This window comes from Rhizobium sp. FKL33, assembly GCF_005222915.1.
In the GTDB taxonomy this organism is placed as follows: domain Bacteria; phylum Pseudomonadota; class Alphaproteobacteria; order Rhizobiales; family Rhizobiaceae; genus Rhizobium_E.
In genome coordinates this window covers 1-110025 of record NZ_STFX01000021.1, presented here as the reverse complement: position 1 = coordinate 110025, position 110025 = coordinate 1, and the positions used below count along the sequence as shown (strand labels likewise).

Below are 110025 nucleotides of genomic sequence, written 5' to 3'. Positions count from 1 at the left end.
GCGATCGCGCCCTATGGGCATCTGGTCGCCGGCCTCATCGTCGTGGCTCTGATCACCTATTTCTCGGTGATCATCGGCGAACTCATCCCCAAGCAGCTCGCGCTCCGTCACGCGGAATCGATTGCGATCTTCGTGGCGGGGCCGATGATGCTGCTGTCGCGCATCGCCGCGCCGATCGTCTATCTCTTCGAAGCCTCGGCCCGGTTCCTGCTCAAAGTCATGGGCATGGCGGCCAAGGATGCGGACGAGGTCACGGAAGCCGAGGTGCAGGCGGTGCTGGCCGAAGGCGCCGAAAGCGGCGTCTTCGAAAAATCCGAGCATGAAATGCTGCGCCGGATCATCAGCCTCGCCGACCGCTCGGTGAAGTCGATCATGACGCATCGCACCGAAATCGTCGGCATCGACCTGAAGGCCAGTTTCGAGGATGTGGTGGCGCTGGTGCGGGATTCCGGCCATTCACGCTACCCGGTCATCGACGAAGACAATGACGGCATCATCATCGGCGCCGTCCGCACCAAGGACGTGCTGGCGGCGGCGCAGAATCCGAAGGCCTTTGAGATGCAGGCCTATGTGCAGGAAATTCCGACCATTCCGGAAATGACCACCTGCCTGAAGGCTTTCGAGATCTTCAAGGCGGCCAATATCCATATGGCGATCATCGTCGACGAATACGGCTCGACCGAAGGCATCATCACCTCGTCGGACCTGCTCGAAGCCATCATCGGCATCCTGCCGTCGAATTATGACGATATCGACGACATTCTGGTGCGCGAACGCGAGGATGGCTCCTGGCTGATCGACGGACGGACGCCGATCCACGAAATGCAACTGACGTTCGGCCTCGACAATCTCTCGACCGAAGACGGCTATGAAACCATTGCCGGCTTCGTGGTGCAGGGCCTGCGCAAGAGCCCGGAAGAAGGCGACCATTTCGAGGCCTTCGGCTATCGTTTCGAGGTGATCGACATGGACGGCCGCCGCATCGACAAGATCCTGATGAGCCGGAAGGACGATCCGTCGATCGGGTGACGGTGTAAACCAGATGCCGCGTCTGGTTGATCTGTTCAGTTTCCTAAATTCACGTCGTATAGTCGTGGAAAAGCGACATGAATGACTGATGACGATGAGACGATTGACCGCGCAAATCGAACGCCCGGGATTTCCGGGGAGGCAGCCGATCTTGATGGCTCCGGCCGGCGCGGCCGCTGTAAGCGTCACCCGATATTCACCCGATGTCAGGGCGGGACAAGCGCATGTGGCCAAAATGGTCGCGGAAGACGCCTTTGTCGTTCTCTATCAGCTGCAAACGCATCCATCACACGAATTCAAACTGGACGGACGGCTCCAGACGCCCGAGGCGGCGCCACAAGGCGAGTTAAATATCGTGGACCTCAGGATGGGCGATGCGTGTGGGCGGCTTCTCCATCCCGCCGACACCTTGATGTTTCATGTGCCTTTTCGCGCCATAGAGCATATCTTGGAAGAATCAGGCGCCGCCACAGTTGCGCCGATGCGGGCGCCGCAGCCATGGCGGACCGTAGATCCGGTTGTGCGACAACTTGCGCCCCTACTGGTCGAGGCCCTGGCCGCAAGCGGCGACAAGACCGACCAGCTTCTTCACGAACATCTCCTCTACGGGCTTGGCGCACATTTCGTCCAACGGTATGGCGGCTGGCGGCGACGTGATCCGCAACTGGGCGGTTTGGCGGCCTGGCAAGAAAGACGGGCGAAAGAGATGCTGGACGATGCCGCGACACGGCATTTTTCTATCCGCGCGATCGCGCGTGAATGCGGCCTCTCTCCCGATCATTTCACCCGAGCCTTCAAGGCGTCGGTCGGGATGGCTCCCAGCGCCTGGTTGCAGGCTAGACGCATGGACCGGGCCAAGCAGCTTCTTGAGACTTCGCGCTTATCGCTTGCTGAGATCGCGCAGATCTGCGGCTTCGCCGATCAGAGCCATTTCTCCAGGCAGTTTTCGCGAACCGTCGGAGAAAGCCCGTCGCGCTGGCGACGGAGATTTTGATGCGCGAGGCGCGAAAACGCCCCTCGGTTTTGTTCTAATTCCGTCTGGTCCGTTCACGACGCCAGATCAGCGAAGTCCTATGCTCCAAACGCAAACACTAACGCGACGATTTGGTTTGCGGTAGCAACAGGACAACAGACAGAATGGACAAGACATTTTCAGGCCTTAGCCAACATCTTTTTGGCGCTGCCGACAACAGGAAATGGTTCCAGCCTTTGCCGGGCGAGCAGATCGCCATGCGGGTTGAAACCCATCATACCGGCGGGCTGTTTTCGCTGACAGAGATCATCGTCTCGCCATTTTCAGGACCTCCGCTGCATATCCACCACGATGCGGATGAGGTCCTCTATGTTCTCGAAGGGATTGTTGATTTCGTTTGTGACGGTGAAAATTTCAGGACAGGTCCTGGCGGTTTCGCCGCCATTCCGCGCGGGAAGCCTCACGCGTTCCGCAATTTCGAGGAGACGCCTGCGCGAATGGTGGTCTTGTTGAGCCCCGGCGGATTTGAACAATTCATGCCCGCGATGAACGGTCGGCCGACCAGCGAAATTCCCGAGATGGCGGCTCGTTACGGCATGGAGATCGTCGGCCCGCCGATCGCTGCAAGACATGGCGGCTGATCTCAAACTCGAGTTTGCGGTTTTGCGGCAAGTCAATGGGAGTTCACTGCGAAAGCCAGGGTCAACGTAGTATCTTTGTTAGGCCCGAATGGACCACCGGCGACGCCCTGTGGTCCATTTTTCTTCATGTTCATCACTGTCTGATTTTCTCAAAATCTGACGCTGAGCTGGCCGAAAACGGATTGCATCCAGTTGTTCGAAAAATCGCTCGAGCCGCGATAGGAGAGGTTCAGGCTGGACTGATCGCCGAAGGCAAATCTGGCTCCGATCTGGGCGGTCGCCAGATTGTCCGCAACGGTGTCCAGGTCTGCGGAAAGAGTGCTGTCTGCATCCGATGTGTAATAGGCGTCCTGGGTCGCATCGCCAGACAATTCGCGTTGATATTCCAAGGTTACAAAGGGCGTGATGGACCCGAATTCGACGGAATAGGTCTTCTCCAGCGTCATGCCGACCGACGCCGTGGAGGTGAAGTCGCTGGACGACTGGTAGGTGAGGTTGTCCGCTCCTGCGCCATATTCCTGGGTTTGGTCGAGATGCGTCGCCGTGATCTTGAGCCGGCCATAGGGCGTCGCCTTGATCGCGCCGATATCCGCAATCGTGCTGATCGAGGTCGCCGCAAACAGTTGGTCGCCGTCACGATCGTAGCGGGCGTAGACATCATCAGAAACAAAACGGCGCGCGCTGAAGTCCAGCTTGTTGTATCCGACGACGGCGTCCAGGAACGACTGTTCGGCGAACATGTAGGACCCGTAGCCGGCAATCGAAAACGCCTTTCCTTCGGAACGCGAGCCCATGTCGCCGATGTCGGTTTCATCCAAACCCATGCCGATCGATGCGCCGACGATGAGCGCTTCGCTCAGCCGACGGTCGATGCCGGCGGTCAAGCCGGCGGTCCCATAGTCGAGTTCGGGTTGGCGTCCATGCTCATCGCGTTCGCCGATGCTGTAATTGCCGTTGAACCAGGCCGCATAATCCTCGGCGCAGACCGTATCCGCATTGGATTTGGACAGGCTGCCGCCGTTCACGTTCATGGACAGGGACGACGTCATGCATTCCGATCCATGCAGGGCCGACAGCCGTCCCAGCACCGCGTCGATCTGATTTTCACCAAGCCTGCGCGCCGCGCGCCGCTCCGCTTCCAGAATTCCCGCCAAATCGTCGGTATTCGATGTCCGATCGATGACGATGGTGACCTTGGTGCGGTCCCTGAGACCATTCTTGTCCGTGCCGCGAACTTCGATCGGGAAGCTGCCGGTCTCAAGCGGCGAGCCGCTGACTTTGCCTGACTTGTTCATGGAAAGGCCCTTCGGCAAGGCGCCACCCACCAGCTCGAAGCTGTAGGGCGCCTGGCCGCCGGTTCCATAGAATTGCAGCACATAGGGCGTTCCGAGGTCGCCCGACGGCGCGACCGACGGATTGACGACGATCTTGCCGTTCGAGACGACGATCACGACGCTGACATCATCCGTCACGCCGTTGACGTCGCGCGCGCGGACGGTGATCGGGAAATCGCCCTGTTTTTCAGGCTCGCCCGAAACCAGGCCAGATGATGAAAAAGTCAGTCCCTTCGGGAGCTGTCCCCCGGTCAATTTAAAGCTATAGGGCGCGACGCCGCCTTTGGCGCGAAACTGCAGCTTATACGCCTCGCCGACTTTGCCTGCGGGAGCGGTTTCCGGCAGCGCCGTGATCACGTCCTCATTGATGGAAATCGTCACGCTGACGTCATCGGCAACGCCGTTTGCGTCTACGACATTCACCGTGATGGGATAATCACCGGTTTGTTGCGGCGTTCCGGAAACCAGGCCAGATGCAGAGAAGGACAGACCTTTTGGAAGCGAACCGCTGGTTTTGGAGATGGTGTAGGGGGCTACGCCACCCGCGCCACGGAATTGCAGCGAATAGCTGCTTCCGATCTTGCCCTTCGGCGCCGTCTCCGGCAGCGCCTGGATCTGGTATTCTGCATCGATGACGGAATGGGTGATCTCATTGCTGTCGGCGGCCTTGTAATTGGTGTCGCTTGCGATCCGCGCCGAGATCGTATGGTCGCCCTTCGCGAGCTTGCTCGTCGAGATCGACGCTTTTCCATCGGTCACGCTTGCGGAGCCCAGTCGGACGCCGTCGGCATAAAAGGTCACTTTTCCGGTGGGCGCCGAGAAAGAGGAGCCGACAGACGCCGCTTCGACGGTGAAGGTTACGGCTGAACCGAGGCTGCTTTCGCTTGCCGACTGGCTCACGACCGGCGATGGCGTGGCCTTGGTGACCTTGATGTCCTGAAAGGTTTCCGATTGCATGGTGCTACAGTCGATCAGTTCATCGTCGCCGCTATAGAGGGCTTCAAGACCATATGTGCCCGGCGACGGCGTGTTGAAGCTGAAGGATCCCTTGAACTCGGTCCCGTCTTGCGTCAGCGTCGTCGTTCCCAGATCGGCGCCGTCTTCGATACGGAACGTGACCGTGCCCGATCCGATGTTTCCGGACCAGTCCGCCGTCGAATTGGGCCTGACGGTTACGGTTGCTGCGAACGTCCCGCCATAGGTCAGGTTTTCAGACGTCAATTCGACATACAGGAAACAGTAAGTGCTGCCTGCCCAAACCTGCTGGCCGCCAGTCAATGCAGGGCCGAAGAGGCAGAACAATGCGGCGGCGAATGTCGCGGCGATACGAGACGATATCGATGAAATCTTGAACATTGTGGTCCACAGGCGAAATGAAGGATCAGGCTGTCGGTAGCCTGTGGAATTCGGGCCCTCAATCATGGCGCCATGAATCGAATAGCAAATTGCCGGCCCTGCCATCATTGTGGCGGAAATCGACCGACATGCGCGGAGTGCTTGGAGGGAAACCTCGGTCTTGCTATTTCAATGACCAAACAAAAGAGGGAGATTCGGAATGTCGGGAAAAGTTCTGGCCGTGGTTCTGGCGGCGGGCGACAGCACGCGGATGAAATCGGCCAAGTCGAAGGTGCTGCACACGATCGGGAACCGGCCGATGATTTCGCATGTGGTGGCGGCGCTGGATGAAAGCGGCGCCGACAAGATCGCCCTCATCGTCGGACGTGACGGCGACGCCGTTGCCGCAGCGGCGTCAACCGGCAAGCTGCCGGTGACTGTATTCGAACAGACGCAGCGCCTGGGCACGGGACATGCCGTGCTGATGGCGGCGAGCGAAATCGAGGCCGGCTATGACGCGGTGCTGGTGGCCTATGGCGATGCGCCGCTGATCGAGGCGGGGCCGTTGGCCGCCGCGCGCGCCAAACTCACCGAAGGCTATGATCTCGCCATCATCGGTTTCCGGACGCCGTCGCCGACCGGCTATGGGCGATTGCTCGAAAAGGACGGCGAACTTGTCGCCATCCGCGAAGAAAAGGATGCGACCGACGAGGAACGGCAGATCGATTTCTGCAATTCCGGCCTGATGGCGATCAATGGCGCGAAGGCCGCTTCGCTGTTGCGCAAGATCGGCAACGCCAATGTGAAGGGCGAATACTATCTCACCGACCTCGTCGAGATCGTCCGCGCCGAGGGCGGCAAGGCGGCTACCGTCGAAGCCTCCTTTGAGATGGCTGCGGGCTGCAACAATCGCGCCGAACTCGCAGACCTCGAAGCCATCTGGCAGAAGCGCAAGCGGCGGGAGCTGATGGTGTCGGGCGTGACGATGATTGCGCCCGAAACGGTGTTTCTCTCCTATGACACGGTGATCGGCCAGGACGTGACGATCGAGCCGAATGTGATCTTCGGGCCGGGCGTGACGGTGGAGGCCAATGTGGTCATCCACGCCTTCTCGCATATCGAAGGCGCCTATATTTCCTCCGGCGCGTCCGTTGGACCCTTCGCGCGGCTGCGGCCGGAGGCGAAGCTGCTCGCCAACGCCAAGGTCGGCAATTTCTGCGAGGTGAAGAAAGCTGAGATCGGCGAGGGCGCCAAGGTCAACCATCTCAGCTATATCGGCGACGCCGTGGTCGGCGCGCGCGCCAATATCGGCGCCGGCACGATCACCTGCAACTATGACGGCTTCAACAAATACGAGACCCGCATCGGCGCCGACGCCTTCATCGGCTCCAACAGCTCCCTGGTCGCGCCGGTCAGCGTGGGTGAGGGCGCACTGACCGCGTCAGGCAGCGTCATCACCGAAAATGTACCGGACGGGGCCGCCGCCTTCGGCCGCGCCCGGCAGGTGACCAAGGAAGGCTATGGCCGCGAGATCATGGCGCGCAACGAGGCGATCAAGAAGGCGAAGAAGGCGGCGAGCAAGGGCTGACCTTGCAACCATGCCTGAAGTCGCGTATTTTCAGGAGTGGCAGGCGGAGCGCGAACTCCGCCTGCCGGGACTCACTTCCTATATGAGATCCGGAGAGACAAGGACCAGCCGCTCCGGCTTCTTCTAAGAGTAAGCGTTATGCTGTATGGCAATTGCCTCATCGCATAACCTCCTGTTGGACGGCGAGGCTGTCGCCACAGCCGGGGGAGCCCGACTCCCCCGGTCACGCCCCTGGTCCAGGCGCTGCTGCTTTCTCCGTCGCAAACATTCACCGTTCAACCGAACAAGGGGCTGAATAGTAACAGAACAGAAAACCTACATATGACCAGCCCCGCAGGACGTGCTACCTTTATTGTATGACTTTGGTAATTCGACCCATCAGGCCAGACGATGCGCGCGATGCGCTAGAAGCTCACCATTCAGCCGTGCGCATGACAGCCGCGCGCGACTACTCTGCCGAGATTGTGGCGCATTGGGCACCGTTGCCAGTAACAGAAAAGTCGGTGGCTAAGTTTAACGCCAATCCCGAAGGTGAGTTGCGTTTCGTGGCGTTTTACCAAAGGGAACTCGTAGGCTTTGCCGCAATTGTCATCGCGAATGAAGAGTTGCGGGCATGTTACGTTGCCCCGAACGCGGCTCGCCAAGGTGTCGGAAAAGCCCTGGTCACGCAGCTTGAACACGCTGCAAAAGAGAGAGGAATTAAGGAACTGCGCCTGCATTCATCGGTCACGGCGCATCCCTTTTACACGGCTATGGGCTATGAGACCCTGGAATGGGGGGAGCATGTGCTTGACTCAGGTCTAGCCATGGCCTGCATATTCATGCGTAAAACCCTATAGCTTTTGTTTGGCTGCTGCATAGCCATTCTAACACACCGTTTTGATGTGACTCAACAAGGTCGAGCTTGCACGTGCAGGATATCTGCGAAACGCTTCTGATACGTCGCTACCAACCCACCCCCGTAATCGTTTCGTTTGCAACGTAATTTCGCTCGCTCGTTAACGCACGAAACCGAATTTGATGCGCGGGGCGTTGCCGCGCGCCAAAAATCCGGCCACAAGTCGCAGCATGAAATCGGAAATTGGTAGAGACCAATTTCAGAGTGACTGCAGGCAGGAGCGGAATATGTGCGGGATTGTCGGGATCGTGGGCGTGGAGCCGGTGGCGGCGCGGCTGGTGGATGCGCTGAAGCGGCTGGAATATCGCGGCTATGATTCCGCAGGCGTCGCCACGATCCATGACAACAGGCTGGAACGACGCCGCGCGGAAGGCAAGCTCGTCAATCTCGAACAGAAGCTGGCGGCTGAGCCGCTGGCCGGCAAAATCGGCATTGCGCATACCCGTTGGGCGACGCATGGCGCGCCGACGGAAACCAATGCGCATCCGCATTTCGTCGACGGCGTCGCCGTGGTTCACAACGGCATCATCGAGAATTTTTCCGAGATCAAGAAGGAGCTTGCTGCCGAAGGCGTAGTCTTCCAGACCCAGACCGACACTGAGGTCGCCGCGCAATTGCTGGCGAAATTCCGTCGTGACGGGATGGGCCGCCGTGAAGCGATGCACGCCATGCTCCGCCGTGTGACCGGCGCCTATGCGCTGGCGGTGATCTTTCAGGATGATCCCTCGACCATCATGGCGGCGCGCTCGGGGCCGCCGCTCGCCATTGGCTATGGCGACAAGGAGATGTTCCTGGGTTCCGACGCCATTGCGCTGTCGCCCTTCACCAATCGCATCGCCTATCTCGAAGACGGCGACTGGGCGGTGCTGGGCGCGGGCGGCGCGCATATTTTCGATCTCGACGGCAATCCGGTATCGCGGCCGATCCGCATCTCCTCGGCAAGCGCCTATCTGATCGACAAGGGCAATCATCGTCACTTCATGGAAAAGGAAATCTATGAGCAGCCGGAAGCCGTGTCGCATGCGCTCGGCCACTATATCGATTTCACTGAAGGCGGCGTGCGCGAGCTGAATGACGGCATCGACTTCGCCAGGCTCAACAGCCTGGCGATCACCGCCTGCGGCACCGCCTATCTCGCGGGCTTGACGTCGAAATACTGGTTCGAGCGCTATGCGCGGCTGCCGGTGGAAATCGACGTCGCCTCGGAATTCCGCTATCGCGACGCGCCGCTCAGCGAGGGATCGGCGGCTCTGTTCATTTCGCAATCGGGCGAAACGGCGGATACGCTGGCGTCGCTGCGCTATTGCCGGGAGCAGGGACTGTCGATCGGCGCGGTCGTGAATGTCAAGGAATCGACCATCGCGCGCGAAGCCGATGCGGTGTTTCCGATCCTTGCCGGCCCCGAGATCGGCGTCGCCTCGACCAAGGCCTTCACCTGCCAGTTGACGGCGCTGGCCGCGCTCGCCATCCGCGCCGGCCGCCAGCGCGGGACGCTCACGGAGACCGAGGAACGGGCGCTGGTCGGTCATCTCGCAGAAATGCCGCGCATCATGAGCGCGGTCCTCAACCGTATCCAGCCCCAGATAGAGACGCTGGCCCGGGATCTCACGAAATTCAAGCATGTGCTTTATCTCGGTCGCGGCACCAGCTATCCGATTGCGCTCGAAGGCGCGCTGAAGCTCAAGGAAATCTCCTATATCCATGCCGAAGGCTATGCGGCCGGCGAACTCAAGCATGGACCGATCGCGCTGATCGACGAAACCATGCCGGTGATCGTGATCGCCCCGCATGACCGCTTCTTCGAGAAGACCGTGTCCAACATGCAGGAAGTGGCGGCGCGCGGCGGCAAGATCATCTTCGTGACCGACGAGAAGGGCGCCAAGGCGAGCGATCTCAAGACTATGGCGACGATCGTGCTGCCGGATATGGACGAGGCGATCCATCCGATGATCTTTTCGCTGCCGATCCAGCTGCTCGCCTATCACACCGCCGTGTTTATGGGCACGGATGTCGACCAACCCAGAAACCTCGCCAAGTCGGTCACGGTCGAGTGATCATAAAAATCTTGTGCGGCGCGGAAAAGTCGCGTTAAACAGGGGACCTGATGACCCAGGATCCTCATACGCCAGACCCCGCGCCGCATAAGCCGACTTTCGGCGTGCGGCTCCGCAACAATTTTCTGACGGGCCTGATCATCTGCGCGCCGATCGCGATCACCATCTGGCTGACCTGGACGCTGATCCATTGGGCCGACAGCTGGGTCAAACCCTATATCCCCTACCGCTACAACCCCGAAAACTACATCAAATTCGCCATTCCCGGCTTTGGCCTGCTGATCGCGGTGATCATGATCACGCTGATCGGCACTTTCGCCAAGAATCTGATCGGCCGCTCGATCGTCGAATTCGGCGAATCGATCATGGACCGCACGCCGCTGGTCCGCTCGCTCTACAAGGCGCTGAAGCAGCTGTTCGAGACGGTGTTCGCCGAGCGCAGCACCTCGTTCAAGAAAGTCGGCATGATCGAATTTCCGGGGCCTGGAAGCTGGGCGATGGTGTTCATCGCCGCCGATGTGCGCGGCGAGCTCGGCCATCGTTTCGCGGAAAAGGGATTAAAGGATATGGTGGCGGTGTTCCTGCCGCCGACGCCGGTGCCGACCGCCGGGTTTCTCATCTATGTCGAACGCTCCAAAGTCATCGAACTCGACATGAGCCCCGAAGACGCCGCCAAGCTGTTGATTTCGGCGGGCCTGATCCCCCCGGACTGGAAGCCGAAGGGCGCAGCCCTCGACGGCTGATCAGCCGGCATGCAGAAACCGGATCGCCTCGTCGCGCCGGAAGAGATAGAGCAGCGTCCTCACGGCCTCGCCACGCGGTGACGACAGATCCGGATCTCGGTCCAAGAGATAATGCGCGTCCTTGCGGGCGATTTCGAGCAGATCGCCATGCGCCTCCAGGCTGGCGATGGCGAAGCCAGGCGTTCCCGATTGGCGGGTGCCCAACAATTCGCCTTCGCCGCGCAGGCGCAGATCCTCTTCGGCGATCACGAAACCGTCTTCGGTCTCGCGCATGATTTTCAGTCGCGCCTCGCCATTCTGGCTCAGCTTGCCCTTGTAGACCAGAATGCAGCTCGAGGCTTCCGATCCGCGCCCGACGCGGCCGCGCAACTGGTGCAACTGCGCCAGCCCGAAGCGTTCGGCGTGCTCGATCACCATGATCGTGGCGTCCGGCACGTCGACGCCAACTTCGATGACGGTGGTCGCCACCAGAAGCCGGGTCTCGCCATTCTTGAAGCCCATCATCACCGAGTCTTTTTCCGGCCCGCTCATGCGGCCATGGATCAGCGCCGCTTGCGCGCCGAAGTTTTTCGCGAGCACCGCGTGGCGCTCCTCCACGCTCATCAACTCGCTTTCCTCGTCTTCCTCGACGAGCGGGCAGATCCAGTAGATCTTCTTGCCCTCGGTGACGGCGGCGCGCATGCGGGCGATGATGTCGCCGATGCGTTCGCCCGGCACGATCACCGTCTGGATCGGCTTGCGGCCAGCCGGCTTGTCGGTGAGCTTGGAGACGTCCATGTCGCCGAAGGCGGCGAGCACGAGGGTTCGCGGAATGGGAGTCGCCGTCATCACCAGCATATGCGGCGACACGCCCTTGGCGGTGAGCCGGAGGCGCTGATGGACGCCGAAGCGGTGCTGCTCGTCGACGACGGCCAGCAGCAGATTGGCGTAATTGACCGTATCCTGAAACAGCGCATGCGTGCCGATGACGATGTTTGCCTCGCCGGAGGCGATGCGGGCCAGGATCTCCTCGCGTTCGCGGCCCTTGGTGCGGCCGGTGAGAATTTCGATCCCGAGGCCCGCCATGCGCGCCATCTGGCTGATCGTGGCGTGATGCTGACGGGCGAGAATTTCCGTCGGCGCCATCAGCACGGCCTGGCCGCCGGCCTCGACCGCCGCCAGCATCGACATCAGCGCCACCACGGTTTTGCCCGAGCCGACATCGCCCTGCAGCAGCCGGAGCATGCGGTCTTCGCCGGCCATATCCTTGAGGACGTCTGCGATCGCCGCGGTCTGGCTGCCGGTCAGAGAAAAGGGCAGGGCCGAGAGCACCTGGGACGACAGAACACCGGTCGGCTTCACCGGCACGCCCGGCGCCTTTCTTAGCTTCGACCGCACCAGCGCGAGCGACACCTGGCCGGCGAGGAATTCGTCATAGGCGAGCCTTCGCCGCACTGGCGCCTGTGGATCGATGTCGTGCTCGTCGCGTGGATGATGGATCAGGCGCAGCGCCTCCGAGGTCGGCAGAAAACCCTGTTTCTGGATGAGAGACTCGTCCAGCCATTCCGGCAGAGCCGGCACGCGGGAGATCGCGGCATCGATGGTCTTGCGCAACACCTTGGGCGACAGGCCCGCCGTCAGGCCGTAGACGGGCTCGACCAGCGGCAGCTTCTCGCCTTCTGACAGTCGCGCCATGTGATCGGGGTGGACCATCGAGGGCCGACCGTTGAACCAGTCGACCTTGCCGCTCACCATCACGGTCTCATCGATGGGCAGCGATTTTTCCAGCCAGTTTCCCTTGGCGCGAAAGAACACCAGCGCGAGTTCGCCCGTATCATCCTGCAGGAACACTCGATAGGGCTGGTTCGACTGCCCCTTGGGCGGCGGCTGGTGGCGGTCGACGCGGGCGGTGACGGTGACGATGGCGCCTTGGGGCGCGAGCGCGATGCCGGGCTGTTTGCGACGGTCGATCAGGCTATGCGGCACATGGAACAGGAGATCGATGATCCGGCAGTCCTCCAGGCTCTCGCGGCCGAGCAGCCGGGCATAGAGTTCGCCGGTCTTGGCTCCGATGCCGGGCAGCGCGGCGAGGGGGGCGAACAGGGGATCGAGGATGGAGGGACGCATGCTGGCAATTTCGGCTGTCGAAGGTGGATTTGCAAGGCTGACAAGCAAGTTTCCAAGGGATATAGACGGCCTCCTATCATGAGAGGATCACCAAGCCGATGACTGGCACGACCTTGACCACCGCCGATCTCGATCCCCATCGCCGCCGCATCCTGTTTCGCGCCTGGCATCGCGGCATCCGCGAGATGGATCTGATCCTCGGCCAGTTCGCTGACACCGAACTCAAGACGCTCGAAGGCGAGGAACTCGCCGAGTTCGAGCGCGTTCTCGGCGAAGACGACAATGATCTGTTCAAGTGGATTTCAGGAGAGAAGCCGATGCCCGAGCGTCTCAAGACGCCGCTGTTCGAGCGCATTCTGGCCTTTCGTCCCGAGGAAGCCTTCAAGCCTGTGGCGTGACGACAATTTCCGGCTCGTCGTCCGGTTTTCTGCGCCGCTCCGCCATCTCTCCCGCCCGATACCGATCTCAGTCGTCGGGGCACTCTCAAGGACATCTGCATGATCCCGGATTTTGATCCCCGGAAATTTCTCGCGGACGAGAAGAGCTTTTCGATCGGCAATGTGCCGCCGGGCATGGAGGCGCTGGTGCTGGCCGAGCTCGCCCGCGCCGGCGGATCGATCGCCTATGTCCTCTCAGATGGCCAGAAAATCGCCGATCTCGAACAGATGATCGCATTTCACGCGCCGGAGATTCCGGTGCTGGTGCTGCCGGGCTGGGACTGCCTGCCTTATGACCGCGTATCGCCGGGAACGGATGTCTCCGCCCGGAGACTGGCGGCGCTCAGTGGGCTGATCCAGCATCAGGCCAAGCCGCATCCCGCCATCGTGCTGACGACGGCCAATGCGCTGGTGCAGAAATTGCCGCCGCGCGACGCGATCTCGGCCATGGGCTTTTCCGCCAAGCCCGGCCAGATGCTGAAGATGGATGAGATCGCGCTCCGGCTGGAAAAGAACGGCTTCGAGCGCGTCGCCACGGTGCGCGAAGTCGGCGAATTCGCCGTGCGCGGCGGCATTCTCGATCTCTTCATGCCGGGCGAAGCCGAGCCGATGCGACTGGATTTCTTCGGCGACACGCTGGAGACGATCCGCACTTTCGATCCCGCCAGCCAGCGCACCACGGGCCAGGTCAAGCAGATTTCGCTCAACCCGATGAGCGAAGTGTCGCTGACGCCGGATCTGATCAGCCGCTTCCGCAAGGCCTATCTGACGCTGTTCGGCGCCGCCACCCGCGACGACGCGCTCTATCAGGCGATCTCCGAGGGGCGGCGGTTCGCCGGCATGGAGCACTGGCTGCCGCTGTTTTATGAAAAGCTGGAGACGCTGTTCGACTATCTCGCCGGCTTCCGCCTGACGGTGGATCACACGCTGCAGGAATCGGTCAATGAGCGCTTCACGCTGATCTCAGACTATTATGAGGCGCGGCTCGACGCCGGCTCCGGCAAGAAGGGCCTGAGCCAGGGCGCGCCCTACAAGCCCGTGCCACCGGACCAGCTCTATCTCTCCGGCGAACAGGTGATGCTGGAGTTGCGCGGTCGCGGCGCGATCCGCATCACGCCGTTCAATGAGCATGAGGGCGAGGCGCGCAAGGTCGTGGCGCTCTCCGCCCGTCCCGGCATGCGCTGGGCGCGCGCCGGCGAGCAGGAGGGCGAAGACCGCATCAACGTGTTTGACGCCGCCGTGCGTCATATCGCCGATCATCGCGCCAAAGGCGACAAGGTGGTCGTCTCGGCCTGGACCGAGGGCTCGCTCGACCGTCTGTTGCAGGTGCTGCAGGAGCATGGGCTGGAGCGCGTGGTTCCGGTTGCGAACCTCGACTCCGCGATGAGGCTGAAACCGGGCGAAGCGGGCGCCACGGTGCTGTCGCTCGAAAGCGGCTTTGAATGCGGCAAACTGATCATCATCGGCGAGCAGGACATTCTCGGCGATCGCCTTGTGCGACGCGGCAAGCGCCGCAAGCGCAATGCCGACTTCATCACCGAAGCCTCGTCGATCGACGAAGGTTCGATCGTGGTGCATGCCGAGCATGGCATTGGCCGGTTCGTCGGGCTGGTGACCATTGAAGCAGCCGGCGCGCCGCATGAATGCCTGCAGCTCGAATATGCCGGCGGCGACAAGCTCTTCCTGCCGGTGGAAAACATCGAGCTCCTGTCGCGTTACGGCTCTGAGCAGACCGAGGCGCAGCTCGACAAGCTCGGCGGCGTCGCCTGGCAGGCGCGCAAGGCCAAGCTCAAGAAGCGGCTGCTTGATATGGCGGGCGGGCTGATCCGCATCGCCGCCGAACGGCAGATGCGCCAGGCCCCGCCGCTCATCGCGCCCGACGGCATCTATGACGAATTCGCCGCCCGCTTCCCCTATGACGAGACCGAGGATCAGGCCGGCGCGATCGACAGTGTCCGAGACGATCTCGGCGCCGGCCGTCCAATGGACCGGCTCGTCTGCGGTGACGTCGGTTTCGGTAAAACGGAAGTTGCGCTGCGCGCCGCCTTCATCGCCGCCATGAACGGCGCCCAGGTCGCGGTCGTGGTGCCGACGACGCTTCTGGCGCGCCAGCATTTCAAGACTTTCTCCGAACGTCTCAAGGGCTTCCCGCTCAAGGTGCGGCAGGCCTCGCGTCTGGTGACGGCCAAGGAGCTGAACGAGACGAAGAAAGAGCTGGCGGAGGGCAAGATCGACGTCGTCGTCGGCACGCATGCGCTGCTCGGTTCGGGCGTGAAATTCGCCAATCTCGGCCTGCTGATCGTCGACGAGGAGCAGCATTTCGGCGTCAAGCACAAGGAACGGCTGAAGGAGCTGAAGTCCGACGTGCATGTGCTGACGCTGTCGGCGACGCCGATTCCGCGCACCTTGCAACTGGCGCTGACCGGCGTGCGCGAATTGTCGCTGATCACCACGCCGCCGGTCGACCGCATGGCGGTGCGCACCTTCATTTCGCCCTTCGACCCGCTGGTGATCCGCGAGACGCTGATGCGCGAGCATTATCGCGGCGGCCAGAGCTTCTATGTCTGCCCGCGCATTGCCGATCTCGAGGAGATCCAGACCTTCCTGCGCGAGGCGGTGCCGGAACTGAAGCTGGCGGTGGCGCATGGCCAGATGCCGGCGGGCGAACTCGACGACATCATGAACGCCTTCTATGACGGCAAATATGACGTGCTGCTGTCGACGACGATCGTCGAATCCGGTCTCGACGTTCCCACGGCCAATACGCTGATCGTGCATCGCGCCGACATGTTTGGCCTTGCCCAACTTTACCAGATCCGCGGCCGCGTCGGCCGGTCCAAGGTCCGCGCCTTCGCGCTGTTCACGCTGCCGGTCAACAAGACGCTGACGACCATGGCCGACAAGCGCCTCAAAGTGCTGCAATCGCTCGACACGCTCGGCGCCGGTTTCCAGCTCGCCAGCCACGATCTCGATCTGCGCGGCGCGGGCAATCTGCTCGGCGAGGAACAGTCCGGCCATATCAAGGAAGTCGGCTTCGAACTCTATCAGCAGATGCTCGAAGAGGCGGTGCTGGAGATCAAGGGCGAGGAACAGGTGACCGACAGCGGCTGGTCGCCGCAGATCATCACCGGCGTCTCGGTGATGATTCCCGAAAGCTATGTGCCGGATCTGCATCTGCGCATGCAGCTCTATCGCCGCCTGGGCGAACTCAGCGATCTCAAGGAGATCGACGGCTTCGGAGCCGAGATGATCGACCGCTTCGGCCCGATGCCGGCCGAAACCGAACATCTGCTCAAGATCGTCTATATCAAGACGCTCTGCCGCACGGCGAATGTCGAAAAGGTCGAAGCGGGCCCGAAGGGGCTGGTCGTGGTGTTCCGCGACAGGATCTTCCCCAATCCGGCCGGGCTCGTGCAGTTCATCTCGCGGCAGGGCACGCTCGCCAAGATCCGCCCCGATCATTCGCTGTTCCTGGCGCGCGATCTGCCCAAGCCCGAAAAGCGCATGGCGGCGGCGGCGATGCTGATGACCCAGCTCGCCGAGATCGCCGGGCAGGGCAAGTAAACCGCGCCGAAAGTCGCGAACGAGAACAGCCGCCGGATCGGCCGATCCGGCGGCTGTTCTCATGAGCGCGGCAAGATGCGCTCAATTCAGAGAGACGGGGCTCAATTCAGGAAGTCTGGTTCCTGGCGCGACAGCAGGATCTTGAGATCCTCGAAATGCCGCTCGGACTGGCCGGGATAATCCTCGATTTCCTCGGCGACCTTTTCAGCGACCTCGTCGGAGAGAACCCGCAATTTCTGGCCGGTCTGAAGCGCCTTGATATAGGTCTCGGCGGCGCGTTCGAAATAATACATGCGATTGAACGTGTCGGCGACGCTGTCGCCGATGACCAGCACGCCGTGATTGCCCATGATCATCACGCGATGCTTGGGGTTCTGCATCAGGCGGGCGCAGCGCGCGCCTTCGTCTTCGAACGCCAGTCCGCCGTAATCATTGTCGATCACATAGCGGTTGAAGAAGGTGGCGCAGTTCTGGTCGATCGGCAGCAGCCGGCTGTCGGCGAGCGAGGCGAGCACGGTCGAATAGATCGAATGCACATGCATGACGCAGCGCGCATGCGGCAACAGCCGATGGATCGAGCCATGCAGGCCCCAGGCTGTCGGATCCGGCGCGTCGGGACGGTCCATGGTCGAGGGATCATTGGCGTCGAGCAGAAGCATGCTGGAGGCGGAGATCAGCGAGAAATGCTTCTGGTTGGGATTCATCAGAAACTGGCTGCCGTCGTCGTTGACGGCGAGCGAAAAATGGTTGGCCACCGCCTCGTGCATGTTGAGCCGGGCGGTCCAGCGGAAGGCGCAGGCGAGGTCGACGCGCTCTTCATAGAAAGGCAGGTTGTCGTGGCGATGGACGGTCGCGAGACTGGCGGACATGGCGAGTTCCCTTTGTATTTTCTCGACAAAAAGAATGAACCCAAGCCGCGTCCACGTCAACGAAGCCGGCGGTCGAAACCGCCGGCTCACGCGCAAAGAATTCTGGGTCAGAGCACCAGTCGGACTTTTGCGTCATCGGCTCACGCCTTCCATCAGGCGCTCCCGCAACGATACGTCGCAACCGCATCCCACTGGCGCGACGCGCCGAAAGGGATTATAGCCCGGGAAAGTGCTCGAAAAAGGCCAGATTGAAAGCCTTTTCCCTATGAGCCGCATCTGGTGGAAATCCCTACCTTCAAGTTCCGGTTTGAATGGTCTATCAGCCCCGCCAGAGTTAGAAAGTATGCCCGAGGATCGAAGCTCCATGAACGCGCCCGCCACCAATCCCGAAATCGTTTCCGCTATTCCCGCGGGCGTCTATGCCGAAACCGTGACCGCCGTCCAGCATTACACGGATCGGCTGTTCCGATTCCGTATGACGCGGCCGCAGGACTTCCGTTTCCGCTCCGGCGAATTCGCGATGATCGGCCTGATGGTCGAGGGCAAGCCTATTTATCGCGCCTATTCGATCGCCAGCCCGGCCTGGGACGAGGAGCTCGAATTCTTCTCGATCAAGGTGCCGGAAGGGCCGCTGACCCAGCATCTCCAGAATGTGAAGGTCGGCGACACCGTGCTGATGCGCAAGAAGTCCACCGGCACGCTGGTCAATGACGCGCTGCTGCCCGGCAAGCGGCTCTACATGTTTTCGACCGGCACCGGCATCGCGCCCTTCGCCAGCCTGATCCGCGACCCCGAGACCTATGAGAAGTTCGAGGAAGTGATCCTCTGCCACACGACGCGCGAAGTGGCCGAGTTGCAATACGGCTTCGACCTGATCGACGAGATCAAGAATCACGAATTCCTGAGCGAAGTGGTGGGCGACAAGCTCAAGCACTACGCCACCGTGACGCGCGAAGACTATCCCTTCCAGGGCCGCATCACCGACAATATCCGTTCGGGCAAGATGTTTACCGATCTCGGCGTGCCGCCGCTCGATCCCGCCGTGGATCGCGGCATGATCTGCGGCTCGGCCGCCATGCTCAAGGAAACCAAACAGTTGCTGATCGACGCCGGCCTCAATGAAGGCGCGAACAACAAGCCGGGCGAATTCGTCATCGAACGCGCTTTCGTCGACTGATGAGCGATACGGGCGACGTTGCATCCGATGACAGCGTCGCCATCGTCGGCGCAGGGCCGGCAGGGCTCTGGGCCGCTTTTCAACTCGGATTGCATGGCGTCGCCGCCACGGTGATCGAGGCCGCCGCGAGATCGGGCGGACAATGCGCCGCGCTCTATGCCGACAAGCCGGTCTATGATGTTCCCGGGTTTCGCGAGGCGCTGGCGGGCGACATCGCTGAACGGCTTCTAGCCCAGACAGAGCCATTTTCTCAGACATTTCTTTACGATTGCAGGGTCGACGCCATCCTGAGAGGCGAGGCGGAGTTCCGGCTGCTGCTCGCTGACGGTCGACAAATATCATCAAGTTTCGTGATCCTGGCGACAGGACTGGGGCTCTTCGGCGGCGAGGGCAGGATGCAATTGGCTTTGCCCGAAGGCGCGCGCGATCCGGAAGGCGCGATCTGCGTAACGCCTTCGACCTTCGAGACAGAATGTCCGGGCCTCTATGCGATCGGCGACGCCGCGCTTTATCCCGGCAAGCTGCCGCTGATCGTCTCTGCCTGCCACGAAGCGGCGCTGGCGGCGTTCGCCATCAAGAAGGCTGTCTCCGGGCTCAGTCGTCTGGCGCCCGAATTCTCCTCGACCTCCACCCGGATGCGCAAGCGCGTCACCGGGGAATAACGGCGAACCTAGGCGCGATTGCGATGGCTGCGCAAGTTGCGCTAAGGGTTTCTCATGCGCATTACATCCGACCTCTTCATATCCGCCTTGACCCGCAGGATCTTCTCCGCTGGCGGCTATGCCGCCATCGAACGCAAGGGCGCCGCTGAAGCCGGCGCGATCTTCATCCGGCAGAGACGGCGAGATGGGCGGGAAACGCTGTTTGGCCCAGCCCCGCAAAGCTATTTCGATAGCGAAAGTTCAGGAGAGCGTCGATTCGAGCGTCGGGTGAGCGATAGCGAGCCAGAGGCCTGCGCCGAGGTGATCGCCCGCGAAATGCGATTCGATCCGGATCTGTGGCTGGTGGAAATCGAGGTGGACGACATCGGCGACCTGTTTGCCGTTGCCGACGAAGCCGGACATCTCCTAAAATGAAAGGGATCGGCGCGGAGTCTCCCTGCGCGCCGATCCCATTGCTCCCGATCGGGACTGCGCTCCGGCTCCGCCAAGCCGACCGCTATCGTATCCGAAATATATGAGAATCTGTCTTGAACGGGCCTGCTCGCTCCATTCAAGGCGATTTTCCATCGGGCAGGTCCTGTCTATAGCCGATCGGGATTGGCTGAAACTTGATTTGGCGCAATAAACCGAGGAAATTTCAGGTTTTGTAGCGCAGCATCGTGGCAGGTTTCGGCTGCCAACAGAGCTATAGACGCAGACCGTCGACGAGATCGGCCATAGCGCGCTCCGCCTCGCCGCCGTCACCCTGCAACAGAGCCCTGATCACCCGCACATGCAGACTGACCGAAAGATCGAGCGAGGCCTGCGTCGCGCCCGCATACCAATAGCGACGTGAATGCGTCTGCAGGGCGCCGAGCGCCTGCGACAGAAACGGGTTGGGGCATGTCTCTTCGAGGATCTCGTCGAAGGCCTTGTCGGCGGCGAGGAAGCCTTCCTTGTCGCCGGTCACGGCGCAGTCTGTCATCGTGCGGGCGCAGGCCATCAGCTTGGCGCGGGTGTCGTCGGTCATGACGTCAGCCATCAGCCGGGCGGCGAGCGGCTCCAACTGCCGCCGTGTCTGCAGCACCATGGCGGGATGGTCCGGATTGAGCGTCGCGATCTGCAGACCGGCGCGGGGGCGGATCTCGATCAGGCCCTGCCATTCGAGCTTTTGTATCGCTTCACGCACCGGCGTGCGGCCAAGCCCGAGCTCTTCGATCAGCTGCTTTTCCGTCACCAGCGAGCCCGGCGCGAGCTTTAGCGTGACGATCAGATTTTCGAGTTGGCGATAGGCGAGGCGGCTCTGGGAGAGCACGGTCGGAGCGGTTTCGGACATGGTTGTCGTTCCATTGATATATCAGCTTCTGCCATGCCGCATTCACGATGTCAAATCTGCTGATATATCAGTGTGGCGCTCAAGCGTGCGCATCGGTCGACCGTCGGCCCGGAATAGGTCAGTCGATGAATTGTTCGGCGAGGATTCGATCCGACCAGGAGTGATCGGGGTCGGAGAGAAGCCGGGTCGTGCGTCCCTCGGACTGGGTGACGCGCACGGAAATCACCGATTTCACCTCGGTATTGTCAGCGACCGCGTTGACAGGACGCTTGTCCGGCTCGAGCACGGTGATGTCGACAGTCAGTTTTTCAGGCAGCAGCGCGCCGCGCCAGCGGCGGGGACGGAAGGCGCTGACCGGAGTCATGGCGATCAGCGGCGCTTCGAGCGGCAGGATCGGTCCATGGGCCGAAAAGTTATAGGCGGTGGAGCCGGCCGGCGTGGAAAGGAGAAGTCCGTCGCAGATCAGTTCGGCCAGCCGCTCGCGGCCATCGACAGTCACCTTGAACTTCGCCGCCTGATAGGATTGCCGGAACAGCGAGACTTCGTTGATGGCATAGGCGAGAGACTTGCCGCCATCGGCGTTGATCGTCTGCATTTTCAGCGGCCGGATCTCATTGCAGACGGCAGCCTCGATGCGCTCGATCAGGCCTTCCTTCGAATAGGAATTCATCAGGAAGCCGACGGAGCCGCGGTTCATGCCATAGGCCATCTTGCCCGTGTCCATGATGGCGTGCAGCGTCTGCAGCATGAAGCCGTCGCCGCCGAGCGCCACCACGACGTCGGCCTCCTCCAGCGACACATGATCGTAGAGCGCGGCGAGTTCGGCCCGCGCCGCCTCGGCCTCGTCGCTGGCGGAGGCGGCAAAGGCGATGGTCTTGAAGTTTCGGGGCATGACGCGCTCAAAAACGGGATCGGGAGGAAATTGCTACATGAAATCGACCGGGATCAAAAGGTCTTGAAATTCCAGACATTCATTCCGTCGGGCGCAATTTTCTCGTTGCGGCGTTTGACGCGCGGCGTCGCTTTCAGCAAAAGAACCGCGACGCGACCGCCTATCATGGCGGGACAAGGAGACGCGGATGCGCAGAATACTCGTGATCGGCATCGGAACCGGCAATCCGGAGCATGTGACCATCGAAGCGATCAATGCGCTGAACAGCGCCGATGTGCTGTTCATTCCGACCAAGGGCGCTAAGAAGGCCGATCTCGCCGAGACGAGGCGCGAGATCATTCGCCGCTATGTCACCAATTCCGCCACCCGCAGCGTCGACTATCAGCTGCCGGTGCGCAACGCGGCCGATCCAAGCTATCAGCGCGGCGTCGACGATTGGCATGCCGCCATCACCCGAATCTATCAGGACCTGTTCCTGAACGAACTCGGCGAGGACGGAACTGGCGCCTTCCTCGTCTGGGGCGACCCGATGCTGTACGATTCGACGCTGCGCATTCTTGAACGGGTGCGGGCGGCGGGCGGCGTCGAATTCGAGGTGAGGGTGATTGCCGGCATCACCTCGATCCAGGCGCTCTGCGCCGCGCATCGCATTCCGCTCAATCTCGTCGGCAAGCCGGTGGAAATCACCACGGGACGGCGTCTGGCGGAGAGCTTTCCCGAAAAGAGCCGGGCGTCGGTGGCGATGCTCGACGGCGAACAGGCCTTCGCGAAAATCGACGATCCCGAAGCGGAAATCTTCTGGGGCGCCTATCTCGGCTCCGAGCACGAGATCGTCATTTCCGGCAATCTGCAGGAGAAGAAGCAGGAGATATTGGAGACTCGCGCCCGGGCTCGGGCCGAGCATGGCTGGATCATGGATATCTACCTCCTGCGCAAGGGCGCGGATTTCGATGACGAGGCTTGACCTCGCGCAAGGCGCTCTCTTGCCCGATGCTTACAAAAGGCGTTTACACTCATGCCCATGATGGATGACGCCATGATCCTCGCGCTCTCGCCGAACGCCGCACAGCATTTCCCCTTGCCGCCGATCCGGCGCGGCGAATGTCCGACGCTGTCTCAACCGATGCCGACAGGCGACGGCTTGCTTGCGCGTCTCAGACCGGTGAATTCGGCGCTGACCTTTTCCCAACTCTCAGCGCTCGCGGAGGCGACAGAACGGTTCGGCAATGGCCTGATCGAGATCACCGCCCGCGGCAGCCTGCAGGCGAGAGGCCTGAAGCCGGAAACGGTGGCGGATTTCGAAGCGGCGGTGCTGGCGTCCGGCGTTATCCCGACCCGTGGTCTCGGCGTCGAGACGCCGCCGCTCGCCGGGCTCGATCCGGATGAACTGATCGATGTCAGACCGATCGCCGCCGAACTTCGCGGTCGCGTCGCAGCCTTTGAACCGCCGCTTGCGCTGGCGGCCAAGCTGGCTGTCACCATTGATGGCGGCGGACGGTTTCATCTGGGCGCGGTGACGGCGGATATCAGGCTGACGGCGTTCCGCGATTCGGGCGGGCAGATCCGTTTCGTGGTGTCCTGCGGCGGCACGGCGGCGAAGGCGCGGCGTCTCGCCATCGTCGAGGAAGGGCAGGCGGTCGACGCCGCGCTCCATCTTCTCACCATGCTGCATGCGATGGGACCGGGCGCGCGCGGACGCGACCTGCCCGATGACGCGCTTTCGGCGCATTACACGACGCGGATCGATCTTCGGGCGATCGAGCTATCGACGCAGGCGCCGCCGCTTCTCGGCCTTCATCCTATCGAAGACGGCGGCGTGGCGCTGGGCCTGTCCTTCGCCTATGTCCAGGCGCAGGCCCCAGCGGTCCGAGCGCTCGCCGAACGCGCCACAGCGCTCGGCATTGCCGATCTGCGGCTGGCGCCTGATCACGGTTTCTTTGCGCGCTGCCCCTCGCAGGAGGCTGCGCGCGCGCTGCAACAGGACGCCGCCGAACTGGGATTCTGGACCGATTCTGCGGATACCCGCCGCGCGATTGCGCTGTGCGCGGGCGCGACCGGCTGCGCCTCGGCCTATTTCGACACGCGGGCGCTGGCCGATCGCCTCGTCGCCATTGCGTCGGAGCTGCTGGACGGCTCGTTCACCCTGCATTTGTCGGGCTGCGCCAAGGGTTGTGCGCATCCGACGGCTTCTGTATTGACGCTGGTGGGTGCGTCAACAGGCTATGGGCTTGTCGTAAATGGGGCGGCTTCGGCCTCGCCATCCGCCTATAGTGCTGAAAACGACATTGGGAGCGCATTTGGACGTCTGGCGTCCATGGTGCGGGACAGCAGAGAGGATGGCGAATCGGCGGCATCGTGCCTTAAACGGCTCGGGGCGCGGCGCATCGCTTCGGCTCTGCAACTGGACGGGACATGACCGAATACGACTATATCCGCGACGGGAACGCCATTTACGAGCAGTCCTTCGCCATCATCCGCCGCGAGGCGGATCTCACGCGTTTCTCCGAAGCCGAGGCCGATCTCGCCGTGCGCATGATCCATGCCGCCGGCATGGTCGAGGCGGTCGAGCATTTTCACTTCTCGCCAGGCTTTGTGGACGCGGCCCGCAACGCGCTGAAATCCGGCGCGCCGATCTTCTGCGACGCGGAAATGGTGGCGCGCGGCGTGACCGCAGCCCGGCTGCCGGCCAATAATGACGTGATCTGCACGCTGCGCGATCCGCGCACCGCCGAGATCGCCAAGGAGATCGGCAACACCCGCTCGGCGGCGGCGATCCAGCTCTGGGGCGAGCGCATGGCGGGCTCCGTCGTGGCGATCGGCAACGCGCCGACCGCGCTGTTCTATCTGCTCGAACTCCTGCGCGACGGCGCCGTGCCCAAGCCGGCCGCAATCGTCGGCATGCCGGTGGGCTTTGTCGGCGCGCGCGAATCCAAGGATGCGCTGGCTGACAATTCCTATGGCGTGCCCTTCGCCATCGTGCGCGGCCGCCTGGGCGGCAGCGCCATGACGGCGGCGGCGCTGAACTCGCTCGCGAGGCCGGGCCTGTGAGCGCGCCGGGACGACTGATCGGCGTCGGCACCGGCCCCGGCGATCCCGACCTGATGACCGTAAAAGCGGTGAAGGCGTTGGCGTCCGCCGATGTGATGGCCTATTTCGCCAAGGCCGGACGGCGCGGAAATGGCCGCGGCATCGTCGACGGCATCGTGCGCGACGACATCACCGAATTGCCGCTCTATTATCCGGTGACCACGGAAATCGAGAAGCATGAGGACGGCTATATCAGCCAGATCACCGATTTCTACGAGGAGTCGGCGGTGCGCGTCGCCGAACATCTCGACGCCGGCCGCACCGTGGCGGTGCTGAGCGAGGGCGATCCCTTGTTCTACGGCTCCTATATGCATCTGCATGTGCGGCTCGCGCATCGCTATCCGACCGAGGTCATTCCGGGCGTCACCGCCATGTCGGGCTGCTGGTCGCAGGCGGGCGTGCCAATCGTTCAGGGCGACGATGTGCTGTCTGTTTTGCCGGGTACGATGCCCGAGCAGGAATTGGTTCGCCGACTAAACGACACCGAAGCGGCGGTGATCATGAAGGTGGGCCGCAACCTGCCGAAAATCCGCCGGGCGCTGGCGGAGACCGGTCGAATCAATCAGGCCGTCTATGTCGAGCGCGGCACCATGGCCAACACCCAGATGATTCCGCTCGCCCAGAAGCAGGACGACGCGGCGCCCTATTTCTCGATCGTGCTCGTGCCCGGCTGGAAGGACAAGCCATGACCGGCCGAAAGGGCACGCTTTATGTGATCGGCACAGGTCCGGGGTCTCCGGAGCAGATGACGCCTGAAGCCGTTTCGGCAGTAGAAAAGGCGACGGAATTCTTCGGCTATTTCCCCTATATCGACCGTTTGTCGCTCCGCGCTGACCAGATCCGCGTCGCTTCCGACAATCGCGAGGAACTCGACCGCGCCAAGGCTGCGCTGACCCGCGCGAGCGCTGGCGTTGATGTCGCGGTCGTCTCGGGCGGCGATCCCGGCGTCTTTGCGATGGCGGCCGCCGTCTGCGAAGCGATCGAAAAGGGACCGGACGACTGGCGCGAGATCGACCTCGTCGTGACGCCCGGCGTCACCGCGATGCTGGCAGTCGCCGCCCGTTCCGGCGCGCCGCTCGGTCATGATTTCTGCTGCATGTCGCTGTCGGACAATCTGAAGCCCTGGGAGGTCATCACCAGGCGGCTGCGGCTCGCCGCCGAAGCCGGCTTCGTGATCGCGCTCTATAATCCGATCAGCAAGGCGCGGCCCTGGCAGCTGGGCGAAGCCTTCAAATTGCTAGCCGAAATACTGCCGCCGACGACGCCGATCATCTTCGGCCGCGCCGCCGGCCGGCCCGACGAGAAGATCGTGGTCAAGCCGCTGTCGGAGGCCGAAGCCGGCATGGCCGACATGGCGACCTGCGTGATCATCGGCTCGCCGGAAACCCGCGTCATCGCGCGTCCGGGCAAGGCCGATCTCGTCTATTCGCCGCGCTATTTCGTTGGGGCCAAAGCGTGATCGATGAAGGCCAGCGCGCCCTCGACCGTGTCGACGCAGGTTGCCCCATCTACGCGCTTGCGCTCGACCATGACCACCGGCAGTCCGAGACGGCGCGCCGCCTCGATCTTGGCATAAGTTGCCGCGCCGCCGGAATTTTTGGACACGACCACATCGATGGCGTGTTCGGTGAGCAGCTTTGTTTCATCATCCAGCGAAAAGGGACCGGTCGCGAGAATGTAGCGGCAGTCCGGCGCCGCGATCGGCGGATCGATGGGATCGACGCTGCGGGCGAGATAAAAATGCTGCGGCGCGCGCGAGAACAGATGCGCCTCCTGCCGACCAATGGCAAGAAACACGCGGCGCGGCGCGACGCCGAGCTTTTCGACCGCGTCTTCGATCGATTTGGCCATGCGCCAATCGTCGCCCGGTTCCGCCACCCAGCCGGGGCGGCTGAGGCAGAGCAGCGGCGTTCCGACCAGACCAGCCGCGGCAATGGCGTTGGGCGTCATGCGCTGTGCAAAGGGATGGGTGGCGTCAACAAGCAGAGCGATGTCCTCCGCTTTCAGATAGGCAGCGAGGCCTTCCACGCCGCCGAAGCCGCGATGGCGGGTTTTGACCGGCAGCGGCCTGGGCTCCTGCGTGCGGCCGGCCAGCGACACCATGACATCGAGATCCTTGCGCGCCGCCAGCGCTTCAGCCAATTTGCGCGCTTCCGTCGTGCCGCCGAGAATGAGGATTTTGGAGGCCGCCATGTCTGAAAACATCCTTTCGACGCTCTGGCTCGACATTATCGGCCTCGGCGAAGACGGTATAGCCGGGCTCGGCGACGAGGCCAAGCGCCGGATAGCAGCGGCCGAAATCGTCTATGGCGGCGCTCGCCACCTGGAGCTCGCCGCATCGCTGATATCAGGCGAGGGCCGGCGCTGGGCATCGCCCATCGACCGCTCGGTTCAGGAGATCAAGCGCCTGCGGGGCCGTCGCGTCTGCGTGCTCGCCTCCGGCGATCCCTTCTTTTTCGGCATGGGCGCGACGCTGTCGCGCAGCGTCGACGCAAGCGAGATGCGGGTCATCCCGCATCCCAGCGCCTTCAGTCTGGCGGCGTCCCGGCTCGGCTGGCCGCTGCAGGATCTGGCGCTGGTGTCGCTGCATGGCAGGCCTATCGATCTCATCCGCCCGCATCTGCAGCCCTGCGCCCGCATTCTCGCTTTGACCTCGGATGAGAAGGGGCCGGCGGAGCTGGCGTCGCTTCTGACCGAGAGCGGCTTCGGCGCCTCCCGCCTGTTCGTGCTCGAAGCATTGGGCGGCGACAGCGAACGGGTGACGGCGATGCGCGCCGACGCCTATGCGCTCACATCTGTAAACCCGCTGAACATCTGCGCCGTCGAAGTGGAGGCGGGCGAGGGCGCCCGCGTGCTGCCGCTCGCGCCCGGCCTCGACGATTCGCTGTTCGAGCATGACGGGCAGATCACCAAGCGCGAGGCGCGCGCGTTGACATTGTCGGCGCTATCGCCGCTCAAGGGCGAATTGCTGTGGGATATCGGCGCGGGCTCCGGCTCGATCGGCATCGAATGGATGCTGCGCCATCCCGCCATGCGCGCCATCGCCATAGAGGCGCATGCCGAGCGCGCCGCCCGCATCCGCCGCAATGCGGCCGCCTTCGGCGTTCCCGGACTTGTGACGGTGGAAGGACAGGCCCCAGCGGCGCTTTCAGGCCTTCCGACGCCGGATGCGATCTTCATCGGCGGCGGCGGCTCCGAACCCGGCGTGATGGATGCGGCCATCGCTGCGCTCAGAGCCGGGGGAACACTGGTCGCCAATTCGGTGACCCTGGAAATGGATGCGGTTCTCTTGGCGGCGCATGCCAAGCACGGCGGATCGCTGACGCGGATCGAACTGTCGCGCGCCTCGCCCGTGGGCGCGATGACCGGTTGGCGACCGGCGATGCCGCTCACGCAATGGCGCTGGGTGAAGCCGAATAACTGGAAAGACGAGACATGACGGTACATTTCATCGGCGCCGGCCCCGGCGCAGCCGATCTCATCACCCTGCGCGGCGCCCGCCTGATCGGCGAGTGCCCGGTTTGCCTCTATGCCGGCTCGATCGTGTCGCCGGAGCTTTTGTCTTATTGCCCCGAAGGCGCGCGTATCGTCGACACGGCGCCGATGTCGCTCGACGAGATCGAAGCGGAATATCTCAAGGCCGAGGACGCTGGCCAGGATGTGGCGCGGCTGCATTCCGGCGATCTCTCGGTCTGGAGTGCGGTCGCCGAACAGATGCGCCGGCTGGATCGGCACGGCATCGCCTATACGCTCACCCCCGGCGTGCCTTCTTTCGCCGCCGCCGCCGCCGCGCTCGGCCGTGAACTGACCATTCCCTCGGTGGCGCAAAGCCTGGTGCTGACCCGCGTGTCCGGCCGCGCTTCGCCGATGCCGGGCAAGGAGAGGCTGGAAGTCTTCGGCCAGAGCGGGGCCACGCTGGCCATTCATCTCGCCATCCACGCTTTGCCGCAGGTGGTGGCGGAACTGATGCCGCTCTATGGCGCCGATTGCCCGGTCGCCATTGTCGTCAAGGCGAGCTGGCCGGACCAGCGAATCGTCAGGGGAACTTTGTCGACCATCGAGGCCCTGGTTCAGGAAGATCCGATCGACCGCACGGCGCTGATTTTCGTCGGCCCGGGTCTGGCGGCGGAGGATTTTCGCGAGAGTTCGCTCTACGATCCCGATTATCAGCGCCGCTTCCGCGGCCGCGACGGGTTCTGACCGTAAGAAAGAATCGAAAGAGCCGGCGCGAGGCCGGCTCTTACACATCAATTGCTTTCCAACGACACGCCGTTTTCGTTGAGCTTCAGCTCGACGCCCTCGGGCTTGCTTTCCTCGCGATAGGCATAGACCGAAAATCCGATCACCGCGACGACGAGCGCGCCGATGATCAGGTAGAGCATATTGTTCCGGTTCATGCTCGCTCCCTCAGAAACGCCATTTCGAGCGCGGCGGCTCGGATGCGCTGGCCGCGCCGGCGAGATAACCGATCGCAGCGCCGATCAGGCCAGCGGTCACCGCGATCGAGGTCGCCGCGCCAGGATGAGCGCGAACGGTCTCAACCGCTTCTTCGCCCTGCAGACGCAAAGCATGCGCGGCGTGACGCGCCTGTTTCGACGCCGACCGCAGACGCGGACGCGCGGCGTCCGCCGCGTCGCTGGTGATTCCGGACAGCGCTTCCGAAATATCGGCAATCTGCTCGCGGAGAGTGGCGAGCTGCTGTTCCAACGCCTGCCGGCCATTCGATAGAGTATCGTCTTTCATGATCCACCTCGTTTGTTCGCCGGATCAACGCGGAGGAAGCGAGGTGGTTCCGAGAAAAAATCGGAAAATCTGAGGCTGTCGGCGGGGGCCAGCGAATCGGCATGACCAAAGCTGGTCAAAGCAGGGCCATCCGCCCGAAAAGGGAAACCGCGCGAAGCCGAATATGAAAAAGGCGGACTCCGAAAGATCGGAACCCGCCCTAATCCATTGAAATCTATGGTGCCCCCAGCAAGACTCGAACTCGCGACCCCCTGATTACAAATCAGGTGCTCTACCAACTGAGCTATAAGGGCATCTGCGCTCGGAATAGCAGATTCAGCCTTTGTGTAAAGCGGAAAATCGCCGTTCCCGAGGCTGCTCGGCTGGTCAGAGGACCGATTCGATGAAATCGTCGACCTTGCTCGTATAGGCGCTGGCGACGCCGAGTTGGGCGTTGACATCCGCCGACGACAGATCCTGCGGCGAAACGGTGACAGAGATGCCTTTGTTGTCGGCGGCGCTCGCGAAGGCTTGGGCCTTGCCGCAGGCGTCGCTGGCGCTTTCCGCCGAGCAGACCACCATCATCGGAAGCCCGCTCGAATCAAGGAGATCGGTGGGCGACGAGTCTTCCCAATATTCGAGGTTTGAGCCGAAAGCCGTGTCATAGATGGCTGAATGGCTCGATTGCATGATCTCGGGAATGTCGAGCGCCGGCGTTTCCAGGACCACGGCGGCGGCCCAGGGTTTTGCGCCCTGGTCGGCGGCGAGCGAAGGATTGGAGGAGAGGAGCGCGGTCAGATGGCCGCCGGCGCCCGCGCCCATCAGCACGATCTTGCCGGCGTCGGCGGACCAGTTGGCGGCGTTCTTCTGTACGGAGGCCAGGGCGAGCGCCACGTCGGCGGCCTGGATCAGCGGGTCCTTCTTGGGTAGCAGACGGTAGTTGATGGACACGAAGACATAGCCCTTCGCCACCCAGTAACCGGCCTTGGAGACGGCCACGGCCGCGTCCTGCTTGTCGCCGCCCGACCAGTCGCCGCCATGGACCATGACGATGACCGGGGCCGAGGATCTCGATTCGGGAAGATAGACGTCATATTTCTGGTCGTCGTCGAGACCATAGGGAACGTCGACATTCACCGTCGCGCCCGACACGCTCTGATAGCTGTCGCGAAACGATTGCGTCAGCGAATCGGATTGGAAATCCAGCAATGGATTGGGGGAGGCGGCGCAGGCTGGCGAGTGGACGGCAAGAGGCGCGGCCAACAAAAAGGCCACAGCGCCGAAAATGCGTGCGGAGCGGTAAGGGGTCATGCTCGATAATCCATGTTCAACCTGCGCGTCATGCGCTATCCCATCAGCAGTAGAGGGAAGATGCGCGCCTGCCGCAACCGCGACCTCTGAAACTGGTTGCGATCGGGTTTCGGGAGAGGATGAGACATGAGCTTTCTGCATCGTTTCGGGACAGTCTCGCGGAAAGGCGGCCTGACGCTGGCCGCGGGCCTGATGCTGACGACCGGTCCGACATTCGCCCAGCAGCCAGCTGCTGACGACGGGGCGCAGCAGCCGATGGATGTCGCCGACATCGTCACCATCGCCTGCCAGGACGGAACAGAGTTGCATGGCGTGTTCACCGAAGCCGGCGTCGACCTGACCTTGCCGGACGGCAAGAAGATCAGCCTGCCGGAAACCGAAACCGATGAAGGGTTCTCCTTCACCAATGGCGCCTATACGCTGGCCGGCGACGAGGAGTCGCTGACATTCACGACGGGCAAGGCGGCGCCGGTGGCCTGCGACATCAAGGACGACGGTCCGCCGTCGAAATTCGACGCGCCGCTGTTCATCGACACAGAGCCGCTGCCGGCCGACAAGGCCAATCCGGATATCCAGCCGCAGGTGAATTGCTACCGATTCCAGGGCTATATGGTCAAGGAAGTCGATCTCGGCGAGAAGGGAGCGGAAAGCCTCTCGATCGCGCCGCAGACCGCAGCCTGCAAGAAGGAACCTGGCAAGGACGAAAAGCGAGTCAAAGATGAGACCGCCGGCTATTTCCTCGGATCCAAGGGTAAATTCGTCTTTTTCCAGGCGCCGGACGGAGTGAATGGCGGCCTGCCTTTCGTCGTTTATGACCAGGCGACGATGAAGCGGCTGTTCGAGGATTCGTTTGCAGGACAGGATTTCGAGGGAATCAGCGTCGACGGCGACAAGATCACGCTCACCTTCGATCGTGTCTTCTCCGCCTCCTGCTCGCTCTATTCCGGTGACGCTACGTGCCTGGGCGAGGTCAAGCGCGCCACGGGCCTGGGCGAAATCGCGCCGATCCCGGATTGCAAGGCGGAATATGATCAGGAAAAGCAGGCCAATCCAGAAAGCGCCGCCGAGATCGATAAAGTTCCGAGCGTCGTGACCTACAAGGCCCAACTGGTCTGGGACGGCGCGGCGGCGACGATCACGCCCCAGGCGGGGCCGACGGTTTGCCATCTGGCGATGTGACAAGGACGTTTGTTGCAATCAATGCAAAATGCATTCCAAGGCGCTCACATGGCCCCTGTTGAACTTCTTCGTCTTGCGGTCGAAGACAATATTGGCTGGTGTGGCGTGATGTGTCGGGCCCATGGATCGGATGAATTTTCGTCTTCGGCCCTATGGGCAAATCTGGAAGCATCGCCACCATACTATCCGAACATCATCACCCGACAGGCTGGGGCGCAGGCAAATGTCGACGCGCTGATCCTAGGCGCCGAGACACTTCGTCTGACCACGGGTTGGGGCGTCAAGGATAGTTTTTGTGACCTCGCGCTATCCGACCACGGATTTACGGACGTCGTGTCCGCCGAGTGGTATGGCGGAATTGTCGAACCAGGCGGGATCCGATCGGATTGGAAAATGATCGAGTCGCCAGAGCAACTGCGATGCTGGGAGACGGCGTGGGGAGGCGGCGAGGAGCGGCTTTTCTTGGATTGCTTGCTCTCGGACCGGCGAATCAGGTTTTGGTTTCAAGGAGAGGCAGGCAGCATCGAAGCTGGCTTCATTTCGTTTGAATCCGGCGCAACAATCGGGATTTCAAACTGGTTCTCGCTGGACCAAAAACCAATTGCCCAAATAGGGGGGCTCCAGGCTGCGTGTTCTGTTTCGCCGGAACGACCGCTTGTGTGCTGGTCCTCGGACGATTCGATGAACGGGTCGGGTCTGTCCAGGCTTGGGCCTCTCAAAGTCTGGATAAAGACGGCCGGGCAGTACTAGGTCAAAGCGCTATATGTCTAGCCGGCGGGGCAAGCACGTCACGCCGCCCTAAAAGCTCGGCAAAGTTCACCGAATGGATGAGTTTAGAGAGGCGGGCGCTACGCCCGCCTCTGGCCGCAAACCCGTTTACTATTTCAACAAATGCGTCCGCGCCGCATAGAGCGAAATCGCCGCAGCGTTCGAGACGTTCAGCGACTTGATCGCGCCGGGCATGTCGAGCCGGGCGAGCGCCGTGCAGGTGGAGCGCGTCTTCTGGCGCAGGCCCTTGCCTTCGGCGCCAAGCACCAGCGCCACCTTGTCCTTCGAAAAGGTCTGTTCGAGCGGCTGCGGCCCTTCCGAATCGAGGCCGATGGTCTCGAAACCCAGGCGATGCAGCTCTTCCAGAGCGTCGGCCAGATTGGTGATCTGGATATAGGGGATGAGTTCCAGCGCGCCGGAGGCGGATTTCGCCATGACGCCCGATTCCGCCGGGGAATGTCTTTCGGTGGTGACGACGGCGGCCGCATCGAAGGCGACCGCCGAGCGCAGAATCGCCCCGACATTGTGCGGATCGGTGACCTGATCGAGCACCAGAATCAGCGGCCGCTCCTTGAGCGAATCGAGCTTGCGCACCGGCAGAGGCCGGGTTTCCAGCAGGACGCCCTGGTGAATCGCGTCTTCACCCAGCAGTTTGTCGATATCCTGCGGGCTGACGATCTCGATCGGGAAGGGCTGCGCCTCGGCGTCAGCGACCTCAAGCTTCACCAGCGCATTCTTGGTAGCCTTGAGCGAGAGGATCTTGCGGGCGGGATTGTCGAGGGCGGCGCGCACCGTGTGGATGCCATAGAGCCAGACGACGTCGCCGGCCGGCAGAACCGGCTTTTTATCCACAGGTCCCTTGCGCTTGAACGCCGGGGCAGGCGGCAGTTCACCCCGTTCGCGCTTCAAGTCGCGATGGGCGCGGCGAAGCTTGGCGTAATGCGTATCTTTCGGGGTTTTGGTGTCTTTGCTCATGAAATCACAGTCTTTTTGGGAGGCGCCGCGTCATGTGCCGGTTTTGTGAATTGCCGACAAAAAATTTGGAAAGCCATGTTGACAGTTTTCGGTTGGGCGGTCATATACCCCCCACGAACGCAGCGAACAACTGCTTTCGAGAATGCTTGGTCGCTTGATCCGGAAGACGAAAAACTGGAGAGATGCCCGAGTGGTTAAAGGGGACGGACTGTAAATCCGTTGGCTCAGCCTACGTTGGTTCAAATCCAACTCTCTCCACCATTCGTCATCGGATCGCGAGGCGGGTATAGCTCAATGGTAGAGCAGCAGCCTTCCAAGCTGAATACGCGGGTTCGATTCCCGCTACCCGCTCCACGCAGTTTCTTCATGTCAAATTCGAGTTTTATACGCCGGCCATGCGGGTTGCGGCGGGTCTTTGCGTTGCCGAAAATCGGCTGAAATCGCGGGTCTTTACCATGCGAATCGGCGGCGTCGCGCCTTCATCCTTTCTCAACGATTTTGCTTGCGCTTGCGCCGCGAAACCTCTAAACGGCTGCGCAATCCGGCGTGGACCTATGCGCTGGCAGGCCCGTCCTTTGATCTCGAGGAAGCAAGAATGGCAAAAGGTAAGTTTGAGCGGAATAAGCCGCACGTGAACATTGGCACGATCGGTCACGTCGACCACGGCAAGACGTCGCTGACGGCTGCGATCACCAAGTATTTCGGCGAGTTCAAGGCGTATGACCAGATCGACGCCGCTCCGGAAGAAAAGGCCCGCGGCATCACCATCTCGACCGCGCATGTCGAATATGAGACGGCTGCCCGTCACTACGCTCACGTCGACTGCCCCGGCCACGCCGACTACGTCAAGAACATGATCACCGGCGCGGCCCAGATGGACGGCGCGATCCTCGTGTGCTCGGCGGCCGACGGCCCGATGCCGCAGACCCGCGAGCACATCCTGCTCGCCCGTCAGGTCGGCGTTCCCGCGATCGTGGTGTTCCTGAACAAGGTCGACCAGGTCGACGACGCCGAGCTTCTCGAACTCGTCGAGCTCGAAGTGCGCGAACTTCTGTCGTCCTACGACTTCCCGGGCGACGATATCCCGATCATCAAGGGTTCGGCTCTGGCCGCCCTCGAAGATTCCGACAAGAAGATCGGTGAAGACGCGATCCGCGAGCTGATGGCCGCTGTCGACGCCTACATCCCGACCCCGGAACGTCCGATCGACCAGCCCTTCCTGATGCCGATCGAAGACGTGTTCTCGATCTCCGGCCGCGGCACCGTCGTGACCGGCCGCGTCGAGCGCGGCATCGTCAAGGTTGGCGAAGAAGTCGAAATCGTCGGCATCCGCGCCACCGCCAAGACGACCTGCACCGGCGTCGAAATGTTCCGCAAGCTGCTCGACCAGGGCCAGGCCGGCGACAACATCGGCGCGCTGCTCCGCGGCGTGACCCGTGACGGCGTCGAGCGCGGCCAGATCCTCTGCAAGCCCGGCTCTGTGAAGCCGCACCGCAAGTTCAAGGCCGAAGCCTACATCCTGACCAAGGAAGAAGGCGGCCGTCATACGCCGTTCTTCACCAACTACCGTCCGCAGTTCTACTTCCGCACGACGGACGTGACGGGCATCGTGACGCTGCCGGAAGGCACGGAAATGGTCATGCCGGGCGACAACATCACCGTTGACGTCGAGCTGATCGTTCCGATCGCGATGGAAGAAAAGCTCCGCTTCGCTATCCGCGAAGGCGGCCGCACCGTCGGCGCCGGCATCGTCGCCTCGATCGTCGAGTAATGTCTGGGGCGGAGGCCGAAAAGCCTCCGCTAACCATTCGTTAACCAATCCGATTTACGGAGCGAGGGCAGGGACCTTCATGGGCCCTGTCCTCCTTCAATAAGAAACAAGAACAGTGTCCGGATCGCGGACATACATTAAGGACTAGTCGAATGAACGGCCAGAATATCCGCATCCGCCTCAAGGCGTTTGATCATCGGATCCTCGATGCCTCCACGCGCGAAATCGTTTCGACCGCCAAGCGCACGGGAGCCCAGGTTCGCGGCCCGGTTCCTCTTCCGACCCGGATCGAGCGCTTCACGGTCAACCGCTCTCCGCACGTGGACAAGAAGAGCCGCGAACAATTTGAGATGCGCACGCACAAGCGCCTACTTGACATTGTCGATCCGACACCGCAAACGGTCGACGCGCTGATGAAACTCGATTTGGCCGCTGGCGTCGACGTCGAAATCAAGCTCTGAGACTGGCGAAAGCCGAATAACAAGGAAGGTACGTGGCGGGTCCCGCCAACGGCTTCCAACAACGGGAAACCGTAAGGCCGAGAGGCCTCACGGAATCTTTAAACAAAGAGGCGTGAGGGGGCTTGCCCCGTCAGGGACTCTCAAGAGGACGAACCGATGCGTTCAGGTGTAATTGCACAGAAAGTGGGAATGACCCGCATCTACACAGATGCCGGCGAACATGTTCCCGTCACAGTTTTGCGCATGGAAGGCTGCCAGGTGGTCGCCCAGCGTACCGAAGATAAGAACGGCTACACCGCCGTCCAGCTTGGCGCAGGCGTCGCCAAGGTGAAGAATGTCTCCAAGGCCATGCGCGGCAACTTCGCTCTCGCGCAGGTGGAGCCGAAGGCAAAGCTCGCCGAGTTCCGCGTTTCCGCCGAGAACCTTCTCGATGTCGGCACCGAACTGGCGGCCAGCCACTTCGTTCCGGGACAGCTGGTCGACGTGACCGGCACTTCGATCGGTAAGGGCTTCGCCGGCGCCATGAAGCGCCACAATTTCGGCGGTCTCCGCGCCACGCACGGCGTGTCCGTCTCTCACCGTTCGCATGGTTCCACCGGTAACCGCCAGGACCCGGGCCGCGTCTTCAAGAACAAGAAGATGGCCGGCCACATGGGCGCGACCCGCGTGACCACGCAGAATCTCGAAGTGGTTTCGACCGATGACGATCGTGGTCTGATCCTGGTTCGCGGCGCCGTCCCCGGCTCCAAGGGCTCCTGGATCCTGGTCCGCGACGCGGTCAAGGCTGGCGTACCGGCTGACGCTCCGCGTCCGGCTGGCGTCCGCGCGAAGTAAGGGGGCCGATATGGATCTCGTAGTTAAGACTCTCGAAGGCAAGGACGCCGGCACTCTCTCGGTCTCCGACGCCATTTTCGGCCTCGAGCCCCGCGAAGACCTGATCGCGCGCATGGTGCGCTACCAGCTCGCCAAGAAGCGCCAGGGCACGCATCAGACCAAGACCCGCGCCGAAATCTCGCGCACGGGCAAGAAGATGTACAAGCAGAAGGGCACGGGCCGCGCTCGTCACCATTCCGCTCGCGCTCCGCAGTTCCGCGGCGGTGGTCGCGCTCATGGCCCGGTGACCCGCAGCCATGCGCATGACCTGCCGAAGAAGATCCGCGCTCTCGCGCTCCGTCACGCCCTCTCGGCCAAGGCGAAGTCCGAAACCCTGATCGTTCTCGACAACCTGGTGGCGGCGGAAGCCAAGACCAAGGTGCTCGTCAACGCTTTCGCCGGTCTCGGCCTGAACAACGCCCTGTTCATCGGCGGCGCGGAACTCGACCGCAACTTCAAGCTCGCCGCTCAGAACATCCCGAATGTGGACGTTCTGCCGGTTCAGGGCATCAACGTATATGACATCCTGCGCCGCAACACGCTCGTGCTGTCCAAGGCTGCAGTCGAAGCCCTCGAGGAGCGGTTCAAATGACTGACCTTCGCCACTATGATGTGATCCGCACCCCGTCGATCACGGAAAAGTCCACGCTCGTCTCCGAGAACAACCAGGTTGTTTTCAACGTCGCGAAGGATGCCACCAAGCCGCAGATCAAGGCCGCCGTCGAAGCTCTGTTCGGCGTGAAGGTCAAGGCCGTGAACACCCTGGTCCGCAAGGGCAAGGTCAAGCGCTTCAAGGCCACGATCGGCAAGCAGCAGGACGTCAAGAAGGCCATCGTCACGCTGGCTGAAGGCCAGTCCATCGACGTGACCACCGGCCTCTGAGGATTAGAACAATGGCATTGAAAACATTCAATCCGATCACCCCGAGCCTGCGGCAGCTGGTCATCGTCGATCGCTCCGGCCTGCACAAGGGCAAGCCGGTCAAGGCGCTGACGGAAGGCCTGAACTCCAAGGGCGGCCGCAACAACCTCGGTCGCGTCACGGCGCGCTTCCAGGGTGGTGGTCACAAGCGTTCCTACCGTCTCGTGGACTTCAAGCGTCGCAAGTTCGACATCGAAGCCACCGTCGAGCGTCTGGAATACGACCCGAACCGCACCGCCTTCATCGCTCTCATCAAGTATGACGACGGCGAGCTGAGCTACATCATCGCCCCGCAGCGCCTCGCTGCCGGCGACAAGGTGATCTCCTCGGCCAAGGGCGCGGACGTGAAGCCCGGCAACACCATGCCGCTGCAGTCCATCCCGGTCGGCACCATTGTCCACAATGTGGAAATGAAGCCGGGCAAGGGCGGTCAGATCGCTCGTTCGGCCGGCGCCTATGTGCAGCTGGTCGGTCGCGACCAGGGCATGGCGATCCTTCGCCTGAACTCCGGCGAACAGCGCCTGGTGCATGGTTCCTGCCTCGCCACCATCGGCGCGGTGTCGAACCCGGACCACGGCAACACGAACGACGGCAAGGCCGGCCGTTCGATCTGGAAGGGCAAGCGTCCGCATGTTCGCGGCGTCGCGATGAACCCGGTCGACCACCCGCACGGCGGTGGTGAAGGCCGCACGTCGGGCGGCCGTCATCCGGTCACCCCGTGGGGCAAGCCCACCAAGGGCAAGCGGACCCGGTCGAACAAGTCGACCGACAAGTTCATCATGCGCTCGCGTCACAAGCGCTAATTGAGAGAGGAAGTCATTAAATGGCTCGTTCAGTTTGGAAAGGCCCGTTTGTCGACGGATATCTTCTCAAGAAGGCTGAGAAGGTGCGCGCAGGCGGCCGCAGTGAAGTCATCAAGATGTGGAGCCGTCGCTCCACCATTCTTCCGCAGTTCGTTGGTCTGACCTTCGGGGTCTACAACGGCGCCAAGCACGTTCCGGTGCTGGTCACGGAAGAAATGGTCGGACACAAGTTCGGCGAATTTTCTCCGACCCGGACCTATTACGGTCACGGCGCGGATAAGAAGGCGAAGAGGAAGTAATCATGGGCAAGGCTAAAACCGAACGCCGGCTCAAGGACAACGAAGCGCAGGCAGTCGCCCGCACCATCCGCGTCAGCCCGCAGAAGCTCAACCTCGTCGCCGCTCTCATCCGCGGCAAGAAGGTCGATCGCGCTCTCGCCGAGCTCGAATTCTCCCGCAAGCGCATCGCTTCGACGGTCAAGAAGACCCTCGAATCGGCCATCGCGAATGCGGAAAACAACCACGACCTAGACGTCGACTCTCTCGTCGTCGCCGAGGCCTATGTGGGCAAGTCGATCGTGATGAAGCGCTTCCACGCCCGTGGCCGCGGCCGCGCTTCGCGCATCGAGCGTCCGTTCTCGCACCTGACGATCGTCGTCCGGGAAGTCGCCGAAAATGAGGAGGCTGCATAATGGGTCAGAAAATCAATCCGATCGGCTTCCGTCTCGGCATCAACCGCACCTGGGACAGCCGTTGGTTCGCAGACAACGCCGAATACGGCCAGCTTCTTCATGAAGACCTGGCAATCCGCACCTATCTGATGAACGAACTGAAGTCCGCCGGCATCGCCAAGGTGGTCATCGAGCGTCCGCACAAGAAGTGCCGCGTCACGATCCACTCGGCTCGCCCGGGCCTCATCATCGGCAAGAAGGGCGCAGACATCGAGAAGCTCCGCAAGAAGGTCGCCGACATGACCTCTTCGGAAACGCATCTCAACATCGTTGAAGTGCGCAAGCCGGAAATCGACTCCACGCTCGTCGCGCAGTCGATCGCCCAGCAGCTCGAGCGCCGCGTTGCTTTCCGCCGCGCCATGAAGCGCGCCGTTCAGTCCGCGATGCGTCTTGGCGCCGAAGGCATCAAGATCACCTGCGCCGGCCGTCTCGGCGGCGCGGAAATCGCCCGCACCGAATGGTACCGCGAAGGTCGCGTGCCGCTGCACACGCTGCGCGCCGACATCGATTACGGCGTCGCTGAAGCCCATACGGCTTTCGGCGTCTGCGGCATCAAGGTCTGGATCTTCAAGGGCGAAATCCTCGAGCATGATCCGATGGCCTCCGAGCGTCGTGCGCTGGAAGGTGACAACCAGGGCGGCAACAACAACCGCCGCCGCGAAAACGCGTAATTGGCGCGTAACGGCAGAGTTGGAGAATAGAAAATGTTGCAGCCAAAGCGTACGAAGTACCGCAAGCAGTTCAAGGGCCGCATCCATGGCGTCGCCAAGGGTGGTTCCGACCTCGCCTTCGGTGAATACGGCCTGAAGGCCCAGGAGCCGGATCGCGTCAACGCCCGCCAGATCGAAGCGGCCCGCCGCGCGATCACCCGCCACATGAAGCGCGCCGGTCGCGTCTGGATCCGCGTGTTCCCGGACGTTCCGGTGACCGCCAAGCCGACCGAAGTCCGCATGGGTAAGGGCAAGGGCTCGGTGGAATACTGGGCTTGCCGCGTCAAGCCCGGCCGTATCATGTTTGAGATCGACGGCGTGAGCGAAGAGCTTGCCCGCGAAGCCCTTCGTCTGGGCGCCGCGAAGCTCTCCGTCAAGACGCGCTTCGTCCAGCGCATCGCCGAATAAGGAGAAGACGAATGAAAGCGTCTGATGTTCGCGCGCTGAGCGCCGACCAGCTGAACGACGAGCTTGCCAAGCTCAAGAAGGAGCAGTTCAACCTCCGCTTCCAGAAGGCGACCGGTCAGCTTGAAAAGACCGCCCGCATCGATGAAGTGCGCAAGGATATTGCCCGCATCAAAACCATCGCCCGCCAGAAGGCGGCCGAAGCCAAGGCTTGAAGGAATTAAAAATGCCGAAACGCATTCTTCAGGGCACCGTCGTCAGCGATAAGAACGACAAGACCGTCGTGGTCCGCGTCGAGCGTCGCTTTGCCCACCCGCTGCTTCAGAAGACGGTCCGCCGTTCCAAGAAGTACAAGGCCCATGACGAAAACAACACCGTGAAGACCGGCGACGTCGTTTCCATCGAGGAATGCGCGCCGATCTCTAAGGACAAGTGCTGGAAGGTCGTCACGGTTCACAATTGAGCCGTAACAGCCTGATGCTTTTGCACATCGCGCCCGGAAATAACGTCCGGGCGTGAAGTCTTTTTGAGAAAAGACTTGATTTTGGGCGTGCTTTCTATATGACGCGCCCATTCCAGTGAAACTTGGATCGACAAGCCGGATCAGGGGATTCGACCCATGGGTCAAATCCAACCGTTCCGGTCATAACAAGAAGGCGACCTGACATGATTCAGATGCAAACAAACCTCGACGTGGCGGACAATTCCGGCGCCCGTCGTGTCATGTGCATCAAAGTGCTGGGCGGCTCCAAGCGTAAATACGCTTCGATCGGCGACATCATCGTCGTCTCGATCAAGGAAGCCATCCCGCGTGGGCGCGTGAAGAAGGGCGACGTGATGAAGGCCGTGGTGGTTCGCACCGCCAAGGACATCCGCCGCGCCGACGGCAGCGTGATCCGCTTCGACACCAATGCAGCCGTTCTCATCGACAACAAGAAAGAGCCGATCGGCACCCGTATCTTCGGACCGGTTCCGCGCGAACTTCGCGCCAAGAACCACATGAAGATCATCTCGCTGGCTCCTGAAGTGCTGTAATTATCGAGGAACGACTGAGATGCAAAAGATTCGCAAAGGCGACAAGGTCGTCATTCTGACTGGCAAGGACAAGGGCCGTTCCGGCGAAGTCCTCCAGGTCATTCCCAAGGAAGATCGCGCCATCGTTCGCGGTATCAATGTTGTCAAGCGCCACCAGCGTCAGACCGCTTCCCAGGAAGCCGGCATCATCGCCAAGGAAGCTCCGATCCATCTGTCGAACATCGCGATCGCCGACCCCAAGGACGGCAAGCCGACCCGCGTCGGTTTCAAGATCGAGGGCGACAAGAAGGTCCGCGTGGCCAAGCGTTCGGGAGTGACTATCGATGGCTGAAGCTAAGTACGAGCCCCGGCTCAAGACGGAATACGTCTCCCGCATCCGCAAGGCGCTGCAGGAGCATTTCAACTACGCCAATGAAATGATGATCCCCCGTCTGGACAAGATCGTCATCAACATGGGCGTTGGCGAAGCGACGGCCGATTCGAAGAAGCCGTCCGTCGCCGCTCAGGACCTCTCGGCGATCGCCGGCCAGAAGGCCGTCGTGACGCGCGCCCGCAATTCGATTGCAGGCTTCAAGGTCCGCGAAGGCATGCCGATCGGCGCGAAGGTCACCCTGCGCGGCGCCCGCATGTATGAATTCATGGATCGCCTGGTCAACATCGCGCTGCCGCGCGTTCGCGACTTCCGCGGCCTGAATCCGAAGAGCTTTGATGGACGCGGCAACTTTGCCATGGGCATCAAGGAACACATCGTGTTCCCGGAAATCAACTACGACAAGGTTGATCAGATGTGGGGCATGGACATCATCGTTTGCACGACGGCGAAGACCGACGACGAAGCTCGGGCTCTGTTGAAAGAGTTCAACTTCCCGTTCCGTCAGTAACCGTAACGACGAGCGTAGAAAAGGAAAAACCAATGGCGAAAACGAGCGCAGTTGAGAAAAACAAGCGCCGCCGTAAGCTGGTTGCTCAGCAGGCCAATAAGCGCGCCAAGCTGAAGGCAATCATCCAGGACCGTGATCTTCCGATCGAAGAGCGGTTCCGGGCTACCCTCAAGCTGGCCGAACTGCCGCGCAACGGCTCCAAGACCCGCATTCGCAATCGTTGCGAAGTCACCGGTCGTCCGCGCGCATTCTACCGGAAGCTCAAGATGTCGCGCGTGGCGCTCCGCCAGCTCGGCAACTTCGGGCAGATTCCCGGCATTGTGAAGTCCAGCTGGTAAGGAGGGCAAGCGATGTCCATGTCTGATCCCTTGGGTGATATGCTCACCCGTATCCGCAACGGCGTTGCCCGTCGCAAGTCGTCGGTTTCCACGCCGGCTTCCAACCTCCGCGCTCGCGTCCTCGACGTGCTGCAGGCGGAAGGCTACATCCGTGGCTACAGCAAGGTCGATTTCGAGAACGGCAAGTCCGAGCTCAACATCGAGCTGAAGTACTACGAAGGCGCGCCGGTCATCCGCAAGATCGACCGCGTGTCCAAGCCGGGCCGCCGGGTCTATGTCTCGGTCAAGTCCATTCCGCAGGTCGCGAACGGTCTCGGCATCACCATCCTTTCGACTCCGAAGGGCGTGATGGCCGATCACCAGGCTCGCGAACAGAATGTTGGCGGCGAACTGCTCTGCTCGATCTTCTGATCGAGCTGACGGTTTCGCGTAACGAACAGACAGGTAAGAAAAATGTCTCGTATCGGTAAAAAGCCCGTTCAGGTGCCTGCAGGCGTGACCGCCACTGTCGAAGGACAGAAGGTAACGGCAAAGGGCCCGAAGGGCGAACTCGTCTTCGTCGCAAATGACGAAGTTGTTCTGTCCCAGGAAAACAACGTGATCTCGGTGGCTCCGGCCAACGAATCCAAGGACGCCCGCGCTAAGTGGGGCATGTCCCGCACCATGATTGAGAATCTCTTCAAGGGTGTGAAGGACGGCTATGAGAAGAAGCTTGAAATCACCGGCGTCGGTTACCGCGCCGCGATGCAGGGCAAGAACCTGCAGCTTCAGCTCGGCTTCTCCCACGACGTGATCTATCAGCCGCCGGAAGGCATCTCGCTTGCTTGCCCCAAGCCGACGGAAATCGTCGTCACCGGCATCAACAAGCAGGTCGTCGGCCAGGTCGCTGCTGAGATCCGCGAATATCGCGGTCCCGAGCCCTATAAGGGCAAGGGCGTGAAATACGCCGGGGAGCGCATCGTCCGCAAGGAAGGCAAGAAGAAGTAAGGAAGACGCAAAATGGCTAGCACTAAAGAAAAGCTCGTGCAGCGCGCAAGCCGCGTCCGCCGTCAGATCAAGGCTGTCGCCAATGGTCGTCCGCGTCTGTCCGTGCATCGTTCTTCCAAGAACATCTACGCGCAGATCATCGACGACGTGGCCGGCCGCACTCTCGCCGCCGCTTCGACGCTCGACGCCGGCCTCCGTTCTTCTCTGAAGACCGGCGCTGACGTTTCCGCCGCCGCCGCTGTTGGCAAGCTCGTGGCCGAGCGCGCCGTTGCAGCCGGCGTGAAGGACGTGGTCTTCGACCGCGGCGCCTTCATCTATCACGGCCGCATCAAGGCTCTCGCCGATGCAGCCCGCGAAGGCGGTCTGAACTTCTGATGTCGAGCCCGGTTCGCCGGGCTCTTCCCCTTTGAAGCTATGCTTCATTGAACCGGCCCTGGAGCCTTTCTGAGGACCCAGGGCTTTTATGTAAACTGCCGTTTGCACCCGGAAAAGAAAAAGGAAAAGGACAATGGCACAGGAAAAGCGTGGTTCGCGCGAAGAGCGTTCGAACCGTGAAGAACGCGACAGCGAGTTCGTCGACAAGCTGGTCGCCATCAATCGCGTCGCCAAGGTGGTGAAGGGCGGCCGTCGTTTCGGCTTTGCCGCTCTCGTCGTCGTCGGCGACCAGAAGGGCCGCGTTGGTTTCGGTCATGGCAAGGCGCGCGAAGTGCCGGAAGCCATCCGCAAGGCCACCGAAGCCGCCAAGCGCGACCTCATCTTCGTGCCGCTGCGCGATGGCCGCACGCTGCATCACGACGTCAACGGCCGTCATGGCGCCGGCAAGGTTCTGCTGCGTTCCGCCAAGGCTGGTACCGGCATCATCGCCGGTGGTCCGATGCGCGCCGTCTTCGAAACGCTCGGCGTTCATGACGTCGTCGCCAAGTCGACCGGTTCGTCGAACCCCTACAACATGGTTCGCGCCACCTTCGACGCTCTGAAGAACCAGGTTCACCCGAAGGACATCGCTGCTCAGCGCGGCATCAAGTACGCGACGCTTCAGAATCGTCGCGCGTCCATCGGCGCCGCCGCTGCTTCCGAAGAATAAGGATTCGTAAGATGGCTGAAGCAAAGAAGACGATCACCGTTGAGCAGATCGGTTCTCCGACCCGTCGCCCCGACCGTCAGGAAAAGACCCTGATCGGCCTCGGTCTCAACAAGCTGCACCGCACCCGTACGCTCGAAGACACGCCGTCTGTCCGTGGCATGATTGCCAAGGTCAGCCACCTCGTGCGCATCGTCGACGAAAAGTAAGACGGAGACACGACAATGAAACTGAACGAAGTCAAGGACAATGAATGCGCGCTGAAGTCGCGCAAGCGCGTTGGCCGTGGTATCGGTTCCGGCACCGGCAAGACCGGCGGTCGCGGCGTCAAGGGTCAGAAGGCCCGTTCGGGCGTCGCCATCAACGGCTTCGAAGGCGGCCAGATGCCGATCTATCGTCGCCTGCCGAAGCGCGGCTTCAACAACATCTTCGCCGCCGACTACGTCATCGTGTCGCTCGGCCGGGTGCAGCAGGCTGTTGACGCCGGCAAGCTCGACGTCTCCAAGACCGTCGACGCCGCCGCTCTCAAGGCCGCTGGCGTGATCCGCCGCATCAAGGACGGCGTCCGCCTGCTGTCCGACGGCGAACTGACCGCCAAGGTGACCTTCGAAGTGTCCGGCGCTTCCAAGCCGGCCGCTGAAAAGGTCGAAAAGGCCGGCGGTTCGGTCAAGATCCTCGGCGAAGCAGCTGCTGCCGAGTAAGTTGAAGAATAAGACGCCCGGTGTGCTTCACACCGGGCGTTTTTGCTTCTATATGAATGCCTCACGACCGGAATCCGTCTGTTGAGACGGTCCGGGTCATTCGCCAGAGGTGAGGCCGTGTTGATGTCTATCGCCGCCCGCTTCCGGTTCATTCGACAGGAAAGACCCCGCCAGTCCCAGGCCTAACGCCGCGGGAGTTTGGTTATGCGGAGAGAGTTATGGCATCTGCAGCGGAACAGCTTGCGTCCAATCTGAGCTTTTCGACATTTTCGAAGGCTGAAGAACTTAAAAAGCGTATCTGGTTCACCCTTGGCGCGCTTCTCGTGTATCGCCTCGGCACCTATATTCCGCTGCCAGGCATCAATCCCGAGGCCTTCGCCAATGCGTTTCAGTCGCAGGCGGGCGGTATTCTCGGCCTCTTCAACATGTTTTCCGGCGGCGCCGTCAGCCGCATGGCGATCTTCGCGCTCGGCATCATGCCCTATATCTCGGCGTCGATTATCGTTCAGCTGATGACCTCGGTCGTCCCTGCGCTCGAGCAGCTCAAGAAAGAGGGCGAGCAGGGCCGCAAGATGATCAACCAGTACACCCGCTACGGCACCGTCATTCTCGGCACGCTGCAGGCCTATGGCATCGCGGTGTCGATGGAAGCCGGGCAGGGGATCGTCACCGATCCGGGCTGGTTCTTCCGCATCTCGACCGTCGTCACGCTGCTCGGCGGCACGATGTTCCTGATGTGGCTCGGCGAGCAGATCACCTCGCGCGGCATCGGCAACGGCATTTCGCTGATCATCTTCGCCGGCATCGTCGCAGCTCTTCCGCATGCTCTGGCCAACACCCTCGAGCTCGGCCGGACCGGCACGCTGTCGACCGCGGTGATTCTCATCGTCATCGTCGTGGCCATCGCCGCCATCGCCATGATCGTGTTTTTCGAGCGCGCCCAGCGGCGGTTGCTGATCCAGTATCCAAAGCGACAGGTCGGCAATCGCATGTTCCAGGGCGACACGTCGCATCTGCCGCTGAAGCTCAACACGTCGGGCGTCATTCCGGCGATCTTCGCCTCGTCGCTGCTGCTGCTGCCCGCCACGCTGGCCGGCTTCTCCGGCTCCAGCGCGCTGCCGGACTGGGCCACCGCTATAGTCGCGGCGCTCGGCCATGGCCAGCCCCTTTACATGCTGCTCTACGCGGCCCTGATCGGCTTCTTCGCCTTCTTCTACACGGCGATCGTGTTCAATCCGAAGGACACGGCCGACAATCTCAAGAAGCATGGCGGCTTCATTCCGGGCATTCGCCCGGGTGAGCGGACCGCCGAATATATCGATTACGTGCTGACCCGCATTACGGTGATCGGCGCGGCCTATCTGATCGTTGTCTGTATTCTGCCTGAAATCCTGATTGCCCAAACCGGCGTGCCGTTCTACCTTGGTGGTACTTCGCTTTTGATCGTGGTTAGTGTTACTCTGGATACGGTTGCACAGATCCAGGGGCACCTCATTGCGACTCAATATGAGGGACTCATCAAGAAATCGAAACTCCGGGGAGGGAAGAGGGGATAATGAGGCTTATTCTGTTGGGGCCGCCGGGGGCCGGTAAAGGCACCCAGGCCCAGCGTATTGTCGAAAAGCACGGCATCCCGCAGCTTTCGACGGGGGACATGTTGCGGGCGGCCGTTTCTGCGGGCACGGAAGTCGGCAAGCGGGCGAAGGCGGTGATGGACGCCGGCAATCTGGTGTCGGACGAGATCGTCAATGCGATCGTGTCGGAACGGATCGACCAGCCGGACTGCGCCAGGGGTTTCATTCTGGATGGTTATCCGCGCACGCTGGTGCAGGCCGATTCCGTCGATGTGATGTTGTCGGCCAAGGGCATGAAACTCGATGTCGTCATCGAGATGCAGGTGGACGACGCCGTGCTGGTCCAGCGCGTTTCGGGTCGCTACACCTGCGCAACCTGCGGCGCCGGCTATCACGACAAGAATCACCGTCCGAAGGTCGATGGCACCTGCGACAAGTGCGGCGGTCATGAGTTCAAGCGTCGTCCCGACGACAATGCCGAAACCATGACAACGCGTCTGCAGGACTATTACAAGAAGACCTCTCCCCTGATCGGCTATTATCATGGCAAGGGCCTGCTCAAGCCGGTTGACGGCATGGCTCCGATCGATGAAGTAACGGCAGCGATTGAAACGATTCTCTCGCGCGTGTGACATCCAAAAAACTTTTAGCGGAAGGTTGCCTTTTTAAGGCTTTTCCGCTAATGACGCGCCAACTCGCGAAAGATTTAAAGCGATCGGCGCGGATTTCCCCTGATGTGGGAAAACCCGTTACGGTCGTTTTTGACATGAAGCGAACCGGATAAAAGGCAACAGGCGGCCGTTCGCGGTCGTGAAACAACAACCGATTGCCGGATGGCAAGCGGAATGCAAGGAGAACAGGCGTGGCCCGTATAGCTGGCGTCAACATCCCGACTCAGAAGCGCGTCGTCATCGCGCTGACCTACATTCATGGGATCGGCCCGAAATTCGCTCAGGAAATCATCGAGAAGGCCGGCATCGCTGCCGACCGTCGCGTTCATCAGCTCACCGACGCTGAAGTCCTGCAGATCCGCGAAACCATCGACCGCGACTACCAGGTCGAAGGCGATCTGCGTCGCGAAACCTCGATGAACATCAAGCGTCTGATGGACCTCGGCTGCTACCGCGGCCTGCGTCATCGTCGCTCGCTGCCGGTTCGCGGTCAGCGCACCCACACGAACGCCCGCACCCGCAAGGGTCCGGCCAAGGCGATCGCTGGTAAGAAGAAGTAATTCCTCCCTGCCGCAGCCGATAGGCGGCGGATGCCGGTTTCCGGCGTCCACCGCCTAAATGCTATGGCGAGGATGGTGTAGCCGCTGGCGTTACGGCGGTGAAGAGATCAACGAAAGGACTAAACATGGCCAAGGAAGCCGCTCGCGTTCGCCGTAGGGAACGCAAGAACATCTCGTCGGGCGTCGCCCACGTGAACTCCACCTTCAACAACACGATGATCACGATCACCGATGCCCAGGGCAACGCGATCGCCTGGTCGTCTGCTGGCGCGAAGGGTTTCAAGGGTTCGCGCAAGTCGACCCCGTTCGCCGCTCAGGTCGCTGCTGAAGACTGCGCCAAGAAGGCCCAGGAGCACGGCATGAAGTCGCTGGAAGTCGAAGTCTGCGGTCCCGGCTCGGGCCGTGAATCCGCGCTGCGCGCCTTGCAGGCCGCCGGTTTCACCATCACTTCGATTCGCGACGTCACGCCGATCCCGCACAATGGCTGCCGTCCGCGCAAGAAGCGCCGCGTCTGATCATTATTATGGGCCGGTTCGGGTTTGCGCCTGGGCCGGCTTTCCTTGATGTCGATCGCCACGATTGGATGGTGGCGCGAATGGAAGGTCAAAACACATGATTCAGAAGAACTGGCAGGAACTCATCAAGCCGAACAAGGTCGAGTTCACCTCTTCGAGCCGCACCAAGGTGACGCTGGTCGCCGAGCCGCTCGAGCGGGGCTACGGCCTGACCCTCGGCAACGCGCTGCGTCGCATCCTGCTCTCGTCGCTGCGCGGCGCCGCCGTCACGGCGGTGCAGATTGACGGCGTGCTGCATGAATTCTCCTCGATTCCGGGCGTCCGCGAAGACGTGACGGACATCGTGCTCAACATCAAGGAAATCGCCATCAAGATGGATGGCGACGATCCGAAGCGTATGGTCGTGCGCAAGCAGGGTCCGGGCGTCGTCACCGCTGGAGACATCCAGACGGTCGGCGATATCGAGATCCTCAATCCGAACCATCCGATCTGCACGCTCGACGAGGGCGCGGAGATCCGTATGGAATTCACGGTCGCCAACGGCAAGGGCTATGTTCCTGCCGACCGCAACCGTGCGGAAGACGCGCCGATCGGCCTCATCCCGGTGGACAGCCTGTTCTCTCCGGTCAAGAAAGTGTCCTACAAGGTGGAAAACACCCGCGAAGGTCAGGTTCTCGACTATGACAAGCTGACCATGACCATCGAAACCGATGGTTCCGTCACCGGCGAAGACGCCGTCGCTTTCGCGGCTCGCATCCTTCAGGACCAGCTCTCTGTGTTCGTCAACTTCGACGAGCCGCAGAAGGAAGCCGAAGAGGAAACGATCACCGAACTCGCGTTCAACCCGGCCCTCCTCAAGAAGGTCGACGAACTCGAACTGTCGGTGCGTTCGGCGAACTGCCTGAAGAACGACAACATCGTCTATATCGGCGACCTGATTCAGAAGACCGAAGCAGAGATGCTCCGCACTCCGAACTTCGGTCGCAAGTCGCTGAACGAGATCAAGGAAGTTCTCGCCTCGATGGGCCTGCATCTCGGCATGGAAGTGCCGGCATGGCCGCCGGAGAACATCGAAGAGCTCGCCAAGCGCTACGAAGACCAATACTAAGAAACAAGAAGGCAGGCTCGCTTGCCTTTCCCAGACAAACGGCAGGACTTGTTCCTGCTTGTGCCAGGAAACGGCAGGCTCGCAAGATCAGAGACCTGCGCTTAAAGGAGTATAGCCATGCGCCACGGAAATTCGGGCCGCAAGCTCAACAGAACCGCCAGCCACCGCAAGGCCATGTTCGCCAACATGGCCGCCTCGCTCATCGAGCATGAGCAGATCGTCACCACCCTGCCGAAGGCGAAGGAAATTCGCCCGATCGTGGAAAAGCTGGTGACGCTCGGCAAGAAGGGCGACCTGCACGCTCGTCGTCAGGCCATCTCGCAGATCCGCAGCCCGGAACTCGTCGCCAAGCTCTTCGCCGCGATCGCTCCGCGCTACGCCAACCGCAACGGCGGCTACCTTCGCATCATGAAGGCCGGCTTCCGTCACGGCGACAACGCCCCGCTCGCCGTGATCGAATTCGTCGATCGCGACATCTCGGCCAAGGGCGCCGCTGACCTGCAGCGCGTCGAAAACGAAAAGGCCGCCGAAGCCGCTTGATCGGTTCTTGACGGACGTCATTCGAAAGCCGGGCCTCGCGCCCGGCTTTTGCCGTTGTCGGAAGAGTTCGTTGACGGCTCTGGTTCGTATGTGAAATCGGGTAACGAGTTCTGGCTTTTATCCCGACAGATCCGCTTGCGTCCTATCGCCTTCGTCAATCTCTGGCGTGATCATCGGCATCCGACCGCGCCGGATCGCCAGGATCTGGACCGGTCCCTGCTCAAGGAGATAGTCGAAAAGATAAGCGTCCACGACAAGTGTTCGTCCGTCCTTGATCTGAAGCCCGTGCGTCCGGTTTCCGGCGTCTTCGAAGGTTGCCAAAACGGTCTTGGCGCGGCGGATGGCGTCGAGAAAACTCTGGGCGGCATTCTTGTTGCGGCGACGGAGACAAGCAGTTTCGTTCCGGACGAAGTCAGCCGCTTCTCTGGAAACCTTTATCTTGGTCACGCGGCTTCGCCAGCAATGATTTTATCGAGATCCGCAATGACGTCGTCCAAGTCCTCGTAGTCTCCCGCCGCGATCTGATCGCGCCCGCGAATTGCTGCAAGGATATCTGCGCCCTCGTTGAGGAGGTAAGTTTTGAGAGCCCGGACGATGACATTGCTTCGGGATCGGTCGGTTGCTTCAGCTATCGTCTCGATATTGGCAAGGATGTCTGAGGGGATGCGTAACGTGACGGATTCCGATCCTGGCGACTTTGTCATCGGTCTGATCCTCGATTAATTTGTAAGACAAAGTAAGACGGGTGGTGGCGTGCGTCAACGTGGGCATGTTTTTCTCCGGCGCAAGGCGGCTCGTGTCCCAGTGTGACGCGCTACCGAACAGGAATTTTTCAAAAATTTTCATCCCCGCTCGCTCAAGCGGCCTTATCCTGAGTGTGTTCCGCCACCGGAGTGTTTCGCGAGACTTTGCGGGCAGGCGGAAACGAAGCGGTCGTTTCGGCGCATCCTCGTCCAAGCCGAAACGATTCCGAAGCAATCGACGCCTCTGCTGGCGGCGTCGGCTGCGTCAGGTGAACCGGTTCCCAACACGGTTCATGCTTCGAGGCCGCGCGGAAGCAAAGCCTGACTGAAGACTGCCAAGAATGCCCGCTTTCGCGCGGCTCTCCTTTGATCAGCCCGGCGGATTTCTCCGTGCGGGATTTTCGTGTCGGTTACCGGGTGGCGCCGAAGTCGGTGACGCGGATGTCGGTTGTTGTCATGGCTTCGCCGCTTGTATCGGTTCCGTCTCGGCACATTCCGCAGAAATGGCTTTTTTCGGGTTTTGGGTTCATGTATGACCGCCTGTGTTTGTTGTCTAAGGTGCCGGTAAATGTATGATCGTCTTGTTCATCGTCCTTTGAAGCGCACATTGGATTTGCTTGACGGCGCGGCAAGACGAAATGCACTCGACCGAAGAAATGGGCTGGCGGGGGCGCAATGGTCTGTCGTTTCGGTGTTTGGCGAGGCAACCGGCAGAGTTGAGACTGCCCGGCATCTTGCCGGCGAGGGCCGCTTCGACGACGCCTTCGCGTTGTTGTTGGCGGAAATTCGCTCGGGCGGCGCTTTGCGGGACCCGGCTGTGCTGGAATATCAGCGTTTTGCGATGTGGCTCGCAAAGGCAGGATATCTGGTGGAAATGCAGCGACATCTCAAGGCGCTCCGCGACGTCGGCGTTCCCGAGGCTGACGAATTTTTGATCGATATCTGGGCGCAGCGCGCCGTGCTCGATCCCGCCAACACCGATTTTATTCGCGAATTTCTGGAAAAAAAGCGGAAAGACTCGGTCGAGGGACAGGCGCTCTGGCTTCTGTTCATGATCGGTGAGGAGCCTGAAAGGCTCAAGGCGCTTTATGCGAAGGTTCGCGCGCGCGGCAACGACAAGATACTCAATGACTATATCGGCGTGCTTTCCCGGATCGATCCTGCGCTGTGCCTGGATACCATCCGGCAGAATGCCAAGGCCTTGAAGGCCAATACCTTGCCGCTGGGGGCTGATCTCGTCCTTCAGCGCAATGCCGGCGCCGTCCCGGGTTTTCCGGGCAAGCGTGCAAAGGCGTTTGCCGATCGGTTTGTCGCTGATTGTCTATGGCTGCGTGACATCTTGTCCGATGTCACCAAGCGGATCGCGGTCGTCGGAAATTCGTCGGTCGAGACCGGTTTGGGGAAGGGGCAGGACATTGATGGCCATGATCTGGTTATCCGCTTCAATTTGCCCGCGGTTCCGAAAGACGCTCAGCCCGATTATGGCTCGAAAACCGATCTGTTAGTCTGCAATTACTCCGAACTGAGAAAGTTGGTTGGCCGGGTGTCCCTGCCGCTCATCGTCACCGGCAAGGATTGGGAGGCGTTCACGGGTCAGAAGGGCGTCGCTTTTCAGATTTCCGAGCAAGGCGGCAGGATAGCGACGCCGCCCTATGAGGTTCGCCAGCGCCTCAACAAGGCGTTTCGCGGAACGGCGAGTAGCGGCATTCAAATTCTGGCGATGCTGGCGGATTGGCGCGGCGGGCTTAAGAATGTGGATACCTACGGATTTTCCATGGTCGATCAGATCGGAGCAAATCCATCGTCATCGAACTATTTCCGCGTCAGCCGTCCCTCGGCCAATCATAACTGGAAAGGCGAGGCCAAGCTCCTCAGCGCTTTGCGGCAGGGCGACGCGATCGAGACCGTACTGGATGACGTCGCCCAGTCCCGTTACCACAATCAGTGGATGACCTACGACACGATCAAGCCGGTTCGCATCAGGCTCGAGGGGGATCATTCGCATTATCATTGCGGATCGGCCGCAGTGACCCGCAGCCTGCTTCACCATCTCGCACCCGTTGGCGTCGTCGTCGAAGACGGCGATTATGACGTTGTGGTCATGAATGGCGAGGGAACGATGCATAGCGGCGGCGTCGGCTTTCACCGGAAGATGAAGGTGCTTGGCTCTGCCGTGGACGCCGGTAAAGCCGCTTATCTCGTCAACTCGGTATGGCAGGACAATCCCAACGACTATGACGAGGTGTTGCGCCGCCTCAAGGCGATTCATGTTCGCGAGGTTCTCTCAAGGGATGATCTTGCGAAACGACATGGCATTTCAGCAAGGGTCTTCCCTGACCTTTCCTACCTTGCGCCGCTGAAGGCGCCGGTGAACATGATCGACCACAAGGATAGCATCGTCCTCACGGACTTCTATTCCAAGGAATTCACTGCCTTTGTCAAACTCACGCGCGCGGAGGCTCTCAAATATCCGTTTGTCGACATGATGGCCATGACTTGGGATGATCTCGTCGCCACGCTCAAAACCTCGAAGCTTCTGATTACCGGCCGCCACCACGCCGTCTACGCAGCCTGCCGGGCGGAAATTCCCTTCGTCGTTTTCGGCGGCAACACCCACAAGATCGAAGGCATCTTCAAGAGCGCCAATGTGGAGATCCCTCTCTGCCCCAGTCGCGCAGAAATTCCGAAAATGATCGCCTGGGCCAGGAAGAATCGGGCCGTGTATACTGAATTGTTCAACTGGATGAAGTCTCACAAAAACTGGTCGCTCTGACTGAGGTCTGTGCAGTCATTTTTTGTAGAATGTCGGCGAGTTTCACCGGTTTGCGTCAACCGCCGATGTCTCCACGCCGATCGGATTTTCGTGTTGGCGCTTTCGCGACAAACAAAAACGCCGGAGTCGTGAGACCCCGGCGCCTGAAAAATTCAGTCGATCGTCGCGGCTCAGTACACGACCACGCCGCGGACGCTTTCGCCCGAATGCATCAGGTCGAAGCCCTTGTTGATGTCTTCGAGCGGCATGGTGTGGGTGATCATCGGATCGATCTGGATCTTGCCGTCCATGTACCAGTCGACGATCTTCGGCACGTCGGTGCGGCCGCGCGCGCCGCCGAAGGCGGTGCCCATCCAGGTGCGGCCGGTGACCAGCTGGAAGGGGCGGGTGGAGATTTCCTGACCGGCGCCGGCGACGCCGATGACGACCGACTTGCCCCAGCCGCGATGCGAGGCTTCGAGCGCCTGGCGCATCACCTTGGTGTTGCCGGTGCAGTCGAAGGTGTAGTCGGCGCCGCCGATCAGGTCCGCGCCGCGCTTGGTCATGTTGACCAGATAGGGGACGATGTCGCCCTCGACTTCCTTCGGATTGACGAAGTGGGTCATGCCGAAGCGCTCGCCCCAGGCCTTCTTGTCATTGTTGATGTCGACGCCGATGATCATGTCGGCGCCGGCGAGACGCAGGCCCTGAATGACGTTGAGGCCAATGCCGCCGAGACCGAAGACGATCGCGGTCGCTCCCATCTCCACCTGCGCGGTGTTGATGACCGCGCCGATGCCGGTGGTGACGCCGCAGCCGATATAGCAGATCTTGTCGAAGGGGGCGTCTTCACGCACCTTGGCGACGGCGATTTCCGGCAGCACGGTGTAGTTGGCGAAGGTCGAGCAGCCCATATAGTGATGGATCTTGTCTTTGCCGATCGAGAAGCGGCTGGTGCCGTCGGGCATCACGCCCTGGCCCTGGGTCGAGCGGATGGCGGTGCAGAGATTGGTCTTGCGCGACAGACAGGATGGGCAGGAGCGGCATTCCGGCGTGTAGAGCGGAATCACGTGATCGCCCTTTTTCACCGAGGTCACGCCCGGGCCGACATCGACGACGACGCCCGCGCCCTCATGGCCGAGAATGGCCGGGAACAGGCCTTCCGGGTCGGCGCCTGACAGGGTGAAATCGTCGGTGTGGCAGATGCCGGTCGCCTTGACTTCGATCAGCACTTCGCCGGCGCGAGGGCCTTCGAGCTGCACGGTCATGATTTCAAGCGGTTTGCCGGCCTGCACAGCCACGGCGGCGCGAACGTCCATGGGAATCCTCCATTAGCGGATGACGATTGTTTTGCGGCTAGAGAACATATCGGAGGGCGGCGGGGCAAGCCTGAAAGCGCAAAATAACGCCGCGTCTGACGTACAGACCGTCATAGCAGCAAGATCCTGTTGACCTTTACGTAAAGGAGAACAATTCTAGGCGTGGGGAGGAACTGCATCATGGAATTCGACTATGTCATCGTCGGCGGGGGATCGGCGGGTTCGGTGCTGGCGGCGCGGCTGAGCGAGACGCCGGGGGTGACGGTGTGCCTGATCGAGGCGGGCGGCGAGGGCAGGGATCTCGCCATCCGCATGCCGCTCGGCATCGTCGCCATGGTCAGCGGCAAACCGAAATACAACAATTGGGCGCTGTTCACCGAACCGCAGGAAAAGCTGAACGGACGGCGCGGGTTCCAGCCGCGCGGCAAGGCGCTGGGTGGCTCCAGCGCCATCAACGCCATGCTTTATGTGCGCGGCCATCCGTCGGATTACGATCGCTGGGCGCAGCTCGGCTGCGCCGGCTGGTCCTGGCGGGAGGTCTTGCCCTGGTTCGTCAAGACGGAAGGGAATCAGCGCGGCGACAGCCGGCTGCATGGCGGCTCGGGTCCGCTGCAGGTGGGCGAGCAGCAGACGCCGCGCCAGGTTTCCGCCCGCTTCATCGAGGCCTGCCGCCAAAGCGGATTGCCGCTCAACGACGATTTCAACGGGCCGGAACAAGAGGGCGCCGGTCTCTATCAGGTGACGCAGTTCTGGGAAGGGCCGAGAAAGGGCGAGCGCTGCTCGGCGGCGGCGGCCTATCTGCATCCGGTCATGGGCCGGCCCAATCTCCAGGTGCTGACGGGCGCGCATGCCGAACGATTGCTTCTCGATGGACGCAGCGCGCGCGGCGTGGTTATCAGGCGCGGCGGCCAGAGACAGGAGGTGAGGGCGCGGCGCGAGGTGATCCTTTCCTCCGGCGCCTTCGGCTCGCCGCATCTCCTGCAATTGTCGGGCATCGGCCCGGGCGGCAGGCTGAAGATGGCCGGCGTCGATGTGGTGCATGATCTGCCGGGGGTCGGCGAAAACCTGCAGGACCATCTCGACTATGTGCACGCCACGCGCTCCATCGACGCCGATACGGTGGGGCTGACGCCATCGGGACTCATGACGATCGCCAGGGAAATGCTGCGCTGGCGGAAGGATGGAACCGGCCTCTGCGCCTCGCCGGTGGCGGAGGTCGGCGCGTTTCTCCGGTCTTCGCCCGATGTCGGCATTCCCGACCTGCAACTGCATTTCGTCATCGGCCTCCTGGAGAATCACGCCCGCAAATTGCACTTGCCACAGGGTTATTCCGGTCATGTCTGCGTGCTCAGGCCCTATAGTCGCGGCGAAGTGGGCCTTCATGGTCCCGATCCCAGGCTGCCGCCGAGGATCGATCCCCGCTTCCTGAGCGATGGGCGCGACGAGGCGCTGATGATCACCGGGATCAGAAAGATGCTCGATATCATGGAGCGACCGGCGCTCGACGACATCAGGGGCCGCGATCTGCATCCCTTCGCCGATCTGAGCGACGCCGAGATCCTCAAGCAGATCAGAGCCCGGGCCGATACGATCTACCACCCGGTCGGCACCTGCCGGATGGGCGTCGACGCGCTCGCCGTCGTCGATCCCGAGGCGATGAAAGTGAGGGGCATGGAGCGGCTGCGCGTCATCGACGCTTCGGTGATGCCGACCCTGATCGGCGGCAACACCAATGCGCCCACGATCATGATGGCCGAGCGCATGGCGTCGCGGATCGCGACGGAGCGGTGAGGGCAGGTCCGCTGGATGGTCAGCGGCAGGCGGCGTCGTGAAGCGATGCTCATTCTTAGGTTCAAGACAATTCGGTCGAGACGCTGAGTTAGCGCGTGTTCTGACGAGCGGCGTCCGATAAACTCGGGGCACGAATCCGCTGCGAGCCTTCATGACCACTCTTTCCTCTTCGCCTCCGTCGTCGTCTCTCATCCGCGGGCTGCTGATCATGGCCGCCGCCATGATGATCCTGCCCTGCATGGACGCCATCGCCAAATATATGGCCAATGTGCAGGCCATGTCGCCGGGCCAGGTGACCTTCTATCGCTTCTTCTTCCAGACCGTTCTGACGCTGCCGCTTCTGGTGACGGTGGCCGGACGCGGGGCCTTTGTCGCCAAGCGGCCCTGGATGAACCTGCTGCGCGGGGCTCTGCATGCGGCGGCGACGCTGTTGTTTTTCACCGCGGTCAAATATATGCCGCTCGCCGACGTCTTCGCGATCTATTTCGTCGAGCCCTTCATGCTCACGGCGATGTCGGCCTGGATTCTCGGCGAGAAGGTCGGCTGGAAGCGCTGGCTGGCGATCCTGATCGGCTTCGGCGGCGCGATGATCGTCATCCAGCCCAGTTTCCGGCTTTTCGGGTTGACGGCGCTTCTGCCGGTCGCCTGCGCCTTTCTCTTCGCGCTCTATCTGTTCCTCAACCGCGCCATCGGCGAGGCCGATCCGCCCCTGACCATGCAGACCCTGTCGGGCGTCGGCGGATCGCTGTTCATGGGCGCGGTGCTGTTGATGGGCGACGCCGCCGGCTTGGAAGATTTCCAGATGGCGTTGCCGGACGGACTGTTCAGTTTCGGGATTCTCGTGCTGCTCGGCGGCCTGTCGGGTTACGGGCATCTGCTGGTGGTGAAGGCCTTCCGCCTCGCCCCGGTCTCGGTTCTCGCGCCGTTCCAGTATTTCGAGATCATTTCGGCCACGGCGCTCGGCTATCTGCTGTTCGGCGATTTTCCCAATCTCTCCAAATGGCTGGGCGTCGCCATCATCATCGGCTCGGGCCTCTACATCATCTGGAGCGCCCGGCGAGACGAGGTCAGGGTCGCGGCTCAGCATTAAGAGACTATACACCATTTCGATTGAGCCGAAATTTACGTTCGGCTGCGAGATTGCAACTGCTTCATGATGAAGCGGGAGTTGCTTCGATGCTGGAGTTGACGTTGCGTTACCCCGCCTCGGCGCGTGCCGGGAAACAGCGGCTGACGCAGGACGATGCGGCGGTGCTGCGCAGATGGATGTTTCCCTCGGGTGTCGTCACAGAGGCCGACGCCTGGCAATTGCTCGGCCTTCACCGATCCGCTGCGGAAAAGAGCTTAGAGTGGAGCCGATGGTTCGTGGAGGCCATGGCGGATTTCTTCGTCAATGCCCGCTATCCCAGGCCGTTTGTCGACGCCGATAGGGCCGACTGTCTCATGGCCATGATCGCGCCCGAAGGCGTGATTGCGGATGATGACGAACTCGAATTGCTGCTGCATGTGATGGAGCTTTCACGCGGCTGTCCAGACTGCCTTCCGGCGTTGGCGCTCGATCAGTTGCGCCTGGCGCTGGACTGCGGCGAGGGCGCCTATGCCGGCCAGAGGTCTTCAAAGCGCGCCGGCTTGTCCATCGAGGATCTCGACTATGTCTACCGTATTGTCAGGGACAGGCTCGATCGCGGCCGCCTCAGTGTAACGTTGCGTGAGGCCGAGGCGCTGAGGCGCATCGACACGGTCGTGCGCGACCGGATCAACCATCCCGGCTGGCGAAGCCTCATCGGCAGCGTGACGGTGACGGCAGCTGCCGGATCGATCGCCGATGGGTGGCTTCGTCTGAAGTCGACGGACGTCATGGAGTTACAGGACGCGGCCTGATGGGCCTTTCGCGATCCTGACCAGGAAACAGGCTCCCGCGCCTTCGACATCGTCAATGACAACCGAACCGCCATGCAGGCGGGCGATTTCCGAGACCAGCGACAGACCGAGTCCCCAGCCGCCATCGGCCTCGCTGCGGCCGCTCGGGCGGTAAAAAGGTTCGAACAGGCGATCGCGATCCTGCGCCGCGATGCCGGGGCCGTGATCGCGGACGCGGAGAAGGGCGTCGGTTCCTTCGGCTCCGAGCGTCACCGTCACCGGCGGGGCGCCATGGCGTTCGGCGTTCTGCAAGAGATTGCGGATCAGGCGGCGCAGCAGCTTTTCATTGCCGACCACGATGCCGGCGTCGCCCTCGACCGTTGCGCCTGTCGCCGCGGCTTCTTCGCTCGCCAGCGCCAGGAGATCGACGGATTGGTTGAGCGGCGGCGGTCGCTCGCTGCCCAACCGGCTCTTGAGCAGGATTTCCTCGACGATATCGTCGAGCTCGGCGAGATTGCGGATGATCTCGTCTCGGGTCTCGTCGGTGCGCCTGATTTCCTGCATCTCGACCGCCAGCCGGAGGCGGGCAAGCGGCGAGCGCAATTCATGGCTTGCATTGGCGAGCAGGCTCTTCTGCGCCGTGACCAGCGCCTCGATGCGATCGGCGGCGAGGTTGAAGGTTCGGGCGACGCCGGCGACTTCGTCGCGGCCATGCACGGGCGCGCGGATGGTCAGGTCGCCATTGCCCCAATGATCCATGCTGTCGCGCAGATCGCCCAGCCTGCGGGTGAGGTGGCGAACGACGGGATAGGCGCCGAGGCCCACCATCAGCGCCGTCACGAGGAACAGGCCGATCAGATGGCCGCGCGGCGGGGCGAAGCGTCGGGGAACATAGGCGACCAGCGTCGCGCCATCGGGCAATTCGATGCGGAACGCCCTGAAACGGTCGGTCCGCTCGATCCAGGGATCGTCGGCGTCGGGCCGTGCGATCCTCTCGCCGGCACCCTGCACGTAATGTCCCCGGGCGTCGAAAATGGCGATGTCGGCGTCGAAGGCGCGGGCGAGGCGATCGAGCATCGCCTGCCGCTGCGCCATCGGCACATCAGCGCTCAGGACCGAGGAGGCGAGCTTGCTGACGCCCTGTTCGAGCGGGCCGCGATTGGCGTCGAGCCGGCCGAGAAAGGCAAGCGCGCTCAACGTGATCACGACCAGCGCCAGGCAGCCGAGCACGGTCAGATAAATCTTGAGAAACAGGCGGGAGGCGATCACGGCTCAGCCCTCGTCCTGAGTGCGGGCGAAGAGATAGCCGGAACCGCGCAGGGTCAGGATCCGCCGAGGATTTTTCGGATCCTTTTCGATCGCTGCGCGAATGCGGGAAATATGGACGTCGATGGAACGGTCGAAGGCCTCGAGCTCCTCGCCCTTCACGAGCTCCATCAGCCGGTCGCGGCTCAGCACCCGGCCGGCGTTTTCGGCGAGCGCCACGAGCAGCGAGAACTGATAGCCCGTCAGCACGGCTTCCTGACCGTCGACGGTGGCGATGCGGCGATCGCGGTCGATCTCCAGCCCGCCGAACCGCAAAAGCTCCATCTGCTGGACCGAGGAGCGGGCGCGGCGGAGAAGCGCCTTCAGCCTCGCCGCCAGTTCGCGCGGGCTGAACGGCTTGCCGAGATAATCGTCGGCGCCGATTTCGAGGCCCACGATGCGGTCGGTTTCCTCGCCCCGCGCCGTCAGCATGAGGATGGGCAGGTTCGAGCGGGCGCGGATCTTGCGGCAGACATCGAAGCCGTCGGTGTCCGGCAGCATCACATCGAGCACGACGGCGTCCGGCGGGCGGCGTGCGATCTCCTGGAGGCCTGAAGCGCCCGTCGCCGCCGTCCGTACGGCATAGCCTGCCGATCCGAGATAATCGGACAACATGGCGGATAGTCGCGTGTCGTCGTCGATCACAAGAATTTCATCCGCCATGTCGTGGTCCTGCTCTCACCTGTCTTACGACGCATTTCCTGGAGGAAAACCGCAATCACACTTTTCCAGGAAATGCGCTATGCGCTCAAGGGGCCTTGGGCGGCATGTCGTCCATCATGCCCGGCGGATGGTCGCCGCCAGGCCCGCGTCCGAAGCCCATCTCGTCGAGTTCGTCGACCAGTTTCTTGCGCTGATCGGGGTTCAGCACATCTGCGGCATCGGCGACCGCCTTGGCAATGATTTTCGATTTGGCGTCGAGCTTTTCGATCTGCTGGGCGCGGAAAGTTTCGATCGCGGCGCGGTCGATGGTCGGGGCCTCCAGGAGATCGAGGGCGCCGTCGCGGGCGGCGCGGCGTTCCTGGCGGTCGGGACGGACCTGTTCCATCGCGGTCTTCAGGATGGTCTTGATCTTGGCCTTCTGCGCGTCGTCCGCTCCGGCGTCGCTCAGCATCTGATCCATGCGGTATTCCATATAACCCTGCATGAATTTGTGGCGCATGCCGCCGGGGCCGAAGCCGTCCTTGCCGCCGGCGAAGGCCAGAGCACCCGCGCCGAGCACAACGGCGGTGGTCGAGCCGATGATGACGATGCGGCGAAGCCAGTTCGATTTCGGCGCTTCGGGGATGCCGTTTTCGAGGTCTTGCGTCATGAGGAAGTCCTTTCTTCGCTCTCATTTCGATGAGGCCAGAATGGACGGGCGATGTTGCCGGGTTTTTGCCGGCGCATGTAGAAATGTAAAGTTCGCGACCGAAGCTCAAAAACTGCGGCATCGGCTTGATTTCGCACGGAAAATTAACGCGACAGCGGTTATGGTCGCAGCCGGGATTTTTGGTGGACCGCGCTTGCGAATTCGTCTAGCACCGTGCGGCGGCCGTGGATTTGTCGGAAAGAGAAACCGTTCATGCTCAAGACCTTCTGCACGTCTCGGGGCGGGTGAGGGTGAAAAGAACAGGACCAAGGAGAAGGGGGCGGAGCGATGTCGCAGGACAGCGAACAGGACGTTTTAGACGCCCCTGAACCGGCGGAGCGCCAGGAGCTTTCGGACATCTATACCGAAGACGGCTCGGTGCGGCACGATTTCCTCGCACTGGTCGGCGCGGCGATCGCCGATCGCGACGTCATTTTCCTGCGCCGCCATGTCGGCCGCCTGCATATTTCCGAACTCGGCGACGTGCTCGAGGCGATGATGCCCGAGCAGCGCATCGCGCTGATCCATCTGCTCGGCGACGATTTCGACCTTGCGGCGCTGACCGAGGTCGACGAGGCGATCCGCCTGGAAATCGTCGAGCAGATCCCCAACGACGCCATCGCCGCCGCCATCGGCGATCTCGATTCGGACGACGCGGTCTACATTCTCGAAGACCTCGACCAGGAAGATCGCGAAGAGATTCTCGCCAAGCTGCCGTTCACCGAGCGGGTTCGCCTGCGTCGGGCGCTGGATTATCCGGAAAGCTCCGCCGGTCGGCGCATGCAGTCGGAATTCGTGGCGGTGCCGCCGTTCTGGACGGTGGGTCAGTGCATCGACTATATGCGCGAAGAGGAAGATCTGCCGGAAAGCTTCACCCAGATCTTCGTCATCGACCCCACCTTCAAGCTTCTGGGCGCCGTCGATCTCGACCGGATCTTGCGCACCCAGCGCGGCGTCAAGATCGACGACATTATGCGCGAGACCAGCCATTCGATCCCGGCCGACATGGACCAGGAGGAGGCGGCGCAGCTTTTCCAGCAATATGACCTCTTGTCCGCCGCCGTGGTCGACGAGAATGAGCGGTTGGTGGGCGTGCTGACCATCGACGACGTGGTCGACGTCATCCACGAAGAAGCGGAAGAGGACATCAAGCGCCTGGCGGGCGTGGGCGACGAAGAACTGTCGGACAATGTCATCTCCACGGTGCGATCGCGCTTTCTCTGGCTGTTCATCAATTTCGGCACGGCCTTCCTGTCCTCGACGGTCATCGGCCTGTTCGACGCGACCATCGAACAGATGGTGGCGCTGGCCGTGCTGATGCCGATCGTCGCCTCGATGGGCGGCAATGCCGGCACGCAGACCATGACGGTGACGGTGCGCGCGCTCGCCACCCGCGATCTCGACATCTACAATGCCGGCCGCATCATCCGGCGCGAATTGGGGGTAGGGACGACAAACGGGCTGATCTTTGCAATTCTCGTCGGCCTGGTGGCGGGCTTCATGTATCACGACGTCCATCTGGGACTGGTGATCGCCACGGCTTTGTTCATCAATTTTCTCGCTGCGGCGATGGCCGGCAATCTGGTGCCGTTGCTGCTCAACCGGTTCGGGGCCGACCCGGCCGTGGCCTCCTCGGTGTTCGTGACCATGATCACCGATCTCACCGGCTTCTTCGGCTTTCTCGGTCTCGCGACGCTGTGGTTCAGCTGGCGGTGAGAAAAATTGACTTTTACGTCAAGGTCAATTAGAATTGCGCCAATTCATAATCGGCGGCGGGCATGGCAGTGAGCAAGTTTTACAGTATAACCGAGTTGACGCGGGAATTCGACATTTCCACGCGCACGCTCCGGTTTTACGAGGATGAAGGCCTCATTCATCCCGAACGTCGCGGCCGCACCCGGCTCTACCGGCAGGCCGACCGGCATCTGATCGCCCAGATCCTGCGCGGCCGCCGCATCGGCTTCACCATCGCCGAAATCCGTGAGATCATCCAGGTCTACAAGGAGCCGCCGGGCGAAGTGGGTCAGTTGAAATTGCTGATGCACAAGGTCGATGAAAAGCGCGATGATCTCAGGCAGAAGCGCCGCGACATCGACGAGACGATTTCCGAATTGGACAGCATCGAGGAGTCCTGTCTCAACCGGCTGGCGGAAATCGGCGTTTCCACCTGATATGCTGAATTGATTGGTTCAGAGCCAGGGGCGGGTGCGCTGGCGATAGCGTTCGAATTCGTATCCGAAACGCGCCTGCAGGAATTGTTCTTCGCGTCTGATGACCCAGAGATGGGTGGCGATGGCCGCGCAGAGGGCGAGACCGGCGGTCCAGAGATTGTTGGCCGCCAGGGCCACGCCGAGCGCAGCGATGGTGTAGCCGAGATAGATGGGATTGCGCGTCAACCGGAACGGACCCGACGTCACCAGCCGCGATGTGTTCTTCATCGAGCCGAGCGCGGTGTGATGCCGCTTCAACGACACCATGGCCGCAATCGCAAGAAAAAGACCCGCCGCAATCATCAGGCTCGAAATGACGATCCGGAGCATCGGCACGCCGTTCAGCAAATGGATCGGCGCGACTTTGTAACATAAAGTGGAAAGCGGCAGTATGATCAGGAAAAACGCTGTCGGCCAGGGATAAGTTACCGGTCTTGCGCGATATACATTCATCTCGTCCATCCGCCATTGTGCTCCTATTCGGAGCGAATGCTGCACTGGAATGCGATATCCTTGATCCGATCATCGCTTACCGAGATTGCGCCAGACTGGAATGACGCGAGCAAATCGGTTTTAGAAAGCGACTCCAGCGTGCAGTCGCAAAATGACTGGCAAAAGCCCGGAGTCTGGTTTCGTTCGCAACTAGGTCGGCAATTCTGGATATAGGCTTCGCTCGGATCCACCACTGGCGGCGGAGCTACGAAACTTACCCCGTAAAGAATCGCAATCAGCACCGGTTGATGCAGTAGATAAAAGACGAGACTGTGTCGCCCGATAGTGGCGACAATGATTTTCCAGCGATTTTGTGCCGTTATCCCCAGCTTATTTGCTGGCGCCGGCAGACGGGCGCCGACGAACTTGCTGACGGCCAGGCCGGTGAGGAATGGCGCGAGCCAGGGCAGCATCGGCACGAAGTCGAAGGAGGGCCGGTTCTGGTCGGCGAGCCCCAACCACCAGAGCCAGGGTTCGTTGAAGACGCCGCCGAGCGGAATGACATGCGGGGCGGCGAAGGCGGCGACCGCGGCGACAAGCGTCAGAAGCACGGGCGCGCGCAAAAAGGCGAGACCGATGATGCTGGCGGTCGCCATGGCGTGCAGGATGCCGAAATAGATGAAACCGCCGGGCATCCACAGATAGGTGCCGAGCGACACCGCGCCTGCGGCGAGCCCGATCACTCCGAGGCGCCTGAAGAAGCTCTTTGCTCTGAAGCCCTGTCCATGCGCGAGATAGAGCGAATAGCCGGCCAGAAACAGGAAGGTGGAGGCGATGGCGCGCGCATAGATCTTCGGCCAACCGGATGTGGGGAAGTCGGCGGCCAGATAGCCGAAATCGGCGAGATCCCACATGAAGTGATAGCTCGCCATCGGAAACAACGCCAAACCACGGGCGATGTCGAGCCAGGCCTGTCGCTGTTTCGGCGCCAGGGCCTGAGTGGAATTATCTGAACTCAATTTTCGATGCCTTGGACGATGGCGTCGCGCGCTTCGGAGAAGAACTGACGGCGGATGAGGACGAAGAACACGAAGGTGGTCATGGCCATGAAGGCGTAGGCGTTCACGAACCACCCTAGATAGCCGATGGACAGAAATATGGCGCGCAGGCCGGCATTGAAGTTTTTCGCGGCGATGACGTTCATGGCGATGACGGCTTCGGCGGCGCGGCGCGCGCCTTCGGGGTCCTTCTCCGCCTCTGATTGCATCGGCAGGCCGCCGAACATGATCGAGCAATAGTTGAACAGCCGGTAGGACCAGCCGAACTTGAAGAAGGAATAGGCGAACACGGCGGCGAGACCGCCGACCTTGAGTTCGAAGGCGGCGCGGCTGGTGTGGAAGACGGCCGGAAGGTCGGCGAAGATCGCCTGCACCTGTTCGGTCTGGCCGAGCAGCGCGAAACAGCCGCCCAGCGCCAGGATCGACGTCGAGGCGAAGAAGCCGGTGCCGTTCTGCAGGCCGGCCATGATCTGGGTGTCGATCATCTTGAGGTCGCGATTGAGCGAGTTGCGAATCCAGGCGGCGCGATGAATGGCCATGCCGCGCGTGACGCTCAAGCGGTTGAATTTCCGGGAAACGCCCGTCACCCAGTTGAACAGCGCCCAGAGCAACACGAAATAGGCTATCGCGATGTAGTCCAGTTGGGTCATGGGCCGCCGTCCGTCATCAGAAACGTAGAATCACGCACACTTATCGCCCGATGAGCTTGCGCGTGAAAAGACATCATGTCGCCCCTGTGCCAGTCGCTGGCGGAAGTTTGGAGGCGACAATCGTCAAAACCATACTAATGTCGGGCGCAAAGCTCATGACAGGCGGAAGGCGATAATTCATGTTTCTTTCGGTATTCGACGTTTTCAAGATCGGCATCGGTCCGTCGAGCTCGCATACGATGGGGCCGATGACGGCCGCCAATCTGTTCCTCGATCTCATCCTGTCGCCCGACTGGCCGCGTCCGTCCGGCGCGAAGGTCGCGTCGATCAAGGTCAGCCTGCACGGCTCGCTCGCCCATACCGGCATCGGCCATGGTTCTGATCGCGCGGTGATCCTCGGCCTGACCGGCGCGAAGGCCGACACGGTCGATCCCGACCGCATGGACGCGCTGGTCGCAGAGGTCGAGGCGTCCGGCCGCATTTCTCCGCCGGGGCATGGCGGCGGCTACGCCTTCCGTCCCAAGGACGATCTCGTGCTCGACAAGAAGACGCCGCTGACCGGCCACGCCAACGGCATGCTGTTCCAGGCGTTCGATTCCTCCGGTCGATTGCTCCTCAAGCAGATCTATTATTCGATCGGCGGCGGTTTCGTCGTGACGGATCTCGAACTCGAACGCATGCGCGCCGCGGCCAAGAAGCCCGAAGCGGTGAAGGTTCCCTATCCCTTCGCCACCGCCAAGCAGATGCTCGACATGGCGGCGCGCTCGGGCCTGACCATCGCCCAGATGAAGCGGGCCAATGAAGAGGCGACCATGAGCCGCGAGGCGCTCGACGCCGGCCTCGACCGGATCTGGGACGCCATGCGCTCCTGCATCGAGCGCGGCCTGCAGGTCGAGGGAATCATGCCGGGCGGCCTCAAGGTTCGCCGCCGCGCCCGCCAGATCCACGACAAGCTGCAGGAGGAATGGCGCTCCAACAAGTCCAATCCGCTGCTCGCCAATGACTGGCTGTCGGTCTACGCCATGGCGGTGAACGAGGAAAACGCCGCCGGCGGCCGCATCGTCACCGCGCCCACCAATGGCGCTGCCGGCGTCATTCCGGCGACGATCCGCTATTACGAACATTTCCACGAGGACTGGGACCAGGACGGCATTCGCGATTATCTGCTGACGGCGGCGGCCGTGGGCGGCATCATCAAGCACAACGCCTCGATCTCCGGCGCCGAAGTCGGCTGTCAGGGCGAGGTGGGGTCCGCAGCGGCGATGGCCGCGGCCGGTCTCGCCGCCGTGATGGGCGCGACGCCCGAGCAGGTGGAGAACGCCGCGGAAATCGCGCTCGAGCACCATCTCGGCATGACCTGCGATCCCGTCGCGGGCCTGGTGCAGGTGCCCTGCATCGAGCGCAACGCGCTCGGCGCGGTCAAGGCGGTGACGGCGGCGTCCCTGGCGCTCAAGGGCGACGGCCAGCATTTCGTGCCGCTCGACGCCTGCATCGAGACCATGCGCCAGACCGGCCACGACATGAGCGAGAAGTATAAGGAAACCTCCACCGGCGGCCTCGCCGTCAATGTGGTGGAATGCTGACCTGATCCTGATATCAGGCCGATACGCCTGTTGATCCTCCGCGTCCCGCCATTGACGCGGAGGCCGGGCTGGCGGAGAAGAGGCCATGGCTCTTCATCTCATCAAACTCTGCGTCGGCGCCGAATCGATCGAAGATCTTCGCGAATGGGTGGACGAACGCTGCCGCCTCGCCGTCTCGGCCGGTCTCGAACCGCATTCCGCCCATGTCACCCGCATGGTACCGAAACGCATGGAAGAACTGCTCGACGGCGGATCGCTCTATTGGGTGATCAAGGGCGTTCTGTCGGCGCGACAGCAGCTGATGGGCATCGAGGAGTTCACCGACAACGAAGGCATCGGCCGCTGCCGGCTGTTGCTGGCGCCGGAGGTGATCGAAACCATGCCGCAGCCCAAGCGGCCCTTCCAGGGCTGGCGCTATCTCGACGCGAAGGAAGCGCCCCAGGATCTGCTGAGCGGCGGCCAGGGCGAAATGCCGGCCGACCTCAAGCGCGAGCTCGCGGAATTGGGCCTGCTCTGAAACGCAAAAGGCGGAGCCTCGCGGCCCCGCCATTTTCCGTTGTTCCATCTTTTCCAGTCAGCGCATTCTCAGCCGGACCGGCGTCTTTCCCCGCGGCGAGCGGACATGAAGATGCAGGTCCGCCTGCGGCTGGTTGGCGCGCCAGGCGCGGGCGCCGTGGCTGAGCAGCATCGCCACCAGATCCTTGGTCTTGTCATGGGATCGGTTCAATCCCATGCCGGCGAGCTTGAGGGCGGCTTCGTGCAGCGGCAGCAGGCCGAGGCTCTTGCCATAGGCTTTACGATTGCTTTCATCGCGCAGGTCTGAATGCGGCGTGTTGGACATGAGGGGCCTCGTACGCAATACAAAATCGAGGTTTCCGTGCGACCGCGGCGAAAACGCACGCCGCGGCCAGATTCGTTGAACTTATTGCATCGCGGCCCAGCAGCCGACGCCCTTGCGCTTCAGCGCCTTGCAGGCGTTGACGGCGGCGTTCTGGTCGGCGAAGCCGCCGAACCGGGCGCGATAGACCTGGGCGCCGCCATTGGAGAAGGCCATGGCGAAGGGGGTGGCGGAGCGAAGCGCGCGGCCGCCCTTGTCCTTGACGCGATCGAGGATGTTCATGGCTTCCTTGCGCTCGGAGGCGGTGCCGACCTGGATCACCCAGCCCTTGCCGTAGGATTCCGACGACGCGGTGGAAGCGGTGGTGACGGTGTCGACCTTCTGGGTTTCGGCGACCGGACGCTCGGGGATTTCGGAGAGGCCGCTGGTGTCCGGCGCGCCGACCGAATTGTCGAGCGAGGCGGTCTTGGTGATCTTGACCGTCTTGGCGCGGATCACCGGCACGGTGTCGGCGGCGTCGGCCTGCAGTTCCTGGCCCTGAGCGGCGTCGTCATAACGGGCTTCCGGAACCGGACCCTTATGCGGCAGGTCGAGGCTGTGATCGGCTGAAGCGACCTGCATCGCCGGCGCGTCATCCGAAGACGGTGCTGCATAGGCGGTTTGCACGGCGTTCTTGGAGGCCATGGACACGAAAGCCTCGCCATCGCCCTTGCGGGACGCCTTGGGAAGATAGGCCTGGACCAGACGGGTCATCTTGGCGTTGCGGGCGCCGCCCGAGGGGCTGCCGAGCACGACGGCGACGATCGAACGGCCGTCGAGTTTGGCGGAGGTGGCCAGGTTGAAGCCGGCGGCGCGGGTGAAGCCGGTCTTGATGCCGTCGACGCCGCGGACGACGCCGAGCAGACGGTTGTGGTTGCCGATCACGCGCTTGCCATACGTGAAGCTGCGGGTCTGGAAGTAACCGTAATATTGCGGAAAATGCTTGCGCAGCGCGAGGCTGAGGCGGGCCTGGTCGCGGGCCGTCGTCACCTGGCGGCTGTCGGGCAGACCGTTGGCGTTGACATAGATGGTGCGGCTCATGCCGAGGCTGCGCGCTTTGGCTGTCATCATCTTGCCGAAGCGGGGCTCGCTGCCGCCGAGGAATTCGGCGAATGCGGTGGAGCAGTCATTGGCCGACAGCGTGACCAGAGACAGGATGCCCTGTTCCACCGTAAAGGAGCGGCCGGCGCCGATGCCGAGCTTGGTCGGCGACTGGGACGCGGCGTGCTTGGACATGGTGATCTTGGTCTTCAGCGAAATCCGGCCGGATTCGAGCGCGTCAAACACCAGATAGAGCGTCATCATCTTGGTCAACGACGCGGGATAGCGCAGGCCATCGGGATCTTCCTGATGCAGGACCTTGCCGTTGCGGGCGTCGATAACGATCGAAGCCGGCTTGGGGCCGGCGAGGGATTCCGAGGCGCTGGCGAAAACAAGCGTGGCCGCCACAGCCATCGAGCAAACGGTTTTTGCGAAAAGGACGCATTTCCCCCTGAGGGAGGGCAACGAGAATGTGGGCTTCGACACTATGCTACTCTTTGCTTCTGTTGCGCTGACCTGAAAAAGGCCGAGAGTTCGAAATGGCAAGATAGGTCGTTAGCGTTACCAAACCGTTGACGGGGCGTCGGAAAGCGGGCCAAAATCCCGGAAACGCCGCATTTTGGGACGTTTCGTGAACATCCGCGCAGGGCCGGTTTTCGAGCGGGCTCAAGGCGAAAGGTTAAGCCGCTGATCGGAGAAGCGGCGGACGGATCGCTCGAGTTCGCGCCATTGCGGCAGGAGGGCGGACGAGAAGCGATAGAGCAGCGTAAGATCGCGGCCGACATGGATGTCGCGCTGGCAATCGCTCGATGTGGCGTCTCTGGCCGTCTTTGGGAGAATGCAGCGGGCGACGAACGGCGTTTCGCCGCTCTCGTCGCCGGTCAGGATCACTTCTTCGCCATAGCCGGCCTTGGGGTCGAGCCGATGCAGGACGAGGCCGCCGGGGCCCGATTGCGGCTCGCCGGAAAACAGCCGTCTGTAAATCGGTTCCAGCCGTCCGGACATATCCCTCGACATCACGCTCTGGCTGTATTGCAGGAAAAGAAGATTGCCGTCATCTGCGGCCTTGTTGAAGCGGGCGGCTGTCGCGGCCGAATAGCCCTTCATTTCCGGCCATGTCACGACGATATCGACCTGATCGGCGCCGCCGGTCTTTCGCTGCTCGGCAAAACGAAACATGTTGGCGGGCAGCACCAGAGTGTCCTGGCCGATCGTGACGGCGACAGGCTCTTCCGATTCGGTGCGGCCGTCCTGGGCGAGCCATGCGCCGTAACGCGTGGCGCCGTAGGATAATAGCAGGGACGCCACCGAGAGCGCCGCGAGGCCGGCGACGATCTTCCACAGAAGCGAAGTCGACAGAAGCGGCGCTTCGTCCGGTTCCGAATCGTCGTCACTCATCCGGGCTCTCCTGCAGGGGCCGATCAAACCATGGTTCCGGGAAATTGCTAGAGCGGCAGGCCTGTGTCGAGCTGGATGCGGCGTCTGGCCCGGAAATTGCGTCGCCTACAATGACCCTCGGTTGTGGATGGAAGTGGCACATGTTGGAAGCGAGCGATATCGTTGTCTGTCTGGTCATCGGCCTGGCCGCGCCTTTGGCTATCCTGGACTCGTGCCGGCTGATGTTTGACGGACTGCCCGAGCATGGGCAAAATCAAGCTCTTCAGCGCCGCGCGCTGTTCTGGCTTTTCGCGTTGATCGCCGGTCCGGCTCTTTTCTGGGAACGCGTGGTGGCCGAAATCCGATCGGGCGGCTTGCGGGGCGGCCAGCTCGGTCTGTCCGCCGTCGCCATCGTCTGCTGGGCCTGGCTTTATGGGCTGACGCTGATCGGGCTGCTCAAGCAGATACACGGATAAAAAAAGCCGGTCCCGGGGACAACGGGACCGGCAATGAGGGCTCGGTCGGACGGGGATTGGGGACGTGACCGGCCCTTGGAGGGTCAATGCGCGGCGTAAGCCGCAATCATGCAATCAGTTCAAGCTGCCGACGACGGGGGCGCGATCGTCTTCGATCTTCACCCATTTGGCGGCGCTGAGCGTCGATTGACGCTTGAGATAGGTGTATTCGGTGTCGGCCCAGAGCAGGACCTTGTTGCGCATGTTGTCGAGCACGAAGTCGCCGCGATCGGTGCGCACGGTCAGCACGGCATGGCCTTCGCCGTTCGGCTGCAGCACGACGGTGATCAACAGATCCGCAGGCGAGAAACCCTTCTTCACCAGCAGTTTCTGCTTCAAGAGCACATAGTCTTCGCAGTCGCCGACATCGGTCGGATAAGCCCATTTTTCCTCGACGCCGTAGATCTCCTGGTCTGTCAGCGGCTGGACCCTGGTGTTGACGTCGTAATTCACCTTCAGGATCGTCTTCCACGCCGCTTCGGTGAGCTGCATCGGGCCGTTGTCATCCTGTTTCGCCGAGCAGGCGCCGGGATTGTCGCGGCAGAATTCGTAATGGCCGATCGGCGGGTTGGTCTTTCCGAGCGTCACCATATTCGGCGAGTAGGCGAAGGCTGCGCTCGCTGCCGCAGTCATGACTGCGGTGGCGAATATTACTTTGATTTTTCTTGCGTCGATCATGTTTTTGTCTCCCCGTGTTGAGAAGACAATGACACATGCTTTTTTATTGCTCGCGAAAATGCGCGATACAATCAAATACAAATAAGAATAGAACTGTTCTATACTTTGAATAAAGATTGATTTTAATGCGATGTATACTTGAATAAAGATCGATGAGATTTAAGCGAAAATCAGCGGCGAATTCGCGCCAAATCTGACGAAAGTTTTAGCGGAATGCCGGTATCCCTATGAATTGGCTGCAGAATTTTTCAGGGTCATCGCATATCCTGATGTAATGGATGGGTGGGACGCCGCGCTGTGCCAGGACGAAACAGTTTGTGCCGGGCTGAGGCAGGACATGTGATGACGCGCCAAGGCTGTTGAAACGGCTGGGAGGCCGAAAAAATCGCCAGAATTTTTTTTGATTTTTTTTCGCGGGGAATGAAATGCGGGATCGCTTGGGATCCGACGCGCATGGCCGCGCCGGATAGCGGACATGCAAAAGGCCGGGCGAAAAGCCCGGCCTTCAAAAAAATCGGCGTTAAGAAAGCGTCAGCGGTAGGATTCGAAATGCTCGCGGCTGAGCTGGCTGGCGAATTCGATGGCGACGCCTTCCTGGAACTGGCGGACGACGCGGCCCCGCATGGTTCCCAGTCGCACGGGCGTGCCGAGTGCCGGGCGGACTTCGATTTCGATCGCGCAGCCCGACATCGACAGGTCGATGATGCGGCAGGGATAGGTGCGGCCGTCATCCAGCGCAAGTTCAGAACGGGCTGAACGCGGCGTGATGCGCTCGTGGCGGCGATCCTCGGGCAGGCCGAGCGCGGTCTTGTTGGCGAGCCAGGTCAGCTGGGCCGCCAGTTTCTCGCGCTTGCGGTCAGTGGCGTTGATGGTGGTGACGAAGCCGTGGTCGACGAGCTTGATCACCGAGCCTTCGATGCGGCCGATGTGATCGACATAGGCGATGATGCGGTCGCCGATCTTCGGCAGGGCGGCGCAGTGAAAATGAATATCGCCCGGCGACATGTCGATCGCCTTGCATTCTAGCTCTGTATAATCAGGCAGCATCAGGCGGCCGGCCAGGTTGACGACCACGCGCTGGAACGAGCGTGCGTCGATCGTCACCGTTGAAGCTGCGGTTTGCGAAGCTGACATTCTAAAACCCATTCATGTTTTAAGGGGTGAAGATAGACTCCCGCCCCTTAAGAATGTGTATCGGTTTGACCGTCGCAATTGTTACAATGTGACTAAATATCCAGATTTTCGGCGAACTGGGCCCGTTCCTGGATGAAGCGGAAACGCGCTTCGGGCTTGGTGCCCATGAGGGCGTCGACCGCGCCGCGCGTGCCTTCGAAATCCACCTCGTCGATATCGACCCGCAGCAGCGTGCGGGTGGACGGATCCATGGTGGTTTCCTTGAGCTGGGGAGGCGACATCTCGCCGAGACCTTTGAAGCGGCTGATCTCGATCTTGCCGCGGCCGGTGAATTCCTTTTGCATCAGTTCCATGCGGTGGGCGTCGTCGCGGGCGTAGAGCACCTTGGCGCCTTGCGAGATGCGGTAGAGCGGCGGCACCGCGAGGAACAGATGTCCCTTGCGGATCATATCCGGCATTTCCTGATAGAAGAAGGTGATCAGGAGCGAGGCGATATGGGCGCCGTCGACGTCGGCGTCGGTCATGATGACGACGCGTTCGTAGCGGAGGTCTTCCTCGCGATATTTCGATCGCGTGCCGCAGCCGAGCGCCTGGATCAGATCGGCGATGGTCTGGTTGGCGCCAAGCTTCTCCTTGCCGGCGCTGGCGACGTTGAGGATCTTGCCCTTGAGCGGCAGGATGGCCTGATTGGCGCGGTTGCGCGCCTGCTTGGCCGATCCGCCGGCCGAATCGCCTTCGACGATGAACAGTTCGGCGCCGTCGGCCGAGTTTTGCGAGCAGTCGGCCAGCTTGCCGGGCAGGCGCAGCTTGCGCACCGCCGTCTTGCGGCTGACTTCCTTCTCCTTGCGCCGGCGCATGCGCTCTTCCGAGCGCTCGATCACCCATTCGAGCAGCTTGTCGGCTTCGTTGGGATTGTCGGCGAGATAATGGTCGAAGGGGTCGCGGATGACGTTTTCGACGATGCGCTGCGCCTCGACGGTGGCGAGGCGATCCTTGGTCTGGCCGACGAATTCCGGCTCGCGGATGAAGACGGACAGCATGCCGGCGGCCGAGATCATCACGTCGTCGGTGCTGATATTGGCGGCGCGCTTGTTGTTGGTCAGTTCGGCATAGGCTTTGAGGCCCTTGGTCAGCGCGATGCGCAGACCGGCCTCATGCGTGCCGCCTTCGGGCGTCGGGATGGTGTTGCAATAGGAATGCAGCATGGCGTCGCCGCCATACCAGGTCACCGCCCATTCGACCGAGCCATGGCCGCCGCGTTCGGTCTTGCCGGCGAAGATGTCGCGGGTGACGGTGAAATCCTTGCCGATCTGGGCGGCGAGATAATCCTTGAGGCCGCCCGGGAAATGGAAGACGGCCTTGTCTTCATATTCCGTGCCGGCCACGAGTTCGGGCGCGCAGGACCAGCGGATCTCGACGCCGCCGAACAGATAGGCCTTGGAGCGCGACATTCGGTAGATGCGGCCGGGATCGAATTTGGCGTGGGGCCCGAAGATCTGCGGATCGGGATGGAAGCGCACGCGGGTGCCGCGGCGATTGTGGACATCGCCCAGTTCTTCCAAGGGACCCTGCGGAATGCCGCGCGAGAAGCGCTGGCGGTAGAGCTTGCGATTGCGGGCGACCTCGACCTCGACGAAATCCGAGAGCGCATTGACGACCGAGACGCCGACGCCGTGCAGACCGCCCGAGGTTTCATAGGCCTTGCCGTCGAACTTGCCGCCGGCATGCAGCTTGGTCATGATCACTTCGAGGGTGGACTTGCCGGGAACCTGCGGATGGTTCTCCACCGGAATGCCGCGGCCATTGTCGGTGACGGTGAGGAAACCTTCGGCGTCGAGATGGACTTCGATGAAGTTGGCGTGGCCGGCCACCGCTTCGTCCATCGAATTGTCGATGACTTCGGCGAAGAGGTGATGCAGCGCCTTCTCGTCGGTGCCGCCGATATACATGCCCGGACGCATGCGCACGGGCTCGAGACCCTCGAGCACGCGGATCGCGGAGGCGCCGTAATCGTCGCCCGACTTCGGCGGCTGTTCCTGCGGCGCGGCCTGGGGCGGCGCAGCGGCGGGCCGCTCCGGCTTCGGGCTCTCGGGCATGTCGTCGAATAGGTTCAGGGCTTGGCTCATAGTGTCCTGTTCGGAAGTGATTGGTTCCGCGAATCAGCAGATTCTGCCAGAAGCCGCGGACAGGCGCGATTGGCCGAGATTTGCGTCCGAAAGCGCCGAAAGGCAAGCGCGCATGCGAAATGCAGGCGAGGGGGAAGGCAATGTCCACAGTTCAGTTGGCGAAAAGCGCCGCAATCGCCGTCGTCGTCACGGTTTTGGCCACGGTTCAGGCCTCGGCGCTGGAGATGAAGCCGTTCAAGGACGCGCTGTTTTCCTATCCGGCAATCCTCGCGTCCGAGGACAATGGCGACTTCATCACCGTCGACTATCAGGAGATGCGCGACATCAACGGCCGCGACAGCGTGCCCGAGCGCGAGGTGAAGGGCGACTATGTCTCGCTCGGCGTGCGCTGGAAACAGGACTTCGAGGAGATCGAGGCAGGCGGTCGCGAGATCGAGATTTTCCGCGCCGGAAAGATCAGGAATGCGGGTTTTGCGGTGATCTTCATTCATGGCCGCGGCGGCGATCGCAAGCTGGGCGCCAATGACAAGCGCTTCGGCGGCAATTTCAACCGGCTGAAGAATCTCGCGGTCGACAATGGCGGCGTCTATCTCGCGCCGTCGGTCAGGAGTTTCGACGCCGCCGGCGCCCAGGAGATTTCGGCGCTGATCGGGACGGTGAGGGCGAATGCGCCGAAGGCGCGGATCGTGCTGTCCTGCGCCTCGATGGGCAGCTTCATCTGCTGGAGCATCGCCCGCGATCCACAGACGGTGGCTGAATTGAGCGGCATGATGGTGATGGGCGGCGTCACAGATCCCGATTTCAAGGCGAGCGCCGCGCATCAGGCGAAATTGCCGCTGTTCTTCAGCCATGGCTCACGCGACAGCGTCTATAAGGCGGATCAGCAGATCGCGGCCTACAAGGCGCTGAAGAAGGAGGGATATCCCACCCGCTTCGTGCTCTTCCAGACGGGATCTCACGGCACGCCTGTCCGCATGACCGATTGGCGCGACAGCCTCAACTGGATCTTCTCCCGCTGAGGCGATCACGCCCGAGGTCCGACCCGCCATAATTCGCTTGCCGGCTTTTCCCCGCCTCTGATAGAGCGGCGGGGACAATTTCGGGAGAGACGAGATGACACCGGACGTTCGGCCGCTCGTGGCGGGCAATTGGAAGATGAACGGGCAGCGCGAGCAGCTCAACGAACTCAAGGCGATGGGCGAGGGCGCGCTCGCGCTCGCCGGCAAGATCGACATGCTGATCTGCCCGCCGGCCACGCTTCTCTATGTCGCGACCGCCCTTCTAACCGACAGCCCGCTGGAAATCGGCGCGCAGGATTGCCACACGGCGCAATCCGGCGCCTATACCGGCGACATCTCCGCGGCCATGATCGCCGACTGCTTCGGCACGCATGTGATCGTCGGCCATTCCGAGCGCCGCACCCTGCATGGGGAAAGTGATGCGCTGGTGCGGGCCAAGGCGGAAGCGGCGCATTCGGCCGAACTGACCGCCATCGTCTGCATCGGCGAGACGGAAGCCGAGCGCAAGGGCGGCCAGACGCTCGATGTGCTGGAAACCCAGCTCGCCGGATCGGTGCCGGATGCGGCCACTGCGGAAAACACTGTCATCGCCTATGAGCCGGTCTGGGCGATCGGCACGGGCCTGACGCCGACGGCGGGCGATGTCGCGGAAGCGCATGCCTTCATGCGCAAGGAGCTCGTCGCCCGTTTCGGCGCCGAGGGCGCCAAGATGCGCATTCTCTATGGCGGTTCGGTCAAGCCGTCGAACGCTGCGGAACTGATGGCGGTCGACAATGTCGACGGCGCGCTGATCGGCGGGGCGAGCTTGAAATCGTCTGATTTCCTCGCCATTTGCGGCGTGTATGACACGTTGATCTCCTGATCGTCATTTCCCCGATCACAGGGCGATTGCCGCATTTCGCTCGCCGGGGGCTTTCAAATCTGTGTGCGCTCGTGTAAGAGCGCCCGCGAAACTGGGCTTTTTCCGGAAGGGCCCAAACAGGATAGGACTTATGCAGACCGTATTGATCGTGATCCATCTGATGATCGTGCTGGCGCTTGTCGGCGTGGTGCTCATCCAGCGTTCCGAAGGCGGCGGGCTCGGCATCGGCGGCGGCTCGGGCTTCATGAGCGCCCGCGGCGCGGCCAATGCGCTGACCCGCACCACGGCGATCCTCGCCGCGCTGTTCTTCATCACGTCGCTCGGTCTCGGCCTGCTGGCCAAGTATGAAGCCAAGCCGACCGACATTCTGAACCAGCTGCCGACCAGCACCTCGGGCTCCAACCCGAATGGTCTCTTGGATTCGCTCGGCGGCAAGAAGCCGGAGGCCAAGCCGGCTGATCCGAACGCCATTCCGACCGGCGGCGACAACACCAATTCGGCTGCGCCTGCGGCCCAGACCGGCGCTGCGGCTCCCGCCGCCACCCCGGCCCAGCCGGCTGCGACCCCGGCTCAGCCCGCAGCGACGCCGGACCAGCCTTCAGGCGCCGCCACGACGCCGGCGACCAACGGGCAGCAGACGCCCGCGCAATAACAAGGCCTTCGATGGCTGACAGAACCGGCAGGCTGGACCTGCCGGTTTTTTGTTGGGAATGCGCGAGCGTTTCCAATTTCGCATGAAGTTGAAATCAGGACTGGCGGAATCAGCCGGGACGCAGTAACGGATAAAGCCCATGGCGCGATATGTTTTCATCACTGGCGGTGTGGTATCCTCTCTCGGCAAGGGGATCGCGGCCGCAGCACTGGCGGCATTGCTTCAGGCGCGGGGCTACAGGGTCCGGCTGCGCAAGCTCGACCCCTATCTCAATGTCGATCCGGGCACGATGAGCCCGACCCAGCATGGCGAAGTCTTCGTGACCGACGACGGCGCGGAAACCGACCTCGACCTCGGCCATTACGAGCGTTTCACCGGTCGTTCGGCCAACAAGGCCGACAACATCACCACCGGCCGCATCTACAAGAACATCATCGACAAGGAACGCCGCGGCGACTATCTCGGCGCGACCGTGCAGGTCATTCCGCATGTCACCAACGAGATCAAGGATTTCGTGGTGTCGGGCAATGAAGGCTATGATTTCGTGATCTGCGAAATCGGCGGCACGGTGGGCGACATCGAGGCGATGCCGTTCATGGAAGCCATCCGCCAGCTCGGCAACGACCTGCCGCGCGGCACCGCCGTCTATGTGCATCTGACGCTGATGCCCTATATTCCGGCTGCGGGCGAACTCAAGACCAAGCCGACCCAGCATTCGGTCAAGGAATTGCAGGCGCTCGGCATCCATCCCGATATTCTCCTGGTCCGCGCCGATCGCGAAATCCCGGAAGCCGAACGCCGCAAGCTGTCGCTGTTCTGCAATGTGCGCGCCTCCGCCGTCATCCAGGCCTTGGACGTCGCCTCGATCTACGACGTGCCGATCGCCTATCACAAGGAAGGCCTCGACGACGAAGTGCTGGCCGCCTTCGGCATCGAGCCCGCGCCGCAGCCGCGCATGGACGCCTGGGAAGAAGTCTCCCGCCGCATCCACAATCCCGAAGGCGAAGTCACCATCGCCATCGTCGGCAAATATACCGGCCTCAAGGACGCCTATAAGTCGCTGATCGAGTCGCTCTATCACGGCGGCATCGCCAACCAGGTGAAGGTGAACCTGGAATGGATCGAGTCAGAAGTGTTCGAAAAGGAAGATCCGGCCCCCTATCTCGAAAAGGTCCACGGCATTCTGGTGCCCGGCGGCTTCGGCGAGCGCGGTTCGGAAGGCAAGATCCGTGCGGCGCAGTTCGCCCGCGAGCGCAAGGTGCCCTATTTCGGCATCTGCTTCGGCATGCAGATGGCGGTGGTGGAAGCCGCCCGCAATCTCGCCGGCATCGAGCATGCGTCCTCGACGGAATTCGGCAAGACCAACGAGCCGGTGGTCGGCCTGATGACCGAATGGGTCAAGGGCAACGAGCTGCAGAAGCGCTCTGCGTCGGGCGATCTCGGTGGCACGATGCGCCTCGGCGCCTATCGAGCGGCGCTCAAGAAGGGCACCAAGATCGCCGACATCTACGGTTCGACCGAGATTTCCGAGCGTCATCGCCATCGCTATGAAGTGAATGTCGACTACAAGGATCGTCTGGAAAATTGCGGTCTGGTGTTCTCCGGCATGTCGCCGGATGGCGTGCTGCCCGAGACGGTCGAATATCCCGATCATCCCTGGTTCATCGGCGTGCAGTATCACCCAGAACTCAAGAGCCGGCCCTTCGAGCCGCATCCGCTGTTTGCGAGCTTCGTCGAGGCGGCGCTTGTGCAGAGCCGTCTGGTCTGATCGTCTGAGACTTGAAGAATATAGAGGCCCGGAAGCGACGCTTCCGGGCCTTTGTGTTTCTGATCAGGCGTAGGCGCCTTTGCGCAACACTTTGTCCTTGGCGCGCACGGCGTAACCGGCCTGCGGCGCATGCAAGTCGTAGGCGCTGTCGCTCGGGTCGAGCGCGACCTTGGCGTGGACGGCGAAATTGGGGTCGTCGAGCGCCTCGCGGGCAAGCGCCACGAGATCGGCCTTGCCTTCGGCGAGCAGGCTTTCGGCCTCGCGCGCTTCGGTGATCAGGCCGACGGCGGCGGTGGGGATCTCCGAACCAGTGCGGATGCGGGCGGCGAGATCGACCTGATAGAGCGGGCCGGGCTTGATCGCGGCTCCATCGAAGCCGCCGGAGGAGACGTCGATCACATCGACGCCGTGCGCCTTGAGTTCGCGGGCGAGCACGAGGCTGTCCTCGATCGTCCAGCCGTCCGGATGCCAGTCGGTGGCGGAGATGCGGCAGAACAGCGGCTTGGAGGCCGGCCAGGCGGCGCGGACGGCCTGGGCCAGTTCGAGCAGCAGGCGCATGCGGTTCTCGCGCGAGCCGCCATAGTCATCGGTGCGCTTGTTGGCGAGCGGCGACAGGAACTGGTTGAGCAGATAGCCATGGGCGGCGTGGATCTCGACCACGTCGAAGCCGGCTTCCTCGGCGCGGCCGACGGCGGCGACATAGGCTTCCTTGAAGCTCTGGATGTCCTCGAGCGTCATTTCGCGCGGCGTCTTGTAGCCGCGCGCGGTTTCGGAATGGATGATCGGGCTCGGGGCGATCGGCTGCCACTCTTCGTAGCCGATCGAGAGCTTCTCTTCCTCTTTCACCTCAGGGCGAAACGGCACGGGCGAGGAGGCCTTGCGGCCGGCATGCGCCAGCTGGATCGCGGCGGCCGCGCCCTGGCTGTGGATGAAGGCGACGATGCGCTCGAGCGGCGTGATCTGGAAATCGGACCACAGGCCGAGATCGCCATAGGAAATGCGTCCCTCGGGCGACACGGCGGTCGCCTCGACCATGACGAGACCGAAGCCGCCGATGGCGAAACGGGCGAGATGGGCGAAGTGCCAATCATTGGCCGCGCCGTCGATGGCGGTGTACTGGCACATCGGGGCGACCATCAGGCGGTTCTTGAGCGTCAGACCGCGCGCCTGAAAAGGAGAAAAAAGCATGCTCATCGGAAAATCCTTTTGAAGCTCCGCGCCCCTTTCGGTCCTGGACCACGGCGCGGCTCTGGGCATATCGGCGCCATGGTCGAAGAATGCAAGGGCGACTGTTTTTCAAGCCGGCGCGGATTTTCTCTTTGTCAAGCAAGCCCATGTCGCAAACGAACTCGCCGTGTCGCATGACCCGTGGTGATATCGGCTCATCGAGGCGCCCGACGGCTTAGGCCGACGGGTTAAATGGGAAGCCGGTCCACAAACCCGGCGCTGCCCCCGCAACGGTAGAGACGCTGAATTCGCGACGGGAGCCACTGGGCAAACTGCCTGGGAAGGAGTTCGCGGAAGTCCTGGGAGGGACGGCGTCTGAGCCCGGACACCAACCTCGACGAGATAACCCGACTGATCGCGGTGGGCGATCAAGGGAAGACCGGCGGCTCGTCCGCGCCTTGGCGCGCGCCTTTTCGTCGATTTCCTTGCTCGTCCACCATGCCCAGTCCTTGAATTGACGAGGACCGACCATGGATATTCGCGCCGACATGCTCTCCAGACTGCGCGCCCGCAAGCCGGGTTACAGCCTGGACCAGCCCTTTTACATCGACCCCGATTATTTCAAGCTCGATCTTGAGCAAATCTGGTATCGCGACTGGCTGTTTATCGGCCATGACTGTGAACTGACCACGGCCGGTTCCTACATGACCGTGCAGGTCGGCGCCTATCCGGTGGTGATCGTGCGCGGCGAGGACGGCCGCATCAACGCCTTCCACAATTCCTGTCGCCATCGCGGCAGCCGCGTCTGCACCAAGGAACGCGGCCAGTCCAACAAGCTCGTCTGTCCCTATCACCAGTGGACCTATGAGCTCGACGGTTCGCTGGCTTTCGCGCGCCAGATGGGCGAGGATTTTGACACGACCAATTTCGGCCTGAAGCCGGTGGCCTGCGAAACGGCGGGCGGCTACATCTTCATCTGTCTCGCCGACCAGCCGATGGATTTTGCGCCGTTCCGGGCGACGATGGAGCCCTATTTCCTGCCGCATCGCCTGCGCGACGCCAAGGTCGCTTTCGAGAGCACGATCATCGAAAAGGGCAACTGGAAGCTCGTCTGGGAAAACAACCGCGAATGCTACCATTGCGCCGGCAACCATCCCGAACTCTGCAAGACCTATCCGGAAGCCCCGACTGCCACCGGCGTCAACGGCGCGGAAGACGATCCCGAAATCGCCGAACACTGGGCGAAATGCGAGAGCATCGGCCTGCCGAGCAAATTCGTGATGGACAGCGACGGCCAGTTCCGCGCCGCGCGCATGCCGCTGCTCCGCGACGCCGTCAGCTACACGATCTCCGGCCGCAAGGCGGTGCAGATGCGTCTGTCGGACAATGTGAACCTCGACCGGATCGGCACGCTGCTGCTCTTCCATTATCCCACCACCTGGAACCATGTGCTGAGCGATCACGCCGTGACCTTCCGCGTGCTGCCGATCAGCGCCACCGAGACCGCCGTCACCACCAAATGGCTGGTGCACAAGGATGCGGTCGAAGGCATCGATTATCGTCTCGACGAACTCACCCATGTCTGGACCGAAACCAACGACCAGGATCGCCAGATCGTCGAGGAAAACGCCTTCGGCATTCATTCGCCGGCTTACGAACCCGGTCCATATTCCGAAGTGCATGAGGGCGGCGTGGCGCAATTCGTGGAATGGTACGCCAATTTCATGGAGAAGCGCCTGACCGACGCGGGCAAGCCCGCGTTGCGTTCGGTCGCCTGAGCGAAAGGAGCGCGCGATGATGCTGATGGGCGCTACCCCGACCCCGCTTCCGCTCGACGAGCTGAAGCCGTGGAACTCCTCGCGGCAGATGCTGGTGTGCACCGGCGTCGCCGACGAGGCGCCGGATGTGAAGACCTTCACCTTCGCGGTGGAGGGCGGCGGCTGGTTTCGCTACCAGCCCGGCCAGTTCATCACGGTCGAGCTGCGCGCCAAGGGCGGGGACCTGCACCGCACCTATACGATCTCATCATCGCCCTCGCGCCCCTACGCCATTTCGATCACCGTCAAGGCGCAGCCCAACAGCGTGGGCACGCGCTGGATGTTCGACAATGTGAAGCCCGGTTCGCGCGTCCGGGCTTACGGTCCGAGCGGCCATTTCACGCTGGGGCGCGATCTCGGGCGGAAATTCCTGTTCGTCTCGGCCGGCTCCGGCGTGACGCCGATGATGTCGATGCTGCGCTGGCTGGCCGATTGCGCGCCGGGCACGGATGTCGTCTTCGTCAACAGCGCCCGGCGGCCCGAAGAGATCATCTTCCGGGAAGAACTCGAACTGCTCGCCACGCGGATGCCGAATCTCAAGCTGGCTTTCCTGCCGGAGCATCGTTCCGGGGCGGCGCCCTGGGCGGGGCTGATGGGGCGCATCGACATGCGCAAGCTCGAAATGCTCGCGCCCGATTTCCTGAAGCGCGACATTTTCTGCTGCGGTCCGGATCCGTTCATGAAGCTGGTCAGCGACATGGTGCGCGGCGAAGGTTACGACATGAACCGCTATCACCAGGAAAGTTTTGGCGCGGCTGCTGTGACCGATATAGCCCAGAAGCCGGCCAATGACGATGGTGAGGCGTCGGTTCGGGACGAGACGGCGCTGGACGTCGCTTTCGTCGGCACGGGCGAGATAGCGTCCTGCCAGCCGGGCCAGACCATTCTGCAGGGCGCGCGCTCGGTGGGCGTGCGCATTCCGGCAGCCTGCGAATCGGGTCTGTGCGGCACCTGCAAGGTGAAGAAGCGAGCCGGCGAGGTGGCGATGAGCCACAATGGCGGCATCAGCGACGCCGAGATCGCCGAGGGCTATGTGCTCGCCTGCTGTTCGCGGCCGTTGAGCCGGGTCGAAATCGAGGCCTGAGCCGCTTCAGAGATAGCCCGCCGCCTGGAGACGCTCCCATGTCCAGGCGGCGCCGGCCGCCGCGATCGCCAGCGACAGCGGCGATACGACCCAGGCGCGATACCAGCGCCGGCTGCGGGTCCAGAACCCGACCAGCAGGATATAGAGGCCGATCACGGCCAATTGCCCGAACTCCACGCCGATATTGAAGCCGATCAGCGCGGGCGCGAGATCGCCTGATACGGGCGCCGCCTCGCGCAGCGCGCCGGCGAAGCCCATGCCGTGGAGGAGGCCGAAGGCGAAGACGATTAGCGGGCGCCTGGCCGTGGGTTTCGGCGCGACCAGATTTTCCACCGCGACGAAAGCGATCGATAGGGCGATGAGGATTTCGACCAGGCTCGACGGCGGGCGGATGACGGAGGTCATCGTCAGCGCCAGAGTGAGCGAATGGGCGAGGGTGAAGGCGCTGGCCTGGATGAGGAGAGGGCTCAGCCTGGGCGCATAGAGGCAGAGCGCCAGAATGAACAGGATATGGTCGAGGCCGAGCGGCAGGACATGGGTGAAGCCGAGGGCGACATAATCGGACAGGATGTCGGCGAGGCTTTTCTCCTCCGCGCCGGTCAGCGAAAACGGCGCGCTCCGGGCGTCGCCGTCGATCCAGATGAGCATCGGCTCTTCCCCTCCCGTGCGATGGATGGAGAGGGAATAGGCGCTGGCGACCAGATCGAATCGCCATGTCGCATGGGCGGCGTTTGGCCGCGCGACGCCTTCCGCGAGGATCTCGGCCACGGCGGGGCGATCCTTGTCTTCGGCTTGATGGAGTTTCGCAGCGAGCCGTGTCGTTTCGGTTGATTGACCGTCGACCTCGAGACGGATCGCAGCGGCGAGAGCCGTACGATAGGCTTCGATGCCCGCCTCGGGCGGGATATGCGGATTGCGGGCGGCGAGACGGGCGAGAAGGGCCGAGGGCGGCGTCAGGATCGTGGCGCGCCAGCGGCCGTCGGCGAGAAGGTCCAAGGTGACGCGGGTGGTTCCGATCTCGTGAGCGGCGGCGGACGCCGCGGCGGAGAGCAGACACAGCATCAGGAGAAGCAGACGCCGCATGGTCAGGGGCTCCAGTCGAAGTTGAAGGAGGCCCAGCGGCTTTGCCAATCGCAGGAGGCGAAGAAGCCGGCCCGGGAGATGGCGACCGCCATCACGCCCCAATGGCCGTGACCGGGCAGGCGAAAGGCGAAAGCGCCGTTTCTGTCCGTTCGCGTTTTCAATTCGAGGCCGGGTTCACCCTGTCGATAGAGCCGCATGAGGGTTTCCGGGACCGGTTCTCCTTCGGCCAGCAGGCGGCCGCGGAGATCGCCCGCATCCGAATGCGGCAACGTCGAGAGGATGATTTCGAAATCCCAGTCGAGCGACTTGCCCGACAAACCTCCCGCTGCGGCGCCGCCGATCGCGGATTTGGCGTAACGGTCGAAGCATTCGCTGAAAGGGCCGGGCTCCCTCCAGCCGTCCTCCTTGTCGATCGCATCGCGCAGACCATAGGCGTCGGCGTAGCGATGGAAGTCGGCGAGCGCCAATTCGACCGAGGCGCCGCCGCCGCGATAGACGAGGAGGCCTGCCGGATTGGCCGGCATGACGACGATGCCGGCAGGGCTTTCGCCGGCGCCGCCGCTGACGCGGCTCACGCCGCCGGCATGCAGGAACTCGAATTCTTCGACGCCCTCGGCCGGACGCGGCAGGGAATCGCCGATGAAATGTTCGCCGACCAGCAGCTTGACGCCCAGGACTGCGCCGGCGGACGGTCTCTTCTGTTCGGGCTCCAGCCAGAAATCATGGGCAGGCGTCTGAGCCGCTTGCGCGAGGATCGGCAGCGCCGCCACGAGACTCAATGCGCGGAGATGACGAAACGCGTCCATAACCGCCACAACCGCTTGAGCAGGAAACGCAAGGCTTCGCCGATCAGCCAGAAGACGAGGCCGACGCCGAAGAGCAGCGCAATCGCATAGGGCCAGATGCTGCGGGTCGGCGGCGTCTCCTTGGCCGAGGGCCAGGGCGCGGCTTCATAGGGCCAGTCGCTGAGGAAAGGCTTGTCATTGGTGGTCGAGCGCGGCCATTCGCCTTCGATGTAGGAGAGTTCCTGCAACAGGCAATCGCCGAAGGCGCAGGTCTGGGCCACCACGTCGTCCGTCAGCAGCCGGCCATTGGGATAGCCGGCGGGAAAGGCGTCGGAATAGATCATCACATCCGGTTCGACATCGTATTTGCGCAGCAGAATGGTGAACTCCATGAATTCGGCGATGGCCTGCGACCACCATTCGCGATTGCCCCTCAAGAAATTGTAGATGTCGTCGAGCTTGCCCTTGCGGGCTTCGAGCGCGGCTTTCTGATTCTTCGGGTCGAGCGTGTTGAGGAAACCGAAGCGCGGCAACTGGGTGCGGATCGAGCGGCCGACATGGTCGATCTTTTCGCCGTTGCGATAGGTCCCGCCCCACAGGATGAAATTGGCGGGATTTCCGGGGAAAGAGGATCGCGGAATGCTCATCACCATGGTGATGGCGTTCCTCTTGTAGAAGCGCGGGAAATTGAAGGGATCGTCGCGCACGGCGGCTTCGTAGCGGATGTTTTCCGGCTGGAGGAAGCCCGGAAACTCCACCTTGTCGATGGTCGCGTCATTCTTGAGGCGCAGCACCACCGAGACGGTCGGCGTCAGGCTGTCGGTGGTCAGGACCGTGCCGCCATAGCGGGCGCGGTTGGCGGCGTTTTCGAACGACACCGGCGTCTTCAGATCGATATCCACCCGGTAGACGAAGCTCGTGAGATTGTAGGGCGGCGGATTGAGAAGCGCGCGCCTGACATTGAAGATCAGCGTCATCCGGTCGCCGTCGGGATAGAAGAACAGATCGGTGATGTTGCTTTCCGGATAGAGAAGGCGGGTCGGATCGGCGTGATCCGAAGCAAACGCAGGGGTTGCAGCTGCGCCGATACATGCGAGAAAAAGCACGGAGAAGAGGCGGATCAACGCCGTGATTCTCCGGGTTATATCTCTGGGAGATCCTAGAATATTCGCATGCTGGCGCCCTGTGCGCGTCTTCAGACTACGGCATTCATCGTTCTTCATGGCTCTTCTCCCGTTGAAGACGCAGTTTGTTTTTCTGAAGACGCCATGTTTGTTTGCGCAGGCGATCTCGCTCCGCAACAGGACTGTGGTCCGGCGTCCAAGGCATGGATCAATATTTGTTTGCGAATTTTCGACTGCGATTATGTCTTGTGTTTTGGAAAAATCAATAATAGGTTGTGTTAGAGCATAAATAAATCTCAAGTAGCAACTTCTTGCAACTCCTAGGATATGAAGGGGGTGTAGCATGTGGCGTGGTGGACGCGGGAGCGTCGTCGCGATGGCGGCGGCTTGTCTTTTTCTGACGGCGTGCGGCGATGATGTCGTCGTGGACGAGGCGCGAAAGGCCGGCCGTTCCGCCGCGACCTTTCCGGCGGCGGACGAGGATTACTTCAAGGGCATGGATGGCGGTGTGGAGCTCTCCCGCGACGAGGTGATCGGGCGCAACAACTGGCTGGTCTGGACGGCGGGCAACGACCGGTTCTGGAACGAGATCACCCGCAACGCCTTCGGCAATTTCGATCTTCTGAAGACCATTTCCAGCCATCCCTCGCTGGCGTACGGGCGCGACAACCGGTTCTGGGAACTGGGGCTGATCAACGAACCCTGTTTCGAAGCGCCGAAGACGGGCGCGGCGGACAAATTCGGCCTCTGGCTCGACAGGCGCCGCACGGAAGACGCCGCCTGCGCCGCGCCCGACCCCTTCGCCGATGCGGTCAAATATCCGGGCGTCAAGATCGGCGCTCGCGGCGGCGCCGTGCCGGTCGGCTCCTTCTATGGGGAGCCGACGGGAATCGTCGGTCTCCGGCTGTTTCCCAATCCCGATTTCGACGAGAAAGCCAAGGCGCGCTGGGATGCGGACCGCTATTACACCGATCCCTCCTATTACAATGACAAGGATCTCGTGCGGCCCTACCGTGTCGGCATGGCCTGCGGCTTCTGTCATGTCGGGCCCGACCCGGTGCGGCCGCCGCTCGATCCCGAAAATCCGAAATGGGACAATCTCAGCGGCGTGGTCGGCGCGCAATATTTCTGGATCGACCGCATCTTCGGCTGGAACTATGGCGGCGATAAGGATCGCAAACGCTGGGAGGAAAACGAGAAGAACTATCTGATCCAGCTCGTGCACACCTCGCGCCCCGGCGCGCTCGACACGTCGCTGGTGTCGACCGACTATATCAACAATCCCCGCACCATGAACGCCGTCTATGCGCTCGGGGCCCGGTTGGGACTGGCCAAGCAGCGCGGCCAGGAGACGCTGGCGGGCGCCGAAACCAACAACAAGCAGCTCAAGGACTATTTTGAGCCGCCGAATACGGTGTTCACGCCGCGCGTGCTCAAGGACGGCGCCGACAGCGTCGGGGCTCTCGGAGCGCTCAACCGCGTCTTCATCAATATCGGTCTGTTCAGCGAGGAATGGCTCAGGCATTTCAACCCGCTGTTCGGCGGCAAGCCCAACACCGCGATCGAAATCGCGGTCGGGCGCAAGAATTCGAGCTATTGGGAAGCGACGGAAGCGCAGACGCCTTACCTGGTCGCCTATTTCCTGAACCCAAAGGTGCAGGCCGGGCACAGGCTCGCGGACTTGGCCGAAGGCGCTGCCCATCTGAGCACGGACGCCGTTGTGCTGGACAAGGGCAAAGAGGTCTTCGCGGAAAACTGCGCAGGCTGCCATTCCAGCAAGGCCCCGCCGCTGCCGAAGACGCTGGACCTCAACACCTGCAACGGACCCGGCTATCTCGATTGCTGGAACGACTATTGGCGCTGGACCCAGACCGACGAGTTCAAGGCCAAGATGGTCGAGATCGTCAAGGCGCCGGATTTCCTGGAGGGCAATTACCTCTCCACCGACATGCGCGTTCCGGTGACGCTGCTCGAAACCAACGCCTGCAGCCCGCTCGCCACCAACGCCATCGCCGGCAATGTCTGGGACAATTTCTCCTCGCAATCCTACAAGGATCTGCCGTCGGTCGGCGAGATCTCGATCCGCAACCCGTTCGATGGCAAAGCGGCGACGTTCAAGATGCCGGCGGGCGGGCGAGGTTACACCCGCGTGCCCTCGCTGATCTCGCTCTGGTCGACCGCGCCTTACCTTCTCAACAATTCGGTGGGGCCGTTCAACGGCGATCCCTCGATCGAAGGGCGCATGAAGGTGTTCGACGCGTCGATCGAGCAGATGCTGTGGCCCGAACGGCGCGCCCATGACAGCGTATTCGGCAAAGAGGGCGTGTTCCTGATCGACCGCACCACCGCGTCGAGCTATCTCATCGTGCCGGGCGGTTTCCTGCCCGAGGGATTGCAGGCGCTGATCGATCCGCTCAGCCGCTGGCTGCCGTCGATCTTCGGCGAGGGCGAACTGCGCATCGGGCCGATCCCCAAGGGCACGCCGGTCAATCTGCTCTCCAACACCGAACTCTACAAGGACGATGCGACGCTGGCGCAGAACCTGCCGCGTTACGCCGAACTGATCAGCCTTCTGAAGACGGCGCTGCGCGACCTCAAGTCGCTGCCGGACAATGCGACGGACGCGGAGGCGAAAAAGGCCTTCGCCAATCTCGCCAAGCCTTTGCTGAACCTCAGCAAATGCCCGGATTTCGAGGTCAATCGCGGCCATTATTTCGGCACGGGGAAAGTCGCCGGGACCAAGGCTCTGACCGACGACGACAAGAAAGCGCTGATCGAATTCCTGAAGACGTTCTGACCCCGCAGCGCCGGCGGTCGATCCCGCCGGCGCCTCCATCTTCATGTGCGAGAGGAAGGGCATGCTCATGACAGACGCAGATGTTTCGAAGGGACCGGCGCCCGAGGCGGAATACGACTATATCGTCGTCGGCTCCGGCGCAGGCGGCGGCACGGTGGCGGCGCGGCTCGCCGAGAGGGGGCAGAAGGTGCTGGTTCTGGAGGCCGGCGGCGACCCGCATCTCCTCAGCGGCGGCGATCCCGCCTATCCGGCCGAAAATCGTCTGCCCGACGACTACGACGTGCCGGCATTCCATCCCTTCGCGTCGGAAAACGAGGCGATGCGCTGGGACTTCTTCGTCCGGCACTATGCCGACCAGGAGGCGCAGACGGCCGATCCCAAATATGTCGGCGAGTTCGGCGGACGCAAAGTCGACGGCATCCTCTATCCGCGTTCTGGAACGCTGGGCGGCTGCACGGCGCACAACGCCCAGATTCTCGTCTATCCGCACAATCAGGACTGGGACTATATCGCCGATCTCACCGGCGACCCCAGCTGGAGCACCAAGCGCATGCGGGCGCTGTTCAGAAGGTTGGAGAATTGTGATTATCGCTGGCCCTACAGGCTGCTCTACCTGCTCACCGCCGGCTTGTTCAATCCGAGCGGTCACGGCTTCGGCGGCTGGCTGACCACGCAGAAGGCGCTGCCGCTCAGCGCCTTCAAGGACCGGGCGCTGGTCGCCACGCTTTTGGACAGCGCCGGCGAGATCCTGCGCAACGATCCCAATGCCGACGAAACCGTGGAATGGCTGTTCGAGAGCCAGGGCGATCCGAACGACTGGCGTCTGGTCAAGGCCCAGGCCACGGGCCTCCGTTACCCGCCGCTGACCAATCGCAACCATACAAGACTGGGCACGCGCGAGCGCCTGTTGGAGACGCGCGACAAACATCCCGACAGACTGCATATCGAGCTCGACGCACTGGCGACCCGGGTGGTGTTCAACGGCAAGAGAGCGGTCGCAGTCGACTATCTCAAGGGCGAACGGCTTTATCGCGTCTCCGGCCTCAAAGCGCGCGGCGAGGGCGAAAAGCGACGGGTGAAGGCCAGGAAGGAAGTGATCCTGTCGGGCGGCGCGTTCAATACGCCGCAGCTTCTGATGCTGTCGGGCATTGGCGACAAGACGCAGCTTTCGCGGTTCAACATACCGGTGGTTCATCATCTGCCGGGCGTCGGCAAGAACCTGCAGGACCGTTACGAGGTGGGCGTCGTCACCGAAATGGCCGAGGACTGGGAGGTGCTCAAAGGCGCGAAATTCGCCAAGGGCGACCCGCAATACAAGGCCTGGGCCTCGGCGCGCGAGGGCGTCTACACCACCAATGGCGCCGTCCTGGCGTCCATCAGCCGCTCGGCGCTCGAGCGGCCCTTGCCGGATCTCTTCTGCTTTGCGCTGCTCGGCGAATTCCGCGGCTATTTCCCCGGCTATTCCAAGCTGTTTCCGGAGCGCCACAACATCCTGACCTGGGCGGTGCTGAAGGCCCACACCCTCAATCGCGCCGGCTCGGTGACGTTGAAGAGCGCCGATCCGCGCGATCCGCCGGAGATCCTATTTCGCTATTTCGAAGAGGGCGACGACAAGAATGGCCAGGATCTCAAAAGCGTGGTCGACGGCGTGAAGTTCGTCCGCAAGGCGACCGAGGCGCTTTACAAAAAAGGGATCGCCAAGCGTGAACTGCTTCCCGGGCCCGCCGTGCAGACCGACGAGGAGTTGAAGGACTTCGTGCGCAGCCAGGCCTGGGGCCACCACGCCTCCTGCACATGCCCGATCGGCGACGAGCATGGCGGCGGCGTGTTGTCGTCGGATTTCAAGGTGCATGGCGTGGAAGGCCTGCGCGTGGTCGACGCGTCCGTCTTCCCGCGCATCCCGGGCTTCTTCATCGTCAGCTCGGTCTACATCGTCGGCGAAAAGGCCGCCGACGTCATTCTCCACTCCCATTCCTGACGTCAGTTTTCACGGAGGCCCCTCATGTCCCGTCCGCTCAGCACCACAGAGATACTCAGAGAAGAAGCCCGCCGGATCCATGGCAAGGACGCGCTCGACGGGGTCGACGACGCCGAGCTCGGCGTCGGGCTGAACCGGCTCGAATCCAAGGCCATCTGTCTTTCCGGCGGCGGCGTGCGCAGCGCCATCTTCTCGCTGGGCGTCATTCAGGCGCTGGCCGAGAGGGACAAGCAGGAGCGCGACGCTCTCTCTTCCTTCCACTATCTCTCGACGGTGTCCGGCGGCGGCTATATCGGCGCCTGGCTGTCCGCCTGGCTGTCGCGCCAGCCTTATGAGCGGGTGCAGGAGCAGTTGACGGGACGGACGGAGCGGATCAACGCGGTGGAGCCGACGCCGATCGGCGATCTTCGCCGCGACAGCAACTATCTGACCCCGAAAGTCGGGTTGCTCTCCGCCGACACCTGGGCGGCGGTGGCGATGGTGCTGAGAAACATGGCGCTGAACTGGGTCGTGCTGCTGCCGATCCTGCTGCTCGCGGTGATCGCGCTGAAATTCCTGACGATCGGGGTAGCCTGGCTTCCGCATTCCTTCGGATCGCAGGCGACGGGCGCTGCGCTGCTGATCCTCGGCGCCGTCTCGCTGGCGCTGGTGCTGCTGGCGCTTCGCTTCACGCTCAAGGAGCAATCGCTGAGCGGGCCGGCGAGCCCGCCGCAAAGCGCCTATCTGCGCGGCAATCTCCTGCCGCTCCTGCTGGGCGGGGCGGCCTGGACGGGCATGCTGCATACGGTGTTGGCCTATCAGGTGCTGATCGTCTTCACTCTGTGGGATCTGGTGATTCTCGGCGCGATCGCCGGACTGGTCGTCTACGCCTTCGCCCAGTTGCTGACGCTGCTGACGACGGCGCGATTGGTGACCGTGGCGCTGTCGCCGAGCAACTGGCATAGGCTGACGGACAAGCGCGTATGGGGCTGGGTGCTGTCCGGCCTCGTCTATGGCGCGGTGCTGGCGGTGGGGGCGCATCTGCTCGGTTCCGGCAGCGATAGCGGTCTTCGCCTGGCGCTCCTGCTGATCTTCGGCCCGCCCTGGCTGCTCCTGGCGCAAGTGACCGCCGAGACCGCCTATGTGGCGCTGACCAGCGCCAGCCTCTATTCGGACGAACAACGCGAATGGTTCGCCCGCGCCGCCGGCTGGTGCATCGCAGCCGGCGTCTCCTGGATCGTGGTGGTCGGACTGACGCTGTTCGGCTCGCTGTTGGTGGGCAACGCCGACGCCGGTTTCGACAATTTGACGGACTGGATCGCCGCAGCTGGCGGCATCACCGCTGTGATCGGCGTGGTGACGGGCGCGAGCAGCAAGAGCTCGGCCCTCGGCAAGTTTCAATCGCGGACGATGTCCTTCGGCTACGACCTCGCCGCCAAATTGTCGGCCCCGCTGTTCTTTTTGCTGCTGATCACGATCGGTTCGGCGGTGATCGACTATTTCGTGCTCGGGCAGTCGCTGTTCGCCTATCTCGTCTCCTTCGACGACTATCCCTTGTTCCAACAGGGCTTCGCCACGGTCTGGGGCCAGAGCAAGATCGCGGTGCGGGAACTGCCTGCCGGGGTCGGCGCCTTGCTGATCGCGTCCGCCATCCTGGCCTTCGTCGGCTTCATCGGATCGAATTTCGTCAACATCAACCGATTTTCGCTGCACGGCCTTTACCGCAACAGGCTGATCCGCGCCTTTCTCGGCGCCTCGCATCTCGGCCGCAAGCCCGACCGCTTCACCGGTTTCGACCGGCACGACAATCCCGACATGGCCGAACTCTGGCCAACGGGCGAGGCTATCCCCCGCGGCGCGGCCTGGCGCCCCTTCCATGTGCTCAACGTCGCGCTCAACATCGTCTCGACGCGAAATCTCGCCTGGCAGCAACGCAAGGCGCTGTCCTTCACCATTTCGCCCCTGCATAGCGGCGCGGGCTCGCTGACCGGCCTCCGCGACGAGCCGGGCGGAGTGGTGACCGCCTATCGCGGCGCCTATCGCCGCTCGGACGAATATGGCGGCGCGGATCTCAGCCGGCCGCGCTGGTGGAAGCGCAAGAACCTGCTCGAGACCAAGTCAGGCATTTCGCTCGGCACCGCCATGGCCATCTCGGGGGCGGCGGTCAATCCGAGCATGGGCTATCATTCCTCGCCCACCGTGTCGCTGCTGCTGACGCTGTTCAATGTGCGGCTGGGCTGGTGGCTCGGCAATCCCGGCCCGGCGGGGGAACGTTCCTGGCGGCATAGCGGACCACGGCATGCGGCCTTTCCGTTGATCCTCGACGCTTTCGGCCTGACCACGGACAGCCGCCCCAATGTGAGCTTGTCGGACGGCGGCCATTTCGAAAATCTCGGTCTCTATGAAATGGTGCGCCGGCGCTGCCGCTGCATTCTGGTGGTGGATGCCAGCTGCGATCCCGACTTCACCTTCTCCGATCTCGGCGACAGCATCCGCAAGATCCAGATCGATTTCGGCGTGCCGATCACCTTTCAGAACCTTCAAGCGTTGAAGCCGCGCCCGGCGGTCTTGGGAACGACTGTCACCGCGCCCTATCACGCCGTCGCCCGCATCGATTACGGGGCCGCCGACGGCGACGATGCGCCGGATGGCGTGCTCGTCTATGTCAAGGCCAGTTTCCACAACGACAATGAAAGCGCCGGCGTGAAGGCCTACGCCAATGCGCATCCGGCCTTTCCGCATGAGCCGACCACCGACCAGTGGTTCACGGAAGCCCAGTTCGAAAGCTATCGGGCGCTCGGCTACGACATCATGCGGGAGGTGCTGAAAACGAATCCCTGCTTCAAGCCGGGTCCGCTTGCGGCGGGCAGGCAGGGAGACTAGTTGATGCAGTGGTTTAAGCGGCTTCGGCTTCGCTTTAGAAAAACTCGATAAATTTCTGAATTGATATTTATATTAGTCGGAGGCCTTTCAGGCTGGCGTGGCCGTCCTTGCCGATGATGATGTGGTCATGGATGGTGATGCCGAGCGGTTTCGCCGTCTGGATGATCGTCTGGGTCATGTCGATATCGGCGCGGGACGGGGTCGGGTCGCCGGAAGGGTGATTGTGGACGAGAATGATGGCGGTGGCCGAGAGCTCCAGCGCCCGCTTGACGACTTCGCGCGGATAGACAGGCGTATGGTCGACGGTGCCGCGCTGCTGCACCTCGTCGGCGATCAGCTGGTTGCGTTTGTCGAGGAAGAGAATGCGGAACTGTTCTGTCGTCTCATGCGCCATGGCGGCGCTGCAGTAATCGATCACCGAGGACCAGGAGCCGAGTATGGCGCGGCCCTTGATCTCGCTGCGCAGCGAGCGATGGGCGATCGCGCCCACCAGCTTGATGTCGGTGGCGACCGCCTCGCCGACACCCTTGACCTCCTGCAGGAGATGGGTGGGCGCGCCGAAGACGCCGGAGAGCGTGCCGAAGCGCTCGATCAGCGCCTTGGCGATGGGCTTGGTGTCGCGGCGGGGAATGAGGCGGAAGAGGAAGAGTTCGAGAATTTCGTAGTCGGCGAGCGCGCTGTCGCCGAGATCGCGGAATTTCGTGCGCAGCCGGTCGCGATGGCCGTGGTAATGGGCGGGCGGCGGCGCCTGCGCCGCGGGCGGCCGCGCTTGGCTTCGCGGCGCGCTTTCGAAAAAGAAGCCCCGCTCGTCGGGCGGATCGTCCTCGCCCATCTCGTTGAGGTCGCGTCCAGTCTCGGGGTCGATCGGAAGCGCCATCTGGGGTCCCTTATTTGAGGCCGGGTCGGTCGAGGCCAGTGGGCGACAGAGTGAAGACTTCGCAGCCGTCCTTGGTGACCCCCACCGTATGCTCGTATTGCGCCGACAGCGAGCGGTCGCGGGTGACAGCCGTCCAGCCGTCGGACAGGACCTTCACATGCGGGCGGCCGAGATTGATCATCGGCTCGATGGTGAAGACCATGCCTTCCTTGATTTCGGGGCCGTCCTTGGCCGAGCCGTAATGCAGGATGTTGGGCGCATCGTGAAACAGTGCGCCGACGCCATGGCCGCAGAAATCGCGCACTACCGAGCAGCGCTCCTTTTCGGCATAGGTCTGGATCGCCTCGCCGATGGCGCCGATGCGCGCGCCCGGCTTGACGGCGGCGATGCCGAGCAGCAGGCATTCATAGGTGACTTCCATCAGACGCTCGGCGGCGCGCTTGACCTCGCCGACCGGATACATGCGGCTCGCGTCGCCATGCCAGCCGTCGAGGATGAAGGTGACGTCGATGTTGACGATGTCGCCGTCGCGCAGCGGCTTGTCGTCGGGGATGCCGTGACAGACGACGTGATTGATCGAGGTGCAGCAGACCTTGCGATAGCCGCGATAATTCAACGTCGCAGGCAGGGCGCCATGGGCGAGGCCGAATTCCAGCACGAAGCGGTCGATCTCATTGGTGGTGATCCCCGGCTTGATCATCGGCCAAAGCGCGTCGAGGCAGCGCGCCGTCAGCTGGCAGGCGCGCCGCATGCCTTCAAAGGCGTCGGGGCCATACAGTCTGATCACGCCGGTATTCTTCATCGGCGCGGCGGCGGCTTCAATATAATTCACCATAGAGGGCTGCTTTCCACTTCATTTCCGGTTCCCTTCATAAAACAGCCATGGGCGCTTCGTCCATCGTGAAGTGAGATTAACGCCTTGCACGTCAGAATGGCGGCGGCGCCGCGGGTGAAGAGGAGAGGCTTGCAGCCGACGGAAAGTCGGCGGCCATGCCGTCAAAGATCTGCTGTTCTTCAAAACCGCATACATTATCCCGATCTCATAAATCCGTCTTGTCGGTGTCTTTTTTTGCTGTCACCTTCACTTCCAGGCGCCGGCCTCAGCATTTGGTCGACGCCGGTGGGGGGAGGATAATCGAATGGCCAAACGCAAGGGCACCAACGCGGCGGACACGATCAGCGGCACAGTCAATTCGGATCTGATTTTCGGCCTCGGAGGGGCGGACAGGCTCAACGGGCGCGGCGGCGGCGACACGATTTCCGGCGGCAATGGCGACGACACGATCGCGGGCGGCAGTGGCGACGATGTCATCTACGGACATTCCTCCGCCGATCTCGTGCAGAAGAACGGTTATATAACCGCCAGCACCATCGCCGAACTCGGATACGGCGCCGTGGACATCGTGCAGTCCGGCAGCAGTCGCGACAAGGGCTTCATCTTCGCCTTGTCCAAGGACAACGGCGAGATCTACCGCGTGAATGAGAGCAATGGATCCAAGACGCTGTTCCTCGACATTCCTGACAGCGAGATCGGCGGCGACGGCGAGCGGGGCGTGCTCGGCATGGCGTTTCATCCAGACTATGGATCGAACGGCCGATTCTTCGTCTACCTGACCAATTCCGACGGCGACATCGTCATCCAGGAATATGGCCGCAAGGCCGGCAGTCCGGCAACTGTGGAGTTCACCAAGACGATCATGACCGTGCCGCATCCGGACTTTAGCAACCATAATGGCGGCTCTATCCGATTCGGACCTGACGGCATGCTCTATCTCGGTCTCGGCGACGGCGGCGGCGGCGGCGATCCCAACGGCAACGCCCAGAACAAGGATGAGCTTCTCGGCAAGATCCTGCGCATCGACGTCGATCACGACGACTTTCCCGGCGACAGCGGCAGGAACTACGCCATTCCCTCCGACAATCCTTTTGTCGACGCCAGCGGCACCGACGAGATCTGGGCGACGGGCATGCGAAACCCCTGGCGCTTCTCCTTCGATTCGAAGACCGGCGATTTCTACATTGCCGATGTTGGTCAGGATGCGTTCGAGGAAGTGAATTTCGTCAAAGCCGGCACGGAGGGCGGGCTGAATTTCGGCTGGAACTATCGCGAAGGCGACGAGCCCTATACCGGCACGCCGCCGGGCGGCATCGATTTCACCGATCCTGTCTTCACCTATTCGCATGGCGATTCCGGCGGCTCGATCACCGGCGGCGTCGTCTATCACGGGCCCGGCGGCCTTTCCGGAAACTACGTCTTTTCCGATTTCATCACCGGCAAATTCTACACATTGCGCATGGTCGACGGAAAAGCCGTCGATGTCGAGGAACGATCGGATCAATTGCGCGGCGACGCGGTTTCCTACATCGTCAGCTATGCCGAGGGATCGGATGGCCAACTTTTCGCCCTAAGTCTCGGCGGTCAGTTGATCAAGCTCACTCCCGGAAAGGGCGCGGGCGATGGCGACGACCGGCTGTCGGGCGGCGATGGCAACGACACGATCTATGGCGGCGCCGGCAATGACCGGCTTCAGGGCGACGCCGGTAAGGACAGGCTCGACGGCGGCCTCGGCAATGACGTGCTGCGCGGCGGCGCCGGGGTCGACACTTTCGTCTTTCTCACCGGCGGCGGCAAAGACAGGATTGCCGATTTCGACGCTGTGGGGAGCGTTCACGACCGGCTCGATCTGCGTGGGCTGAAAGCGATCGACGGCTACGCCGACCTGATCGAAAACCATGCCAGTCAGGCAGGGGACAATGTGGTGATCGCGGCGGGCAGCGACAAGATCACGCTGGATGATGTGAAGCTGCAGGCGCTAGACCGCGCCGATTTCATCTTGTGAGTGTTTGGCCACGGGTCGCGGCCAGATCCGCTAATCACACAGCTTGGCGAATTCGCGGCCGGCGGGGCTGAGGCCCCGCTCCTTGTGGCGCAGGAACGTGAAGTCGCGGGCGGCGAGCGAGACGGGGGCGACGCTGAGGCGACCGAGCGCGATCTGAGGCGCAGCGGCGGCGCGCGACAGGCAGGCGGCGCAATCGCTGCCGATCAGCGCCGAAATCACACCCTCGTTGGACGGCAGCACGAGCGCGATGCGGATCTGGTCCGGATCGATGGCGCGGCGGGAGAGGGCGGCTTGCAAGGCCGAGCGGGTGCCCGAACCCTGTTCGCGCATGATCCAGCCGGTTGTCCGGAGCAGATCGTCGACCTCCGCCGCCTTGGCCTGTGACAGGGAATGGCTGGGCGCGCAGAGGATGACCAGTTCGTCACGCGCCACCCGCGTCGAGGCAAGCGCCGGCTCGTCGATATCACCCTCGATCAGGCCGATTTCGCTCGCGCCCGTGAGCACGTCGCGGGCGACGGTGGAGGTGTTGCCGACCGTCAGATCCACCTCGACGCCGGGATAGAGAGTGCGGAAGCGCATCAGGCGCGGCGGAAGCCAGTGGCTGGCGGTGGTCTGGCTGGCCGAGAGCCGGAGGACGCCGCGCTTCAAACCGCCGAGATCGCTGAGCGCCAGCGCCGCGGCCTGGGCGCGGGCCAGCGTGGCGCGGGCCTCCTCGACGAATAATCGACCAGCTTCCGTCAATTCGATGCCGCGCCCGACGCGGGAAAACAGCGCGACATTGTAAAAACGCTCCAGCGCCTTGATCGAGGCGCTGACGGCCGAGGGGGTAAGGCCGAGCGTCTCGGCGGCGCGGGTGACATGCTGCGCCTCGGCGACGGCCAGGAAGATCGTGAGCTGTTCGAGAGTCAATCGTGAAATCCATCTGCATGAAACTGGCAATATTATTCGATAGATTTGCATGGATTACAAAGGGATATTTGGACGCAGGAGAACGCCATGCTGTCCATCGCCCAAAAATCCCATCTGTTGTCCGGCGCGAGCCTCTGCATCGCTCTTGCCGTCACAGCGATCGGCGCCGAGCATGCGTTTCCGACGGTGCGCGGCTTGGGTCTCGATCCGATGATGCTGGCGATGCTGGCGGGGGTGGCGCTGCGCAGCGCCGGGCTGCCGCTGTCGGGCTTCGACGCCGGCATCCGGGCCATGGCGCGCAGGCCGCTCGAAATCGCCATCGCCGCTATGGGCGCGACGATCAGCGCCGCGACGATCGCCTCCATGGGGGCGACGCTGCCTTTGGTGGTCTTCGCGGCGGTGGCCGCGTCCATAGCAACCTCTTATGCCGCGGCGCGTCTGCTCGGGTTGGAGCCGCGGCTTGCGGCGCTGGTGGCGGCGGGCAATTCCATCTGCGGCAATTCGGCGATCATGGCGGTGGGGCCGGCGATCGGAGCCAAAGCCGACGAAACGAGCCGCGCCATCGCCTTTACCGCCTCGCTCAGCATTCTGGTGATCGCCGCGCTGCCGGCCTTCGGTTCGGCGCTCGGCTTCGATGCGCTGCATTTCGGCGTTTTCGCCGGCATGACCGTCTATGCCGTGCCGCAGGTGCTGGCGGCGACGTCCTTCATGGGCCCGGTCAGCGCCGAGATCGGGGCGGTGGTGAAGCTGGTGCGGGTGTTGACGCTCGGGCCCGCGCTGATGATCCTTGGCCGCTTTTTCTCTGTCGAGGGCGCGAAGCCCGCCTCGCTGTCGCGGGTCGCGCCCTGGTATATTCTCGGCTTTTTCGTGATGATGGGTTTCAATCTCGCAGGCGCTTTGCCCGAACAGGCCGTTACGCTCTGCCGGTTCACGGCGGCGGTGCTGCCGGTGGTCGCCATGGCGGCGCTGGGACTGTCGGTGGACTTGCGCGAGCTGACGCGGTCCGGCGGTCGGATCGCCGCGGCCGGTGTGGTTTCGGCGCTGATGCTGATTGCGATCTCGGCGGTGGTGGCGCTGGTGGTCGTCCGCGCCTAACCGTAAGCCGGACCTGTCACACCCGCACGCGCACGAAAGAGCCCGGGGCTTCCTCGATCGGGTTCAGCTGGTCGCCGCCGGGTTTGCGCGGGGCCACGGTGCGGGCGTCCTGATCGAGGATCCAGCCATGCCAGTTGGGCCACCAGGAGCCCGGCGTTTCCTCGGCGCTCGCCAGCCAATCCTCATATTCGCCTTCGACCTTGCCGTTGGTCCAGAACTGATACTTCTTCTTGTCGGGCGGATTGACGACGCCGGCGATATGGCCGGAGCCGGAGACCACCAGTTTGACGTCGCCGCCGAACAGTTTGGAGCCTGTAAACACCGATTTGGCCGGCGCGATATGGTCTTCGCGGGCGGCGAGATTGTAGATCGGGATCTTGACCTTCTTGAGATCGAGCTTTTTGCCGTCGAGCACCATCTCGCCGCGCGCAAGCGTGTTGTTGAGATAGCAGTTGCGCAGATAGAAGGAGTGGTTGGCGGCCGGCATGCGGGTGGAATCGGCGTTCCAATAGAGCAGGTCGAAGGCCATCGGCTCCTGCCCCTTGAGGTAGTTGTTGACGAAATAGGGCCAGATCAGCTCGGAAGCGCGCAGCATATTGAAGGCGAGCGCCATCTTGGTGCCGTCGAGATAGCCTTCCTGCTCCATGCTCTTTTCGATGGTGCGGATCTGCTCTTCGTCGGCGAAGACCTTGAGATCGCCGGCATAGGTGAAATCCACCTGGGTGGTGAACAGCGTGGCCGAGGCGATGCGCCTGTCTTTTTCCAAGGCATGCCGGGCGAGCGTGGCGGCGAGCAGCGTGCCGCCGACGCAATAGCCGATGGCGTTGACCTTGTCTTCGCCGGTCGCCTTCTTGATCGTCTCCAGTGCGAAATCGATGCCTTCGCGGGCGTAATCGCCCCAATCCTTGTCGGCATGGCGTTCGTCGGGATTGACCCAGGAGATCACGAAGACGGTGTGGCCCTGGTCGACGCACCATTTGATGAAGCTCTTCTGCGGATTGAGATCGAGCACATAGAATTTGTTGATCCATGGCGGGCAGATGAGGAGAGGGCGCTTCAGCACTTTCTCTGTCGTCGGCTCATACTGGATGATCTGGCAGACATCGTCCTCGGCGATGACCTTGCCGGGGGTGACGGCCATGTTCTCGCCGACCTTGAACTTGGTCATGTCGGTCTGGCGGATACGCAGATCGCCACGGCCGGAATGAATGTCCTCGGCGAGCTTTCTCATGCCCTCGACGAGATTGGCGCCGTTCTGCGCCACCGTCTCCTTGTAGAGCACCGGATTGGTGAGCACGAAATTGGCGGGCGACAGCGCTGCGGTGATCTGCTTCACATAAAAGCCCGCCTTGTGGCGGGTGTGGTCGTCGAGCCCGTCGGCCTGGGTCACCAGCTTGTCGGCCCAATCTGATGTGACGGTGTAGACCTGGCGCAGGAAATCGAAGAACGGGTTCTGCTTCCAGTCGGTGTCGGCGAAGCGTTTGTCGTCGCGGGCGACTGCGGCGGGAGATTCGCCGGCGGCTTTCTGCAGCGAGGACATCCAGATCTGCGCATAGGTCGAAAAGAGCAGCGTCTGGGCCTGAAGCGCACGGTTGGGATCGGCGACCCAGTATTCCACGACTTTTCCGAGCGTGCGGACGAGATCGGTCATCGGCTCGGCGATCAGATCCTGCTTTTCGCCGCTTTCGCGCGGGGCCAGCCATTCCGAGGCCGCCTTGCCGAGATTCTCCAGCGAACGGGCGAGATTGACGGTCAGCGCTTCCGGATTCTTGATGATGAACGGTTCCAGTTCGGCCGGATCGAGGCCTGGAATGGCGCGGCGTCCGTTATCCTGAGTTGCGCCGTCCTTGTTCATTGCGCCTCGCTCCCCGATGCTTCGTCTTTTGCTTGCAAACCACTGTGCATGAACCGGATTGCAATTTCCAGCGTTTCGGCCCACTACTCCGCACAAAGAACTAGGCCCGTGTTGTCGCAGGCTGGACTTGCGCGCAAGACCAATATGGGGATGGCGGATATGCGAATGGTGAATGGCGGCTTGAAGACGCTGGCGGCTTTGGCCCTGACGGTGCTGACGGCGGCCGGTTCGGGTTGCGCCTCCAAGGTCAGCGAGGAAGCGCGCGCGATTCCCGTCGAGCCCGGCCCCTATCCTGATTTCTCGCGTCCGCTCAACTCCGCCATGGAGCAGATGACCGACGAGGACGCCAAGACGATGGAAACGCAGCTGACGGCGCTGGCCGGCCAGCGTCGCGCCGGCGCGATCAGCGAGGCCGAATATCTCCGCCGCGTCGAGGAATTGCGGGCTTTGGGCAAAACCACGGCGACCAACTGACGCCGCCTGACCGGGCTGATGCGCCGAGGCGGATTTTCTACGCGCCCGACCGGGCTTTTTGCCCTTGCCTTTCTCGGCATTTGGTCGCAAAGCGTGATTTGCGGCATGACGTGGCCGCATTTTCGACAAGAGGACAACCATGGAAGAGTTTCACAAGGTCCGGCGCCTTCCGCCCTACGTGTTCGAACAGGTCAATCGCCTCAAGGCGGCGGCCCGAGCCGGCGGCGCCGACATTGTCGATCTCGGCATGGGCAACCCGGATCTTCCGACCAACAAATTCATCGTCGACAAGCTGATCGAGACCGTGCAGCGGCCTGATACGCATGGCTATTCCTCGTCCAAGGGCATTCCCGGTCTGCGTCGCGCCCAGGCCAATTATTATGAGCGCCGCTTCGGCGTGAAGCTCAATCCCGACACGCAGGTCGTGGCCACGCTCGGCTCCAAGGAAGGCTTCGCCAATATGGCGCAGGCGATCACGGCGCCCGGCGACGTGGTGCTGTGCCCCAATCCGTCCTATCCGATCCACGCCTTCGGCTTCCTGATGGTGGGCGGCGTGATCCGCTCTATTCCGGTCGAGCCGAACGAGGAATTCTTCCGGGCGCTGGAACGCGCGGTGGCGCATTCGATCCCCAAGCCGATCGCGATGATTCTCTGCTATCCGTCCAACCCGACGGCGACGGTGGTGGAGCTGGATTTCTACAAGGACGTGGTGGCTTTCGCCAAGAAGCACGGCGTCTATGTGCTGTCCGACCTCGCTTATTCGGAAATCTATTTCGACGGCAAGCCGACGCCTTCGGTGCTGCAGGTGCCGGGCGCGATGGATGTCGCGGTCGAATTCACCTCGATGTCCAAGACCTTCTCCATGGCCGGCTGGCGCATGGGCTTTGCGGTCGGCAACGACCGGCTGATTTCGGCGCTGACGCGGGTGAAGTCCTATCTCGATTACGGCGCGTTTACGCCGATCCAGGTGGCCGCGACTGCGGCGCTCAACGATCCCGATCTCGACCAGCATATCGACGAGGTGCGCCAGACCTATAAGCGCCGTCGCGACGTGATGGTGGAAAGCTTCGGCCGCGCCGGCTGGGAGATCCCGCCACCCGCTGCGTCGATGTTCGCCTGGGCGCCGGTGCCGGAAAAGTTCCGTCATCTCGGCAGCCTGGAATTCGCCAAGCTGCTGATCGAGAAGGCCGATGTGGCCGTGGCTCCCGGCGTGGGCTTCGGCGAGCATGGCGACGACTATGTTCGCCTCGCGCTGGTGGAAAACGAACACCGCATCCGCCAGGCGGCCCGCAGCATCAAGAAGTTCCTCGGCACCGCCGACGAGACGCTGCACAATGTGGTGGCGCTCAAATCCGCCGGCTGAATGATCAAGACAAGACAGGAATGATAGTATGGCTGATGCCCTGAAAATCGGCATTGCAGGACTGGGAACCGTCGGCGCTTCCCTCTACCGCATTCTCGGCGAGCGCCACAACATGCTGGCCGTCGCCTGCGGCCGCGATATCCGCGTGACCGCAGTATCGGCCCGCAACCGCAGCGCCGATCGCGGCATCGACATCACCGCGACGACCTGGTTCGACAATGCCGTGACCATGGCTGCCGAAGCCGATATCGACGTGTTCGTCGAATTGATGGGCGGCGCCGGCGATCCGGCATATGCGGCGGTCAAGACGGCGCTCAATCGCGGTCTGCATGTGGTGACCGCCAACAAGGCGCTGCTCGCCAAGCATGGCGTGGAACTCGCAGCGCTGGCCGAAGAAAAGGGCGTGATCCTGAATTTCGAGGCGGCGGTGGCCGGCGGCATTCCGGTGATCAAGGCGCTGAGGGAATCGTTGACCGGCAATACGGTGAGCCGCGTCTATGGCATCATGAACGGCACCTGCAATTACATCCTGACCCGGATGGAGAAAGAGGGCCTGTCGTTCGAGGCCTGCCTCAAGGAAGCGCAGCGTCTCGGCTATGCCGAAGCCGATCCGGCTTTCGACATCGAGGGCAACGACACGGCGCACAAGCTGTCGATCCTGACGACGCTGGCCTTCGGCACGAAGATCGCCGCAGATGACATCTATCTCGAAGGCATCACCAATATTTCGCTCGAGGACATCCTGGCGGCGCGTGATCTCGGCTACCGGATCAAGCTGCTGGGCGTGGCGCAGAAGACGGCCTCCGGCATCGAGCAGCGCGTGCATCCGACCATGGTGCCGCAGGATTCGGTGATCGCCCAGGTCGACGGCGTCACCAATGCGGTGGCGATCGAATCCGACGTTCTCGGTGAACTGCTGATGGTCGGCCCCGGCGCCGGCGGCAACGCCACCGCATCCGCGGTGATGGGCGATATCGCCGACATCGCCAAGAGCCGGCCCGGCTCCCAGCTGGTTCCCAGCCTCGGACGGCCGGCGGCCTCGCTGGACGCTTATGTTCGCGGCGAAATGCAGAGCCATGAAGGCGGCTATTTCATCCGACTGACGGTGGAGGATCGCGCCGGCGTGTTCGCCAGCATCGCCACCCGCATGGCGGAAAACGCCATCTCGCTCGAATCGATCGTGCAGCGGCCGCAAAAGGCCGGCGACGGAGACGACCGCAAGACGATCATCCTCGTGACCCACGCCACCACCGAATCTTCCGTGCGCAAGGCGGTTGATACGATCGAGACCGAGGGCTATCTGATCGGCAAGCCGCAGGTGATCCGCATCGAACGGCCGAAGGCGGCGTGACGCCGGGATGTCATCAACATCCCTTGCGCCGCCCCGTGTGACGCGCAAGGGAATGATGTGACGATGTTCGAGCCCGTAGATCCCGTCGACCGCGCTTTTCTCGGCGTCGAGCGCTCCGTGAGCGGTCAGCGCTGGGTCTCACGGCTCGATCAGGCCGGGCTCAACCGCGCGCTGGCGATGAGCCAGCAGCATGGCATTCCCGAACTGATCTGCCGGGTGCTGGCCGGGCGCGGCGTCGGGGTCGACGATGCGCCGGCCTTTCTGCAGCCGACCATCCGCTCGCTGATGCCCGATCCCTTCACATTGACCGATTGCCGGCCGGCGGCCGAGCGCATCGCCCGCGCCATCGAGCGGCGCGAACATGTCGCCATCTTCGGCGATTACGATGTCGACGGCGCGGCCTCGGCGGCGCTGCTGCATCGCGTGCTGTTCCACTTCGGCATTGACGCGACGATCTATATTCCCGACCGGATTTTCGAAGGCTATGGCCCCAATCCCGGCGCGATCGGCAAGCTGATCGACGATGGCGCAAAGCTCATCGTCACCGTCGATTGCGGTTCCACCAGCATCGAGGCGCTGAAAGTCGCGCATGAGCGCGGCATCGACGTGGTGGTGATCGACCATCACCAGGTGGGGCATGCGCTGCCGGACTGCCATGCGCTGGTCAATCCCAATCGCGAGGACGATCTGTCGGGGCAGGGCCATCTCTGCGCGGCGGGCGTTGTCTTTCTCGTGATGGCGGCGCTGCACCGGCTGATGCGAGAGCGCGGCGATCCCCGCGCCGCGAGCCTCGATCTACTGGCGCTCCTCGATCTCGTGGCGCTCGCCACCGTGTGCGACGTGGTGCCGCTCAAGGGGCTCAATCGCGCCTATGTGGTGAAAGGTCTGATCGCCGCCCGGCATCAGCAGAATCCGGGGCTTGCGGCGCTGTTCGCCAAAGCGGGCGTCGGCGGGCCGGTCACTCCCTATCACCTCGGCTTCCTGATCGGGCCGCGAATCAATGCCGGCGGGCGAATCGGCGATGCGGCGCTGGGTTCGCGGCTGTTGACGCTGGAAGACGCCGGCCACGCCGCCGAGATCGCCGCCAAGCTCGATGAACTCAACCGTGAACGCCAGGCGATGGAGCAGGCGATGCTGGCCGAAGCGGAAGCCGAGGCGATGGCCGACTATGGCACGGGCGAGGGGACGCCTGTCATCGTCACCGCGCGCGAGAACTGGCATCCGGGCATCGTCGGGCTGATCGCGGCGCGGCTGAAGGAGAAGTTCAATCGCCCGGCTTTCGCCATCGCGCTCGATCCCTCGGGCAAAGGCACTGGCTCGGGCCGCTCGATCAATGGTTTCGACATGGGCAAGATGGTGCGCGCCGCCGTCGATCAGGGCCTGCTCGTCAAGGGCGGCGGCCACGCCATGGCGGCGGGGCTGACGGTGGAGCGATCGCGTTTGGGCGCGCTTCGCGCCTTCTTCGAGGAGGCGGCGCGGGACACCGTGTCGACGCTGACCGCCAATCGCGTGCTGAAGATCGACGGCGCGCTGGGGGCGAGCGGCGCCACCTTCGATCTCGTCGACCAGCTGGAGGCGGCGGGGCCCTATGGCTCGGGCCATTCGCAGCCGATTTTCGCATTGCCGATGCACAGGGTGAAGGACAGCCGATTCGTCGGAACCAACCATATCAAGGTGACGCTGGAGGGGCTGGATGGCGGTCGCCTCGACGCCATGGCCTTCCGGGCCGGCGATACCGATCTCGGACGCCTGCTGACCGGTTCGCGCGGCGACAATTTACATGTTGCAGGCACGCTGTCGGGCGATTTCTGGCAGGGGACGCGGCGGATACAGGTCCGGATCCTGGATGCGGCCAAGGCTTGACGGGCGCGATTGCTGACGGCAGCATCCTGCCATGGCATATTGGGTAAAACGCATCATTCTCAAAACTGGGGAATTGGTCACGGAGCGGGAGTTGCGGACAGATGAGAATCTGTTCCATGGGCCCGCGCCGGCGGTCGGCGATCTCCTGAGCGTCAAATGTCGCGGACGCCAATTCGATGTGGAGATCGTCTGGGGAAACTGGGAGTTCGGCGTTGAAACCGACCGGGTGATCCACCTCAGGGCTAGGGAACTGTAAGGTCCATCGAGAGGGAAAGTGGCACGCCCTAGGGGAGTCGAACCCCTCTTCCCAGAATGAAAATCTGGTGTCCTAACCGATAGACGAAGGGCGCGTGCGCTTCGGTGAGGGCTTTCTAGGGGGAGGCGACGATTCCCGCAAGCGGTTTTTTCGGCTTTTCGCGATTTTTTTCAACGGGATGAGAGGGGGAGCCGGAAACGAAAAAACCGCCCGGAGGGCGGCTTTCGAGAGAGCAAGTGGCACGCCCTAGGGGAGTCGAACCCCTCTTCCCAGAATGAAAATCTGGTGTCCTAACCGATAGACGAAGGGCGCGCATCGCTTGCGAGCGGGCTTATAGGCAGAGGACGGATTTCACGCAAGAGGTTTTTTGCGGGTGTGGATAAGAAAAATGAGGGAATGTTCAGGGTGGAGCCACCCCCCCCTCTGTCCTGCCGGACATCTCCCCCTCAAGGGGGGAGATTGGCAAGCGGTTGGCGCACCGGCCAACGTCGATCTCTGTAGATCGCAATTTTGGCGGAGCTGGTAGGAAGGCACAAAAAAACCGCCCGAAGGCGGCTTTCTTAGGAGCAAGTGGCACGCCCTAGGGGAGTCGAACCCCTCTTCCCAGAATGAAAATCTGGTGTCCTAACCGATAGACGAAGGGCGCACTGCGCTTGCGAGGCGGTTTATAGACGGAGGCTTTTGGCTTCGCAAGCCCCTTGGTCGGATTTTGTCACAAAAATGCGAAATTGCCGGATCTGGTGATAATCTGCGTAAGAGATCAGAGGCTTAGCGTGGGAGCGGCGCGATGCGGAGCACGGTGAAGGGCCCGCCGCGTTCGGTTTCCACAAACAGAGCCAGGTGATCGATGGCCAGCGGACGGTCGAGGATTTCGGCGAAATGGGAGCCGATTGCGGCCTGCAGCGCGTCGCGTTGGGTCTCAAGCGTCGGGCCGGTGAGCGTCATGTGGAAGCGGAAATCCTCGAAGACATAAGGATAGCCCCAGGTCTGCAGATGATGGCGCTCGCTGGGGCTGAGTTTTTCCGGCTTGCGGCGGAGAATGTCGGCTTCGCTCAAGGGCGCGCGGAACGGCTCGAAAGCGCGGACGCAATCGGCGGCGAGGGAATCGAGCGGTTCAGACGTTTCGGCCGGAATCAGCGCGAAGAAGGGGCCGAGTTGGCCGAGCGTGATGCGGGGCAGGGTGAAGGCCTGTCGTTCCGAGACGAAAGTTTCGAAAGCGTCGATCAGATGATACTCGGCGGTCCCATTCTTGAGTTCGAACGGCGCTTTCAGCGTGGCGTGAAAGCCGTAGCGGCGGGGATCTGCTGTCAGAGCGGCAAAATCCTCGGCGTCGAGCCCATCCACGGCGACCTGCGGCAGGTCCTCGCCGGTGGCCGCGTCACGGCCGAGCCAGGCATTGGCCAGCCGGGTCAGCTCATGGTCCAGCGCGGGGGCGAAATAGATGGCGTAACGCATGGCTCAATTCCTTATTCTGGGACGCGGGCGGGAAACCTGCCCTAGATCCGGGTCATGACACAAGCGTGACGCCGCTATTGAAAAAGCTGATGGCCTGCTGAGAAAGAATCAGTGGCAAGCGGGCGCGCCTGTGACGATGATGGCGCAAGAAAATGACAGACAGGATGCTCGCATGACCGCTAACAGCCCGCTTCACGGCGTGAAGGTGCTCGAACTCGCCCGAATCCTCGCCGGCCCCTGGTGCGGCCAGACGCTCGCCGATCTCGGCGCCGAGGTGGTGAAGGTGGAAAGCCCCGAAGGCGACGATACACGACGCTGGGGCCCGCCCTATATCGAAAAGGACGGCGAGAAGGCGGCGGCCTATTTCCACGCCGCCAACCGGGGCAAGCAATCGGTGACGGCGGATTTCACCACCGAAGAGGGCCGCGATTTCGTCATCGCGCTCGCCAGGCGCGCCGATGTGCTGATCGAGAATTTCAAGCTCGGCGGCCTCAAGAAATATGGTCTGGATTACGAAAGCCTCAAAGCGATCAATCCGAAGCTGATCTATTGTTCGATCACCGGATTCGGGCAGGACGGTCCTTACGCGCCGCGGGCCGGCTATGACTTCATGATCCAGGGCATGGGCGGCATCATGGATCTGACCGGCGCGCCGGATGGAGAGCCGCAGAAGATCGGCGTCGCTTTCGCCGATATCTTCACCGGTCTTTATTCGGTGGTGGCGATCCAGGCCGCCCTGATCGAACGGCAGCGCACGGGCGAGGGCCAGCATATCGATATGGCCCTGTTCGACTGCATGACGGGCGTGCTCGCGAATCAGGCGATGAATTTTCTGGCCTCCGGCGTCTCGCCGCGCCGCATGGGCAATGCGCATCCGAATATCGCGCCGTATCAGACATTTCCCGTGGCGGATGGGCATCTGATCGTCGCCTGCGGCAATGATTCCCAGTTCGGACGGCTCGCGTCGATTCTGGGACTGGCGGAGCTTGCGAGCGATTCCCGCTTCGCCACCAATGCGGCGCGAGTCGGCAACCGCCTCGAGCTCAGCCGGATCATGGAGGAGAGGACGCTGACCTTCCGCCGCGACGATCTCCTGGCGCTCCTGGAAAAAGAGGGGGTGCCGGCCGGCCCGATCAACAGTGTCGCCGATGTGTTTTCCGATCCGCAATTCATCCATCGCGGCATGAAGATCGAGCCCGAGGGCGCGCCGGGCATTCGGACACCGATCCGCTTTTCGCGCTCCGAACTGGCGCTGGACAAGGGCGCACCGCGACTCGGCGCGGATACGGATTCGGTCAAAACGCGCCTCCGGGAGGATTGAGCGAAGCAGGGCGGGCCGGCGTCCACAATGGCCGAGCCGGGAGATTCAGGCGGTCCGGCGCCTGCCGTCATTTTGTCACAAAAGCTGCTTGACACTGGACGCGCCTCGCCTTAGACACCGCCTCACGAACGGCGGACAACACGCCGAACGGAACAAAGCGCGGGTGTAGCTCAGTCGGTTAGAGTGCCGGCCTGTCACGCCGGAGGTCGCGGGTTCGAGCCCCGTCACTCGCGCCATTTTCC

At 62.3% G+C, this 110025-nt stretch carries 109 protein-coding genes, 7 tRNA genes and 1 riboswitch (1 of these 117 only partly in view); of the genes, 78 read left to right on the top strand and 38 right to left on the bottom strand.

The window, feature by feature from the left end:
* The 3 genes from E8Q41_RS13705 to E8Q41_RS13695 all read left to right on the top strand — a co-directional run.
* A protein-coding gene (locus E8Q41_RS13705; protein WP_137156110.1) for a hemolysin family protein crosses the window boundary here: on the top strand, positions 1 to 1029 show its 3' portion. Its footprint begins 273 nt before the window's first position; only the last 1029 of its 1302 coding nucleotides appear in the window; its start codon lies beyond the left edge, outside the window; its stop codon occupies positions 1027 to 1029.
* 88 nt (positions 1030 to 1117) lie between these two features.
* On the top strand, positions 1118 to 2023 hold the full coding sequence (locus E8Q41_RS13700; protein WP_137156109.1) for an AraC family transcriptional regulator: 906 nt from the start codon (positions 1118 to 1120) through the stop codon (positions 2021 to 2023).
* A 143-nt stretch (positions 2024 to 2166) separates the two neighbouring features.
* Complete coding sequence (locus E8Q41_RS13695) at positions 2167 to 2643, top strand: cupin domain-containing protein (protein ID WP_137156108.1); 477 nt, start codon at positions 2167 to 2169, stop codon at positions 2641 to 2643.
* 149 nt (positions 2644 to 2792) lie between these two features.
* Here the strand turns inward: E8Q41_RS13695 and E8Q41_RS13690 are convergent, their stop codons facing one another.
* Positions 2793 to 5333, bottom strand: coding sequence for an autotransporter domain-containing protein (locus tag E8Q41_RS13690; protein WP_170976479.1), 2541 nt, complete (start codon positions 5331 to 5333; stop codon positions 2793 to 2795).
* A 199-nt stretch (positions 5334 to 5532) separates the two neighbouring features.
* Between E8Q41_RS13690 and glmU the strand changes: the two genes are divergently transcribed.
* From glmU to E8Q41_RS13670, 4 genes are all read left to right on the top strand, one after another.
* Entirely contained in the window at positions 5533 to 6900 is a 1368-nt protein-coding gene (gene glmU, locus E8Q41_RS13685; RefSeq protein WP_137156106.1) for a bifunctional UDP-N-acetylglucosamine diphosphorylase/glucosamine-1-phosphate N-acetyltransferase GlmU, read from the top strand.
* Positions 6901 to 7331: 431 nt separating this feature from the next.
* On the top strand, positions 7332 to 7739 hold the full coding sequence (locus E8Q41_RS13680; RefSeq protein ID WP_170976478.1) for a GNAT family N-acetyltransferase: 408 nt from the start codon (positions 7332 to 7334) through the stop codon (positions 7737 to 7739).
* Positions 7740 to 8025: 286 nt separating this feature from the next.
* Entirely contained in the window at positions 8026 to 9852 is a 1827-nt protein-coding gene (glmS, locus tag E8Q41_RS13675) for a glutamine--fructose-6-phosphate transaminase (isomerizing) (RefSeq protein ID WP_137156104.1), read from the top strand.
* A 50-nt stretch (positions 9853 to 9902) separates the two neighbouring features.
* On the top strand, positions 9903 to 10595 hold the full coding sequence (locus E8Q41_RS13670) for a DUF502 domain-containing protein (RefSeq protein ID WP_137156103.1): 693 nt from the start codon (positions 9903 to 9905) through the stop codon (positions 10593 to 10595).
* On the opposite strand, the gene recG is transcribed toward E8Q41_RS13670, so the two are convergent.
* A complete protein-coding gene (gene recG, locus E8Q41_RS13665; protein WP_137156102.1) occupies positions 10596 to 12701 on the bottom strand; it encodes an ATP-dependent DNA helicase RecG in 2106 nt (701 codons plus the stop codon).
* A 98-nt stretch (positions 12702 to 12799) separates the two neighbouring features.
* Between recG and E8Q41_RS13660 the strand changes: the two genes are divergently transcribed.
* Positions 12800 to 13099: a succinate dehydrogenase assembly factor 2 gene (locus tag E8Q41_RS13660; protein ID WP_137156101.1), complete on the top strand. Its 300-nt coding sequence runs from the start codon at positions 12800 to 12802 to the stop codon at positions 13097 to 13099.
* Between the two features lie 99 nt (positions 13100 to 13198).
* Positions 13199 to 16702, top strand: a complete 3504-nt coding sequence (gene mfd, locus E8Q41_RS13655) for a transcription-repair coupling factor (RefSeq protein ID WP_137156100.1) — start codon at positions 13199 to 13201, stop codon at positions 16700 to 16702.
* 101 nt (positions 16703 to 16803) lie between these two features.
* Here the strand turns inward: mfd and E8Q41_RS13650 are convergent, their stop codons facing one another.
* Positions 16804 to 17571, bottom strand: coding sequence for a class II aldolase and adducin N-terminal domain-containing protein (locus E8Q41_RS13650; protein ID WP_137156099.1), 768 nt, complete (start codon positions 17569 to 17571; stop codon positions 16804 to 16806).
* A 364-nt stretch (positions 17572 to 17935) separates the two neighbouring features.
* Here E8Q41_RS13650 and E8Q41_RS13645 point away from each other — a divergent pair, with 364 nt between their 5' ends.
* The 3 genes from E8Q41_RS13645 to E8Q41_RS13635 are packed head-to-tail and all read left to right on the top strand — an operon-like array spanning position 17936 to position 19824.
* Positions 17936 to 18748, top strand: coding sequence for a ferredoxin--NADP reductase (locus tag E8Q41_RS13645; protein WP_137156098.1), 813 nt, complete (start codon positions 17936 to 17938; stop codon positions 18746 to 18748).
* Positions 18748 to 19410, top strand: a complete 663-nt coding sequence (locus E8Q41_RS13640; RefSeq protein ID WP_137156097.1) for an FAD-dependent oxidoreductase — start codon at positions 18748 to 18750, stop codon at positions 19408 to 19410. Before E8Q41_RS13645 ends, E8Q41_RS13640 begins: the two co-directional genes overlap by 1 nt.
* A 54-nt stretch (positions 19411 to 19464) precedes the next feature.
* Positions 19465 to 19824: a DUF1491 family protein gene (locus tag E8Q41_RS13635; RefSeq protein WP_137156096.1), complete on the top strand. Its 360-nt coding sequence runs from the start codon at positions 19465 to 19467 to the stop codon at positions 19822 to 19824.
* A gap of 271 nt (positions 19825 to 20095) precedes the next feature.
* Here the strand turns inward: E8Q41_RS13635 and E8Q41_RS13630 are convergent, their stop codons facing one another.
* Positions 20096 to 20725: a GntR family transcriptional regulator gene (locus E8Q41_RS13630; protein ID WP_137156095.1), complete on the bottom strand. Its 630-nt coding sequence runs from the start codon at positions 20723 to 20725 to the stop codon at positions 20096 to 20098.
* A 118-nt stretch (positions 20726 to 20843) separates the two neighbouring features.
* Entirely contained in the window at positions 20844 to 21617 is a 774-nt protein-coding gene (locus tag E8Q41_RS13625; protein WP_137156094.1) for an NAD kinase, read from the bottom strand.
* Between the two features lie 187 nt (positions 21618 to 21804).
* On the opposite strand from E8Q41_RS13625, the gene cobF reads away from it, so the two are divergent.
* Genes cobF through E8Q41_RS13600 form a run of 5 tightly spaced genes read left to right on the top strand, consistent with a single transcriptional unit; the run spans position 21805 to position 26163 of the window.
* Complete coding sequence (cobF, locus tag E8Q41_RS13620) at positions 21805 to 22581, top strand: precorrin-6A synthase (deacetylating) (RefSeq protein WP_137156093.1); 777 nt, start codon at positions 21805 to 21807, stop codon at positions 22579 to 22581.
* 51 nt (positions 22582 to 22632) lie between these two features.
* On the top strand, positions 22633 to 24033 hold the full coding sequence (gene cobG / locus E8Q41_RS13615) for a precorrin-3B synthase (protein ID WP_137156092.1): 1401 nt from the start codon (positions 22633 to 22635) through the stop codon (positions 24031 to 24033).
* The gene (locus tag E8Q41_RS13610) at positions 24030 to 24665 is read left to right on the top strand and encodes a precorrin-8X methylmutase (RefSeq protein WP_137156091.1); all 636 of its coding nucleotides are present in this window, start codon (positions 24030 to 24032) and stop codon (positions 24663 to 24665) included. Before cobG ends, E8Q41_RS13610 begins: the two co-directional genes overlap by 4 nt.
* On the top strand, positions 24662 to 25393 hold the full coding sequence (locus tag E8Q41_RS13605) for a precorrin-2 C(20)-methyltransferase (protein ID WP_137156090.1): 732 nt from the start codon (positions 24662 to 24664) through the stop codon (positions 25391 to 25393). Before E8Q41_RS13610 ends, E8Q41_RS13605 begins: the two co-directional genes overlap by 4 nt.
* Positions 25390 to 26163 carry a precorrin-3B C(17)-methyltransferase gene (locus E8Q41_RS13600; protein ID WP_137156089.1) on the top strand — a complete coding sequence of 258 codons (774 nt, stop codon included), beginning with the start codon at positions 25390 to 25392 and terminating at the stop codon, positions 26161 to 26163. Before E8Q41_RS13605 ends, E8Q41_RS13600 begins: the two co-directional genes overlap by 4 nt.
* On the opposite strand, the gene E8Q41_RS13595 is transcribed toward E8Q41_RS13600, so the two are convergent.
* On the bottom strand, positions 26139 to 26897 hold the full coding sequence (locus E8Q41_RS13595) for a cobalt-precorrin-6A reductase (RefSeq protein WP_137156088.1): 759 nt from the start codon (positions 26895 to 26897) through the stop codon (positions 26139 to 26141). The genes E8Q41_RS13600 and E8Q41_RS13595 overlap by 25 nt on opposite strands.
* Between E8Q41_RS13595 and cbiE the strand changes: the two genes are divergently transcribed.
* A complete protein-coding gene (gene cbiE / locus E8Q41_RS13590) occupies positions 26896 to 28143 on the top strand; it encodes a precorrin-6y C5,15-methyltransferase (decarboxylating) subunit CbiE (RefSeq protein ID WP_246660182.1) in 1248 nt (415 codons plus the stop codon). The genes E8Q41_RS13595 and cbiE overlap by 2 nt on opposite strands.
* A complete protein-coding gene (gene cobM, locus E8Q41_RS13585) occupies positions 28140 to 28904 on the top strand; it encodes a precorrin-4 C(11)-methyltransferase (RefSeq protein WP_137156086.1) in 765 nt (254 codons plus the stop codon). Before cbiE ends, cobM begins: the two co-directional genes overlap by 4 nt.
* A 47-nt stretch (positions 28905 to 28951) precedes the next feature.
* On the opposite strand, the gene E8Q41_RS25575 is transcribed toward cobM, so the two are convergent.
* The 4 genes from E8Q41_RS25575 to E8Q41_RS25570 form a co-directional block, all read right to left on the bottom strand.
* Positions 28952 to 29101 (bottom strand): hypothetical protein, encoded by a 150-nt coding sequence (locus E8Q41_RS25575; protein ID WP_170976477.1) that lies wholly within the window; start codon positions 29099 to 29101, stop codon positions 28952 to 28954.
* Between the two features lie 10 nt (positions 29102 to 29111).
* On the bottom strand, positions 29112 to 29447 hold the full coding sequence (locus tag E8Q41_RS13580; RefSeq protein WP_137156085.1) for a hypothetical protein: 336 nt from the start codon (positions 29445 to 29447) through the stop codon (positions 29112 to 29114).
* Between the two features lie 217 nt (positions 29448 to 29664).
* Positions 29665 to 29740, bottom strand: a tRNA-Thr gene (locus E8Q41_RS13575).
* Positions 29741 to 29813: 73 nt separating this feature from the next.
* Positions 29814 to 30737 carry an alpha/beta hydrolase gene (locus tag E8Q41_RS25570; RefSeq protein WP_170976476.1) on the bottom strand — a complete coding sequence of 308 codons (924 nt, stop codon included), beginning with the start codon at positions 30735 to 30737 and terminating at the stop codon, positions 29814 to 29816.
* A 126-nt stretch (positions 30738 to 30863) separates the two neighbouring features.
* Here E8Q41_RS25570 and E8Q41_RS25565 point away from each other — a divergent pair, with 126 nt between their 5' ends.
* Together E8Q41_RS25565 and E8Q41_RS13565 are read left to right on the top strand one after the other, a co-directional pair.
* Complete coding sequence (locus E8Q41_RS25565; protein WP_170976475.1) at positions 30864 to 31916, top strand: hypothetical protein; 1053 nt, start codon at positions 30864 to 30866, stop codon at positions 31914 to 31916.
* A 48-nt stretch (positions 31917 to 31964) separates the two neighbouring features.
* Positions 31965 to 32666: a hypothetical protein gene (locus E8Q41_RS13565; protein ID WP_137156083.1), complete on the top strand. Its 702-nt coding sequence runs from the start codon at positions 31965 to 31967 to the stop codon at positions 32664 to 32666.
* 129 nt (positions 32667 to 32795) lie between these two features.
* On the opposite strand, the gene rlmB is transcribed toward E8Q41_RS13565, so the two are convergent.
* Positions 32796 to 33659, bottom strand: coding sequence for a 23S rRNA (guanosine(2251)-2'-O)-methyltransferase RlmB (rlmB, locus tag E8Q41_RS13560; RefSeq protein WP_137156082.1), 864 nt, complete (start codon positions 33657 to 33659; stop codon positions 32796 to 32798).
* Positions 33660 to 33835: 176 nt separating this feature from the next.
* On the opposite strand from rlmB, the gene E8Q41_RS13555 reads away from it, so the two are divergent.
* From E8Q41_RS13555 to rplQ, 30 genes are all read left to right on the top strand, one after another.
* Positions 33836 to 33920, top strand: a tRNA-Tyr gene (locus E8Q41_RS13555).
* Between the two features lie 19 nt (positions 33921 to 33939).
* Positions 33940 to 34013: transfer RNA gene (locus tag E8Q41_RS13550), tRNA-Gly, on the top strand.
* Between the two features lie 241 nt (positions 34014 to 34254).
* Complete coding sequence (gene tuf, locus E8Q41_RS13545; protein WP_137156081.1) at positions 34255 to 35430, top strand: elongation factor Tu; 1176 nt, start codon at positions 34255 to 34257, stop codon at positions 35428 to 35430.
* Between the two features lie 152 nt (positions 35431 to 35582).
* Positions 35583 to 35891: a 30S ribosomal protein S10 gene (gene rpsJ, locus E8Q41_RS13540; protein WP_137156080.1), complete on the top strand. Its 309-nt coding sequence runs from the start codon at positions 35583 to 35585 to the stop codon at positions 35889 to 35891.
* A 156-nt stretch (positions 35892 to 36047) separates the two neighbouring features.
* Positions 36048 to 36725: a 50S ribosomal protein L3 gene (rplC, locus tag E8Q41_RS13535; RefSeq protein ID WP_137156079.1), complete on the top strand. Its 678-nt coding sequence runs from the start codon at positions 36048 to 36050 to the stop codon at positions 36723 to 36725.
* A gap of 10 nt (positions 36726 to 36735) precedes the next feature.
* Positions 36736 to 37356, top strand: coding sequence for a 50S ribosomal protein L4 (rplD, locus tag E8Q41_RS13530; RefSeq protein ID WP_137156078.1), 621 nt, complete (start codon positions 36736 to 36738; stop codon positions 37354 to 37356).
* The gene (locus E8Q41_RS13525) at positions 37353 to 37646 is read left to right on the top strand and encodes a 50S ribosomal protein L23 (protein ID WP_137156077.1); all 294 of its coding nucleotides are present in this window, start codon (positions 37353 to 37355) and stop codon (positions 37644 to 37646) included. The genes rplD and E8Q41_RS13525 overlap by 4 nt, the downstream gene beginning before the upstream one ends.
* A gap of 11 nt (positions 37647 to 37657) precedes the next feature.
* Positions 37658 to 38488, top strand: a complete 831-nt coding sequence (gene rplB / locus E8Q41_RS13520; RefSeq protein ID WP_137156076.1) for a 50S ribosomal protein L2 — start codon at positions 37658 to 37660, stop codon at positions 38486 to 38488.
* A 20-nt stretch (positions 38489 to 38508) separates the two neighbouring features.
* Complete coding sequence (rpsS, locus tag E8Q41_RS13515; protein WP_137156075.1) at positions 38509 to 38787, top strand: 30S ribosomal protein S19; 279 nt, start codon at positions 38509 to 38511, stop codon at positions 38785 to 38787.
* Between the two features lie 2 nt (positions 38788 to 38789).
* Positions 38790 to 39179, top strand: a complete 390-nt coding sequence (rplV, locus tag E8Q41_RS13510; RefSeq protein ID WP_137156074.1) for a 50S ribosomal protein L22 — start codon at positions 38790 to 38792, stop codon at positions 39177 to 39179.
* Positions 39179 to 39889, top strand: coding sequence for a 30S ribosomal protein S3 (rpsC, locus tag E8Q41_RS13505; protein WP_137156073.1), 711 nt, complete (start codon positions 39179 to 39181; stop codon positions 39887 to 39889). The genes rplV and rpsC overlap by 1 nt, the downstream gene beginning before the upstream one ends.
* Before the next feature lie 33 nt (positions 39890 to 39922).
* Positions 39923 to 40336 (top strand): 50S ribosomal protein L16, encoded by a 414-nt coding sequence (gene rplP / locus E8Q41_RS13500; protein WP_137156072.1) that lies wholly within the window; start codon positions 39923 to 39925, stop codon positions 40334 to 40336.
* 11 nt (positions 40337 to 40347) lie between these two features.
* Positions 40348 to 40548 carry a 50S ribosomal protein L29 gene (gene rpmC, locus E8Q41_RS13495; protein WP_137156071.1) on the top strand — a complete coding sequence of 67 codons (201 nt, stop codon included), beginning with the start codon at positions 40348 to 40350 and terminating at the stop codon, positions 40546 to 40548.
* Positions 40549 to 40559: 11 nt separating this feature from the next.
* Positions 40560 to 40796, top strand: coding sequence for a 30S ribosomal protein S17 (rpsQ, locus tag E8Q41_RS13490; RefSeq protein ID WP_137156070.1), 237 nt, complete (start codon positions 40560 to 40562; stop codon positions 40794 to 40796).
* Between the two features lie 203 nt (positions 40797 to 40999).
* Entirely contained in the window at positions 41000 to 41368 is a 369-nt protein-coding gene (rplN, locus tag E8Q41_RS13485; protein ID WP_003536525.1) for a 50S ribosomal protein L14, read from the top strand.
* Positions 41369 to 41387: 19 nt separating this feature from the next.
* Positions 41388 to 41699, top strand: coding sequence for a 50S ribosomal protein L24 (rplX, locus tag E8Q41_RS13480; RefSeq protein ID WP_137156069.1), 312 nt, complete (start codon positions 41388 to 41390; stop codon positions 41697 to 41699).
* Complete coding sequence (rplE, locus tag E8Q41_RS13475) at positions 41692 to 42249, top strand: 50S ribosomal protein L5 (protein WP_137156068.1); 558 nt, start codon at positions 41692 to 41694, stop codon at positions 42247 to 42249. The genes rplX and rplE overlap by 8 nt, the downstream gene beginning before the upstream one ends.
* A gap of 32 nt (positions 42250 to 42281) precedes the next feature.
* Positions 42282 to 42587, top strand: coding sequence for a 30S ribosomal protein S14 (gene rpsN / locus E8Q41_RS13470; protein WP_137156067.1), 306 nt, complete (start codon positions 42282 to 42284; stop codon positions 42585 to 42587).
* A 12-nt stretch (positions 42588 to 42599) separates the two neighbouring features.
* Positions 42600 to 42998, top strand: coding sequence for a 30S ribosomal protein S8 (gene rpsH / locus E8Q41_RS13465; RefSeq protein WP_137156066.1), 399 nt, complete (start codon positions 42600 to 42602; stop codon positions 42996 to 42998).
* Between the two features lie 42 nt (positions 42999 to 43040).
* Positions 43041 to 43574: a 50S ribosomal protein L6 gene (gene rplF, locus E8Q41_RS13460; RefSeq protein WP_137156065.1), complete on the top strand. Its 534-nt coding sequence runs from the start codon at positions 43041 to 43043 to the stop codon at positions 43572 to 43574.
* Positions 43575 to 43586: 12 nt separating this feature from the next.
* A complete protein-coding gene (gene rplR, locus E8Q41_RS13455; protein ID WP_137156064.1) occupies positions 43587 to 43949 on the top strand; it encodes a 50S ribosomal protein L18 in 363 nt (120 codons plus the stop codon).
* Between the two features lie 133 nt (positions 43950 to 44082).
* Positions 44083 to 44658 (top strand): 30S ribosomal protein S5, encoded by a 576-nt coding sequence (gene rpsE, locus E8Q41_RS13450; protein WP_137156063.1) that lies wholly within the window; start codon positions 44083 to 44085, stop codon positions 44656 to 44658.
* 11 nt (positions 44659 to 44669) lie between these two features.
* Positions 44670 to 44864 (top strand): 50S ribosomal protein L30, encoded by a 195-nt coding sequence (gene rpmD, locus E8Q41_RS13445; protein ID WP_137156062.1) that lies wholly within the window; start codon positions 44670 to 44672, stop codon positions 44862 to 44864.
* A gap of 15 nt (positions 44865 to 44879) precedes the next feature.
* Positions 44880 to 45356, top strand: a complete 477-nt coding sequence (gene rplO, locus E8Q41_RS13440) for a 50S ribosomal protein L15 (RefSeq protein WP_137156061.1) — start codon at positions 44880 to 44882, stop codon at positions 45354 to 45356.
* 218 nt (positions 45357 to 45574) lie between these two features.
* Positions 45575 to 46912: a preprotein translocase subunit SecY gene (secY, locus tag E8Q41_RS13435; RefSeq protein WP_137156060.1), complete on the top strand. Its 1338-nt coding sequence runs from the start codon at positions 45575 to 45577 to the stop codon at positions 46910 to 46912.
* Positions 46912 to 47562, top strand: a complete 651-nt coding sequence (locus E8Q41_RS13430) for an adenylate kinase (RefSeq protein ID WP_137156059.1) — start codon at positions 46912 to 46914, stop codon at positions 47560 to 47562. The genes secY and E8Q41_RS13430 overlap by 1 nt, the downstream gene beginning before the upstream one ends.
* A 230-nt stretch (positions 47563 to 47792) precedes the next feature.
* Entirely contained in the window at positions 47793 to 48161 is a 369-nt protein-coding gene (rpsM, locus tag E8Q41_RS13425) for a 30S ribosomal protein S13 (protein ID WP_137156058.1), read from the top strand.
* Between the two features lie 125 nt (positions 48162 to 48286).
* Entirely contained in the window at positions 48287 to 48676 is a 390-nt protein-coding gene (rpsK, locus tag E8Q41_RS13420; RefSeq protein WP_137156057.1) for a 30S ribosomal protein S11, read from the top strand.
* Positions 48677 to 48773: 97 nt separating this feature from the next.
* Positions 48774 to 49784, top strand: a complete 1011-nt coding sequence (locus tag E8Q41_RS13415; protein ID WP_137156056.1) for a DNA-directed RNA polymerase subunit alpha — start codon at positions 48774 to 48776, stop codon at positions 49782 to 49784.
* Between the two features lie 117 nt (positions 49785 to 49901).
* Entirely contained in the window at positions 49902 to 50324 is a 423-nt protein-coding gene (gene rplQ / locus E8Q41_RS13410; protein WP_137156055.1) for a 50S ribosomal protein L17, read from the top strand.
* A gap of 117 nt (positions 50325 to 50441) precedes the next feature.
* On the opposite strand, the gene E8Q41_RS13405 is transcribed toward rplQ, so the two are convergent.
* Entirely contained in the window at positions 50442 to 50771 is a 330-nt protein-coding gene (locus tag E8Q41_RS13405; protein ID WP_137156054.1) for a type II toxin-antitoxin system RelE/ParE family toxin, read from the bottom strand.
* Positions 50768 to 51028 carry a ribbon-helix-helix protein, CopG family gene (locus E8Q41_RS13400; RefSeq protein WP_137156053.1) on the bottom strand — a complete coding sequence of 87 codons (261 nt, stop codon included), beginning with the start codon at positions 51026 to 51028 and terminating at the stop codon, positions 50768 to 50770. The genes E8Q41_RS13405 and E8Q41_RS13400 overlap by 4 nt, the downstream gene beginning before the upstream one ends.
* A gap of 607 nt (positions 51029 to 51635) precedes the next feature.
* Here E8Q41_RS13400 and E8Q41_RS13395 point away from each other — a divergent pair.
* The gene (locus E8Q41_RS13395) at positions 51636 to 53840 is read left to right on the top strand and encodes a polysaccharide pyruvyl transferase family protein (RefSeq protein WP_137156052.1); all 2205 of its coding nucleotides are present in this window, start codon (positions 51636 to 51638) and stop codon (positions 53838 to 53840) included.
* Positions 53841 to 54010: 170 nt separating this feature from the next.
* On the opposite strand, the gene E8Q41_RS13390 is transcribed toward E8Q41_RS13395, so the two are convergent.
* Complete coding sequence (locus E8Q41_RS13390) at positions 54011 to 55138, bottom strand: S-(hydroxymethyl)glutathione dehydrogenase/class III alcohol dehydrogenase (protein ID WP_137156051.1); 1128 nt, start codon at positions 55136 to 55138, stop codon at positions 54011 to 54013.
* Positions 55139 to 55318: 180 nt separating this feature from the next.
* On the opposite strand from E8Q41_RS13390, the gene E8Q41_RS13385 reads away from it, so the two are divergent.
* From E8Q41_RS13385 to E8Q41_RS13375, 3 genes are all read left to right on the top strand, one after another.
* Positions 55319 to 56929 carry a GMC family oxidoreductase N-terminal domain-containing protein gene (locus E8Q41_RS13385; protein ID WP_137156050.1) on the top strand — a complete coding sequence of 537 codons (1611 nt, stop codon included), beginning with the start codon at positions 55319 to 55321 and terminating at the stop codon, positions 56927 to 56929.
* A 151-nt stretch (positions 56930 to 57080) separates the two neighbouring features.
* Positions 57081 to 58019, top strand: coding sequence for a DMT family transporter (locus tag E8Q41_RS13380; protein WP_137156049.1), 939 nt, complete (start codon positions 57081 to 57083; stop codon positions 58017 to 58019).
* Between the two features lie 86 nt (positions 58020 to 58105).
* Positions 58106 to 58810, top strand: a complete 705-nt coding sequence (locus E8Q41_RS13375) for a hypothetical protein (RefSeq protein ID WP_137156048.1) — start codon at positions 58106 to 58108, stop codon at positions 58808 to 58810.
* Here E8Q41_RS13375 and E8Q41_RS13370 read toward each other — a convergent pair.
* The 3 genes from E8Q41_RS13370 to E8Q41_RS13360 form a co-directional block, all read right to left on the bottom strand.
* Positions 58793 to 60058: a HAMP domain-containing sensor histidine kinase gene (locus E8Q41_RS13370; RefSeq protein ID WP_246660181.1), complete on the bottom strand. Its 1266-nt coding sequence runs from the start codon at positions 60056 to 60058 to the stop codon at positions 58793 to 58795. The two genes, E8Q41_RS13375 and E8Q41_RS13370, sit on opposite strands and share 18 nt — an antisense overlap.
* A gap of 3 nt (positions 60059 to 60061) precedes the next feature.
* Positions 60062 to 60757, bottom strand: coding sequence for a response regulator transcription factor (locus E8Q41_RS13365; protein ID WP_137156047.1), 696 nt, complete (start codon positions 60755 to 60757; stop codon positions 60062 to 60064).
* 85 nt (positions 60758 to 60842) lie between these two features.
* A complete protein-coding gene (locus E8Q41_RS13360) occupies positions 60843 to 61406 on the bottom strand; it encodes a periplasmic heavy metal sensor (RefSeq protein WP_137156046.1) in 564 nt (187 codons plus the stop codon).
* Between the two features lie 327 nt (positions 61407 to 61733).
* On the opposite strand from E8Q41_RS13360, the gene mgtE reads away from it, so the two are divergent.
* Both mgtE and E8Q41_RS13350 read left to right on the top strand, forming a co-directional pair.
* Entirely contained in the window at positions 61734 to 63161 is a 1428-nt protein-coding gene (mgtE, locus tag E8Q41_RS13355; protein ID WP_137156045.1) for a magnesium transporter, read from the top strand.
* A 62-nt stretch (positions 63162 to 63223) separates the two neighbouring features.
* Positions 63224 to 63616, top strand: coding sequence for a MerR family DNA-binding transcriptional regulator (locus tag E8Q41_RS13350; RefSeq protein ID WP_170976474.1), 393 nt, complete (start codon positions 63224 to 63226; stop codon positions 63614 to 63616).
* Positions 63617 to 63634: 18 nt separating this feature from the next.
* On the opposite strand, the gene E8Q41_RS13345 is transcribed toward E8Q41_RS13350, so the two are convergent.
* Genes E8Q41_RS13345 through E8Q41_RS13335 form a run of 3 tightly spaced genes read right to left on the bottom strand, consistent with a single transcriptional unit; the run spans position 63635 to position 65795 of the window.
* Entirely contained in the window at positions 63635 to 64108 is a 474-nt protein-coding gene (locus E8Q41_RS13345; RefSeq protein ID WP_170976473.1) for an isoprenylcysteine carboxylmethyltransferase family protein, read from the bottom strand.
* 23 nt (positions 64109 to 64131) lie between these two features.
* Entirely contained in the window at positions 64132 to 65106 is a 975-nt protein-coding gene (locus E8Q41_RS13340) for a heparan-alpha-glucosaminide N-acetyltransferase (protein WP_246660180.1), read from the bottom strand.
* Positions 65103 to 65795, bottom strand: a complete 693-nt coding sequence (locus E8Q41_RS13335) for a DUF599 family protein (RefSeq protein WP_137156043.1) — start codon at positions 65793 to 65795, stop codon at positions 65103 to 65105. Before E8Q41_RS13335 ends, E8Q41_RS13340 begins: the two co-directional genes overlap by 4 nt.
* 179 nt (positions 65796 to 65974) lie before the next feature.
* On the opposite strand from E8Q41_RS13335, the gene E8Q41_RS13330 reads away from it, so the two are divergent.
* A complete protein-coding gene (locus E8Q41_RS13330; protein WP_137156042.1) occupies positions 65975 to 67378 on the top strand; it encodes an L-serine ammonia-lyase in 1404 nt (467 codons plus the stop codon).
* An 85-nt stretch (positions 67379 to 67463) separates the two neighbouring features.
* Positions 67464 to 67895 (top strand): DUF1489 family protein, encoded by a 432-nt coding sequence (locus tag E8Q41_RS13325; protein WP_137156041.1) that lies wholly within the window; start codon positions 67464 to 67466, stop codon positions 67893 to 67895.
* Between the two features lie 57 nt (positions 67896 to 67952).
* On the opposite strand, the gene E8Q41_RS13320 is transcribed toward E8Q41_RS13325, so the two are convergent.
* The 3 genes from E8Q41_RS13320 to E8Q41_RS13310 form a co-directional block, all read right to left on the bottom strand.
* Positions 67953 to 68219 (bottom strand): hypothetical protein, encoded by a 267-nt coding sequence (locus tag E8Q41_RS13320; protein WP_137156040.1) that lies wholly within the window; start codon positions 68217 to 68219, stop codon positions 67953 to 67955.
* Between the two features lie 81 nt (positions 68220 to 68300).
* A complete protein-coding gene (locus E8Q41_RS13315; RefSeq protein ID WP_137156039.1) occupies positions 68301 to 69710 on the bottom strand; it encodes a D-alanyl-D-alanine carboxypeptidase in 1410 nt (469 codons plus the stop codon).
* Between the two features lie 252 nt (positions 69711 to 69962).
* Positions 69963 to 70694, bottom strand: coding sequence for a hypothetical protein (locus E8Q41_RS13310; RefSeq protein WP_137156038.1), 732 nt, complete (start codon positions 70692 to 70694; stop codon positions 69963 to 69965).
* A 140-nt stretch (positions 70695 to 70834) separates the two neighbouring features.
* Here E8Q41_RS13310 and E8Q41_RS13305 point away from each other — a divergent pair, with 140 nt between their 5' ends.
* Positions 70835 to 71149: a hypothetical protein gene (locus tag E8Q41_RS13305; RefSeq protein ID WP_137156037.1), complete on the top strand. Its 315-nt coding sequence runs from the start codon at positions 70835 to 70837 to the stop codon at positions 71147 to 71149.
* Positions 71150 to 71263: 114 nt separating this feature from the next.
* On the opposite strand, the gene E8Q41_RS13300 is transcribed toward E8Q41_RS13305, so the two are convergent.
* The 3 genes from E8Q41_RS13300 to parE all read right to left on the bottom strand — a co-directional run bounded on the left by E8Q41_RS13300 (position 71264) and on the right by parE (position 75126).
* Complete coding sequence (locus tag E8Q41_RS13300; RefSeq protein ID WP_246660185.1) at positions 71264 to 71821, bottom strand: transglutaminase-like cysteine peptidase; 558 nt, start codon at positions 71819 to 71821, stop codon at positions 71264 to 71266.
* Between the two features lie 576 nt (positions 71822 to 72397).
* Entirely contained in the window at positions 72398 to 73000 is a 603-nt protein-coding gene (locus tag E8Q41_RS13295; RefSeq protein WP_246660179.1) for a PilZ domain-containing protein, read from the bottom strand.
* A 92-nt stretch (positions 73001 to 73092) separates the two neighbouring features.
* Entirely contained in the window at positions 73093 to 75126 is a 2034-nt protein-coding gene (parE, locus tag E8Q41_RS13290) for a DNA topoisomerase IV subunit B (RefSeq protein ID WP_137156035.1), read from the bottom strand.
* A gap of 140 nt (positions 75127 to 75266) precedes the next feature.
* On the opposite strand from parE, the gene E8Q41_RS13285 reads away from it, so the two are divergent.
* The 4 genes from E8Q41_RS13285 (at position 75267) to E8Q41_RS13270 (ending at position 79427) form a co-directional block, all read left to right on the top strand.
* The gene (locus E8Q41_RS13285; RefSeq protein WP_137156034.1) at positions 75267 to 76145 is read left to right on the top strand and encodes a hypothetical protein; all 879 of its coding nucleotides are present in this window, start codon (positions 75267 to 75269) and stop codon (positions 76143 to 76145) included.
* A 94-nt stretch (positions 76146 to 76239) separates the two neighbouring features.
* Positions 76240 to 77007: a triose-phosphate isomerase gene (tpiA, locus tag E8Q41_RS13280; RefSeq protein ID WP_137156033.1), complete on the top strand. Its 768-nt coding sequence runs from the start codon at positions 76240 to 76242 to the stop codon at positions 77005 to 77007.
* A 130-nt stretch (positions 77008 to 77137) separates the two neighbouring features.
* A complete protein-coding gene (secG, locus tag E8Q41_RS13275; RefSeq protein ID WP_137156032.1) occupies positions 77138 to 77659 on the top strand; it encodes a preprotein translocase subunit SecG in 522 nt (173 codons plus the stop codon).
* A gap of 139 nt (positions 77660 to 77798) precedes the next feature.
* Complete coding sequence (locus E8Q41_RS13270) at positions 77799 to 79427, top strand: CTP synthase (RefSeq protein ID WP_137156031.1); 1629 nt, start codon at positions 77799 to 77801, stop codon at positions 79425 to 79427.
* A 63-nt stretch (positions 79428 to 79490) separates the two neighbouring features.
* Here E8Q41_RS13270 and E8Q41_RS13265 read toward each other — a convergent pair whose 3' ends face one another.
* A complete protein-coding gene (locus E8Q41_RS13265; RefSeq protein ID WP_137156030.1) occupies positions 79491 to 80621 on the bottom strand; it encodes an NADH:flavin oxidoreductase/NADH oxidase in 1131 nt (376 codons plus the stop codon).
* Between the two features lie 177 nt (positions 80622 to 80798).
* Positions 80799 to 81006: riboswitch (cobalamin riboswitch) on the top strand.
* Between the two features lie 118 nt (positions 81007 to 81124).
* Between E8Q41_RS13265 and E8Q41_RS13260 the strand changes: the two genes are divergently transcribed.
* Together E8Q41_RS13260 and E8Q41_RS13255 are read left to right on the top strand one after the other, a co-directional pair.
* Positions 81125 to 82372: an aromatic ring-hydroxylating dioxygenase subunit alpha gene (locus tag E8Q41_RS13260; protein ID WP_137156029.1), complete on the top strand. Its 1248-nt coding sequence runs from the start codon at positions 81125 to 81127 to the stop codon at positions 82370 to 82372.
* A 16-nt stretch (positions 82373 to 82388) separates the two neighbouring features.
* Positions 82389 to 83495: a hybrid-cluster NAD(P)-dependent oxidoreductase gene (locus tag E8Q41_RS13255; RefSeq protein WP_137156028.1), complete on the top strand. Its 1107-nt coding sequence runs from the start codon at positions 82389 to 82391 to the stop codon at positions 83493 to 83495.
* A gap of 6 nt (positions 83496 to 83501) precedes the next feature.
* Here the strand turns inward: E8Q41_RS13255 and E8Q41_RS13250 are convergent, their stop codons facing one another.
* The 3 genes from E8Q41_RS13250 to E8Q41_RS13240 are packed head-to-tail and all read right to left on the bottom strand — an operon-like array spanning position 83502 to position 86487.
* Complete coding sequence (locus E8Q41_RS13250) at positions 83502 to 84578, bottom strand: HupE/UreJ family protein (RefSeq protein WP_137156027.1); 1077 nt, start codon at positions 84576 to 84578, stop codon at positions 83502 to 83504.
* Positions 84579 to 84580: 2 nt separating this feature from the next.
* A complete protein-coding gene (locus tag E8Q41_RS13245; protein WP_137156026.1) occupies positions 84581 to 85384 on the bottom strand; it encodes a DUF4198 domain-containing protein in 804 nt (267 codons plus the stop codon).
* Positions 85354 to 86487, bottom strand: a complete 1134-nt coding sequence (locus E8Q41_RS13240) for a DUF4331 domain-containing protein (RefSeq protein WP_137156025.1) — start codon at positions 86485 to 86487, stop codon at positions 85354 to 85356. The genes E8Q41_RS13245 and E8Q41_RS13240 overlap by 31 nt, the downstream gene beginning before the upstream one ends.
* A 424-nt stretch (positions 86488 to 86911) precedes the next feature.
* On the opposite strand from E8Q41_RS13240, the gene E8Q41_RS13235 reads away from it, so the two are divergent.
* From E8Q41_RS13235 to E8Q41_RS13225, 3 genes are all read left to right on the top strand, one after another.
* Positions 86912 to 89284 (top strand): hypothetical protein, encoded by a 2373-nt coding sequence (locus tag E8Q41_RS13235; RefSeq protein ID WP_205910389.1) that lies wholly within the window; start codon positions 86912 to 86914, stop codon positions 89282 to 89284.
* 67 nt (positions 89285 to 89351) lie between these two features.
* Complete coding sequence (locus E8Q41_RS13230) at positions 89352 to 91262, top strand: GMC oxidoreductase (protein WP_137156023.1); 1911 nt, start codon at positions 89352 to 89354, stop codon at positions 91260 to 91262.
* Positions 91263 to 91286: 24 nt separating this feature from the next.
* Positions 91287 to 94124 carry a patatin-like phospholipase family protein gene (locus E8Q41_RS13225; RefSeq protein ID WP_137156022.1) on the top strand — a complete coding sequence of 946 codons (2838 nt, stop codon included), beginning with the start codon at positions 91287 to 91289 and terminating at the stop codon, positions 94122 to 94124.
* A 67-nt stretch (positions 94125 to 94191) separates the two neighbouring features.
* On the opposite strand, the gene radC is transcribed toward E8Q41_RS13225, so the two are convergent.
* The gene (gene radC, locus E8Q41_RS13220) at positions 94192 to 94956 is read right to left on the bottom strand and encodes a DNA repair protein RadC (protein ID WP_137156172.1); all 765 of its coding nucleotides are present in this window, start codon (positions 94954 to 94956) and stop codon (positions 94192 to 94194) included.
* A 55-nt stretch (positions 94957 to 95011) separates the two neighbouring features.
* Positions 95012 to 95836: a type I methionyl aminopeptidase gene (gene map / locus E8Q41_RS13215; RefSeq protein ID WP_137156021.1), complete on the bottom strand. Its 825-nt coding sequence runs from the start codon at positions 95834 to 95836 to the stop codon at positions 95012 to 95014.
* Between the two features lie 304 nt (positions 95837 to 96140).
* Between map and E8Q41_RS13210 the strand changes: the two genes are divergently transcribed.
* Complete coding sequence (locus E8Q41_RS13210; RefSeq protein ID WP_137156020.1) at positions 96141 to 97841, top strand: PQQ-dependent sugar dehydrogenase; 1701 nt, start codon at positions 96141 to 96143, stop codon at positions 97839 to 97841.
* Between the two features lie 30 nt (positions 97842 to 97871).
* Here the strand turns inward: E8Q41_RS13210 and E8Q41_RS13205 are convergent, their stop codons facing one another.
* Complete coding sequence (locus E8Q41_RS13205; RefSeq protein WP_137156019.1) at positions 97872 to 98750, bottom strand: LysR family transcriptional regulator; 879 nt, start codon at positions 98748 to 98750, stop codon at positions 97872 to 97874.
* An 87-nt stretch (positions 98751 to 98837) separates the two neighbouring features.
* On the opposite strand from E8Q41_RS13205, the gene E8Q41_RS13200 reads away from it, so the two are divergent.
* Positions 98838 to 99845 (top strand): putative sulfate exporter family transporter, encoded by a 1008-nt coding sequence (locus E8Q41_RS13200; protein WP_137156018.1) that lies wholly within the window; start codon positions 98838 to 98840, stop codon positions 99843 to 99845.
* A 16-nt stretch (positions 99846 to 99861) separates the two neighbouring features.
* Here E8Q41_RS13200 and phaC read toward each other — a convergent pair whose 3' ends face one another.
* Entirely contained in the window at positions 99862 to 101700 is a 1839-nt protein-coding gene (gene phaC, locus E8Q41_RS13195) for a class I poly(R)-hydroxyalkanoic acid synthase (protein WP_137156017.1), read from the bottom strand.
* A 108-nt stretch (positions 101701 to 101808) separates the two neighbouring features.
* On the opposite strand from phaC, the gene E8Q41_RS13190 reads away from it, so the two are divergent.
* The 5 genes from E8Q41_RS13190 to E8Q41_RS25560 all read left to right on the top strand — a co-directional run bounded on the left by E8Q41_RS13190 (position 101809) and on the right by E8Q41_RS25560 (position 107007).
* A complete protein-coding gene (locus E8Q41_RS13190) occupies positions 101809 to 102174 on the top strand; it encodes an SHOCT domain-containing protein (RefSeq protein ID WP_137156016.1) in 366 nt (121 codons plus the stop codon).
* Between the two features lie 139 nt (positions 102175 to 102313).
* Positions 102314 to 103537, top strand: coding sequence for an LL-diaminopimelate aminotransferase (locus tag E8Q41_RS13185; RefSeq protein WP_137156015.1), 1224 nt, complete (start codon positions 102314 to 102316; stop codon positions 103535 to 103537).
* A gap of 28 nt (positions 103538 to 103565) precedes the next feature.
* Positions 103566 to 104888, top strand: coding sequence for a homoserine dehydrogenase (locus E8Q41_RS13180; protein WP_137156014.1), 1323 nt, complete (start codon positions 103566 to 103568; stop codon positions 104886 to 104888).
* A gap of 63 nt (positions 104889 to 104951) precedes the next feature.
* Positions 104952 to 106751, top strand: coding sequence for a single-stranded-DNA-specific exonuclease RecJ (recJ, locus tag E8Q41_RS13175; protein WP_137156013.1), 1800 nt, complete (start codon positions 104952 to 104954; stop codon positions 106749 to 106751).
* A 91-nt stretch (positions 106752 to 106842) separates the two neighbouring features.
* Entirely contained in the window at positions 106843 to 107007 is a 165-nt protein-coding gene (locus tag E8Q41_RS25560) for a hypothetical protein (protein ID WP_170976472.1), read from the top strand.
* A gap of 19 nt (positions 107008 to 107026) precedes the next feature.
* Here E8Q41_RS25560 and E8Q41_RS13170 read toward each other — a convergent pair.
* The 4 genes from E8Q41_RS13170 to E8Q41_RS13155 all read right to left on the bottom strand — a co-directional run bounded on the left by E8Q41_RS13170 (position 107027) and on the right by E8Q41_RS13155 (position 108462).
* Positions 107027 to 107101: transfer RNA gene (locus tag E8Q41_RS13170), tRNA-Glu, on the bottom strand.
* Between the two features lie 143 nt (positions 107102 to 107244).
* Positions 107245 to 107319, bottom strand: a tRNA-Glu gene (locus E8Q41_RS13165).
* A gap of 259 nt (positions 107320 to 107578) precedes the next feature.
* Positions 107579 to 107653: transfer RNA gene (locus E8Q41_RS13160), tRNA-Glu, on the bottom strand.
* A gap of 122 nt (positions 107654 to 107775) precedes the next feature.
* Positions 107776 to 108462 (bottom strand): DUF1045 domain-containing protein, encoded by a 687-nt coding sequence (locus tag E8Q41_RS13155; protein ID WP_137156012.1) that lies wholly within the window; start codon positions 108460 to 108462, stop codon positions 107776 to 107778.
* A 172-nt stretch (positions 108463 to 108634) separates the two neighbouring features.
* On the opposite strand from E8Q41_RS13155, the gene E8Q41_RS13150 reads away from it, so the two are divergent.
* Entirely contained in the window at positions 108635 to 109783 is a 1149-nt protein-coding gene (locus E8Q41_RS13150; RefSeq protein ID WP_137156011.1) for a CaiB/BaiF CoA-transferase family protein, read from the top strand.
* A gap of 159 nt (positions 109784 to 109942) precedes the next feature.
* Positions 109943 to 110019, top strand: a tRNA-Asp gene (locus E8Q41_RS13145).
* Positions 110020 to 110025 lie beyond the last annotated feature (6 nt).

Excerpts from the sequence above, each read along its gene's own strand:
- E8Q41_RS13700 (WP_137156109.1), top strand. The coding sequence starts at position 1,118 with ATGACGATGAGACGATTGACCGCGCAAATCGAACGCCCGGGATTTCCG.
- E8Q41_RS13695 (WP_137156108.1), top strand. The coding sequence starts at position 2,167 with ATGGACAAGACATTTTCAGGCCTTAGCCAACATCTTTTTGGCGCTGCC.
- E8Q41_RS13690 (WP_170976479.1), bottom strand. The coding sequence starts at position 5,333 with ATGTTCAAGATTTCATCGATATCGTCTCGTATCGCCGCGACATTCGCC.
- glmU (WP_137156106.1), top strand. The coding sequence starts at position 5,533 with ATGTCGGGAAAAGTTCTGGCCGTGGTTCTGGCGGCGGGCGACAGCACG.
- E8Q41_RS13680 (WP_170976478.1), top strand. The coding sequence starts at position 7,332 with ATGACAGCCGCGCGCGACTACTCTGCCGAGATTGTGGCGCATTGGGCA.
- glmS (WP_137156104.1), top strand. The coding sequence starts at position 8,026 with ATGTGCGGGATTGTCGGGATCGTGGGCGTGGAGCCGGTGGCGGCGCGG.
- E8Q41_RS13670 (WP_137156103.1), top strand. The coding sequence starts at position 9,903 with ATGACCCAGGATCCTCATACGCCAGACCCCGCGCCGCATAAGCCGACT.
- recG (WP_137156102.1), bottom strand. The coding sequence starts at position 12,701 with ATGCGTCCCTCCATCCTCGATCCCCTGTTCGCCCCCCTCGCCGCGCTG.
- E8Q41_RS13660 (WP_137156101.1), top strand. The coding sequence starts at position 12,800 with ATGACTGGCACGACCTTGACCACCGCCGATCTCGATCCCCATCGCCGC.
- mfd (WP_137156100.1), top strand. The coding sequence starts at position 13,199 with ATGATCCCGGATTTTGATCCCCGGAAATTTCTCGCGGACGAGAAGAGC.
- E8Q41_RS13650 (WP_137156099.1), bottom strand. The coding sequence starts at position 17,571 with ATGTCCGCCAGTCTCGCGACCGTCCATCGCCACGACAACCTGCCTTTC.
- E8Q41_RS13645 (WP_137156098.1), top strand. The coding sequence starts at position 17,936 with ATGAACGCGCCCGCCACCAATCCCGAAATCGTTTCCGCTATTCCCGCG.
- E8Q41_RS13640 (WP_137156097.1), top strand. The coding sequence starts at position 18,748 with ATGAGCGATACGGGCGACGTTGCATCCGATGACAGCGTCGCCATCGTC.
- E8Q41_RS13635 (WP_137156096.1), top strand. The coding sequence starts at position 19,465 with ATGCGCATTACATCCGACCTCTTCATATCCGCCTTGACCCGCAGGATC.
- E8Q41_RS13630 (WP_137156095.1), bottom strand. The coding sequence starts at position 20,725 with ATGTCCGAAACCGCTCCGACCGTGCTCTCCCAGAGCCGCCTCGCCTAT.
- E8Q41_RS13625 (WP_137156094.1), bottom strand. The coding sequence starts at position 21,617 with ATGCCCCGAAACTTCAAGACCATCGCCTTTGCCGCCTCCGCCAGCGAC.
- cobF (WP_137156093.1), top strand. The coding sequence starts at position 21,805 with ATGCGCAGAATACTCGTGATCGGCATCGGAACCGGCAATCCGGAGCAT.
- cobG (WP_137156092.1), top strand. The coding sequence starts at position 22,633 with ATGCCCATGATGGATGACGCCATGATCCTCGCGCTCTCGCCGAACGCC.
- E8Q41_RS13610 (WP_137156091.1), top strand. The coding sequence starts at position 24,030 with ATGACCGAATACGACTATATCCGCGACGGGAACGCCATTTACGAGCAG.
- E8Q41_RS13600 (WP_137156089.1), top strand. The coding sequence starts at position 25,390 with ATGACCGGCCGAAAGGGCACGCTTTATGTGATCGGCACAGGTCCGGGG.
- cbiE (WP_246660182.1), top strand. The coding sequence starts at position 26,896 with ATGTCTGAAAACATCCTTTCGACGCTCTGGCTCGACATTATCGGCCTC.
- E8Q41_RS13595 (WP_137156088.1), bottom strand. The coding sequence starts at position 26,897 with ATGGCGGCCTCCAAAATCCTCATTCTCGGCGGCACGACGGAAGCGCGC.
- cobM (WP_137156086.1), top strand. The coding sequence starts at position 28,140 with ATGACGGTACATTTCATCGGCGCCGGCCCCGGCGCAGCCGATCTCATC.
- E8Q41_RS25575 (WP_170976477.1), bottom strand. The coding sequence starts at position 29,101 with ATGAACCGGAACAATATGCTCTACCTGATCATCGGCGCGCTCGTCGTC.
- E8Q41_RS13580 (WP_137156085.1), bottom strand. The coding sequence starts at position 29,447 with ATGAAAGACGATACTCTATCGAATGGCCGGCAGGCGTTGGAACAGCAG.
- E8Q41_RS25570 (WP_170976476.1), bottom strand. The coding sequence starts at position 30,737 with ATGACCCCTTACCGCTCCGCACGCATTTTCGGCGCTGTGGCCTTTTTG.
- E8Q41_RS25565 (WP_170976475.1), top strand. The coding sequence starts at position 30,864 with ATGAGCTTTCTGCATCGTTTCGGGACAGTCTCGCGGAAAGGCGGCCTG.
- E8Q41_RS13565 (WP_137156083.1), top strand. The coding sequence starts at position 31,965 with ATGGCCCCTGTTGAACTTCTTCGTCTTGCGGTCGAAGACAATATTGGC.
- rlmB (WP_137156082.1), bottom strand. The coding sequence starts at position 33,659 with ATGAGCAAAGACACCAAAACCCCGAAAGATACGCATTACGCCAAGCTT.
- tuf (WP_137156081.1), top strand. The coding sequence starts at position 34,255 with ATGGCAAAAGGTAAGTTTGAGCGGAATAAGCCGCACGTGAACATTGGC.
- rpsJ (WP_137156080.1), top strand. The coding sequence starts at position 35,583 with ATGAACGGCCAGAATATCCGCATCCGCCTCAAGGCGTTTGATCATCGG.
- rplC (WP_137156079.1), top strand. The coding sequence starts at position 36,048 with ATGCGTTCAGGTGTAATTGCACAGAAAGTGGGAATGACCCGCATCTAC.
- rplD (WP_137156078.1), top strand. The coding sequence starts at position 36,736 with ATGGATCTCGTAGTTAAGACTCTCGAAGGCAAGGACGCCGGCACTCTC.
- E8Q41_RS13525 (WP_137156077.1), top strand. The coding sequence starts at position 37,353 with ATGACTGACCTTCGCCACTATGATGTGATCCGCACCCCGTCGATCACG.
- rplB (WP_137156076.1), top strand. The coding sequence starts at position 37,658 with ATGGCATTGAAAACATTCAATCCGATCACCCCGAGCCTGCGGCAGCTG.
- rpsS (WP_137156075.1), top strand. The coding sequence starts at position 38,509 with ATGGCTCGTTCAGTTTGGAAAGGCCCGTTTGTCGACGGATATCTTCTC.
- rplV (WP_137156074.1), top strand. The coding sequence starts at position 38,790 with ATGGGCAAGGCTAAAACCGAACGCCGGCTCAAGGACAACGAAGCGCAG.
- rpsC (WP_137156073.1), top strand. The coding sequence starts at position 39,179 with ATGGGTCAGAAAATCAATCCGATCGGCTTCCGTCTCGGCATCAACCGC.
- rplP (WP_137156072.1), top strand. The coding sequence starts at position 39,923 with ATGTTGCAGCCAAAGCGTACGAAGTACCGCAAGCAGTTCAAGGGCCGC.
- rpmC (WP_137156071.1), top strand. The coding sequence starts at position 40,348 with ATGAAAGCGTCTGATGTTCGCGCGCTGAGCGCCGACCAGCTGAACGAC.
- rpsQ (WP_137156070.1), top strand. The coding sequence starts at position 40,560 with ATGCCGAAACGCATTCTTCAGGGCACCGTCGTCAGCGATAAGAACGAC.
- rplN (WP_003536525.1), top strand. The coding sequence starts at position 41,000 with ATGATTCAGATGCAAACAAACCTCGACGTGGCGGACAATTCCGGCGCC.
- rplX (WP_137156069.1), top strand. The coding sequence starts at position 41,388 with ATGCAAAAGATTCGCAAAGGCGACAAGGTCGTCATTCTGACTGGCAAG.
- rplE (WP_137156068.1), top strand. The coding sequence starts at position 41,692 with ATGGCTGAAGCTAAGTACGAGCCCCGGCTCAAGACGGAATACGTCTCC.
- rpsN (WP_137156067.1), top strand. The coding sequence starts at position 42,282 with ATGGCGAAAACGAGCGCAGTTGAGAAAAACAAGCGCCGCCGTAAGCTG.
- rpsH (WP_137156066.1), top strand. The coding sequence starts at position 42,600 with ATGTCCATGTCTGATCCCTTGGGTGATATGCTCACCCGTATCCGCAAC.
- rplF (WP_137156065.1), top strand. The coding sequence starts at position 43,041 with ATGTCTCGTATCGGTAAAAAGCCCGTTCAGGTGCCTGCAGGCGTGACC.
- rplR (WP_137156064.1), top strand. The coding sequence starts at position 43,587 with ATGGCTAGCACTAAAGAAAAGCTCGTGCAGCGCGCAAGCCGCGTCCGC.
- rpsE (WP_137156063.1), top strand. The coding sequence starts at position 44,083 with ATGGCACAGGAAAAGCGTGGTTCGCGCGAAGAGCGTTCGAACCGTGAA.
- rpmD (WP_137156062.1), top strand. The coding sequence starts at position 44,670 with ATGGCTGAAGCAAAGAAGACGATCACCGTTGAGCAGATCGGTTCTCCG.
- rplO (WP_137156061.1), top strand. The coding sequence starts at position 44,880 with ATGAAACTGAACGAAGTCAAGGACAATGAATGCGCGCTGAAGTCGCGC.
- secY (WP_137156060.1), top strand. The coding sequence starts at position 45,575 with ATGGCATCTGCAGCGGAACAGCTTGCGTCCAATCTGAGCTTTTCGACA.
- E8Q41_RS13430 (WP_137156059.1), top strand. The coding sequence starts at position 46,912 with ATGAGGCTTATTCTGTTGGGGCCGCCGGGGGCCGGTAAAGGCACCCAG.
- rpsK (WP_137156057.1), top strand. The coding sequence starts at position 48,287 with ATGGCCAAGGAAGCCGCTCGCGTTCGCCGTAGGGAACGCAAGAACATC.
- E8Q41_RS13415 (WP_137156056.1), top strand. The coding sequence starts at position 48,774 with ATGATTCAGAAGAACTGGCAGGAACTCATCAAGCCGAACAAGGTCGAG.
- rplQ (WP_137156055.1), top strand. The coding sequence starts at position 49,902 with ATGCGCCACGGAAATTCGGGCCGCAAGCTCAACAGAACCGCCAGCCAC.
- E8Q41_RS13400 (WP_137156053.1), bottom strand. The coding sequence starts at position 51,028 with ATGACAAAGTCGCCAGGATCGGAATCCGTCACGTTACGCATCCCCTCA.
- E8Q41_RS13395 (WP_137156052.1), top strand. The coding sequence starts at position 51,636 with ATGTATGATCGTCTTGTTCATCGTCCTTTGAAGCGCACATTGGATTTG.
- E8Q41_RS13390 (WP_137156051.1), bottom strand. The coding sequence starts at position 55,138 with ATGGACGTTCGCGCCGCCGTGGCTGTGCAGGCCGGCAAACCGCTTGAA.
- E8Q41_RS13385 (WP_137156050.1), top strand. The coding sequence starts at position 55,319 with ATGGAATTCGACTATGTCATCGTCGGCGGGGGATCGGCGGGTTCGGTG.
- E8Q41_RS13380 (WP_137156049.1), top strand. The coding sequence starts at position 57,081 with ATGACCACTCTTTCCTCTTCGCCTCCGTCGTCGTCTCTCATCCGCGGG.
- E8Q41_RS13375 (WP_137156048.1), top strand. The coding sequence starts at position 58,106 with ATGCTGGAGTTGACGTTGCGTTACCCCGCCTCGGCGCGTGCCGGGAAA.
- E8Q41_RS13365 (WP_137156047.1), bottom strand. The coding sequence starts at position 60,757 with ATGGCGGATGAAATTCTTGTGATCGACGACGACACGCGACTATCCGCC.
- E8Q41_RS13360 (WP_137156046.1), bottom strand. The coding sequence starts at position 61,406 with ATGACGCAAGACCTCGAAAACGGCATCCCCGAAGCGCCGAAATCGAAC.
- mgtE (WP_137156045.1), top strand. The coding sequence starts at position 61,734 with ATGTCGCAGGACAGCGAACAGGACGTTTTAGACGCCCCTGAACCGGCG.
- E8Q41_RS13350 (WP_170976474.1), top strand. The coding sequence starts at position 63,224 with ATGGCAGTGAGCAAGTTTTACAGTATAACCGAGTTGACGCGGGAATTC.
- E8Q41_RS13345 (WP_170976473.1), bottom strand. The coding sequence starts at position 64,108 with ATGAATGTATATCGCGCAAGACCGGTAACTTATCCCTGGCCGACAGCG.
- E8Q41_RS13335 (WP_137156043.1), bottom strand. The coding sequence starts at position 65,795 with ATGACCCAACTGGACTACATCGCGATAGCCTATTTCGTGTTGCTCTGG.
- E8Q41_RS13330 (WP_137156042.1), top strand. The coding sequence starts at position 65,975 with ATGTTTCTTTCGGTATTCGACGTTTTCAAGATCGGCATCGGTCCGTCG.
- E8Q41_RS13325 (WP_137156041.1), top strand. The coding sequence starts at position 67,464 with ATGGCTCTTCATCTCATCAAACTCTGCGTCGGCGCCGAATCGATCGAA.
- E8Q41_RS13320 (WP_137156040.1), bottom strand. The coding sequence starts at position 68,219 with ATGTCCAACACGCCGCATTCAGACCTGCGCGATGAAAGCAATCGTAAA.
- E8Q41_RS13315 (WP_137156039.1), bottom strand. The coding sequence starts at position 69,710 with ATGGCTGTGGCGGCCACGCTTGTTTTCGCCAGCGCCTCGGAATCCCTC.
- E8Q41_RS13310 (WP_137156038.1), bottom strand. The coding sequence starts at position 70,694 with ATGAGTGACGACGATTCGGAACCGGACGAAGCGCCGCTTCTGTCGACT.
- E8Q41_RS13305 (WP_137156037.1), top strand. The coding sequence starts at position 70,835 with ATGTTGGAAGCGAGCGATATCGTTGTCTGTCTGGTCATCGGCCTGGCC.
- E8Q41_RS13300 (WP_246660185.1), bottom strand. The coding sequence starts at position 71,821 with ATGACTGCGGCAGCGAGCGCAGCCTTCGCCTACTCGCCGAATATGGTG.
- E8Q41_RS13295 (WP_246660179.1), bottom strand. The coding sequence starts at position 73,000 with ATGTCAGCTTCGCAAACCGCAGCTTCAACGGTGACGATCGACGCACGC.
- parE (WP_137156035.1), bottom strand. The coding sequence starts at position 75,126 with ATGAGCCAAGCCCTGAACCTATTCGACGACATGCCCGAGAGCCCGAAG.
- E8Q41_RS13285 (WP_137156034.1), top strand. The coding sequence starts at position 75,267 with ATGTCCACAGTTCAGTTGGCGAAAAGCGCCGCAATCGCCGTCGTCGTC.
- tpiA (WP_137156033.1), top strand. The coding sequence starts at position 76,240 with ATGACACCGGACGTTCGGCCGCTCGTGGCGGGCAATTGGAAGATGAAC.
- secG (WP_137156032.1), top strand. The coding sequence starts at position 77,138 with ATGCAGACCGTATTGATCGTGATCCATCTGATGATCGTGCTGGCGCTT.
- E8Q41_RS13270 (WP_137156031.1), top strand. The coding sequence starts at position 77,799 with ATGGCGCGATATGTTTTCATCACTGGCGGTGTGGTATCCTCTCTCGGC.
- E8Q41_RS13265 (WP_137156030.1), bottom strand. The coding sequence starts at position 80,621 with ATGAGCATGCTTTTTTCTCCTTTTCAGGCGCGCGGTCTGACGCTCAAG.
- E8Q41_RS13260 (WP_137156029.1), top strand. The coding sequence starts at position 81,125 with ATGGATATTCGCGCCGACATGCTCTCCAGACTGCGCGCCCGCAAGCCG.
- E8Q41_RS13255 (WP_137156028.1), top strand. The coding sequence starts at position 82,389 with ATGATGCTGATGGGCGCTACCCCGACCCCGCTTCCGCTCGACGAGCTG.
- E8Q41_RS13250 (WP_137156027.1), bottom strand. The coding sequence starts at position 84,578 with ATGCGGCGTCTGCTTCTCCTGATGCTGTGTCTGCTCTCCGCCGCGGCG.
- E8Q41_RS13245 (WP_137156026.1), bottom strand. The coding sequence starts at position 85,384 with ATGGACGCGTTTCGTCATCTCCGCGCATTGAGTCTCGTGGCGGCGCTG.
- E8Q41_RS13230 (WP_137156023.1), top strand. The coding sequence starts at position 89,352 with ATGACAGACGCAGATGTTTCGAAGGGACCGGCGCCCGAGGCGGAATAC.
- E8Q41_RS13225 (WP_137156022.1), top strand. The coding sequence starts at position 91,287 with ATGTCCCGTCCGCTCAGCACCACAGAGATACTCAGAGAAGAAGCCCGC.
- radC (WP_137156172.1), bottom strand. The coding sequence starts at position 94,956 with ATGGGCGAGGACGATCCGCCCGACGAGCGGGGCTTCTTTTTCGAAAGC.
- map (WP_137156021.1), bottom strand. The coding sequence starts at position 95,836 with ATGGTGAATTATATTGAAGCCGCCGCCGCGCCGATGAAGAATACCGGC.
- E8Q41_RS13210 (WP_137156020.1), top strand. The coding sequence starts at position 96,141 with ATGGCCAAACGCAAGGGCACCAACGCGGCGGACACGATCAGCGGCACA.
- E8Q41_RS13200 (WP_137156018.1), top strand. The coding sequence starts at position 98,838 with ATGCTGTCCATCGCCCAAAAATCCCATCTGTTGTCCGGCGCGAGCCTC.
- phaC (WP_137156017.1), bottom strand. The coding sequence starts at position 101,700 with ATGAACAAGGACGGCGCAACTCAGGATAACGGACGCCGCGCCATTCCA.
- E8Q41_RS13185 (WP_137156015.1), top strand. The coding sequence starts at position 102,314 with ATGGAAGAGTTTCACAAGGTCCGGCGCCTTCCGCCCTACGTGTTCGAA.
- E8Q41_RS13180 (WP_137156014.1), top strand. The coding sequence starts at position 103,566 with ATGGCTGATGCCCTGAAAATCGGCATTGCAGGACTGGGAACCGTCGGC.
- recJ (WP_137156013.1), top strand. The coding sequence starts at position 104,952 with ATGTTCGAGCCCGTAGATCCCGTCGACCGCGCTTTTCTCGGCGTCGAG.
- E8Q41_RS13155 (WP_137156012.1), bottom strand. The coding sequence starts at position 108,462 with ATGCGTTACGCCATCTATTTCGCCCCCGCGCTGGACCATGAGCTGACC.
- E8Q41_RS13150 (WP_137156011.1), top strand. The coding sequence starts at position 108,635 with ATGACCGCTAACAGCCCGCTTCACGGCGTGAAGGTGCTCGAACTCGCC.